The sequence below is a fragment of the Arcanobacterium bovis genome (assembly GCF_004331995.1).
Taxonomy (GTDB): Bacteria; Actinomycetota; Actinomycetes; order Actinomycetales; family Actinomycetaceae; genus Arcanobacterium_A; species Arcanobacterium_A bovis.
On sequence record NZ_SJDT01000001.1, the window covers coordinates 1 to 115343 of the forward strand.

Annotated in this window: 106 protein-coding genes and 4 tRNA genes (1 of these 110 running past the window's edge); 27 read left to right on the plus strand and 83 right to left on the minus strand. The window is 52.1% G+C overall.

The window, feature by feature from the left end:
- The 42 genes from EZJ44_RS00005 to EZJ44_RS00205 all read right to left on the minus strand — a co-directional run.
- A partial coding sequence (locus EZJ44_RS00005) for a thrombospondin type 3 repeat-containing protein (RefSeq protein WP_131278877.1) occupies positions 1-1585 on the minus strand: 1585 nt, incomplete at its 3' end.
- 189 nt (positions 1586-1774) lie between these two features.
- Positions 1775-2251: a 50S ribosomal protein L15 gene (gene rplO, locus EZJ44_RS00010; protein ID WP_131278879.1), complete on the minus strand. Its 477-nt coding sequence runs from the start codon at positions 2249-2251 to the stop codon at positions 1775-1777.
- A complete protein-coding gene (rpmD, locus tag EZJ44_RS00015; protein WP_131278881.1) occupies positions 2251-2430 on the minus strand; it encodes a 50S ribosomal protein L30 in 180 nt (59 codons plus the stop codon). Before rpmD ends, rplO begins: the two co-directional genes overlap by 1 nt.
- Positions 2427-3134, minus strand: coding sequence for a 30S ribosomal protein S5 (gene rpsE / locus EZJ44_RS00020; RefSeq protein WP_131278883.1), 708 nt, complete (start codon positions 3132-3134; stop codon positions 2427-2429). The genes rpmD and rpsE overlap by 4 nt, the downstream gene beginning before the upstream one ends.
- Positions 3135-3159: 25 nt before the next feature.
- On the minus strand, positions 3160-3531 hold the full coding sequence (gene rplR / locus EZJ44_RS00025; protein ID WP_131278885.1) for a 50S ribosomal protein L18: 372 nt from the start codon (positions 3529-3531) through the stop codon (positions 3160-3162).
- Entirely contained in the window at positions 3531-4067 is a 537-nt protein-coding gene (rplF, locus tag EZJ44_RS00030) for a 50S ribosomal protein L6 (RefSeq protein ID WP_131278887.1), read from the minus strand. The genes rplR and rplF overlap by 1 nt, the downstream gene beginning before the upstream one ends.
- Positions 4068-4084: 17 nt before the next feature.
- On the minus strand, positions 4085-4483 hold the full coding sequence (rpsH, locus tag EZJ44_RS00035) for a 30S ribosomal protein S8 (protein ID WP_131278889.1): 399 nt from the start codon (positions 4481-4483) through the stop codon (positions 4085-4087).
- A 54-nt stretch (positions 4484-4537) separates the two neighbouring features.
- Complete coding sequence (locus EZJ44_RS00040) at positions 4538-4723, minus strand: type Z 30S ribosomal protein S14 (protein ID WP_131278891.1); 186 nt, start codon at positions 4721-4723, stop codon at positions 4538-4540.
- A gap of 2 nt (positions 4724-4725) precedes the next feature.
- Positions 4726-5292 carry a 50S ribosomal protein L5 gene (gene rplE, locus EZJ44_RS00045; protein ID WP_131278893.1) on the minus strand — a complete coding sequence of 189 codons (567 nt, stop codon included), beginning with the start codon at positions 5290-5292 and terminating at the stop codon, positions 4726-4728.
- Positions 5289-5633, minus strand: a complete 345-nt coding sequence (gene rplX / locus EZJ44_RS00050; RefSeq protein WP_131278895.1) for a 50S ribosomal protein L24 — start codon at positions 5631-5633, stop codon at positions 5289-5291. Before rplX ends, rplE begins: the two co-directional genes overlap by 4 nt.
- Positions 5633-6001: a 50S ribosomal protein L14 gene (gene rplN, locus EZJ44_RS00055; RefSeq protein ID WP_131278897.1), complete on the minus strand. Its 369-nt coding sequence runs from the start codon at positions 5999-6001 to the stop codon at positions 5633-5635. Before rplN ends, rplX begins: the two co-directional genes overlap by 1 nt.
- A 92-nt stretch (positions 6002-6093) precedes the next feature.
- Positions 6094-6360, minus strand: a complete 267-nt coding sequence (gene rpsQ, locus EZJ44_RS00060) for a 30S ribosomal protein S17 (protein ID WP_131279557.1) — start codon at positions 6358-6360, stop codon at positions 6094-6096.
- Positions 6361-6380: 20 nt separating this feature from the next.
- Positions 6381-6614 carry a 50S ribosomal protein L29 gene (gene rpmC / locus EZJ44_RS00065; protein WP_131278899.1) on the minus strand — a complete coding sequence of 78 codons (234 nt, stop codon included), beginning with the start codon at positions 6612-6614 and terminating at the stop codon, positions 6381-6383.
- Positions 6611-7027, minus strand: a complete 417-nt coding sequence (rplP, locus tag EZJ44_RS00070) for a 50S ribosomal protein L16 (protein ID WP_131278901.1) — start codon at positions 7025-7027, stop codon at positions 6611-6613. The genes rpmC and rplP overlap by 4 nt, the downstream gene beginning before the upstream one ends.
- 5 nt (positions 7028-7032) lie before the next feature.
- Complete coding sequence (gene rpsC, locus EZJ44_RS00075) at positions 7033-7863, minus strand: 30S ribosomal protein S3 (protein WP_131278903.1); 831 nt, start codon at positions 7861-7863, stop codon at positions 7033-7035.
- A gap of 2 nt (positions 7864-7865) precedes the next feature.
- Positions 7866-8231: a 50S ribosomal protein L22 gene (rplV, locus tag EZJ44_RS00080; protein ID WP_131278905.1), complete on the minus strand. Its 366-nt coding sequence runs from the start codon at positions 8229-8231 to the stop codon at positions 7866-7868.
- A 33-nt stretch (positions 8232-8264) separates the two neighbouring features.
- Entirely contained in the window at positions 8265-8546 is a 282-nt protein-coding gene (gene rpsS, locus EZJ44_RS00085; protein WP_131278907.1) for a 30S ribosomal protein S19, read from the minus strand.
- Positions 8547-8563: 17 nt separating this feature from the next.
- Positions 8564-9400 (minus strand): 50S ribosomal protein L2, encoded by an 837-nt coding sequence (rplB, locus tag EZJ44_RS00090; protein ID WP_131278909.1) that lies wholly within the window; start codon positions 9398-9400, stop codon positions 8564-8566.
- Positions 9401-9430: 30 nt separating this feature from the next.
- Positions 9431-9748 carry a 50S ribosomal protein L23 gene (gene rplW, locus EZJ44_RS00095; protein WP_131278911.1) on the minus strand — a complete coding sequence of 106 codons (318 nt, stop codon included), beginning with the start codon at positions 9746-9748 and terminating at the stop codon, positions 9431-9433.
- Complete coding sequence (gene rplD, locus EZJ44_RS00100; protein ID WP_191088392.1) at positions 9745-10392, minus strand: 50S ribosomal protein L4; 648 nt, start codon at positions 10390-10392, stop codon at positions 9745-9747. Before rplD ends, rplW begins: the two co-directional genes overlap by 4 nt.
- 5 nt (positions 10393-10397) lie before the next feature.
- On the minus strand, positions 10398-11066 hold the full coding sequence (gene rplC / locus EZJ44_RS00105) for a 50S ribosomal protein L3 (protein WP_131278915.1): 669 nt from the start codon (positions 11064-11066) through the stop codon (positions 10398-10400).
- 11 nt (positions 11067-11077) lie between these two features.
- The gene (gene rpsJ / locus EZJ44_RS00110) at positions 11078-11386 is read right to left on the minus strand and encodes a 30S ribosomal protein S10 (protein WP_034232511.1); all 309 of its coding nucleotides are present in this window, start codon (positions 11384-11386) and stop codon (positions 11078-11080) included.
- A gap of 204 nt (positions 11387-11590) precedes the next feature.
- Positions 11591-11734 carry a hypothetical protein gene (locus tag EZJ44_RS08655; protein ID WP_165496043.1) on the minus strand — a complete coding sequence of 48 codons (144 nt, stop codon included), beginning with the start codon at positions 11732-11734 and terminating at the stop codon, positions 11591-11593.
- 110 nt (positions 11735-11844) lie between these two features.
- Positions 11845-13035, minus strand: a complete 1191-nt coding sequence (gene tuf, locus EZJ44_RS00115) for an elongation factor Tu (RefSeq protein ID WP_131278917.1) — start codon at positions 13033-13035, stop codon at positions 11845-11847.
- 122 nt (positions 13036-13157) lie between these two features.
- Positions 13158-15278, minus strand: coding sequence for an elongation factor G (gene fusA / locus EZJ44_RS00120; RefSeq protein WP_131278919.1), 2121 nt, complete (start codon positions 15276-15278; stop codon positions 13158-13160).
- A gap of 48 nt (positions 15279-15326) precedes the next feature.
- Positions 15327-15797: a 30S ribosomal protein S7 gene (rpsG, locus tag EZJ44_RS00125; RefSeq protein WP_131278921.1), complete on the minus strand. Its 471-nt coding sequence runs from the start codon at positions 15795-15797 to the stop codon at positions 15327-15329.
- Positions 15797-16171: a 30S ribosomal protein S12 gene (gene rpsL, locus EZJ44_RS00130; RefSeq protein ID WP_131278923.1), complete on the minus strand. Its 375-nt coding sequence runs from the start codon at positions 16169-16171 to the stop codon at positions 15797-15799. Before rpsL ends, rpsG begins: the two co-directional genes overlap by 1 nt.
- Positions 16172-16538: 367 nt before the next feature.
- A complete protein-coding gene (locus EZJ44_RS00135) occupies positions 16539-17006 on the minus strand; it encodes a DUF1307 domain-containing protein (RefSeq protein WP_131278925.1) in 468 nt (155 codons plus the stop codon).
- A gap of 244 nt (positions 17007-17250) precedes the next feature.
- On the minus strand, positions 17251-21147 hold the full coding sequence (locus EZJ44_RS00140; RefSeq protein ID WP_131278927.1) for a DNA-directed RNA polymerase subunit beta': 3897 nt from the start codon (positions 21145-21147) through the stop codon (positions 17251-17253).
- A 102-nt stretch (positions 21148-21249) separates the two neighbouring features.
- Positions 21250-24711, minus strand: a complete 3462-nt coding sequence (gene rpoB, locus EZJ44_RS00145; protein ID WP_131278929.1) for a DNA-directed RNA polymerase subunit beta — start codon at positions 24709-24711, stop codon at positions 21250-21252.
- Between the two features lie 384 nt (positions 24712-25095).
- Positions 25096-26781 (minus strand): phosphoenolpyruvate--protein phosphotransferase, encoded by a 1686-nt coding sequence (gene ptsP, locus EZJ44_RS00150; protein ID WP_131278931.1) that lies wholly within the window; start codon positions 26779-26781, stop codon positions 25096-25098.
- An 11-nt stretch (positions 26782-26792) separates the two neighbouring features.
- Positions 26793-27059: an HPr family phosphocarrier protein gene (locus EZJ44_RS00155; protein ID WP_131278933.1), complete on the minus strand. Its 267-nt coding sequence runs from the start codon at positions 27057-27059 to the stop codon at positions 26793-26795.
- A gap of 1 nt (position 27060) precedes the next feature.
- Positions 27061-27915, minus strand: a complete 855-nt coding sequence (locus tag EZJ44_RS00160) for a PRD domain-containing protein (protein WP_131278935.1) — start codon at positions 27913-27915, stop codon at positions 27061-27063.
- Between the two features lie 3 nt (positions 27916-27918).
- A complete protein-coding gene (locus EZJ44_RS00165; RefSeq protein ID WP_131278937.1) occupies positions 27919-29931 on the minus strand; it encodes a glucose PTS transporter subunit IIA in 2013 nt (670 codons plus the stop codon).
- A gap of 493 nt (positions 29932-30424) precedes the next feature.
- Positions 30425-30811: a 50S ribosomal protein L7/L12 gene (gene rplL / locus EZJ44_RS00170; RefSeq protein WP_131278938.1), complete on the minus strand. Its 387-nt coding sequence runs from the start codon at positions 30809-30811 to the stop codon at positions 30425-30427.
- Positions 30812-30868: 57 nt separating this feature from the next.
- Positions 30869-31390, minus strand: a complete 522-nt coding sequence (gene rplJ, locus EZJ44_RS00175) for a 50S ribosomal protein L10 (protein ID WP_131278940.1) — start codon at positions 31388-31390, stop codon at positions 30869-30871.
- 315 nt (positions 31391-31705) lie between these two features.
- A complete protein-coding gene (gene udk / locus EZJ44_RS00180; protein WP_131278942.1) occupies positions 31706-32326 on the minus strand; it encodes a uridine kinase in 621 nt (206 codons plus the stop codon).
- 137 nt (positions 32327-32463) lie between these two features.
- On the minus strand, positions 32464-33168 hold the full coding sequence (gene rplA / locus EZJ44_RS00185; RefSeq protein ID WP_131278944.1) for a 50S ribosomal protein L1: 705 nt from the start codon (positions 33166-33168) through the stop codon (positions 32464-32466).
- Between the two features lie 97 nt (positions 33169-33265).
- Entirely contained in the window at positions 33266-33700 is a 435-nt protein-coding gene (gene rplK / locus EZJ44_RS00190; protein WP_124054121.1) for a 50S ribosomal protein L11, read from the minus strand.
- Positions 33701-33796: 96 nt separating this feature from the next.
- A complete protein-coding gene (gene nusG / locus EZJ44_RS00195; RefSeq protein WP_131278946.1) occupies positions 33797-34621 on the minus strand; it encodes a transcription termination/antitermination protein NusG in 825 nt (274 codons plus the stop codon).
- Positions 34622-34679: 58 nt separating this feature from the next.
- Complete coding sequence (secE, locus tag EZJ44_RS00200) at positions 34680-34922, minus strand: preprotein translocase subunit SecE (RefSeq protein ID WP_131278948.1); 243 nt, start codon at positions 34920-34922, stop codon at positions 34680-34682.
- A gap of 52 nt (positions 34923-34974) precedes the next feature.
- Positions 34975-35047: transfer RNA gene (locus EZJ44_RS00205), tRNA-Trp, on the minus strand.
- A 271-nt stretch (positions 35048-35318) separates the two neighbouring features.
- On the opposite strand from EZJ44_RS00205, the gene EZJ44_RS00210 reads away from it, so the two are divergent.
- Complete coding sequence (locus EZJ44_RS00210; protein WP_131278950.1) at positions 35319-36524, plus strand: pyridoxal phosphate-dependent aminotransferase; 1206 nt, start codon at positions 35319-35321, stop codon at positions 36522-36524.
- Between the two features lie 31 nt (positions 36525-36555).
- On the opposite strand, the gene EZJ44_RS00215 is transcribed toward EZJ44_RS00210, so the two are convergent.
- A complete protein-coding gene (locus EZJ44_RS00215; protein ID WP_131278952.1) occupies positions 36556-37803 on the minus strand; it encodes a phosphotransferase in 1248 nt (415 codons plus the stop codon).
- Between the two features lie 186 nt (positions 37804-37989).
- Here EZJ44_RS00215 and EZJ44_RS00220 point away from each other — a divergent pair, with 186 nt between their 5' ends.
- Positions 37990-39057 carry an adenosine deaminase gene (locus EZJ44_RS00220; protein WP_131278954.1) on the plus strand — a complete coding sequence of 356 codons (1068 nt, stop codon included), beginning with the start codon at positions 37990-37992 and terminating at the stop codon, positions 39055-39057.
- Positions 39058-39158: 101 nt separating this feature from the next.
- Here EZJ44_RS00220 and EZJ44_RS00225 read toward each other — a convergent pair whose 3' ends face one another.
- From EZJ44_RS00225 to EZJ44_RS00245, 5 genes are all read right to left on the minus strand, one after another.
- A complete protein-coding gene (locus EZJ44_RS00225; RefSeq protein ID WP_131278956.1) occupies positions 39159-40334 on the minus strand; it encodes a UDP-N-acetylmuramate dehydrogenase in 1176 nt (391 codons plus the stop codon).
- Between the two features lie 100 nt (positions 40335-40434).
- Entirely contained in the window at positions 40435-40605 is a 171-nt protein-coding gene (gene rpmG / locus EZJ44_RS00230; protein WP_165496044.1) for a 50S ribosomal protein L33, read from the minus strand.
- A 56-nt stretch (positions 40606-40661) separates the two neighbouring features.
- Positions 40662-40735: transfer RNA gene (locus EZJ44_RS00235), tRNA-Met, on the minus strand.
- A gap of 35 nt (positions 40736-40770) precedes the next feature.
- Positions 40771-40843, minus strand: a tRNA-Thr gene (locus tag EZJ44_RS00240).
- Positions 40844-40950: 107 nt separating this feature from the next.
- Positions 40951-41031 (minus strand) — tRNA-Tyr (locus EZJ44_RS00245).
- Between the two features lie 213 nt (positions 41032-41244).
- Between EZJ44_RS00245 and EZJ44_RS00250 the strand changes: the two genes are divergently transcribed.
- Positions 41245-41739, plus strand: a complete 495-nt coding sequence (locus EZJ44_RS00250; protein ID WP_131278960.1) for a YajQ family cyclic di-GMP-binding protein — start codon at positions 41245-41247, stop codon at positions 41737-41739.
- 128 nt (positions 41740-41867) lie between these two features.
- Here EZJ44_RS00250 and EZJ44_RS00255 read toward each other — a convergent pair whose 3' ends face one another.
- The 6 genes from EZJ44_RS00255 to mtrA form a co-directional block, all read right to left on the minus strand.
- Entirely contained in the window at positions 41868-43250 is a 1383-nt protein-coding gene (locus tag EZJ44_RS00255) for an FAD-dependent oxidoreductase (RefSeq protein ID WP_131278962.1), read from the minus strand.
- Positions 43251-43434: 184 nt separating this feature from the next.
- Positions 43435-44088, minus strand: coding sequence for a ribosome hibernation-promoting factor, HPF/YfiA family (hpf, locus tag EZJ44_RS00260; RefSeq protein WP_131278964.1), 654 nt, complete (start codon positions 44086-44088; stop codon positions 43435-43437).
- Between the two features lie 75 nt (positions 44089-44163).
- Complete coding sequence (locus EZJ44_RS00265) at positions 44164-45006, minus strand: ComF family protein (RefSeq protein WP_131278966.1); 843 nt, start codon at positions 45004-45006, stop codon at positions 44164-44166.
- A 214-nt stretch (positions 45007-45220) separates the two neighbouring features.
- The gene (locus EZJ44_RS00270; protein WP_165496045.1) at positions 45221-46909 is read right to left on the minus strand and encodes an LpqB family beta-propeller domain-containing protein; all 1689 of its coding nucleotides are present in this window, start codon (positions 46907-46909) and stop codon (positions 45221-45223) included.
- Positions 46899-48584 carry an MtrAB system histidine kinase MtrB gene (gene mtrB, locus EZJ44_RS00275; protein WP_131278970.1) on the minus strand — a complete coding sequence of 562 codons (1686 nt, stop codon included), beginning with the start codon at positions 48582-48584 and terminating at the stop codon, positions 46899-46901. Before mtrB ends, EZJ44_RS00270 begins: the two co-directional genes overlap by 11 nt.
- Positions 48581-49261, minus strand: coding sequence for an MtrAB system response regulator MtrA (mtrA, locus tag EZJ44_RS00280; protein WP_131278972.1), 681 nt, complete (start codon positions 49259-49261; stop codon positions 48581-48583). Before mtrA ends, mtrB begins: the two co-directional genes overlap by 4 nt.
- Before the next feature lie 320 nt (positions 49262-49581).
- Here mtrA and EZJ44_RS00285 point away from each other — a divergent pair, with 320 nt between their 5' ends.
- Genes EZJ44_RS00285 through EZJ44_RS00305 form a run of 5 tightly spaced genes read left to right on the plus strand, consistent with a single transcriptional unit; the run spans position 49582 to position 55003 of the window.
- Entirely contained in the window at positions 49582-50799 is a 1218-nt protein-coding gene (locus tag EZJ44_RS00285) for a DUF7847 domain-containing protein (RefSeq protein ID WP_131278974.1), read from the plus strand.
- Positions 50796-51461, plus strand: a complete 666-nt coding sequence (locus EZJ44_RS00290; RefSeq protein WP_131278976.1) for a DUF4129 domain-containing protein — start codon at positions 50796-50798, stop codon at positions 51459-51461. Before EZJ44_RS00285 ends, EZJ44_RS00290 begins: the two co-directional genes overlap by 4 nt.
- A complete protein-coding gene (locus EZJ44_RS00295) occupies positions 51458-52609 on the plus strand; it encodes a DUF4350 domain-containing protein (protein WP_131278978.1) in 1152 nt (383 codons plus the stop codon). The genes EZJ44_RS00290 and EZJ44_RS00295 overlap by 4 nt, the downstream gene beginning before the upstream one ends.
- On the plus strand, positions 52599-53618 hold the full coding sequence (locus EZJ44_RS00300) for an AAA family ATPase (protein WP_131278980.1): 1020 nt from the start codon (positions 52599-52601) through the stop codon (positions 53616-53618). The genes EZJ44_RS00295 and EZJ44_RS00300 overlap by 11 nt, the downstream gene beginning before the upstream one ends.
- A gap of 56 nt (positions 53619-53674) precedes the next feature.
- A complete protein-coding gene (locus EZJ44_RS00305) occupies positions 53675-55003 on the plus strand; it encodes a DUF58 domain-containing protein (protein WP_165496046.1) in 1329 nt (442 codons plus the stop codon).
- Positions 55004-55121: 118 nt separating this feature from the next.
- Here the strand turns inward: EZJ44_RS00305 and EZJ44_RS00310 are convergent, their stop codons facing one another.
- Positions 55122-56114, minus strand: a complete 993-nt coding sequence (locus EZJ44_RS00310) for a stage II sporulation protein M (protein ID WP_131278984.1) — start codon at positions 56112-56114, stop codon at positions 55122-55124.
- Between the two features lie 104 nt (positions 56115-56218).
- On the opposite strand from EZJ44_RS00310, the gene EZJ44_RS00315 reads away from it, so the two are divergent.
- Positions 56219-57073: an RDD family protein gene (locus EZJ44_RS00315; RefSeq protein WP_131278986.1), complete on the plus strand. Its 855-nt coding sequence runs from the start codon at positions 56219-56221 to the stop codon at positions 57071-57073.
- A gap of 83 nt (positions 57074-57156) precedes the next feature.
- On the opposite strand, the gene EZJ44_RS00320 is transcribed toward EZJ44_RS00315, so the two are convergent.
- Entirely contained in the window at positions 57157-57627 is a 471-nt protein-coding gene (locus EZJ44_RS00320) for a DUF3499 domain-containing protein (protein ID WP_131278988.1), read from the minus strand.
- 127 nt (positions 57628-57754) lie between these two features.
- On the opposite strand from EZJ44_RS00320, the gene EZJ44_RS00325 reads away from it, so the two are divergent.
- Complete coding sequence (locus tag EZJ44_RS00325; RefSeq protein ID WP_131278990.1) at positions 57755-58183, plus strand: metallopeptidase family protein; 429 nt, start codon at positions 57755-57757, stop codon at positions 58181-58183.
- Positions 58184-58348: 165 nt separating this feature from the next.
- Here EZJ44_RS00325 and EZJ44_RS00330 read toward each other — a convergent pair whose 3' ends face one another.
- From EZJ44_RS00330 to EZJ44_RS00340, 3 genes are read right to left on the minus strand one after another with little or no spacing between them, the layout of a single operon-like run.
- A complete protein-coding gene (locus EZJ44_RS00330) occupies positions 58349-60040 on the minus strand; it encodes a DUF5719 family protein (RefSeq protein WP_131278992.1) in 1692 nt (563 codons plus the stop codon).
- Between the two features lie 5 nt (positions 60041-60045).
- A complete protein-coding gene (locus EZJ44_RS00335) occupies positions 60046-63393 on the minus strand; it encodes a glycosyltransferase (protein ID WP_165496047.1) in 3348 nt (1115 codons plus the stop codon).
- A gap of 5 nt (positions 63394-63398) precedes the next feature.
- On the minus strand, positions 63399-63764 hold the full coding sequence (locus tag EZJ44_RS00340) for a WhiB family transcriptional regulator (RefSeq protein WP_376988759.1): 366 nt from the start codon (positions 63762-63764) through the stop codon (positions 63399-63401).
- A 178-nt stretch (positions 63765-63942) separates the two neighbouring features.
- Here EZJ44_RS00340 and EZJ44_RS00345 point away from each other — a divergent pair, with 178 nt between their 5' ends.
- Both EZJ44_RS00345 and rfbA read left to right on the plus strand, forming a co-directional pair.
- A complete protein-coding gene (locus tag EZJ44_RS00345) occupies positions 63943-64764 on the plus strand; it encodes a TIGR03089 family protein (RefSeq protein WP_131278996.1) in 822 nt (273 codons plus the stop codon).
- Positions 64765-64810: 46 nt separating this feature from the next.
- A complete protein-coding gene (gene rfbA, locus EZJ44_RS00350; protein WP_131278998.1) occupies positions 64811-65680 on the plus strand; it encodes a glucose-1-phosphate thymidylyltransferase RfbA in 870 nt (289 codons plus the stop codon).
- A 152-nt stretch (positions 65681-65832) separates the two neighbouring features.
- Here the strand turns inward: rfbA and EZJ44_RS00355 are convergent, their stop codons facing one another.
- Positions 65833-67074 (minus strand): glycosyltransferase 87 family protein, encoded by a 1242-nt coding sequence (locus EZJ44_RS00355; protein WP_131279000.1) that lies wholly within the window; start codon positions 67072-67074, stop codon positions 65833-65835.
- 231 nt (positions 67075-67305) lie between these two features.
- Between EZJ44_RS00355 and EZJ44_RS00360 the strand changes: the two genes are divergently transcribed.
- Genes EZJ44_RS00360 through EZJ44_RS00380 form a run of 5 tightly spaced genes read left to right on the plus strand, consistent with a single transcriptional unit; the run spans position 67306 to position 72127 of the window.
- Complete coding sequence (locus EZJ44_RS00360) at positions 67306-68349, plus strand: glycosyltransferase (protein ID WP_131279002.1); 1044 nt, start codon at positions 67306-67308, stop codon at positions 68347-68349.
- Between the two features lie 6 nt (positions 68350-68355).
- Entirely contained in the window at positions 68356-69336 is a 981-nt protein-coding gene (locus tag EZJ44_RS00365; RefSeq protein WP_131279003.1) for an NAD-dependent epimerase/dehydratase family protein, read from the plus strand.
- A 48-nt stretch (positions 69337-69384) separates the two neighbouring features.
- A complete protein-coding gene (locus EZJ44_RS00370) occupies positions 69385-70800 on the plus strand; it encodes a hypothetical protein (RefSeq protein ID WP_131279005.1) in 1416 nt (471 codons plus the stop codon).
- A 9-nt stretch (positions 70801-70809) separates the two neighbouring features.
- Positions 70810-71214 (plus strand): GtrA family protein, encoded by a 405-nt coding sequence (locus EZJ44_RS00375; protein WP_131279007.1) that lies wholly within the window; start codon positions 70810-70812, stop codon positions 71212-71214.
- A gap of 7 nt (positions 71215-71221) precedes the next feature.
- On the plus strand, positions 71222-72127 hold the full coding sequence (locus tag EZJ44_RS00380; RefSeq protein ID WP_165496048.1) for a glycosyltransferase family 2 protein: 906 nt from the start codon (positions 71222-71224) through the stop codon (positions 72125-72127).
- Between the two features lie 147 nt (positions 72128-72274).
- Here EZJ44_RS00380 and EZJ44_RS00385 read toward each other — a convergent pair whose 3' ends face one another.
- Genes EZJ44_RS00385 through EZJ44_RS00400 form a run of 4 tightly spaced genes read right to left on the minus strand, consistent with a single transcriptional unit; the run spans position 72275 to position 78345 of the window.
- The gene (locus tag EZJ44_RS00385) at positions 72275-73462 is read right to left on the minus strand and encodes an ABC transporter ATP-binding protein (protein ID WP_131279011.1); all 1188 of its coding nucleotides are present in this window, start codon (positions 73460-73462) and stop codon (positions 72275-72277) included.
- A complete protein-coding gene (locus EZJ44_RS00390; RefSeq protein WP_131279013.1) occupies positions 73462-75567 on the minus strand; it encodes an acyltransferase family protein in 2106 nt (701 codons plus the stop codon). The genes EZJ44_RS00385 and EZJ44_RS00390 overlap by 1 nt, the downstream gene beginning before the upstream one ends.
- Positions 75564-77447 carry a rhamnan synthesis F family protein gene (locus tag EZJ44_RS00395; RefSeq protein ID WP_131279015.1) on the minus strand — a complete coding sequence of 628 codons (1884 nt, stop codon included), beginning with the start codon at positions 77445-77447 and terminating at the stop codon, positions 75564-75566. The genes EZJ44_RS00390 and EZJ44_RS00395 overlap by 4 nt, the downstream gene beginning before the upstream one ends.
- 58 nt (positions 77448-77505) lie before the next feature.
- Entirely contained in the window at positions 77506-78345 is an 840-nt protein-coding gene (locus EZJ44_RS00400) for an NAD-dependent epimerase/dehydratase family protein (protein ID WP_131279017.1), read from the minus strand.
- Positions 78346-78512: 167 nt separating this feature from the next.
- Between EZJ44_RS00400 and EZJ44_RS00405 the strand changes: the two genes are divergently transcribed.
- The gene (locus EZJ44_RS00405) at positions 78513-79988 is read left to right on the plus strand and encodes a polysaccharide pyruvyl transferase family protein (protein WP_131279019.1); all 1476 of its coding nucleotides are present in this window, start codon (positions 78513-78515) and stop codon (positions 79986-79988) included.
- A gap of 12 nt (positions 79989-80000) precedes the next feature.
- Here the strand turns inward: EZJ44_RS00405 and EZJ44_RS00410 are convergent, their stop codons facing one another.
- Positions 80001-81071 carry an NAD-dependent epimerase/dehydratase family protein gene (locus EZJ44_RS00410; RefSeq protein ID WP_131279021.1) on the minus strand — a complete coding sequence of 357 codons (1071 nt, stop codon included), beginning with the start codon at positions 81069-81071 and terminating at the stop codon, positions 80001-80003.
- A gap of 64 nt (positions 81072-81135) precedes the next feature.
- Positions 81136-82974, minus strand: coding sequence for a glycoside hydrolase family 25 protein (locus tag EZJ44_RS00415; protein ID WP_131279023.1), 1839 nt, complete (start codon positions 82972-82974; stop codon positions 81136-81138).
- 232 nt (positions 82975-83206) lie between these two features.
- On the opposite strand from EZJ44_RS00415, the gene rfbB reads away from it, so the two are divergent.
- A complete protein-coding gene (gene rfbB / locus EZJ44_RS00420) occupies positions 83207-84199 on the plus strand; it encodes a dTDP-glucose 4,6-dehydratase (protein WP_131279025.1) in 993 nt (330 codons plus the stop codon).
- A 109-nt stretch (positions 84200-84308) separates the two neighbouring features.
- Here rfbB and EZJ44_RS00425 read toward each other — a convergent pair whose 3' ends face one another.
- Positions 84309-85136: a glycosyltransferase family 2 protein gene (locus tag EZJ44_RS00425; RefSeq protein ID WP_241658550.1), complete on the minus strand. Its 828-nt coding sequence runs from the start codon at positions 85134-85136 to the stop codon at positions 84309-84311.
- A 238-nt stretch (positions 85137-85374) separates the two neighbouring features.
- Here EZJ44_RS00425 and EZJ44_RS00430 point away from each other — a divergent pair, with 238 nt between their 5' ends.
- A complete protein-coding gene (locus EZJ44_RS00430) occupies positions 85375-86634 on the plus strand; it encodes an LCP family protein (RefSeq protein ID WP_131279029.1) in 1260 nt (419 codons plus the stop codon).
- Here EZJ44_RS00430 and EZJ44_RS08865 read toward each other — a convergent pair.
- On the minus strand, positions 86579-87148 hold the full coding sequence (locus tag EZJ44_RS08865) for a hypothetical protein (RefSeq protein ID WP_241658533.1): 570 nt from the start codon (positions 87146-87148) through the stop codon (positions 86579-86581). The genes EZJ44_RS00430 and EZJ44_RS08865 overlap by 56 nt on opposite strands.
- A gap of 4 nt (positions 87149-87152) precedes the next feature.
- On the opposite strand from EZJ44_RS08865, the gene EZJ44_RS08870 reads away from it, so the two are divergent.
- Positions 87153-88058 carry an LCP family protein gene (locus tag EZJ44_RS08870; protein WP_241658534.1) on the plus strand — a complete coding sequence of 302 codons (906 nt, stop codon included), beginning with the start codon at positions 87153-87155 and terminating at the stop codon, positions 88056-88058.
- A 112-nt stretch (positions 88059-88170) separates the two neighbouring features.
- On the opposite strand, the gene EZJ44_RS00440 is transcribed toward EZJ44_RS08870, so the two are convergent.
- The 3 genes from EZJ44_RS00440 to EZJ44_RS00450 all read right to left on the minus strand — a co-directional run bounded on the left by EZJ44_RS00440 (position 88171) and on the right by EZJ44_RS00450 (position 91387).
- Positions 88171-89493, minus strand: a complete 1323-nt coding sequence (locus tag EZJ44_RS00440; protein ID WP_131279033.1) for a sensor histidine kinase — start codon at positions 89491-89493, stop codon at positions 88171-88173.
- Positions 89494-89504: 11 nt separating this feature from the next.
- The gene (locus EZJ44_RS00445; RefSeq protein ID WP_131279035.1) at positions 89505-90182 is read right to left on the minus strand and encodes a response regulator transcription factor; all 678 of its coding nucleotides are present in this window, start codon (positions 90180-90182) and stop codon (positions 89505-89507) included.
- A 167-nt stretch (positions 90183-90349) separates the two neighbouring features.
- Positions 90350-91387, minus strand: coding sequence for an adenylate/guanylate cyclase domain-containing protein (locus tag EZJ44_RS00450; protein ID WP_131279037.1), 1038 nt, complete (start codon positions 91385-91387; stop codon positions 90350-90352).
- 140 nt (positions 91388-91527) lie between these two features.
- Between EZJ44_RS00450 and EZJ44_RS00455 the strand changes: the two genes are divergently transcribed.
- From EZJ44_RS00455 to EZJ44_RS00465, 3 genes are read left to right on the plus strand one after another with little or no spacing between them, the layout of a single operon-like run.
- The gene (locus EZJ44_RS00455) at positions 91528-93198 is read left to right on the plus strand and encodes a DUF885 domain-containing protein (RefSeq protein WP_131279039.1); all 1671 of its coding nucleotides are present in this window, start codon (positions 91528-91530) and stop codon (positions 93196-93198) included.
- Positions 93195-93935, plus strand: a complete 741-nt coding sequence (locus EZJ44_RS00460; RefSeq protein ID WP_131279041.1) for a Maf family protein — start codon at positions 93195-93197, stop codon at positions 93933-93935. The genes EZJ44_RS00455 and EZJ44_RS00460 overlap by 4 nt, the downstream gene beginning before the upstream one ends.
- A 45-nt stretch (positions 93936-93980) precedes the next feature.
- Positions 93981-94994: a glycosyltransferase family 2 protein gene (locus tag EZJ44_RS00465; RefSeq protein ID WP_131279043.1), complete on the plus strand. Its 1014-nt coding sequence runs from the start codon at positions 93981-93983 to the stop codon at positions 94992-94994.
- Between the two features lie 25 nt (positions 94995-95019).
- On the opposite strand, the gene EZJ44_RS00470 is transcribed toward EZJ44_RS00465, so the two are convergent.
- From EZJ44_RS00470 to typA, 6 genes are all read right to left on the minus strand, one after another.
- Positions 95020-96351 carry a citrate synthase gene (locus tag EZJ44_RS00470; RefSeq protein ID WP_131279045.1) on the minus strand — a complete coding sequence of 444 codons (1332 nt, stop codon included), beginning with the start codon at positions 96349-96351 and terminating at the stop codon, positions 95020-95022.
- 233 nt (positions 96352-96584) lie between these two features.
- Positions 96585-97727 carry a succinyldiaminopimelate transaminase gene (gene dapC / locus EZJ44_RS00475; RefSeq protein ID WP_131279047.1) on the minus strand — a complete coding sequence of 381 codons (1143 nt, stop codon included), beginning with the start codon at positions 97725-97727 and terminating at the stop codon, positions 96585-96587.
- Between the two features lie 6 nt (positions 97728-97733).
- Positions 97734-98057 carry a ferredoxin gene (fdxA, locus tag EZJ44_RS00480; protein WP_131279049.1) on the minus strand — a complete coding sequence of 108 codons (324 nt, stop codon included), beginning with the start codon at positions 98055-98057 and terminating at the stop codon, positions 97734-97736.
- Between the two features lie 89 nt (positions 98058-98146).
- Positions 98147-99961: a VanW family protein gene (locus EZJ44_RS00485; RefSeq protein WP_131279051.1), complete on the minus strand. Its 1815-nt coding sequence runs from the start codon at positions 99959-99961 to the stop codon at positions 98147-98149.
- A 52-nt stretch (positions 99962-100013) separates the two neighbouring features.
- Positions 100014-100544, minus strand: a complete 531-nt coding sequence (locus EZJ44_RS00490) for a hypothetical protein (RefSeq protein ID WP_131279053.1) — start codon at positions 100542-100544, stop codon at positions 100014-100016.
- 30 nt (positions 100545-100574) lie between these two features.
- Positions 100575-102500: a translational GTPase TypA gene (gene typA, locus EZJ44_RS00495; protein ID WP_131279055.1), complete on the minus strand. Its 1926-nt coding sequence runs from the start codon at positions 102498-102500 to the stop codon at positions 100575-100577.
- 286 nt (positions 102501-102786) lie between these two features.
- Between typA and EZJ44_RS00500 the strand changes: the two genes are divergently transcribed.
- Positions 102787-103437 carry a hypothetical protein gene (locus EZJ44_RS00500; protein ID WP_131279057.1) on the plus strand — a complete coding sequence of 217 codons (651 nt, stop codon included), beginning with the start codon at positions 102787-102789 and terminating at the stop codon, positions 103435-103437.
- Between the two features lie 47 nt (positions 103438-103484).
- On the opposite strand, the gene EZJ44_RS00505 is transcribed toward EZJ44_RS00500, so the two are convergent.
- The 6 genes from EZJ44_RS00505 to EZJ44_RS00530 all read right to left on the minus strand — a co-directional run bounded on the left by EZJ44_RS00505 (position 103485) and on the right by EZJ44_RS00530 (position 113887).
- Positions 103485-105215: an ABC transporter ATP-binding protein gene (locus tag EZJ44_RS00505; RefSeq protein WP_165496049.1), complete on the minus strand. Its 1731-nt coding sequence runs from the start codon at positions 105213-105215 to the stop codon at positions 103485-103487.
- Between the two features lies 1 nt (position 105216).
- A complete protein-coding gene (locus tag EZJ44_RS00510) occupies positions 105217-107160 on the minus strand; it encodes an ABC transporter transmembrane domain-containing protein (protein ID WP_165496050.1) in 1944 nt (647 codons plus the stop codon).
- A 653-nt stretch (positions 107161-107813) separates the two neighbouring features.
- Positions 107814-109523, minus strand: a complete 1710-nt coding sequence (locus tag EZJ44_RS00515; protein WP_131279063.1) for an ABC transporter family substrate-binding protein — start codon at positions 109521-109523, stop codon at positions 107814-107816.
- Positions 109524-109761: 238 nt separating this feature from the next.
- Positions 109762-111891: a dipeptide ABC transporter ATP-binding protein gene (locus EZJ44_RS00520; protein ID WP_131279064.1), complete on the minus strand. Its 2130-nt coding sequence runs from the start codon at positions 111889-111891 to the stop codon at positions 109762-109764.
- Positions 111888-112928, minus strand: coding sequence for an ABC transporter permease (locus tag EZJ44_RS00525; protein WP_241658535.1), 1041 nt, complete (start codon positions 112926-112928; stop codon positions 111888-111890). Before EZJ44_RS00525 ends, EZJ44_RS00520 begins: the two co-directional genes overlap by 4 nt.
- Positions 112928-113887 (minus strand): ABC transporter permease, encoded by a 960-nt coding sequence (locus tag EZJ44_RS00530; RefSeq protein WP_376988777.1) that lies wholly within the window; start codon positions 113885-113887, stop codon positions 112928-112930. Before EZJ44_RS00530 ends, EZJ44_RS00525 begins: the two co-directional genes overlap by 1 nt.
- Positions 113888-114178: 291 nt before the next feature.
- On the opposite strand from EZJ44_RS00530, the gene lipB reads away from it, so the two are divergent.
- Positions 114179-114958 carry a lipoyl(octanoyl) transferase LipB gene (gene lipB, locus EZJ44_RS00535; protein ID WP_241658536.1) on the plus strand — a complete coding sequence of 260 codons (780 nt, stop codon included), beginning with the start codon at positions 114179-114181 and terminating at the stop codon, positions 114956-114958.
- A 73-nt stretch (positions 114959-115031) separates the two neighbouring features.
- Positions 115032-115343: the beginning of a lipoyl synthase gene (gene lipA, locus EZJ44_RS00540; protein ID WP_131279070.1), read on the plus strand. Its footprint extends 711 nt past the window's final position; the window shows 312 of its 1023 coding nt (coding positions 1-312); its start codon is at positions 115032-115034; its stop codon lies off the right edge, out of view.

Genomic DNA, 115343 nt, shown 5'->3' on the forward strand with positions numbered 1-115343 from the left:
CCTTGTTCGGATCAGTACCCTTAGCAATCTCATCAAGATCAGACACACCGTCACCATCAGAATCGAGCAGGTTATACACGTAGTACACCTCAGTCATACCCGAATCAGGGAACGCTACAGTACCAGCAGCAGTACGAATACTTGCCTGTGGCTGGCCGATAGCTGTAGCAGCCTTCACCGCATCAGTCTCAACCTTGTAACCATTGATAGTCTTCGGGGCAACAGCCTGATCAGGAGAAGCCAGACCAGTGGCTGGATCAGGACTTGATGCCGGGTAACCATAGTAGGTGTCTGTCGTGTTAAGAGCCTGCCCGGTGTTATCTACATAGTGAACCTTGACAGCAGTTTGGTTAGTCACCTGAACACTGATCGGAGTATCCGAGATCGTGCCCGTTCCACTGTAGTCGCTACCTAGGTTGTGAAAAGTTTCGACAGTAGCGGATTCTTTCAATGCCGGATCAGAAAAGTTTACGCTATACGCATTTCCAATCTTTGGAGAAATCAAGTCCAGCTGCTTGGCCAGAGCGAACGCGTCCGTCGTGTTCTGGTTAGGTGAGGTAATGGTATCACCATCGGCCGGGCTTAGAACCGTATTGCCTTGAAGTGGACCATAGTTAGTCACATGCGTCCACGAACCATCGGTATTTTTGACCACACCGTACTCGCCTGGCTTCAGAAAAACTTGCGCATCGGCAAACGTCATGTCTGGAGGAATCGTAACAAGTTTGCCGCCCGTGCTACCACCCATATTGATGTCAAGTCCACCCGTGATTGTATTGGACGAGTCGAAGGTAGCAAACGTATTAGGCACCATCGGATTGCCTTCAGTCACTGAAAGGATTTGACTTCCCGGGTTAGCAGTATACCGTTGCATAACCACGACGTCTTGATTCGGATTCGTCACTGGTGTACCGTTCACTGCTGCTTCCAGTGCCCCAAATGACCACAGATAGTTGTCGATGGAAACGCCATTCGCACCAGTATAAGGCGTACCAGCTACGTAGTTGGATCGGTCAATTGACGGGGCGGAACCTGTGGAATAAGCAATCTTGTAGTTCGACGTGCCGATACTCAAGGTTGCTACACCAGTGCTGGAAAAGTCCGTATATTGCGCGCCTGAAATTTCAGCAGTGAACTTAAGAACTCCGCCGCCACCAATGTTGGTCTTGGTCAAGAATAGGCACGTTCCCGATACTGCGGCGGTGAAAATCGGATTCGTGGCAGGAATATTCGGCGAAACTTCACTAAAGAACGGGCCAAAGGCGGCCGCATCATCAGTCAAACAGGCCTTGACCGTATCGCCGGCCGCAATTTGACCATAGTCAGTAATATTCACCGATAGCGTGTACTTGAGTGGATTCCAGTTACTAACTGGTGTTGTTTCATTATAAGTGACAGAGCCATCCGATGACGTCACTTTGTCAATCGTAGCAGTGCCTTTTGCGTCGTTGATAAGATCGTAGGTCGCGGCTGCGCTCGCCACTGGGGAAATAGAGAACAGACCCGCAAAAACAACAGCAGTAGCATATGCACCTGCTAAAAGCTTTTTACGAAGCCACCCTCCCCGCACTTTTCGTGTATTCATACACCCTCCAAATAGGAAAAGAAGAATCAATTCCAAATAAATATAACGATTGGAATCATAGATAAATCTAACCAGTAATTGAACATTTAGCTACTTATTTTATATGGCATCCCACATAGCAATATCGCCACAAAATACAAAAAATGTGGCTCCCACATTTGTGGGAGCCACACTTAACGCTTTGAAACCTTATGCTTCGCGCTTCTCTAGAGAACCACCAGCAGCTTCGATCTTCTCCTTTGCAGAAGCAGACCACGCATCAGCAGTTACCGAAACCTTCACAGAGATTTCACCGGTGCCGAGGATCTTCACAAGGTGCTTCGGGCGCACAGCACCCTTAGCTACGAGATCTTCAACAGTAACAGTGCCGCCCTGAGGGAACAGCTCTGCCAACTTGTCCAAGTTAACTACCTGGTACTCAACACGAGCAGGGTTCTTGAATCCACGCAGCTTTGGAAGGCGCATGTGCATTGGCATCTGTCCACCTTCGAAACCTGCAGGCACCTGGTAGCGAGCCTTCGTACCCTTGGTACCACGGCCAGCGGTCTTACCCTTGGAGCCCTCACCACGACCAACACGAGTACGAGCTTTCTTAGCTCCTGGTGCTGGACGAAGATCGTGAATCTTGAGAATATCGACGGATTCGGTCGTCTTCTTTTCTGACATCAGTCAACCTCCTCCACGGTAACAAGGTGTGCCACCGTACGAATCATTCCGCGCACAATCGGAGTATCCTCACGCACTACGGACTGATGAATCTTACGCAGACCGAGGGAACGCATGGTGTCCTTCTGGTTCTGCTTGGCGCCAACAAGGCCCTTCTTTTGCGTAATCTTCAGCATCATGCACCAACTCCTGCGGCAGCTGCCTCATTCTCTGCCTGCTGGGCAGCGATTTCAGCATCTTCGCGTTCCTTGGCTTCGTGCTCAGCGCGGGCGCGGAGCATCGATGCTGGAGCAACACGGTCAAGTGGGAGTCCACGGCGAGCAGCCACAGCCTCAGGCTGTTCGAGCTGCTTGAGCGCAGCAACTGCACCACGAACGATGTTGATCGCATTGGAAGAACCGAGCGACTTGCTCAGCACATCGTGAATGCCAGCGCACTCCATGAGAGCACGCACAGGACCACCAGCAATAACACCGGTACCAGCGGAAGCTGGGCGGAGCAAAACTACGCCAGCAGCATCCTCACCCTGAACGAGGTGTGGAATCGTTGTGCCAATACGTGGAACCTTGAAGAAATTCTTCTTAGCATCCTCAGTGCCCTTAGCAATTGCTGCGGGAACTTCCTTTGCCTTGCCGTAGCCAACACCAACGGTGCCATTGCCATCGCCAACCACTACAAGAGCGGTAAACGACATGCGGCGTCCACCTTTAACGGTCTTAGCAACACGGTTGATTGTAACGACGCGCTCGATGTAAGCGTTCTTCTCCTCGGCGCGACGATCGGTGCGACGGTCGCCACGGCGACCATCACGGCGGTCATTGCGCTCGTTGCGCTCTCCGCCATTTTCCGAGCCCTTGGCTCGTCCTCGCTGCTCTGCAGCCATCAGAATATCCTCTCGTTTTGCCTTATTACAGGGTCAGTCCGGCATCGCGTGCGCCGTCTGCTACTGCAGCAACGCGACCGTGGTACTTGTTACCGCCACGATCGAAGACCACAGCGGAAACGCCAGCTTCAATCGCGCGCTTTGCAACAAGCTCGCCAACTTCGCGTGCCTTGTCTACCTTGTTAGCTTCCTTCGCACGAAGTGAAGCTTCCAAAGACGAAGCGGACGCGATGGTCTTGCCTACGGTGTCGTCGATAACCTGTGCAACCATGTGACGGTTGGAGCGGGTAACGACGAGACGTGGACGCTCTGCGGTACCAGAAATGCGCTTGCGAAGGCGTGCATGACGACGTGCGCGAGCAACAAACTTGCCCTTGCCTTTGATTGATACTGCCATCACTTACCAGCCTTTCCAGCCTTGCGGCGGATAACTTCGTCAGCGTACTTAACGCCCTTACCCTTGTAAGGTTCAGGCTTACGAAGCTTACGAATACGCGCAGCCATTTCACCGACCTGCTGCTTGGAGATACCGCTCACTGCGAACTTGGTTGGGCCCTCCACTTCGAAAGTGATACCTTCCGGAGCCTCAACGAAAATCGTGTGCGAGTAACCGAGGGAAAATTCGAGATCCTTACCCTTTGCCACTACGCGGTAACCTGTACCAACAATCTCCATCGCCTTCTTGTAACCTTCGGTTACGCCGATGATGTTGTTGTTGATGAGAGTGCGAGTTAGACCGTGAAGCGAACGCGATACACGCTCGTCGTTCGGACGGGTAACTACAACTTGGTTATCCTCAAGAGCTACTTCGATCGGAGCAGGAACAGCCTGGGACAGTTCGCCCTTTGGTCCCTTAACGGTTACAACACCGTTATCGATCTTCACTTCTACGCCGCTAGGAATAGCGATAGGGAGCTTACCAATACGAGACATTGTATAACTCCTTTCGCTTACCAGACGTAGGCGAGGACTTCCCCACCTACACCCTTGTCCTTAGCCTCACGGTCAGTGAGGAGACCTGAAGATGTAGACAGAATTGCTACACCCAAGCCGCCGAGCACCTGAGGGAGGTTTGTTGACTTCGCGTAAACGCGAAGACCTGGCTTCGAAATACGGCGCAGACCAGCAAGCGAACGCTCGCGGTTTGGACCGAACTTCAAGTTGAGGATGAGGGTCTTTCCAACCTTGGCATCTTCAACTTCGTAATTTGCGATGTAACCCTCACGCTGGAGGATATCGGCGATATTCGCCTTCATCTTCGAGTACGGCATAGATACCGACTCGTGGAATGCCGAGTTAGCATTCCGCAGACGCGTTAACATGTCTGCAATTGGGTCTGTCATAGACATCGGGCAAAGCCCTTTCTCGTCGTGGTTTCCTTTTCAGACCTACGACGTAGATTCTTACCAGCTGGACTTCTTGACGCCTGGGAGTTCGCCTCGCAGGGCCATCTCACGCAAGCAAACACGGCATAGACCGAACTTGCGGTACACCGAATGAGGGCGTCCACAACGCTGGCAGCGCGTGTATGCGCGAACAGCGAACTTCGGCTTGCGAGCAGCTTTAACTTTGAGTGCGGTTTTTGCCATCGTCAGTCCTCCTTGAATGGGAAACCAAGGTGACGTAGCAAAGCACGTCCCTCGTCGTCGTTCTTAGCGGTCGTGACGACGGTGATATCCATGCCACGAACGCGGTCGATCTTGTCCTGATCGATCTCATGGAACACAGACTGCTCGGTAAGACCGAACGTGTAGTTGCCATGACCATCGAACTGCTGTGCCGAGAGTCCGCGGAAATCGCGAATACGTGGCAAAGCGGTGGAAAGCAAACGATCGAGGAATTCCCACATGCGATCGCCGCGAAGCGTCACGTGTGCACCAATTGGCATGCCTTCGCGCAGCTTGAACTGTGCGATAGACTTGCGAGCCTTGGTCACCTGAGGCTTCTGACCGGTGATAACGGTGAGGTCAGCAATAGCGCCGTCGATGACCTTTGAGTCACGAGCAGCTTCGCCAACACCCATGTTAACGACGATCTTAACCAGACCAGCGGTCTCGTTAACGTTTGCGTAATTGAACTCGTCCTGAAGCTTCGCGATGATTTCTTCGCGATACTTCGCCTTAAGACGTGGTAGGACCTTATCGGTTGCGGTGCTCACAGCTCGATCTCCTCTCCCGCGCGACGACCAATACGCTCACGCATGATCTTCTTGCGGCCATTGCGCTCTACTTCGACCTCACGGTAGCCAACGCGAACTGGCTTCTTGTCTGGGCCGAGGAGGGCAACGTTAGAAATATGAATCGGAGCTTCTACAGTTTCCTTGCCACCGGTAGCTGCGCCACGATCAGTGCGGCCAACCTTGGTGTGCTTGGTAACCATCTGAGCATGCTCAACGATCACGCGATTCTTCTCAAGGTCAACCTTGAGAACGCGACCGGTCTGTCCCTTGCTCCGACCTGCGATAACCTTTACGAGGTCACCCTTCTTGATCTTCGCCATCAGATTACCTCCGGTGCCAATGAAACGATACGCATGAACTTCTTGTCGCGTAGCTCACGAGCTACGGGACCGAAGATACGCGTGCCGCGTGGTTCCGTGTCGTTCTTCAGAATAACGGCAGCGTTTTCACCGAAGCTGATGTACGAACCATCAGCGCGACGAGTTTCCTTCTTCGTGCGGACGACAACCGCCTTTACGACGTCGCCCTTCTTAACATTTCCGCCTGGAATAGCATCCTTGACGGTTGCGACGATAACGTCGCCAATTCCGGCGTAGCGCCGGCCGGATCCACCGAGAACACGGATGCAGAGGATTTCCTTTGCGCCTGTGTTATCAGCAATCTTGAGCCGCGACTCCTGCTGGATCATTTATTTTCTCCTGTCGTCGTGCCGGTTCTCGTTAAACGAGCCTTGCCGAACGGATGGTTTTAATCGGCCGGCACAATTGCCGGCCGACAAAATCACTTAGCCTTCTCGATAATCTCAACCACGCGGAAATGCTTGGTTGCAGACAGCGGTCGGGTTTCCATGATTTTAACGAGATCACCTACGTGAACCTCATTATTTTCGTCATGGGCTTTGACACGCTTGGTACGGGTCATAACCTTACCGTAGAGCGGATGCTTACGGCGGTCCTCAACCTCGACCACAACGGTCTTATCCATTTTGTCACTAACCACGTATCCACGGCGAACCTTACGGTGATTTCGCTGTGTGGTTTCGGTCATTTCTTCGCTCACGTTAGACCTCACTTCTTAGCCGTTGGGGCGGTGCGAATTCCGAGCTCACGCTCACGGGCAATGGTGTAGATACGTGCAATGCTGCGACGTACTTCCTTAAGTCGGCCGGAATCCTCAAGACGGTGGGTCACAGCCGAGAAACGAAGATTGAACAGTTCTTCCTTCGCTTCCTTGAGCTTTTCAGCAAGCTCACCATCGGTTAGCTTGTCTAGCTCTTCAGTGGTGATGCCCTTAGCCATCATTCACCATCCTCACGGGTTATGAAACGAGTCTTCATTGGGAGCTTGTGCATTGCACGGAGCATAGCTTCACGAGCGAGCTCCTCTGGAACGCCAGCCAGTTCGAACATAACGCGACCTGGCTTAACGTTCGCAATCCACGTCTCGACTGGGCCCTTACCGGAACCCATACGAAGACCGAGTGCTTTCTTGGTCAACGGGCGATCTGGGAAGATGTTAATCCACACCTTACCACCACGCTTTACGTGACGTGTCATGGCAATACGAGCGGCTTCGATCTGACGGTTCGTAATGTATGCAGGCTCAAGTGCCTGGATACCGTACTCACCAAAAGCCAACTTGTTGCCACCCTTGGACATGCCGTGGCGATCGGGGCGATGCTGCTTACGATGCTTTGTGCGGCGGGGAATGAGCATGAAACTCAGGCCTCCGTTTCCTGGGTAGTAGCTGGCTCGGTTGCTGGAGCTTCGACGGTTGCCTCTACTGCAGCGTTCTCAGCCTGCTGGTTATTGCGAGGAGCGCGATTGCCACGCTCACCGCGACGACCGCGACGCTCGTTGCGTCCACCGCGACCACCACGTGGTGCTTCGGCGAGCGAACGGAAGTATTCCTTCTCGGTCATATCGCCACGGTAGATCCAAACCTTCACGCCAATGCGACCGAAGGTGGTACGAGCCTCGTAAAAACCGTAATCAATATTTGCACGAAGGGTGTGCAGTGGCACACGACCCTCGCGGTAGAACTCAGCGCGCGACATTTCAGCGCCACCGAGACGACCCGAACACTGGATTCGGATACCCTTCGCACCAGCGCGGAGCGCGGACTGCATGCCCTTGCGCATTGCGCGGCGGAAGGAAACTCGGGACGAGAGCTGCTCAGCGATTCCCTGTGCAACGAGCTGTGCATCAGCTTCAGGATTCTTTACTTCGAGAATGTTGAGCTGCACCGACTTACCGGTGAGCTTCTCGAGATCCTGACGCAAACGGTCAGCTTCTGCACCACGGCGTCCAATAACGATGCCTGGACGAGCGGTGTGGATATCAACCACAACACGCTCGGTACGGCGCTCGATATTAACGCGGGAGATTCCCGCACGCTCGAGGTTCTTTTCCATCAGGCGACGAATCTTGATGTCCTCGCCCAGGTAGTCAGCGTAACGCTGGCCTTGCTTCGTCGAATCAGCAAACCACTTCGAACGGTGCTCAGTTGTGATACCTAGACGGAAACCAGTTGGATTTACTTTTTGTCCCACAATCAGGCTCCCTTCTCGTTCTTGCCATCGCTGACAATAACGGTGATGTGGCTTGTACGCTTCAGGATGCGATTCGCGCGGCCCTGTGCGCGTGGCTGAATACGCTTCATGGTTGGACCCTCGTCAACGTAAGCAGCGGAAACCTTGAGGTCAGCTTCGTCGAAACGAACGCCGTCCTGCTCAGCACGGTAACGTGCGTTCGCAATAGCGGATTCCAAAATCTTCTTTACGTCGCGAGCGACAGCCTGTGGTGCGTACTGCAGCACGTCGACGGCATCCAGTGCACGCTTTCCGCGGATTTCATTAACCACGCGGCGCGACTTCTGGGGCGTGACGCGCACAAATCGTGCTTGCGCCTTAGCTTCCATAATTTTGCCTATCTCTTTCTCGTGCTACGTGCCTCAGCGGCGACGGCCCTTGCGATCGTCCTTCTCATGACCCTTGAAGGTACGAGTTGGTGCGAACTCGCCCAACTTGTGACCCACCATGGATTCAGAAACAAACACTGGAACGTGCTTGCGTCCGTCATGAACTGCGAAGGTGTGACCGAGGAAGTCCGGTGTAATAATTGACCGGCGCGACCAGGTCTTAATGACGTTCTTAGTACCCTTTTCGTTCTGCTCGTCCACCTTCTTCATAAGGTGTTCGTCAACGAATGGGCCTTTCTTCAAACTACGCGGCATTGCTCATCTCCTCCTGATCAGCGCTTCTTGCCAGTCTTGCGACGGCGCACAATGAGCTTGTCGCTGGGCTTGTTAGGATGACGGGTGCGGCCTTCCTTCTGACCCCAAGGCGAGACTGGGTGACGACCACCGGAAGTCTTACCTTCACCACCACCGTGTGGATGGTCAACAGGGTTCATGACGACGCCGCGGACGGTTGGGCGAACGCCCTTCCAGCGCATACGTCCTGCCTTGCCCCAGTTGATGTTGGACTGCTCAGCATTTCCAACTTCACCAATGGTTGCGCGGCAGCGAGCGTCTACGTTGCGGATTTCTCCAGATGGCATACGCAACTGAGCGTACTTGCCTTCCTTTGCAACGAGCTGCACCGATGTGCCAGCGGAACGTGCGATCTTTGCACCGCCACCTGGACGAAGCTCAACAGCGTGAACAACCGTACCAACTGGAATATTGCGCAGTGGAAGGTTGTTGCCTGGCTTGATGTCGGCCGAAGGACCGTTTTCAATCATCATGCCCTGCTTGAGATTCTCCGGAGCCAAGATGTAGCGCTTCTCGCCGTCCACGTAGTGGAGCAGTGCGATACGAGCGGTACGGTTCGGATCGTACTCAATATGAGCAACACGAGCCTGGATACCATCCTTGTCGTGACGACGGAAGTCGATCACGCGGTACTGGCGCTTGTGTCCGCCACCCTTGTGACGAGTGGTGATGCGACCATTGTTGTTACGGCCACCAGTCTTGTGTAGTGGGCGAAGAAGCGACTTCTCAGGCGTAGACCGAGTGATCTCGACGAAGTCGGCAACGCTCGCACCGCGACGACCTGGTGTCGTCGGCTTGTACTTACGAATTCCCATGAGTTCTTATCCTCAATATCCTCGCCGGCTTCAGCCGACGATCTCGCCGTAGATGTCGATCGTGCCCTCGCGGAGGGTAACGATTGCTCGCTTGGTAGCCTTACGACGACCAATACCATCGCGGGTCCGGCGGGTCTTACCTGCACGATTAATCGTGTTTACCGAATCAACCTTGACGTTGAAAATCTTCTCGATAGCGAGCTTGATTTCCGTCTTGTTTGCGCTCGGGTGCACGAAGAACGTGTACTTACCTTCATCCTCAAGACGAGTGGCTTTTTCAGAAGCTACTGGTGCAAGAATGATGTCTCGCGGATCTTTGTTCTTGAAAGCTGCATATGACTCGGTCACTTCGTCTCCTCCTTGGAGTTGGCGCCAACCCAAGCTTCGAGGGCGGCCTCAGTGAAGATCACATCATCAGCAACGAGAACATCGTACGAGTTCAGCTGGTCGCCGTAAATGCTGTGAACTTCTGGAACGTTACGGAGCGAAAGTACGTTTACGTCGTCTTCACGTCCAAGAACCACAAGCGCGCGGCGTCCTTCGTTAACCTTGGCGAGAAGCTTGATAGCTGCCTTGGTCGAAGGAGTATCCGAATCAACGAAACCCTTAACAACGTGAACGCGACCGTTGCGGGCGCGATCTGAAAGCGACTGACGAAGTGCAGCAGCAATCATCTTCTTAGGGGTACGCTGCGAATAATCGCGTGGCTGCGGACCATGAACGATACCGCCACCAGTGAAGTGTGGAGCGCGGATCGAACCCTGACGAGCGCGACCGGTTCCCTTCTGCTTGAAAGGCTTCACGCCACCGCCGCGAACTTCGCCGCGGGTCTTGGTCTTGTGTGTGCCCTGGCGTGCAGCTGCAAGCTGAGCAGTAACAACCTGGTGGATAAGTGGAATGTTTGCGTCTACATCGAAAAGCGCAGCTGGAAGAGTTGCCGAGCCGGCCTTCTCTCCTGCGTAATCGAGGACGTCAACCTTGAAGTCTGCCATTAAAATCAGGCTCCCTTCACGGCAGTGCGGATCACGACAAGACCGCCCTTGTTACCTGGGATTGCACCCTTAACAAGAATGAGATTGTTCTCGGCGTCGATTGCGTGAATGGTCAGGTTCTGAACGGTGACGCGAGCGTTACCCATGCGACCAGCCATGCGCATTCCACGGAATACGCGCGACGGCGTTGCACAAGCACCGATCGAACCAGGCTTACGGTGGTTACGGTGAGCACCGTGGGAAGCAGAAACACCAGCGAAACCGTGGCGCTTCATAACTCCAGCAAAGCCCTTGCCCTTTGACTTACCAATTACGTCAACGGCTTGACCTGCTTCAAACGTGTCCACACCGAGTTCTTGACCGAGGGTGTACTCCCCTGCGTCAGATGTGCGAATTTCTGCTACGTGACGACGAGGTGCAACGCCAGCCTTGTCGAAGTGACCCTGGAGTGGCTTCGTCACGTTCTTTGCCTTCAGCTCGCCCGATGCGATCTGAACTGCTTCATAACCGTCTACCTCAGATGTACGTACCTGGGTGACTACGTTCTTACCAACTCGCACAACGGTGACTGGAATGAGGTTAGCTTCCTCGTCCCATACCTGCGTCATGCCGAGCTTGGTGCCGAGCAGAGCCTTAACTGGCTTTGCTACAGCTGCTTGGATGTTCTTTACCATAATGCGTTACCTCAGAGCTTGATCTCGACGCTGACGTCTGCTGGAAGATCCAGACGACGCAGGGTGTCAATTGTCTTCAGGGTCGGATCAACGATGTCGATGAGTCGCTTATGCGTACGCATTTCAAACTGCTCACGACTGTCCTTGTATTTGTGGGGCGAGCGAATGACTGTGAATACGTTCTTCTCAGTCGGCAACGGCACCGGTCCCACAACCGACGCTCCAGTACGGGTAACTTCGTCGACGAGCTTTTTCGCTGCACTGTCGATGACCTCATGGTCATAAGACTTCAGACGGATGCGGATCTTTTGTCCCGCCATGGCGTCGTCTCCCTCTCTCTACCGCGGTAACACCGAAACCCGCAGTCGGGCGTGTCGCGCGATAAGTACAACGTCAAGCCCTATGCAGTTTTGGTGAACCTCTTTAATGTACCGAAGTGCGAATGCAACTTCGGCCAAGTTCATAACTCGGCTAATTCCGAGCAACTTAATTAGTATGCCAAATGTTCGTGACCAGCGGCAAGTTTAAGGCCGGTTTGGTGGCACAACCCACGTCAGACCGACGTCGGTACCATTTGGCTCCTCAGTGAGCATACCGAGCTTCGAGGCAATTGACCAGATCGGAAGGCGTGAAACCGTGCACACTTCCGACGTCTGAACATCCGACATTAGCAATATTGGCTATTCGGCAACGCACTCAGCCTCCGATAGTACCCAACACAAAAGTGGGCTCCGCAGCAAAACTGCGAAGCCCACTTAAGAGTTATCTAATCAGTTCATCACTTGATGATCTTGATAACACGGCCTGAACCAACGGTGTGGCCGCCCTCGCGGATTGCGAAGCCGAGGCCCTCTTCCATAGCGATTGGCTGGATGAGCTCAACAACCATTTCGGTGTTGTCGCCAGGCATAACCATTTCGGTGCCTTCTGGAAGGGTGATAACACCGGTAACGTCCGTGGTACGGAAGTAGAACTGTGGACGGTAGTTCGAGAAGAATGGGTTGTGGCGTCCGCCTTCTTCCTTCTTCAGAACGTAAACCTGAGCTTCGAACTCCGTGTGAGGAGTAATCGTGCCTGGCTTAGCAATAACCTGTCCGCGCTCAACTTCGTCACGCTTGGTGCCACGAAGAAGAAGTCCACAGTTTTCGCCAGCGTCTGCGTGATCCATCGACTTGTGGAACATTTCGATACCGGTAACGGTGGTCTTCTGTGGTGCACGGATACCGAGGATTTCAATTTCCTCGTTGAGGTTGAGCATACCGCGCTCAACACGACCGGTAACAACGGTTCCACGACCAGTGATGGTGAAAACGTCTTCGATCGGCATGAGGAATGGCTTCTCGAGATCGCGAACTGGATCTGGGAAGTACTCGTCAACCTGGTTCATGAGCTCTTCAACGGAAGCAACCCACTTGGCATCGCCTTCAAGAGCCTTGAGAGCGGAAACCTGAACAACTGGAGCGTTGTCGCCGTCGAACTCCTGCGAGGAGAGGAGGTCACGAACTTCCATCTCAACGAGCTCGAGGATTTCTTCGTCATCAACCATGTCGGACTTGTTCAGTGCAACAATGAGGTTTGGAACGCCAACCTGGCGAGCAAGAAGAACGTGCTCGCGGGTCTGAGCCATTGGACCGTCGGTAGCAGCAACCACGAGGATTGCGCCGTCCATCTGAGCAGCGCCGGTAATCATGTTCTTGATGTAGTCGGCGTGGCCTGGAGCGTCAACGTGTGCGTAGTGACGCTTTTCGGTCTGGTACTCAACGTGGGAAACGTTAATGGTAATACCACGCTGGCGCTCTTCTGGAGCGTTATCAACCTGATCGAACGGGGTGAACTCGTTCAGATCTGGGTACTTGTCTGCAAGTACCTTGGTGATAGCTGCGGTAAGGGTTGTCTTACCATGGTCGACGTGACCGATGGTGCCGATATTCATATGCGGCTTGGACTTGTCGTACTTGGCCTTGGCCACTTGTGCCCTCCTGGGACTCGGGTAGTGTCTTTCAGCTTCTAGAATTTAGTGCTTGCGCACAAATCCATGGCTAAATGAATCCTACTGGTTTAATTGTATTCTTGTAAATTTAACCTGCTGGCTCATTCGCCACGGGTCTTCTGAATGATTTCGTCGGCAACAGCCTTCGGAACCTCTTGGTACTTCGCGAACTGCATGGTGTACACTGCGCGACCCTGCGTCTTTGAACGCAAATCGCCAACGTAACCGAACATTTCGGAAAGCGGAACATGAGCACGCACGATCTTGACACCGGTAGCGTCCTCCATCGAGGCAATCTGTCCACGGCGGGAGTTAAGATCGCCGATAACATCGCCCATGTACTCTTCAGGAGTACGAACCTCCACGTCCATCACTGGTTCGAGGATAACCGGCTTGGCGCGCTTAGCGCCCTCGCGGAATACCATCTGACCAGCAATCTTGAACGCCATTTCGGAGGAATCGACGTCGTGGTAAGCGCCGTCTTCGAGGGTAGCTTTAACGCCTACCATCGGGAAGCCTGCGAGCACACCATTCTCCATTGCTGCCTGAATACCTGCATCAACAGATGGAATGTACTCACGAGGAACGCGGCCGCCTGTAACGGCGTCAACAAACTCGTAGGTTGTACCTTCCTCGTTCTCTTCGAGTGGTTCGAAGGTAACGAGAACCTTAGCGAACTGACCGGAACCACCAGTCTGCTTCTTGTGGGTGTATTCGATCTTCTCAGCCTTAGCGCGAATGGTTTCGCGGTAAGCAACCATTGGAGCACCAACGTTTGCTTCGACCTTGAATTCACGACGCATACGATCCACGAGAATATCGAGGTGAAGTTCGCCCATACCGCCGATAACGGTCTGGCCAGTCTCATCATCAAGCTTAACCGAGAAGGTTGGATCTTCTTCAGCAAGCTTCTGGATAGCAATGCCGAGCTTCTCCTGATCGCCCTTCGACTTAGGCTCAATAGCCACGTGAATAACTGGATCTGGGAAGGTCATCGACTCAAGCGAAATCGGATGTGCAGGATCGCACAAGGTATCACCCGTGGTGGTATCTTTCAGACCCACAACCGCGTAGATGTGACCAGCGTGTGCAACTTCTACTGGGTTTTCCTTGTTCGAGTGCATCTGGAAGATTTTTCCGATGCGCTCCTTCTTACCCTTGGTTGCGTTCAGCGTGCCCGAACCAGAATCAATCTTTCCGGAGTAAACGCGAATGTAGGTAAGACGACCGAAGAACGGATGAACAGCAATCTTGAATGCGAGTGCGGAGAACGGTTCTTTCTCATCAGCTTCGCGGGTAAGGTGCTTTTCGTCGTCGGAAGGATCAACACCCTTCACTGCCTCGATATCGAGCGGTGATGGAAGGAAATCGACAACTGCGTCAAGCATTGGCTGAACGCCAATGTTCTTGTATGCAGAACCACAGTAAACTGGGAAGATATCGCCATCAATGGTCATCTTACGGATGGCCTTCTTGAGTTCTGCGATCGAGATTTCCTCGCCACCGAAGAACTTCTCCAAGAGAGCGTCGTCAGTTTCTGCAACAGTTTCGATCAGCTTTGCGCGGTATTCCTCAGCCTTGTCGAGCATGTCAGCTGGGATTTCTTCCTCAACGACGACGGAACCGTGGGTCTTGTTGCCCTTGTCGTCCTCAGCTGGGAAGCGAATCGCCTTCATGGTGAGCAGATCGACAACACCCGAAAGTGTGGACTCTGCACCAATTGGGAGCTGCATAACAAGCGGAGTAGCGTGCAAACGCTCTTCGATAGTACGTACCGAGAAGTAGAAGTCCGCACCCATCTTGTCCATCTTGTTGATGAAGCAGATACGTGGAACGTTGTACTTGTCAGCTTGACGCCACACGGTCTCGGACTGTGGTTCTACACCTTCCTTGCCGTCGAACACTGCAACAGCGCCGTCGAGAACGCGCAAAGAGCGCTCTACCTCAACGGTGAAGTCAACGTGTCCTGGGGTGTCGATAATGTTGATCTGCGTACCCTTCCAGAAAGAGGTAACAGCAGCAGACGTAATCGTGATGCCGCGTTCCTTTTCCTGTTCCATCCAGTCGGTGGTTGAAGCACCATCGTGGGTTTCGCCGATCTTGTAGTTGATGCCGGTGTAGAACAGAATGCGCTCGGTGACGGTGGTTTTACCAGCGTCAATGTGCGCCATAATTCCAATATTACGGACCTTCTTGAGGTCAGAAAGCACTTCCAGTGCCATATAGGTCTCTCTTCTTTAATTGAAGGAAGCTCGAAAGCAACCTTGTTTTTACCAGCGGTAGTGTGCGAAGGCGCGGTTCGATTCGGCCATGCGGTGCATGTCCTCACGACGCTTAACAGCGGCGCCTAGTCCGTTAGCGGCATCCATGATTTCATTCTGGAGACGCTCGAGCATGGTGTTCTCTCGGCGCTGGCGTGAGAAATCCACGAGCCAACGGAGAGCGAGAGTATTGGCACGGCCAGGCTTAACCTCAACCGGAACCTGGTACGTTGCGCCACCAACACGGCGGGAACGTACTTCGAGCTGTGGACGAATATTGTCCATCGCGCGCTTGAGAACGGCGATTGGATCCTGTCCGGTCTTTTCTGCAACTGCAGCCAATGCACCGTAGACGATGCGCTCAGCAGTGGACTTCTTGCCATCAAGAAGAACACGGTTGATGAGCTGAGTTACCAAAGTTGAACCGTGAACTGGATCAGCGATAAGTGGTCGCTTACGAGCGGGACCCTTACGTGGCATTACTTCTTCTCCTTCTTCGCACCGTACTTGGAGCGTCCTTGCGAACGGTTCTTGACACCCTGGGTATCAAGAGCGCCACGCACGATGTGGTAGCGGACACCAGGAAGATCCTTCACACGACCACCGCGAACGAGAACGATCGAGTGCTCCTGAAGGTTGTGACCTTCACCTGGGATGTATGCCGTGACCTCGATACCGGAGGACAAACGAACACGGGCGACCTTACGAAGCGCCGAGTTAGGCTTCTTCGGTGTAGTGGTGTAGACGCGGGTGCAAACTCCACGACGCTGCGGGCTCTTCTTAAGAGCTGGCGTGTTGGAGGCACTAACCTTGCTGCTGCGGCCCTTGCGAACCAGCTGCTGAATAGTTGGCACTATTTCTCCTGTTTAACTATTTCTTTCGTCGAACTGCCCGCCTGTCCGAATGAACCTGCGGTTGAAGAGGACACCGTTCCTCTTCCAACGTCTAAAGACCCTTCATCCGACTCAGTCTCCGCCTGAATTGCAACTACGAAAGCGAAGTATCGGTTTAGCAACGTGAAGGACCCTAGAACGGGCACCAACGTTAAGACTAACGTTTTAGCGGTAAAACAGTCAAAGACAGAGCACAAATTGCAAACGTGGCACTACACACACTCGGTGTGTAGTGCCACGTTATTGAGTCACAACTGCCGGAATCAAGCCGCGCTAACCAATCAGCACATTAAAGCCATTGAGCTGGCACTTGAACCGACCAAGTCAATTACTTGACTTCTTTCCAGCCGTTCTTCTTGAGTTCTTCAACGCTCTTCTTGAGAGAGAGGTAGTCGATCTTCGAGTCGGTTACCGGAATAAGCTTCGCATCAATAGCCTGCTTCAAGGTTTCCGAATCGCCTACTGGAATCGAAATCGTTTCGGTCATCTTGCCGTCTTTTTCAGCGATGTCGTACTTAGCGCCCTTAATCTTGGCGTATTCAGCCTTTGCTTCGTCAACGGCCTTCTTGACGATCTCTTTCTGAGTGTCATCAAACTTCGCAAGATCAATTTCAGTGTCCTGCTTGAAATCCTGAACCTTATCATCTTCCGCGTTGAGCGTCATGGTGATCTTCAGGCCATCTTTTTCTTGCGAGAGCTTAGCGGATTCTTTAACTGGTGAGCCGCAAGCAGCCAAACCAAAGATGAGCATCATCGAAGCAAAAAGAGCCGTCAATGCGCGGGTGAACTTCTTCATGTAATTTCCTATCCGAGGTGTTCAGCAAAATGCTGTTTACGAACAAATTGTACCAAAGTAGCCACGCCTTGGAAACTGACTCTGCTTTTCGTTAACCAGTCGTTTACATTTCAAACATCAAAGCATCCATATTTTGGTATCTCCGATTCTGCAAAATATGAAGGCGGGACACTGACCTGCGTCAGCATCCCGCCTTAATATTTTGGTTACTACAGAATCAGTTCTATCTCGATCCTGAAATCACTCAGAATTGCAGACCAAACCCATAGCCGATCGAGGAATCATAATCGTCGTAACCGCCGTAACCGTAGATATCGTCGAACGAATCCAGATCGCGGCTAATGATGTTATGCAACTGCTCGTATTCGCTACGTGCAGCAGGCGTTGGCTCAGCCTTCATGCCACGGAGTTGCTCCAAGCCAGTACCAGCCGGAATCAACTTACCGAGAATGACGTTTTCCTTCAGACCCGACAACGGATCGGACTTCGAATTCAACGCTGCCTCAGTGAGAACCTTCGTGGTCTCCTGGAAGGACGCAGCCGAGAGCCACGAATCGGTAGCCAAGGAAGCCTTGGTAATACCCATCAGCTCTGGACGACCCGACGCAGGCTTGCCGCCCTCTGCCAAGGTTGCGCGGTTCGCATCTTCGAATACCGATACGTCTACCAACTCACCCGGAAGCAACGTGGTATCCCCTGCTTCCAGCACAGTTACGCGGCGAAGCATCTGGCGCACGATAACTTCGATGTGCTTGTCGTGGATTTCCACGCCCTGCGAACGATAAACGTTCTGCACTTCGGATACGAGATGCAACTGAGCTTGGCGACGTCCCGTGATACGAAGAACCTTCTTCGGATCAACCGAACCTTCAACGAGCTGCTGTCCAACCGCAACGTGCGATCCTTCTGGAACAAGAAGCTTCGCACGCTTGCCCACGAGGTAAACGAGGTCTTCGTCGCCGTCGTCGCGCTTGATAATCAGGCGACGCGAACGCTCCATGTCCTCGATTTCCAGTCGGCCGGCGGCCTCCGCAAGCGGAGCCTCGCCCTTTGGAGTACGAGCTTCGAAAAGTTCCTGAACACGAGGTAGACCCTGGGTGATATCCTCTGCGGATGCAGCGCCACCTGTGTGGAAGGTACGCATCGTAAGCTGAGTTCCAGGTTCGCCAATCGACTGAGCGGAAACGATACCCACTGCTTCGCCGATGTCAACGAGCTTGCCGGTTGCCAACGAGCGGCCGTAGCAAGCAGCACAGGTGCCCACGCGCGAGTTACAGGTGAGCACGGAGCGAACCGTGATCTCCTTGATTCCGGCGTCGATAAGCTTCTCGAGTGCGACGTCGCCAATATCGGTACCTGCCTCAACGACGACGTTTCCATCGGCGTCAAGCGCATCCTTTGCGAGGGTGCGTGCGTAAACCGAGGTATCGATATCCTCGGAACGAACGACATTGCCGTCTGCATCGGTGACGATAATTTGCTTAGTCAGACCACGCGAGGTGCCACAATCAGCTTCGCGTACGATAACGTCCTGAGCCACGTCCACCAGACGACGGGTCAAGTAACCCGAGTCAGCGGTACGAAGCGCGGTGTCAGCAAGACCCTTACGAGCACCGTGGGTAGCGGTGAAGTATTCGAGCGCGGACAAGCCTTCACGGTAGTTCGACTTAATCGGACGTGGAATAATTTCACCGTTCGGATCAGCCACGAGACCACGCATACCAGCAACCTGGCGAATCTGCATCCAGTTACCACGAGCGCCAGAGGAAACCATCTGGTTGATGTTGTTCCAGTAATCGAACTGGTCACGCATCTCGTCAGCAACCTTGTCGGTCACTTCCGTCCAGAGAGCAACGAGATCCTTACGACGATCTTCGTCACGGATATTTCCTTCTTGGAAGTCCTGTTCAATCTTGGCAGCTTGCTTTTCGGCAGCCTCAAGAATTTCAGCCTTGTTAGCAGGCGTCTTAACGTCAGATACAGCGATGGTCACGCCGGAGCGTCCACCCCAGTAGAAGCCCGTCTCCTTAAGAGCGTCAAGCGAGGCACCAACGTCCACCTTCGGGTAGCGTTCTGCGAGCTCATTAACGATAGCTCCCAGCACCTTCTTGTCTACAACCTTGTTCACGAATGGGAACTGAGTTGGTAGCGCATCGTTGAAGATCGAGCGTCCGAGTGTGGTTTCGAGCAGGACGGCGTCGCCCTCTTCGTAGTTCTCCGGTGCGTTCCAGCCACGAGGCAAGACGACGTCCTCCGCGCGGAAACGAATGCGAACGAGCGCATTGAGATCCAACTCGCCGAGGTCGAATGCCATCTGAGCTTCTGCAATAGACGAGAAGCAACGACCCTCGCCCTTGCCACCTTCACGAACCATCGTCAAGTGGTACAAGCCGATAATCATGTCCTGCGATGGAACCGTAACTGGACGACCATCGGAAGGCTTGAGAATGTTATTCGCTGAAAGCATCAAAATACGTGCTTCTGCCTGCGCTTCCACCGAAAGCGGCAGGTGCACAGCCATCTGATCGCCGTCGAAGTCAGCGTTAAACGCAGAACATACGAGCGGGTGCAGGCGGATTGCCTTACCTTCGATCAGCTGAGGCTCGAATGCCTGGATACCAAGACGGTGCAGCGTAGGTGCACGGTTGAGCAATACTGGGTGCTCCTTGATGACCTCTTCGAGCACGTCGAACACTTCGTCACGCTGGCGCTCGATGAGACGCTTAGCTGCCTTGATGTTCTTAGCCAATTCAAGATCAACGAGACGCTTCTGCACGAATGGCTTGAAGAGCTCCAAAGCCATCGTCTTTGGCAGACCACACTGGTGCAACTTCAAAGTTGGACCAACCACGATAACCGAACGACCCGAGTAATCAACACGCTTACCGAGCAGGTTCTGACGGAAACGACCTTGCTTACCCTTGAGCATGTCCGAAATGGACTTCAACGGACGGTTACCGGCTCCCTGAACTGGGCGGCCACGACGTCCATTGTCGAAAAGCGAATCCACAGCTTCCTGGAGCATACGCTTTTCGTTGTTCACCATAATTTCAGGCGCGTTGAGATCGATCATGCGCTTGAGACGGTTATTACGGTTAATGACGCGGCGGTACAAGTCGTTCAAATCGGACGTTGCGAAACGTCCGCCATCAAGCTGCACCATTGGGCGCAAATCCGGTGGAATCACTGGCAGTGCGTCCAGCACCATTGCCTCTGGCTTGGTGCCCGAGTGCAAGAAGGCGTTAACAACCTTGATACGCTTCAAAGCGCGAGTCTTGCGCTGAGCGGTGCCGGTTTCAATTTGTTCAACGAGCGCATCGTGCTCAGTTTGCAAATCGAAATCACGCAGACGACGCTGAATAGCTTCCGCACCACGGAAAGCTTCGAAGTAGTCGCCCCAACGAGCTTCCATCTCGCGGTATGCGTCTTCGTCACCTTCGAGGTCGCCTACCTTGAGCTTGAGGAACTTGTCCCACACCTCGTCGAGGCGCTCAAGATCCTGCTCAAACTGACGGCGAACTCGGCGGGTTTCAGCTTCTGCACTGCGCTTGATCTTAGCGCGAGCAGCGGCGTCGGCATTAGAATTCTCGGCTTCCTTCAAAGCCTCTTCTTCTGCACGCAGAGCCTTCTCAACCTCGGCGTCGCGCTCCTTTTCAAGGTTTGCACGCTCGAGTTCGTATTCGCCGGTGAGAGTTGCGAGGTCAGCACGACGACGCTCCTCATCCACGCTAGTCACCATGTATGCAGCAAAGTAAATGACCTTTTCCAGATCCTTTGGAGCAATATCAAGGAGGTAACCAAGGCGCGATGGAACACCCTTGAAGTACCAAATATGAGTTACAGGTGCAGCGAGTTCAATATGACCCATACGCTCGCGGCGCACCTTTGAACGCGTGACTTCAACGCCACAGCGCTCACAAACAATTCCCTTGTAGCGAGGGCGCTTGTACTTACCACAAGCACACTCCCAATCACGGGTAGGACCGAAAATCTGCTCACCGAAAAGGCCATCCTTTTCAGGCTTGAGAGTACGGTAGTTGATGGTCTCAGGCTTGGTAACTGTGCCGTGTGACCATGAACGGATATCGTCGGACGTGGCCAGCGATATGTGGAGCTGATCGAAGAGATTAACGTCGAGCAAGATTCCTACTTCCGAAGTATTTTACGCCGGGTAAATTCTTTTGTTTCAATCGGCGGGCAAGGTAGCAGGCGTTTCGCCACCATGCCCACCGTCGAGAGCTAACTAGAAGTCAGCGCCTGTCTGAAGGTCTTCGAGGCCCGTCTGAACGCCCGCGTTCTGCGGTGCTCGGAAGGCGTCGTCGTCGGAATCCTGCAGGCTAATAGCATTGCCCACAGAGTCAAGGGCTTCCACATTCAAGCACAGCGAACGCATTTCTTGAACGAGAACCTTGAACGATTCCGGAAGACCCGGCTCAGGTACGTTGTCTCCCTTAACGATTGCTTCATAAACCTTGACTCGGCCGACGGTGTCGTCCGACTTGATCGTCAACATTTCCTGAAGTGTGTGTGCGGCACCGTACGCTTCAAGTGCCCAAACTTCCATTTCTCCGAAGCGCTGGCCACCGAACTGGGCTTTACCACCAAGTGGCTGCTGGGTAACCATGGAGTATGGACCGGTTGAACGCGCGTGGATCTTGTCATCCACCAAGTGGTGCAGCTTCAGCATGTACATGTAACCAACCGAAACTGGCTCTGGGAACGGCTCACCGGTGCGGCCGTCAAACAGACGCGCCTTACCGCTCTCGTCCACCATGCGATCGCCGTCGCGATTTGGCAAGGTATTTCCAAGCAGACCCTTGAGTTCATCGGAAAGAACGCCGTCGAACACTGGAGTAGCCACTGGCTGGCGTCCCTCAGTCTTGACCGAACCTTCCGGTAGACGCAGCGCCCACTCTTCGCCGTTCTTGCGAGCTTCGGTAGCGTCCCAGCCTTGAGCTGCAATCCAGCCCAAGTGGAGTTCGAACACCTGACCGAGGTTCATACGCGATGGCACACCAAGTGGATTCAAAACGATATCGACTGGAGTACCGTCTTCCATAAACGGCATGTCTTCCAGCGGGAGAATACGGGAGATAACACCCTTATTTCCGTGGCGACCAGCCATCTTATCGCCAATCGTGATCTTGCGGCGCTGCGCAATATGAACACGAACGGTTTGGCGAACATCGGCGGCGAGCTCATCGTGATTCTCAGAGGAGAATTCCTTGACACCAATGACGATGCCGGATTCACCGTGTGGCACGCGGAGCGAGGTATCGCGAACTTCCTTTGCCTTCTCACCGAAAATAGCGCGAAGCAGGCGCTCTTCGGAGGTGAGCTCGGTTTCACCCTTTGGCGTGATCTTTCCGACGAGGATGTCACCTGCGGAAACTTCAGCGCCGATACGGATGATTCCACGCTCGTCGAGATGCGAAAGCATTTCTTCCGAAACGTTTGGAATATCGCGGGTGATTTCTTCTGGACCAAGCTTGGTATCGCGGGCATCAACCTCGTGCTCTTCGATGTGAATCGAAGTCAAGAGATCTTCTGCCTGGCAACGCTGGGACAGAATAATAGCGTCTTCGTAGTTGTAGCCGTTCCATGCCATGAAAGCAACGAGGAGGTTCTGACCGAGAGCCAATTCGCCACCGTCGGTAGCTGGACCATCGGCAATGAGCGAACCCTTCTCCAAGCGGTCACCCTCAGAAACAACAACACGTTGGTTGGTGCAGTTTCCAGGGTTCGAACGCTCGAACTTCGCCAACTTGTACATGCGGTGGTTGCCGTCGTCTTCCTCCACGTAAACTGCGTCGGCGGAAACTTCGGTAACTACACCAGGCGCAACGGCAACAGTAACATCACCGGCGTCAACAGCTGCGCGGATTTCCATGCCGGTGCCTACGAGCGGCGCGGCTGGACGGATCAACGGCACAGCCTGACGCTGCATGTTTGCACCCATGAGAGCGCGGTTTGCGTCGTCGTGCTCCAAGAATGGAATCATTGCGGTACCAACGGAACACATCTGACGTGCAGAAACGTCCATGTAGCCAACTTCGTCTGGATGAACGAGCGCAGGCTCACCACCAGGCAGGCGTACAAGAACTTCCTGCTCCTTGAAGGTGCCGTCCTCGTTCAGCTCGGCCGAAGCCTGTGCCACTGCGTAACGATCTTCGTCGGCGGCGTCGAGGTAAACGATCTCATCAGTGACGCGACCATCCACAACCTTGCGGTAAGGTGTCTCGATAAAGCCAAAAGCATTGACGCGACCAAACGAAGCAAGCGAACCGATCAGACCAATGTTTGGACCTTCAGGGGTTTCGATTGGACACATACGGCCGTAGTGCGACGGGTGAACGTCTCGAACTTCCATCGAAGCGCGATCACGCGACAGACCGCCCGGACCGAGAGCCGACAGACGGCGCTTGTGCGTCAAACCAGCGAGCGGGTTGTTTTGATCCATGAACTGCGAGAGCTGCGAAGTACCGAAGAACTCCTTGATTGCAGCCACAATCGGGCGGATATTAATCAACGACGACGGCGTGATTGCTTCCGCTTCCTGCGTGGTCATACGCTCGCGCACCATACGATCAAGACGCGACAAACCAGTGCGGACTTGGTTCTGAATAAGCTCGCCAACAGCGCGAATACGACGGTTGCCGAAGTGGTCAATATCGTCCGTTTCGACGACGACGCTACGGCCACCTTCTGCTGAAACTACCTCTGCTTCACCTGCGTGCAGAGCGAGCAAGTAGCGAAGCGTAGCCGTGATATCGGTGATCGAAAGCTGGCGCTTGGAAGATTCAATATCCAAGCCGAGCTTTTTATTGACCTTGTAACGACCAACCTTGGCGAGATCGTAGCGCTTGTCGTTGAAATAGAAATTGCGCAGCAAGTTGCGACCAGCCTCAGCGGTTGGCGGTTCGCCTGGGCGCAACTTGCGGTAAAGATCTTGCAAGGCTTCTTCTTGAGTCTTGACGGTGTCCTTTTCCAAGGTGTCAATCAGAATCGGGAAGTCCTTGAATTCTTCGCGAATCTCGGATTCGCTCATGCCCAGGGCCTTAAGGAATACGGTTACCGACTGCTTGCGCTTACGATCGATGCGCACGCCCACCGAATCGCGCTTGTCGATTTCAAACTCGAGCCATGCGCCGCGCGACGGGATGACCTTGGTCGAGTAGATGTACTTATCAGAGGTCTTGTCTGCCAAGCGTTCGAAGTAAACGCCTGGGGAACGCACCAGCTGAGAGACGACGACGCGCTCAGTACCGTTGATAATAAAGGTACCTTGTGGGGTCATCAGCGGGAAGTCACCAATAAAGGTGGTCTGAGACTTGATTTCACCAGTTTCGTAGTTCTGGAATTCAGCAGTCACGTAGAGCGCCGCCGAGTACGTCATGTCTTTGTCTTTGCATTCAACAATCGAAGCTTTCTCATCTTCAAGATGAGGATTCGACAACACAAGACCCATGGTACGAGTGGTGTTTTCAATCGGTGAAATTTCATCAAAAATTTCTTCAAGGCCCGACTTTTCGTCTGGATGCTCAGCTCGCCACTCATCTGAGCCAGTGAGCCATCCATAAGAGGAGGTCTGCAAGCTGAGAAGATCAGGAACCGTCATAGGTTCCGTAAGTTTAGCGAACGAGATACGATCAGCGGCAAGTTTGCCGTTCACGACGGTGGGCATAGAGGTGCGCGAAGCAGCCAAAGGATGTTCCTTCCCTGGGTTCCGGTAAGGCTATCAACGCAAAGATCGGACACACGCACGCACAATTAAGAGAAATACAGATTCAGATAAAAAGGGTACGGGTGTTGATACACTGCGCAAGTTTCAAATCTACCGAATCAGGGCGAATTAGTCCAGCCCCCACCAGTGTGGAAGGGGTCACGACTCGTATGCTCTAAGAAATCCTCGAAGGTCTGAGGGCTGTCGCTGCCCATCAGTTTCATCGATTTGCTTAGATTTTCATAACCAGCGAGTGCTTCCGGCACTATCGCGGTCAAGAAAGACTTTCCCACAGATAGAGAAAAACTGCAAGCTACCGGAGCGGCGCGCCGGTAGCTTGCAGTCACAATCAGCCATTTGCAGAGCTTACAGCAGATCTTTCAGACCAGGGCTCGTGAGCTCCAAAACTGCAGCTCGTGCATTCTCTGGATCGTCAGCATCAACTGCATATGCGGCCATTTGCTGGCAAGTAGCAAGATCGTGCAGGCGTAGCGCAGTGCGCACAGCATTCACTTTATTAGGAGCCATAGACAGTGAAGAAACTCCCAATCCCACCAATACCAGAGCCAAGAGCGGATCACCGCCAGCTTCGCCACAAACGCCTACAGGTTTGCCAGTAGCGCGGCCACCTTCGCAGGTCATCTTGATAAGCGTCAAGAGCGCCGGTTGCCACGGGCTCAAGAGCTCCGCAAACTCACCTTGCATACGGTCGGCGGCCATCGTGTACTGCGATAAGTCGTTGGTGCCAATCGACACAAAATCAACTTCGCGCATAACGCGACCAGCCAAGATGGCGGTGGATGCAATCTCAACCATCGCGCCAGCCTTGGGCAAGCCAACTGCCTTGACCTTCTCGGCAAACCAGCGCGCTTCACTAGCAGTAGCGATCATTGGTGCCATCACTCGTACGTCCGCACCGGTAGCTTTATAAGCCTGAGCAAGTGCTTCCAGTTGGGTATCGAGCAAGTCTTCCCGGCGTTGGCACAGACGCAAACCGCGCCGACCCAAAGCCGGATTTTCTTCTGCACCAAGATTGGCAAAAGCCAAAGGTTTGTCGGCGCCTGCATCGAGCGTGCGCACCACGATACGCCGATCACCAAAGGATTCAAATACCTTGGTGTACGTCGCAATCTGTTCCTCTAGGCTCGGCGCATCGGAGCGATCCAAGAACAGGAATTCCGTGCGGAATAAACCACAGCCTTCCAGATCCATACGAGCAGCCTTCGCGGCGTCGTCGGCCGTACCGATATTCGCCAACAACGCAACCTTGTGACCATCGTATGTGGCGCCTTCCCCAGACGATCCTGCCAGAGCTTTCGCACGGCGAACCGCACGCTCTTTCAACTCTGCAACCTCATCATCGGTAGGGTTAATAACGACCTCGCCCACACCGCCGTCGACAGCCACTAAGTTTCCCTCAGCAACAGCTACCACGCCTGGCACCTGCACAATGGCCGGAATACCTAGCTGTGCAGCCAAAATAGCGGTATGGCTGGTAGGGCCACCTTCCTCAGTGAGGATAGCAGCACAGAGCTCAGGAGAGAGCGTAGCAGTTTCAGCAGGTGCGAGATCACGCGCTACCAGAACAGAAAGTTCCGTGAGCTCAGGTACGCCAGGCGCAGGGAGTCCAAGCAGCTCAGAAATGGTGCGGTCACGAATATCGTAAAGATCAGTGACGCGCTCTGCCATGTAACCGCCCAAGCCCGCGAGCATATCTGCATAACCCTGCGTAGCATCATGTACCGCGCGAGTAACACCTGTACCCTGCTTTAGCTTGGCATCAACAGATTTTGCCAGACCACGATCATTAGCCAGCTTAGCCGAGGCCTCGAGAATCGGACGCACCGTTTCGGAAGCCTGTTGCGCACGCTCAGTGAGCTGAGCAGACACATTCGCCATTGCTTGGCGCACCCGCGCGCTCGCTGCTTCCCAATCAGTGGTGGGAGGCTCGTTAGCGTCAAAGCCAGGCGCGGCATGTACTGCCACTGCTTTCGCAGCCGCAATTCCACTCGAAACACCCAAACCGTGCAAAACCTGATGATTACCAGTCATGAGAGCCCCTCTCAGGCGTCGAGATCAGTTTCCAAAAGGTGAGCAAGGCTCTCCAACACCTGCTCAGCGTTCTCGCCCTCAGCGCTCAGAGTTACTTCATCGCCACACTGGGCGCCGAGCGTCATAACTTCAAGAACTGAAGCTGCATCTACAGGTTCTTCGCCAGGAAGCGAAATCTCCACGTCAAGACCTGAATCTTCAACCGCTTGAGTGAATAGCGCCGCTGGTCGCGCGTGCAAACCAACAGCCGAAGCGATTTTTGCTGTACGAGTAGCCATTTTATGATTCCTTTCGAATCGGTTGAGCATCACCGCTCACCCTAGCAATATGCATCGTTAAATACGAAATTTCATCTTCGCTTATGCGAGTGTCAAAACGCAGCTCGATAATAGCCGCCAGCTTCTGAGCTACTGCAACACAATCTGGATAGCTATCGCGAATCGCCTGACCAATAACCGAGATTTCGCCTTCATTGATCTGTTTTTGTTGATGGATACGAACAAAGAGATAACGAAGGTGAGTGATAAAACGCCCCACATTCACCGACGTCGCCTCTAAATGTACGCCAAAACTAGTTTCAATAACTTCGATCATCTGCTGGATGATACCCGTCATTTTATATGTGTAGCTCAGATCCCCGTGACTGAAACCGAGATTCACCAAGTGCAGGGAAATCGCTACCGCTTCGTCCTGCGGTAGCTGTGTATCGCTCAGGTGGTTAATCTGGGTGAGCAGATCAACCGCCTGAGCGTATTCTTGCGGATACAGATTACGCACCTCCGCTTCGAGCGGATAACGCACGTCAATTGCAGTGCGCACCCGCTCGAAAGCGAACGTAATATGATCGGCAAGTGCAAGGACAAAGGCGGGATTCGAGCCCAACCCGCTGTTGGTAGAGCTGAACACCTGTTCCAGAAGATCGAGAATCTTCGGCGGAATATCCGCGAGAAGTTTTCCCAAATGATCTGGGTCCCTGCCGTCAACTGGAACGAATTTTCGCACAACTTTGGCAGGGTCAATTGACATTCCCGGCTTCGCCTGGAACCCAATCCCCCAACCCGTCACGATGACTTCGGCGGCGTCGTCATCACGCGCCAAAACCACGTTGTTGTTGAAAACTCGCAGGACGTCCATACACTACCTAGTTACTGAAATGATCTTCTCACCAGCTTTAACGCTCGTTGACTCAATCGGCTCAACGTTCGTCATTGACTTGGTGTTCGTTACAGTAACAATTGTAGTGGTAGCGAAGCCCGAATCAGCGATCTGCTGTAGATCCACCTCAACGAGAACGTCCCCACTTTCGACCCGCGCACCCTTTTCTACGCGCACGTCAAAACCTTTACCCTGCATATTCACGGTGTCGATGCCCACGTGTACGAGCACCTCCACGCCGTCGTCGCTCTTGATGCCAAAGGCGTGTCCCGATTTCTGTACCGACGCAACGGTTCCTGAAATAGGAGCAAGAATTGTGCCGTTTTCCGGATTGATGCCAACACCAGCGCCGAGTACGCCAGATGCGAAGACGGCGTCGCCCACCTTTTCGAGCGCCACCACGCTTCCCGCCACTGGCGCGAGAACATCGGTTGTCTCCCCTGCTACTGGAGCGGCGGAGTGATCTGCAGTTTCGTTCGCGCCTTGGGCAGCGGCGTCGGCTTCCTGCTCAGCCTTGAGCGCTGCGCGCTCCTGCGGCATGCGGAAATCGGAAATAATAATGAGCACCATGGCGACAACGAAAGCGACCGTCACGCCCAAGGTGTAACGCCACACCGGGCTAAACACAGGAATCGTGAGAAGCGAGGTGAAGGCAAATGCGCCGGTGGTTACTCCGCCGGTTAGTCCAATGACGATGCCGCCAGCCAAGCAACCTACCAGCATACGTGGGTAGATACGCTTGAAGCGCAGGTGGATGCCGTACAGAGACGGCTCGGAAATACCACCAAGAAGGCCCGCGGCCAGTGCGCCGATAGAAACCTGGCGCATAACCGTTTCTTTGTGGCGAATAGAGAGAACCAAAACACCAGCTGTTGCGCCGAAACATGCGAAGTTCCAGGCACCCATTGGGCCTTGGATGAAGTCGTAACCAAGAGTTTGAATATTGACGAGCATGAGTGCGTTCAGCGGCCAGTGCAGACCGAGTGGCACGAGGAACGGATAAATCACTGGCACAAGCACGGCAAATACGATTGGGGCGTGACCGTTGAGCCATGCGAGACCCGAACCGAGACCATTGCCAACCACAACGCCCAATGGGCCGATCAAAAATGCCGTGAATGGAATCATGATGATCATTGAGAAGAATGGAACGAACACCATTTGCAGATTCTCAGGGAAAATCTGCTTCAAACCGCGGTAGACCAGCGCAAGGACGCCCACCATCATGAGCGGCACGAAAACCTGACCAGAGTAATCATGCAACGGCATATTGATTCCAAAGACTTCTGCCATGCACGACTTGGTGCCGAGCGAGTCATTTGTCTGGCATACGGTATTCGAAAAACGCTCTGGGTTAGAGAGTGAGACGAACTCCGGCGTCATCAGTGCGCCCATAACTGCGGTACCAAGCCAAGGGTCGATACGCAGCTTCTTCGAGGCGTTGTATGCCACCATCAACGGTAAGAAGAAGAACACCGAGTGCCACATCGCATCCACGAACACCCAGGTTGAGGACTTGGTATCGTCGCGGAACTTGATGATTTCGAGTGCGTCGAGAATCGAGGCAAAAGCAATGATCAACGATGCACCGAGCAGCACGCCCAAGATCGGACGGAAAGAGTCGGACAAAAACTCGAAGAATGCGTCTACCCAGCTAAAACGACCGCGAACCTTGTTGCGTGCTTCAGCTTTGATTTCGGCATCTGTTTTCTCGGTGTGCTTGCCAGCGTTTGCCATGCTCGGTAGAGACTTGATCTCGTTGTATAGAGTAGCGACGCCGCCACCAGCCACAACTTGATAACGGTCACCCGACTGCGGCACGACGCCGAGTACACCGTTAATTTTTTCTAGTTCTTCCCGATTGACTTTGCCAGCATCAAAAAGTTCAAAACGTAACCGGGTGGCACAGTGCGTCAAACTCTTCACATTGGCAGAACCGCCAACTGCGTCGATAATTTTTTGCGCTGGGGAAATAGTGCGCGTTTCATTCGACATGATAGCTTCCTTGCTTCAAATACTCCGATACCCAGTAAAAACAAAAAAGACCCAAGCTATGACGAATCGTCATGCTTAGGTCTTGCCCCTACCGGGTAACAATCCTCTGGTGAAATACCAGCGTTCGAAAGATACGATATACCGTTGCGAAAGAGATTGTCTAGCGACGTGGTTCAGATCACCACAGTGTGCCCTTCATACCTTTCGGACGGCGATCCGATTCAACAAAGAGTGGATTCTTGGTGCGAGTAACGCAACATCTCGATATATGTACAGATGTTGCGAAAAACGCACCTAGTTTCCCTCGTAGGTAGGCGCTAAGCTCCAACAGCGGGCGCCAATTTGTGCCGAATGCGTTATATGCGAAGGATATGCGCGAAGGATGCGACACGAAGAGTACATGCAAGGGAGGGCTCCGATCAAAGATCGAAGCCCTCCCTCAACCGCCGGTGTTTAACCAGCAAGTTTAAGATTGCGGTCTAAACCGCAGAAATCACTTGAGAACGACAGTTGCGCCAGCAGCCTCGAGCTGCTCCTTTGCCTTCTCAGCGGTTTCCTTGTTAACGCCTTCGAGAAGAGCCTTAGGTGCGGAGTCAACGAGCTCCTTAGCTTCCTTGAGACCAAGTGGGGTAAGAGCGCGCACCTCCTTGATGACCTGGATCTTCTTGTCGCCAGCGTTTTCGATGATGACGTCGAAGGAGTCCTTCTCTTCTTCAGCAGCAGCATCGCCTGCAGCTGGAGCAGCAGCAGCTGCAACAGCAACTGGAGCGGTTGCTTCAACTTCGAATTCTTCTTCGAACTTCTTAACGAAATCGTTGAGCTCTACGAGGGTGAGCTCCTTGAAAGCTTCGATGAGCTCTTCAGCGGTAAGCTTGGCCATGATTGACCTTCCTTCCTGTGCCTACGCGAGGCAATTTAATTGGTTGATACCACTACCTCAGGCAGCGGATTCCTGCTTCTCGCGCAGGGCGTCTACGGTGCGCACAGTCTTGGTGATTGGCGCCTTGAATACGTATGCAGCTTTGTACAGCGAAGCCTTGAGGACTCCAGCAGTCTTAGCAAGCAGAACCTCACGGGATTCGAGATCGGCGAGCTTCTGAACATCTTCAGCGTTGAGAAGATTACCTTCGAGAACGCCAGCTTTCACGATGAGAGCCTTGTTCTCCTTAGCAAAATTCTTAACTGCCTTAGCTGCGGAAGCGATGTCACCGGTAACAAATGCCAGCGCGGTCGGACCCTTGAGGTCGTCATCGAGTCCTTCGATGCCGGCTTCACGGGCTGCAATGCGTGCGAGGGTGTTCTTAGCAACCTTGTACTCTGCGTCAGCACCGAGCGCACGACGAAGCGTCTTCAGTTGCGCAACGGTCAAACCGCGGTACTCAGTCACCAGAACCGCCGAAGAGTTGCGGAAATCTTCCGTAAGCTCTGCGATCGCTGCAGACTTGTCGGTCCGTGCCATGGGACCTCCTTCCGAATAGTAGCCGCAAAAGTCGGAAGTTTTACAAAACAAAAACCCTCGCGCAGCGCACGAGGGTTCAAGCATACTTCTGCTCTTGAAAAATCGTACCTGCGCTGGCTTCGCTTTGCGAACTTCACCCCGTTGGCAACGGGCGACCTGCGGTCTTGGGCAGAATATACGCTACCTGCCTCGGCGTCGTCATGCAAGAAAGAACAACGCTTCGTGAGCGAAGCAACAAGGGACGGCTTTGCAAAAACCTATTCCATAAGCGTTGGCCGATAGGTGCAACCAGATAGGATCTTTTTAGATAAACACTTACCGAGCCGATACGAGCTTTTCGATCCGGTGGAACAGAATATCGAGAGCTACCAAATTTCGACCGCCCTCAGGAATAATCAAGTCCGCATGGCGTTTCGATGGCTCCACATAAAGCTCATGCATAGGTTTCACAGTAGACAGATACTGCTTTTCCACTGAATTAATATCCCGGCCGCGTTCAAGCACATCGCGTTTGATACGGCGCATAATCCGCACATCAGCATCAGTGTCCACAAAAAGCTTGAGATCAAAGAGTTCACACAGCTCAGGTTGTGCAAATATCAAAATACCTTCAACCAAAATCACCGGAGCCGGCTCGATACGTATCGTATGCGATTTGCGGTTGTGCTCTGTGAAATCATAAACCGGACAATCAACGGCTCGCCCAGCGATGAGCTCCTGCAACTGTTGTGCCATCAAATCGCTGTCGAAAGCTTCCGGAGCGTCAAAATTAAGTTTTGCCCGCTGTTCATGGGTGAGGTCATGATGCTCTTTGTAATAGTTATCGTGGAAGACGACGGTAGTCTTGGTATCGAAACGCTCGGCAATCGCGCGGGTGAGCGTCGTCTTCCCGCTTCCGGTACCACCGGCAATACCAATCACAAAAGGCCTAGCCACAATGAACCTTTCTCCACATAAACCACGTAGGGCACAAATACTCGTCTGATTCTACCGATAATACGAAAGAATACGAAACTCCCCGATGCCTCACAGCATCGGGGAGTTTCAAAGTGCTATTTCACACCGCTAAGAAATCACTTCTCGGTCTTGCCAAGCTTAACAACGTCGAGTGGAATTCCAGGACCCATCGTGGTCGCAACGGTTGCCTTAAGCAAGTAACGACCCTTCGAGGATGCTGGCTTCAAACGCATGATCTCCTGGTATGCAGCGTTGAAGTTCTCAACGAGCTGCTCCTGGGTGAAGGTGGTGTTGCCAACGATGAACGGAAGGTTACCGTGCTTGTCTACACGGAACTCGATACGTCCACCCTTGATGTCCGCAACAGCCTTTGCGGTATCCATCGTCACGGTACCAGTCTTTGGGTTTGGCATGAGACCACGTGGACCGAGCACACGACCAAGCTTTCCAACCTTGCCCATCAAGTCTGGGGTTGCAACAGCCGCATCGAAATCGGTCCAGCCACCTGCAACCTTCTCGATGAGATCGTCGTCGCCAACTTCATCCGCACCAGCTTCGAGAGCTGCCTGAGCACGCTCACCGGTTGCGAATACGATCACGCGAGCCGTCTTTCCAGTTCCGTGAGGAAGGGAAACGGTACCGCGAACCATTTGGTCTGCCTTACGTGGATCAACACCGAGGCGGAATACTGCTTCCACGGTCGATGCGAACTTCGTAACGGAAGTCTTGGACGCAAGTTCCAAAGCTTCTTGAGCGGTGTAAAGCTCGCCGGCCTGAATAAGTTCGGCAGCCTTACGATAATTCTTTGAGCGCTTTGCCATTCTGCTTTCTCCTTTTTAGCAGTCGTGGTAATGCGAACCAGCTCCGGGTTCTACCACGATGTCCCGAGGACACCTACACCTTTACGGTGTCTAAAAATCAGATCTCGTCTGTGGTCAGACCCATAGAACGAGCGGTGCCCGCGATGATACGAGCAGCATTGTCAATGTCGTTGGCGTTGAGATCCGGCTGCTTGGTCTTCGCAATTTCGCGAAGCTGATCAGCGGTAACGTGGCCAACCTTGTTGGTGTGTGGAACGCCTGAACCCTTCTTGATTCCAGCAGCCTTCTTCAAGAGATCTGCAGCTGGTGGAGTCTTGGTTACGAAAGTGAATGAACGATCTTCGTAAACCGTGATCTCAACTGGGATGACGTTGCCGCGCATGGACTCGGTAGCGGCGTTATAGGCGTTGCAGAACTCCATGATGTTCACACCGTGCTGACCCAAAGCTGGGCCGATTGGTGGAGCTGGGTTTGCAGCACCTGCCTGAATCTGAAGTTTGATCAGGCCTGCAACCTTCTTCTTCGGTGGCATTTAATGATCCTTTGTTTCTAATGTGTACCGCCACATGGCAAAAGTGGCGGGCGTCGAACAGCTTAAGGCCAAACGAACTCAAAATCCTAAATCGGATTAATCCATCTTTTGAACTTGGCTGAACGACAAGTCGACCGGGGTTTCCTGGCCAACAAGCGTCATGAGCACGGTAAGTCGCTGATTTACCGCGTCAACCTGTGAAATTGTAGCCGGCATTCCCACCCAAGGTTCAGTGATGAGAGTCACCGTCTCGCCAACTTCGTACTCAGCAACAAGAACAGGAGCGCCAGTCTTGACTGGTTTTCCAGCAGCAACAGCTTCTTGAGCAACTTCTTGCTCAACCACTGGGGTGAGCATCTTCACGATCTCGTCTTTGGTGAGCGCAACTGGGTTACGACCGTTTCCAACGAAGCCGGTCACGCCGTTCGTCTCCTGCACAACTCGCCAAGAGTCGTCGGTAAGATCCATACGAACAAGGGCGTAACCAGGGATTCGAACGCGCGAAACACGCTTATTCTGACCCTTCTTCACTTCGATAACTTCTTCCATCGGCACTTCTACCTGGAAGATGTAATCTTCCATATCCATCGAGTGGATACGAATCTCAAGATCCTGCTTGACGCGCTTTTCGTAGCCGGCATAAGTGTGAAGAACGTACCAACGGCCTGGCAAACCACGCAGGCGGGCGCGAACCATCTCTTCAGTGTCGACGCCGTCTGCTTCAGTTTCGGCAGTTGGTGCAGTCTCTTCTGCGGTAGGCTCTTCAGCAGTCTCCACGTCGGAGCCAGCCTCGGCTTCTACTGCCTCGGGAGCAACGTCGCCGGAGGTAGTCTCCACAACTGGAGCTTCAGCCTCAACTTCTGGGGTCGAACCGTCAGAAAACAGCGGACTGTTTTGTGGTTCGAAAGTTTCTTCAGGCATGTTTCCTGCTTCCCTACTTATGTTCCCTATTACCGACAATACTGTTGAGCGCTAGCGATCAGCCAAACACCCAGAACACGAACTGGCTAAATCCAAGATCAAGCAAGCCCACGAAAATCATGACAACAATCAAAAATCCCACAACCGTGAGGAACATAGTCCACAATTCGCTGCCGGTTGGGCGCTGAACTTTCTTAAACTCAGCAAGAACCTGCTTAAAGAACGTGATGATACGAGCAAAGAAGCCCTCTTTGCTCTCTTTGGCTACACGATTACCATGAGCTTTAGCAACGTCATTCACGAGTGGATCCTCTCGGTTAATGTGGAAAACGGCCCGTTTGGGCCGCTTTCTGCAGGGCAGGAGGGACTCGAACCCACAACCGCCGGTTTTGGAGACCGGTGCGCTACCAATTGCGCCACTACCCTATCGCTTGGCGAGCACTATCAATTATGCCTGAGAGTGAGGCCTAATTTCTATTGCTTGGCACAGCTCAATCCACTTTAGTCGGCTTTTGCTCATTAGTCCAAATAAATGCACTCTCTGCCCTGTAATTCTCACCACGTTACAACCAAAGATGGTCCACACACGCGCACGAAGACGGAAATCTCCAGACCTGAACCGATCCAGTTTCACAAATTTTCAAGTAACTTCCCCACTCGGGCGGAACAGCAAAGTGTTTTGTGACACAATAGGAATGTGAACGAAAATAAAACAGCCCGCCGGGTTTCTACCCGCCTTGGGGCACTTCAAGAGTCAGCAACCCTCGCCGTAGACGCAAAGGCTAAAGCATTGAAAGCCGCAGGAAAGCCTGTTATTGGCTTTGGTGCCGGTGAGCCAAATTTCCCTACCCCTGATTTTATTGTTGAAGCAGCAGTAGAAGCAGCCAAGGACCCGAAGAACCACAAATACACGCCAGCCAAGGGTCTTCCCGAGCTGCGTGAAGTCATCGCTGCAAAAACGATGCGCGATTCTGGAGTCGAGGTAGATCCGAACAATATCATCGTCACCAATGGTGGAAAACAAGCCGTCTACCAGGCTTTCCGTTCAATCGTAGACGACGGCGACGACGTCATCCTCCCTGCCCCCTACTGGACCACATACCCAGAGGTTATCCGCCTGTGCGGCGGCAACCCTGTGGAAGTTTTTGCCGGTTCCGATCAGGGCTACAAGGTGACGGTGGCACAGCTTGACGCAGCACTTACTCCCGCAACCAAAGCGATGCTGCTGTGCTCGCCGTCGAACCCAACTGGCGCCGTCTATTCTGCCGCCGAGCTCAAAGAGATCGGCACGTGGGCACTTAACAACGGCGTGTGGATCATCACCGACGAAATCTACGAGCACCTCGTATACGAAGGCGAGCAGTCCTACCTCCTCAAAGAGGTGCCGGAACTTGCCGATCAAACCATCGTGGTGAACGGCGTCGCAAAAACCTATGCCATGACCGGATGGCGTGTGGGCTGGATGTACGGCCCCGCAGACGTAATCAAGGCTGCGTCAAACTTCCAGTCGCATATTACCTCGAACGTGTCCAACGTGGCACAGCGGGCTGCGCTTGCGGCTATCACCGGTGATCAGAGCGTTGTGGCGGAGATGAAAGAAGCATTTGACCGCCGTCGCAAGAAGATCGTGGAGATGCTGCGCGAAATCGACGGATTCGAGGTTCCAGAGCCCACCGGTGCTTTCTACGTATTCCCAAATGTGCAGGGAGTGCTCGGCAAAGACATTAAGGGTCGCGTTGCAAATACAACGTCTGAACTCGCCACGCTCATTCTCGAGGAAGTTGAAGTGGCAGTTGTTCCAGGTGAAGCCTTTGGCGCGCCAGGCTACATTCGCCTCGGTTACGCACTGTCCGACGACGATCTCGTGGCGGGCATCGAGCGCCTACAAAAGCTTTTCAACTGATTAGCTTCTCTTTCGACGACGAACGCCGAGGTCAGTAGCCTTCCGCAAGAAGGCGCTGACCTCGTTCGATCCAACTTTCGGCAATACGGAGGCGGTTTTCCGCCTCCGTATTCCATTGTTTGCGCTGCTTACGCGCGCCTGCAACGAGGGAAATCACCACTCCGGCCGCCGAAGCACACAGTGCCACTGGGTCAACCCGCGAAGTGAGCGAATCAAACCACTGATCAAGGATTACCGGCACACAGCGATACGGCTGCGGAGCAAGACTCGGCAAAACAGACATATGTGCTAATAAGCACGCCCAATCGTGAACCCGATGACCAGGGCTGAGCGAATCGAGATCAAGTAAACCACTGAGCTGACCAGTGTTAGCGTCAACGTAAATATTCGCTTCGTAAAAATCTCCGTGGGTGGGCACAACTGGCCCTAAATCTGCATGTTTGAGCAGTTCGCGAATTTCGGTTGCCACCTTGTGACAACGCCCGTCATACTCAGGAAGGGTAAGCGCAGCGGCATGGGCATAGTGCTCACAGCGATCCACCCAAGCAGCTCGTTTGGGCATTCCCAAGGCCAAATAAGGAAGTGAGTCGAGACAAGATTCGAGCGAATCCAAGACCTGCTGCTGTTTAATCGCATCGGAAATCGTGATCGAAGAAAAGTAACGCGACAACGCGATCCCGCTCACCGGCGTCGTCACAACAAAACCCGGGGCAGATTTGTACAGCGCCGGCGCTGGAACGCCAGCCTTGTGCGCCAACTCGAGTCGCCTCTCCAAATCGGCTTGATCCTTTGCACGCACCACTTTGCCAAACAGTGCCGAACCAGATTCACGCTCAATCCGCACCACCGCCCGCCGAGTAGGGCGATATCCGAGCAATTCAATCTCTACTCGTTCATCGAGAAAATCCGAAAGTAAATGCGCAGTGCAGGCGAGTTCAAGTGCGGGAAGCTCAGGGTCATTCGGATGCTCCCATACGCACACACGGGTATCCCCAAAACGCAGGATCTTTCCTTGGACTCCTAAAATCGATTCTTCCGCCACACGTTCCGTGGATGCAACCATGTATGCGTCGATTCGCTGCCGGTCACGGTTGGTTTCCAAAACTACGGTGTAACCAATCGAAACACCAGCTCCTGGCCGGTGATGAACCTGGTGAACAGCCCAAGACCGCAAAATTCCCTGTTCAGCAACGGCTAGGCGCAACATCTCACCCGCACGTGAGCCGGTGAGAAGGGCTAGATCACGCCGTTCATGACGAGCTCTTTGAGAATTTTGCATACTCTTTTTATATGAGACCTCGCCGGCAAATACAAACTACACACGGTGTTGTGACATTGCGTGCATCGTAGGTTGCGCGCTGGAGGCGTAACCCGCAGTGACATTGCGTACGTCGCGAGCTGTGACATTGCGTGCACGCCACAGTGCCTCATGGAATCTACGATGAACCGCTGGCAAAATGGTTATATGCGAGATCTTCAGGCCCTTCCGAAAGCTCATCTTCATCTTCACTTCACTGGCTCAATGCGAGTTTCTACACTCAAAGACATGGCGCAAAGCCAAGGTATTCGGCTTCCGGAGAACCTCACCGATAATACCGCGCTCCAAGTACCAGCAGATCAGCGTGGCTGGTTCAGGTTTCAACGCGCCTACGACGCCGCTCGCAAAGTGGTGCGATCCGAAGAAGCCATGCGTCGCATTGTGCGTGAAGCGGCCGAAGATGAAGCTCGAGAAGGCTCGAAACGACTCGAAATCCAAATTGATCCAACCTCGTATGCGCCATTTGTTGGTGGTATCACCCCAGCTCTTGAAATCGTGCTTGACGAAGCCACTCTCGCTTCGCGCGACACCGGCGTACAGGTAGCCATCGTCGTCGCCGCCTCACGCCTCAAGCATCCCCTTGACGCCCGCATTTTGGCGCGGCTTGCAGCGAAACATGCCGGCGAAGGAGCTGGTCAAGTGGTAGGTTTTGGGCTGTCAAATGACGAACGCCGCGGAAATACCCCAGAGTGGGCGGGAGCTTTTGATATTGCCCGTAAAGCTGGTCTCGCCTCGGTTCCTCACGGCGGAGAGTTGCTCGGCCCTGAACATATTCGCGATATCGTTACCGCGCTTAAACCGCGGCGCTTGGGCCATGGCGTGCGGGCAGCTGAAGATCCAGCCCTGCTTGAATATATTGTAGACAACGGTATTGCGCTCGAAGTGTGCCCAGCCTCAAACGTGCAGCTCGGCGTCTACAATTCCCTCGGTGATGTGCCACTGCGTACGCTCCTCAAAGCGGGAGCCCAGATCGCCCTCGGCGCCGACGACCCGCTTCTCTTCCTCTCGCGGCTCACGGATCAGTACGAAAATGCTCGCAAACTCGGTCTTGACGACTACGAAATTTCTTTGCTCGCACATTCCTCGATTAGCGCCTCGCTTGCTTCGCCGTCGGATAAAGAGCGCTGGCATGATGAGATTGATGCCTGGCTAGCCGCGCCCGATCCCGTATCCGATCCTGCATCCGATCCTGAACCCGATCCGCACGCGGCTTGATCCGGCTCCACATACGGCAGCCGATCAGGTGCCCGATCCTGCTTCTGATGCGGTAGCCAACCCGATGCCTGATGCGGCAAGCGCCGAGCAGCTGGTTAAAATCAGATCGTGATATTGAGCAGCACAGGTTCAGGCACGAGCGTCACACCAAAACGCTCACGCACGCCATCACGAATCGCGCGTGCCAGATCAACGACGTCGGAGTCCCTCGCCCCGCCGCGGTTGGTAAGCGCCAACGAGTGCTTAGTGCTCACAGCAGCCGGTCCTGGCATGCCAAAGCCTGGCTTGAATCCGACGTGATCAATGAGCCAAGCAGCAGACGTCTTAACCTGACCATCGATTTGTGGAGCAGCAGCGCCAATCTGATTTGCAGCGCCCGACTTTCCAACCCCGTATTTCGGGGCATCTTCTGGCAAAGCAGCAGCTTGTTCCTCCGAGAGAATGGGATTAGTGAAGAACGAACCCAAAGAAAAAGTATCGCGGTCTATTACGTCAAGCACCATGCCCTTGCTGCGACGCAACTCGATAACTGCGCTACGCACATCGGAAGCTGGCACTCGCTCACCGGCGTTCACCCCCAATTTCTGCGCTAACTGCGCATAACGAATCGGCTCCGAAAGCGTAGCCCTACGCAGGTGAAACACCACGTCGAGGACGATCCAACGCGGCGTCGCACCCCATTCGCCGCTCAGCAACGACTCCTTGAGAGCAGAGTGGCGATAACCGAATTTCAGATCCGCGGCGAAAAAAGTGCGGATCGTTTGAGTTTTGCGGTCGAAAGCACGCACCGAAGCTATCGTTCCAGCCACTTCCTGCCCATACGCGCCGATGTTTTGCACCGGAGCAGCACCGACGGTACCTGGGATGCCCGAGAGGCCTTCTAGACCCATCCAGCCGTGTTCAATAGCGAATACGACGACGGCGTCCCACGGCGTTCCCGCTGCCACACGCATTTGCGCTCCCCCGCACGAATCTTCCGAGAGAATTTCGATTGAAGTGCGTCCGTCGTGGATAACGACGCCTGGAAAATCGGCGTCGGAAGCTAAAATATTCGAGCCGCCGCCCAATATGAGCAGCTCAGTGCCACTATTGTCGGCATCGGTGACGGCTGCGACAATATCTGTTTCAGAGGTGAGATTTTCATACTTTGCAACTGCTCCACCCACTGCGATCGTGGTCATATCAGCCAGCCGACGCGGATTGGCGCCAAGACGCGTGGTAAGTACAGGGGGCTGGGTGTGAGTTGGCTCAGTGGGCTCGGGAATCGAACAAGTCATGTTTTCACCTTAACGACAGTGAGAGAAAAAGAAAACCTCCGACGATGCGGAGGTTTTGATGCTCATGCGAGCGAAGTTCACCATAAGAACTGAGAACCGATCAACGGGTCTCGCGGTGCGCCTGGTTCTTATTGCAACGAGGGCAGAACTTGTTCAGTTCCAGACGATCCGGCGTATTACGACGGTTCTTCTTGGTGATGTAGTTTCGCTCCTTGCAAACCTCGCAGGCGAGGGTGATCTTAGGGCGAACGTCTTGAGACTTGCTAGCCACGGTTGTTTCCTCACGTTCGGTTTGATTGGAGAAGCGGATGCTTCTTTGGTCGAGAGTAGCGGGGGCGGGGTTTGAACCCGCGACCTCACGATTATGAGTCGTGCGCTCTGACCAACTGAGCTACCCCGCCTCACTTCATCACTTAATTTCTTAAGAAATGAATCGAGCCCCGAAAGGGAATCGAACCCTTGACCTTCTCCTTACCATGGAGATGCTCTGCCGACTGAGCTATCGGGGCAACGCTGGAAAGCTTACCAAAATTCTTCGGTAATTCACCAACTAGAAAACCGAACCTGGCGGTGAATCAGATCACCACACGGCTAGTTTAGATCGAAAATCGATCCGTGGCGGGTGAGGGATTCGAACCCCCGTAGCTTACGCGTCTGATTTACAGTCAGATACCATTGGCCGCTCGGTCAACCCGCCGATGTGCTCGAAATATTTCTTCGCACGTCAAAGTAGATTAGCAGTTAAGGTGGGTAGGATGTCAAACCGATTTGGCAGATTGCTAATGCCGCGCTGGTCACATTTCTCTTTTCGCTTTCCTTTTGCGTGCTCACAACGTTACGCGGACAAGCTCACACCTTTGCGCTCAATACCCGTTAAGCTTAACGCATACCGTTTAGAAGGGAGCCATTGATGGCAGATTCATCGTTCGACATCGTGTCGAAATACGACCGGCAAGAAGTGGACAATGCCGTAAACCAAGCCGCTAAGGAGATTAGCCAACGCTACGATTTCAAGAATGTGGGAGCTTCGGTAGAGTTACACGGCGAGGCAATCACAATGATTGCTAACTCACCTGAACGCGTACTCGCGGTGTGGGACGTGCTTCAGTCGAAGCTTATTCGCCGAGGTTTATCACTGAAACAAGTCGATGTAGGCGACGGCGAACCCAAAGCTTCCGGCAAAGAATATCGCCTAGTTGGATCTTTGAAAGAAGGCATCGACCAAGAAAACGCGAAGAAGATCACTAAGCTCATTCGCGACGAAGGCCCCAAAGGTGTGAAAGCACAGATTCAGGGCGATGAGGTGCGAGTTTCGTCTAAGTCACGCGATGCACTTCAAGATGTAATTGCCATGCTCAAATCGGCAAAGCTCGATGTAGCCCTACAGTTCGTCAACTATCGCTGACGCTGTTTCAACACGGTTTTAGCGCGAGTGGGTGGTGGTGATTGCCGCGATAAGCAATCACCACCACCCACTGCCAGATCAAGGTATATCTGATGAGATCGGATCAGATTAGACCGACCCAGATCAGATCAGTAGAGCTTCCCATCGTGTGGCTCACCACGGGAAATAGCTGTCATAGTTTCGCGCTCCACCACTTTGATGCGCTCGCGACCAACCGCCTCGCCGAGTGACTTCTCATAGGCTTCGAGCAACTCCCAGCCTTGCCAAGTGGTATAACGAACTCCGCGGCTCTCCAGCACCTGTTGAGTTGCCTCCCAACCGAGCTCTTCAGTAGTGGCATGCAAAAGCCCTGCTTTGTAGTCCTCTACCAGGTTGCCGATGGTTTCCTGCGCGTCGGATTTCGTCGAACCAATGAGTCCCACCGGACCGCGCTTGATCCAACCGGTAGCGTACATGCCATTGACGACGACGCCGTCGTTCACCACACGTCCGCCCACGTTCGGAACCACTCCACGAACGTCGTCAAACGGCGCACCTGGAATCGGCGAGGAGAAGTATCCAACAGCGCGATACACAGCCTGCACAGGATAATCAATGAACTCCCCCGTACGAGCAACCGATCCGTCGCCTTGCAAGGCCGTGCGAGCCATGCGAATTCCTTCAACATGCTCAGCTCCGAGAATCTCTGCCGGCTCTTGCAACATGTGAATGTGAATACGACGCGAGGCAGTCTTTTCTTCTTCCTGCTCAAAGAGGTAATCCGTGAGAATATTGACAACTTGGCGAGTCATCTTCGAATCAGCAACTGCAGCTTCTGATGCTTCATCGTAATCGTAGTCATCCTCGTAAACGATGATATCGACGTCTGGAACTTCTCCAAGTTCGCGCAGCTCCATCGGCGTAAACTTCACCTGAGCAGGCCCGCGACGTCCGAACACATGCACGTCCGTAACAGGCGACTTGCGCAGGCCCTCTTCCACATTCTGGGGAATCTCGGTACTCATGAGGTCTTGCGGGTGCTTGGCCAAGATTCGAGCCACGTCGAGAGCCACATTTCCCACGCCAATAACAGCAATTTCTTTGGCTTCGAGCGGCCATGTGCGTGGATAATCAGGGTGACCGTCGTACCACGACACAAAATCGGCTGCGCCGTAAACTTCCGGAAGATCAGCACCAGGAACATCAAAGGGACGGTCACGATCCGCACCTGTGGCAATGATAATCGCATCGTAGTGCTCGTGGAGCTCGTCAAAAGTTACGTCCTTGCCGATCTCAACATTTCCCACTAAACGAATATCGCCACGCTGCAACACATTGTAGAGCGCCTTAATAATCTGCTTAATACGTGGGTGATCAGGAGCGACGCCGTAGCGCACAAGCCCATAAGGTGCCGGAAGGCGCTCATATAGATCAATCTGAACATCAACATCGGATTTCGACAAGATATCGGAAGCGTAAATTCCAGCAGGACCAGCTCCGATAACTGCTACTTGTAGCGGACGATTACTCACAAAAACCTCTTCCTAGAATTACGGTCTGAGTAAATCGTACTAGTTCACTGCTTTTCACCATAGATAAGCCAAGTGTGGGTGACCAATTCGTCAAAATTGGTCACCCACACCGGAGTTTTCAGTAACGACTCAAAGCCTTAATTACACTTTGATCCGCAAGCCTTCCAGCAATTTCATTCCTCAATCAGTTGGCAGAAATTGTTGCATCAAGGCGAATGATTCCGTACGTCCAGCCGTGACGCCGGTATGCTGCGCACGGTTGCGAAGTTTCAGAATCGATGAACAGGTAGAACGGATGCCCCACCAGCTCCATCTCGTAAAGCGCTTGATCAACACTCATGGGCTGAGCCTCATAGAGTTTCTGCCGAAGCACCACAGGCGAATCGCCAAGCTGGGTTTCTACCGCAACACCAGGCTCTTTTGGTACGGTGTCCGTTTCGACTTCGTCGTGCTGCTCCTCTGCCTTCAAGCTCGTAAGCAAGGCCTCGATATCGAGAGTATGGTTCTCGTGCTCAGCCTTGTGTCCACCCTTATGATGATTCTTGTGCCGCTCATGAGCGCGTCGCAGTTGCTCAACCAGCTTCTGAGCTGCAAGATCTAGTGCACCATATCGATCAGAAGCCGCTGCCTCTGCCCGAACAACCGGTCCCTTGTCTCGCACCGTAATTTCGATTTTTTCGGAAATCTCTGCTTGAGCTGGGTTTGGTTCATGGGTAACTTCAACATCGACTCGTTGCGCTTTTGGTGCAAACAATTCGATCTTTGCCAGTTTTTCTTCCACATGAGCACGGAACTTGTCAGAAACCTCAGCGTTTCGACCTTTTACTACAAATTCCACGGCGACCTCCTGAAAAACATCACGTCATGGTTGTTTAGGTAACTTAACTATACCCGATTTCTGAGCCAATGTGACTTATGCCACCGGCGAAATTCGAGGATCTGGAGCCATGGCAAACGAAAATCCGCCGATAACGCGGCCGCCAGCATTCCGCACTGCGCGAAAAGCGGCATCGAAAGTCGCACCTGTGGTTACGACGTCATCCACCAAAATTACGTCCCAACCTCGAAGATCGCGTGTGGCGCAGATCGAATTTCGTTTCTTAGCCCGTCCCGTGAACGTCTCCACAGCATACCCGCCTCCTAACTGACCTATCTTCGCGAGCGCCGTTCCAAGCCTCATCTTTAGCTCTGCACCTAATGCAGGCTTCCACCCTGCTTCTGCAAGCGTGAACACCCCACGTGACCTTCGTTTTTTCAACACCTCAATGCAAGGAACAGCGAAAACTTCACCGACTATTTGTGCCAAATCAAGCACGATCATTCGCCCGTCGTGCTTGCGCCGCCAGCGAGAGGGCAGTGGAACCACTGCCACTGCCCTACCCGATTTATGACCGGGAAATAAGCTTTCCATTGTTTTGCCGCAACAGATCGTCGCTAGGTTCGCTTGCCATACTGCACGCATTGCACGAGTTAGACCAGCAGATTGAGTATTCTTCCACGCCACAACTGCTTGCGCCACCACTCCTTGATAGGTGAGCGACGAATATATCGGAAATGCGCTTATATCCGGCCCGCCAGCAGGATCAACATACTGCAAAAATGGCGTACTGGCATCAGCCCTTTTCCATTGCGCTGTCATGTCAGATACACAGCACGCACACAATGGCGTATCCCACCGGCCACATCCCGCACAGAATTGCGGATAGACCATATTGAGCAGAGCATCCACAAAATCATCGAATATTTTGGTACCCATAGCTCAAGCATGCACCCATCATCTGTCGGCAAGATAGATTGCGGCAATTCTTGTGGAAAGAGTTAGCATTTCGACTTGCTGTGGAGACATACATTCTCTGTATACGGTCACACGAACCAAACGCGATATTACCCGTCAAAGGCAATACCCTTAGCCCCACAATACCCTCAGCCCGGCGATACCTATGGCATCGCAGTACCGTCACGCCGCCATATCACCCAGGAAGAGCTGGGGATTTATATCCCTGAGCGAAAAGTCGCCACACCCCAGATAAGTATTCGTAGAGCGTGCCTGAGCTATCGAGCAGAATAATCGAATCTCGCCCACGACCTGCGGTAAGTTCAACGGCACCATCGATGGCGGTGACGTGTGAAGACGGACCACCCAGTTCTCCGATATAGAGCCCGTGTGCCGCCTGATCAGGGCCTTGAGCAAGTAGCGCAAACTTCAATTCGCTAATCCACGCAACGTCAACAATATCTTTCAAGCGCTGCACAATATGGAGCGGATCGCCAAAAGCTGTGGGCACACCAGCTGAATCACGCACAATAGCGACAACGGAGGCGAGGTTGGCGCCGTCGCGATCATAAACAATGATCATACGGGTGCCCTCCCGCGATACCGATATCAAGCGGATTCGGGAATTTGCTACCTCGTCGAGATGTAGTTTGACCGCGGCGCCGGTGTTCGTATTATAAGCAACCAGCTCGCCACGAGATTGTGCTTCACCCGACCATACCCACGAATACGAATCAAAACTCGGCGGAATCAATTGTTGACCAGCCGTAATCATCGTTACTCGATCTCGAGCGAAATCGAGACTCTGTAATTGCGTTTTGTTGTGCGATAGCGCCGCCGCAGTTTGCACTTGATCCGAGTACGCAACGGCGAGATTACTCAATCCCATCGCGCGCAATGATTCGGACTGACTGAGCAAACGCGGCTTGCCATCCACAATCTGTGCTGGAAGTCCATCCGCTAAGGCAACAATCGGTGCAGCTGCAAAAGGATACGCCGGCAAATCGAGACGCGTTCCCACTGCCAAACTAGAACCACCCGAGGTGAGTTCAACCTGTTGCACCAGGCCCGTAGCAGTCAATGTACGGAAGAACTGCGTTTCGATCAATGCGCGCTGCGCCTCAGTAAGTGAAGCAACCGAGGCAGAAAGCTCGATGCGCGCCGTAGAATCTTCCGTCGACACGACGACGTTATCCGCATTCACGTCCACCGGAATTGCACTATGAACTGCTGGGCTCAGCCACGGCGATGGCCCCTTAACCAGACCTTTTACAAGAGCAGATACGACTTGCTGACGCGGATACCAGCGCAGATCAGGCACCAAAGCGATGTTGTTTGGCGTCAAGAAATACAAGGGAGCTTTTACATACAGCGAAGTAAATAAGGATTGCGGCATCGAAATACCGTCGTCGAGCACAGCAATCCGCCACTCTCCATCACGGTTGCGCATCAAAGTAAATTCGTTCGAAATAATCGAATCTACCGGCGACGACGTGTAACGCCCTTCGGCGTCAACTGCGCCAAGCGCACCGACTGAAACGCGAATAGCTCCCGTGCCAGTGCTGGTGTATTCCCTGCTCTGACTATCTGGATAGACTCGAACTATGCTCATTGGATTCCAACGAGCAGCAGCTTCGGGCGTCAAAAATTGACGCGCAACAACGAAATCGTCTGAGTTTCCCACCGAAGAAGCACGCAAAAACCCATCCACAAGTTCTTCTGGGGATGCACCCGGCGTCGGCCCTTTCGGGTCAAGCACAATTCCACCGTTCGGCCGAACAGCATCTTCAACAACATTGACATTGCCACTACGCGGCAAACCAGCACTACACGCACTTAGTACCACAGCGAGTAACGCGATCATCGACATTAGCTTACGATTCACGGCTTTCCTCGCTCTCTGCCGACGTTTCCTCTGGTAATAGCGCCACAGCAGGCTCAGGAGCAAGCAATTCAATCGGCTTGACGAAAGTTTGCCCCGGCGTCTTAGGAAGGGTAAGCAAAAACATCGATCCGACACCCAGCTCGCCCGCAGCCTCAAGTAAGCCACCATGTAGCAGCGCATCTTCCCGAGCAATCGTCAATCCAAGGCCAGTGCCACCCGTTTTGCGCACGCGTGAGCTATCGGCACGCCAGAAACGGTCAAAAACGTGTTCTGCCTGCTCTGGGGTAAGACCCACACCATAATCGACGACGGAGACTGCGACCGCACTCTCAGTGCCCCGCACGTGAACAAATACTGGCGCTCCATCAGCGTGTTCAAGAGCATTAACCACTAGGTTACGTACGATACGTTCAACGCGACGCGCCTCTACTTCCGCAACAGTATCGCCGTCGGCAGTAAAAATAACGTCGATGCCGTTGTCGTGCGCAAGCGGCTGGGCAATGTCAATAACGTGATTGACGATGTCGCGCAGATCCGTTGGTTCCGTCGCGAGAGTCATGGCACCGGCGTCGTAACGCGAAATCTCAAGCAGATCGGTGAGCATGGTATCGAGATTGATAAGCTGGGCATGCTGCAGTTCCGCGCTTCGCTTGAGCGAGCTCGACAGTTCCTCACGCTTGTCGTAAATTAGCTGGCCAGCCATACGAATCGTGGTAACAGGTGAGCGCAATTCGTGGGAGACGGCGGAAACAAAGTTAGTTTGCAGCTCCGACATGCGTTCGAGCCTATTAAACTGATGTTCAAGCGAAGAAGCCATCTGATTGAACGACAGAGCAAGATCGGCGAATTCGTCCGTGCCCTTGACCTTCATACGCGTATCAAATTCGCCTTCAGAGAGCTGACGCGCGTTTTTCGACACTTCCTGAATTGGCCGCAAGAGCATTCGCAACACCAAAACGGTAAAGAAAAGAACCATGGTGAGCATCGCAATTGCCGCGATAGAGAGTACTTTATTCGTGGTTGTGAGCAGCTCTTGCTGACTTTCTAAGGAATAAACCGCGTACAGCTCATAGCTTCCTGAATTGGGAATCTGAATCGAGGTTCCCACCACAATTGCCGGAATATCGCCGCCATTCTCCTTTGGCACAGCCACCGACTGCCAGGCGATCTTCCCTGACGTGCTCACCTCATTGCGCAGGTCACGCGAGACTAACAAGCGCACCTTGGTGGCCGAAGCCGTTGCAGGCTCAATGATTTGAGCAGGCGTAGCGGCTTGATCGACGGTTCGAAGCAACACCGCTCCAACCAGACCACGCGAAGGATCGTACATCGAAGACACTAGCTGGTTAGCAACTTGCTGTGCTTGCCCCGTCGTCGGCGATGCCGAGGCAGAAAAACGCTCCTGTGCGATTCCTGCCTCGCTCGTGAACTGCTTAATACTTGACTGAGCAGCTTGATTAAATACCGCTGAACGAATTTGAGTAGTGATGATGATCGAGGTCAGACCAACGCCAACGATTCCGCCCACCAAAATGAATGCAATGAGCCGCGCACGCAGTGACGACGCCCAGACTACTTGTATCTGATCAATCGCATGGGAAAGCCGCTCAAAAATACGGTGCCCAGCACTCGTCCCTTGAGCAGATTCGGTTTCCTCGTCAAGCGGAGCTGTCACTCCCGGCCAGCTCCCGCCCGATATCCGACGCCGCGTACCGTGAGAACTACCTCAGGGTTTTCTGGGTCTTTTTCCACCTTGGCACGCAGGCGCTGAATATGAACATTCACCAGCCGCGTATCGGCAGAGTGACGATAACCCCAGACAATTTCGAGCAGCTCATCGCGGGAAAACACCTGGAAAGGCTTGCGAGCAAGCACCGTAAGAAGCTCAAATTCAAGTGGCGTTAGATGCAAGATCTCCTCACCGCGTTTGACTTCGTGCGCTGTGAGATCAATCGACAAATCTGCCACCGTAATCACTTCTGATTCTGGTTCCTGACGACGCAGGCGTGCCTTGACGCGCGCAAGCAAGATCGAGTTGTCGAAAGGTTTAGTGACGTAATCGTCCGCACCCGCTTCAAGACCAGCAATAACGTCTACCGAGTCCGTTTTGGCACTCATCATGATGATCGGAACATCCGATTCTTCACGTAACTGGTGACAGACTGATACGCCGTCGAGTCCCGGAAGCATAACGTCGAGCAAGATGAGCTCAGGACGTTCAGCTCGAAAGAGTGGCAAAACATTAAGGCCATTAGCACAGACGGTCACATCGTATCCTTCTGATTCCAAAAGAATGGCAACCATCTCGGAGATGCCAGGATCGTCGTCTACAACAAGAATTCGCGCGTTCATACCTATATGTTCTCATGACCCGCGAAAAAAAATCATGTACTCAGACTTGATTGTTGTATCGCTTGTGCCACAAACATAGCGAAGTTGCTCCACAAATATGCCGCATTTGCCATGTAAAGACGTGGGAGTTTATTGCTTAGTACCAATACGCCGAGATATACAGCAAATAGATCGACACTAATGTTGTGCAAATTGTTTTGTAAAAAGTGGTGCAAAAGTTTAGTTTTTTTCGGTTTTGTTTATGGAAGCAAGCATTTTTGGCCCGACCCGTACGTTAATATGTAAACAGGAAACGAGATATCACTAAATTAGGAGAATAAATGGACGAAAATTCGAATCCTGTGCCGCCCAACGAGGGGTCTGCACAAAATCAACCAACGTCATGGCAACCGAGCTCACCATATACAGCAAGTGCACCAAACAGCCCGTTTTCAGCAAATATACCACCGGCACCAAATGCTTTTTCATCGCAGTCCCCTGCTCAGCCCAGCGCCTATGGGCAAAGTGCAGGCTACGAGCAAAATGGACAATTCGGTGTCGCCGACGATCGCGCCACGCAGTTTTCATCTGGTTGGCGCACTGTTATTCCACTCCATCCGCTGAGCGTAGGAGAGTCACTCGACGCGGTATTTAGGCTCATTAAATTCAATCCAGTTGCCTTTATCGTATTCCCCGTTATCATCGGATTTATCTTCTCGATTCTCAGTAGTGCGCTATTTGCTGGAGTGTCCGAAACCACGATTATCAATTCGATTTTCAAAGGAGATATAGCGGGTGGATCTTTGCGGATTGATTTGCAAAATTTTGCCGCGATAATTATTCCACTTGTGATGATTTCCGGATTCCTCGGTCTGCTACAACACTCGCTTGTTACCATTGCTGGAGCGCGAGTATCGCTCGCGTCCGTACGTGGCAAGAAGCTCACTCTCGGCGAAACCTTCAAGCTTGTTGCCTACAAATTCTGGAAAAATTTCTTCCGTTTAGTGGGCGCCTCGATCATTCTTGGCCTTGCCTTCTTTGCCGCATACTTGGTGTTTATCATAATCATCGGAGGTGTTATTGCTTCGGCTGCGCCTTACGGTAATCCCAATAATTTCACGGGTGGAATTGCGATCTTCTTACTTATTATGATCCTGGCGTTTGCACTGGTAGTAGTAGCATTTTCAATCCGACTCATGCTCACCACCTCAGCGATCGTGATTGAAGGAATTGGGCCATTTGCTGCCATCGCACGGTCGTGGAACCTCACCCGAAAGTCTTTTTTCCACATTCTTGGTTTAGTAGCAGTAACGGCTTTCTTCGCACTTGCAGTCGCGCTCGTCATAGCTGTGATCTTTGCGCTTTTGATTCCAAGCTTTTCGACGACGTCGAGCTTACCGGTTGTTTCGACCATCATCTCGACTATAATTTCTGTTGTGATTAGTTCTGCGTTGATCATTCCGTTCACATCAGCACTCGTCAATACGGTCTACTTGAATATGCGGTTCCGGCGCGAGAACTTCCACCAACAACTACTTATGGAAGTTACTGGTAGATGATTTTTGAGGTGCCGGCTGTTCCCGATGCTGATACAGCGCGGAAACTTGCCGAGGAAGAACTAGCGAAGACGAAGTATCAGCATGCTGATTCGCTGATTCAACAATTTCTTGAGTGGTTAAGTAAGTTATTTTCTCGAACATTTTCTGATGGCGTTAATGGATTGCAAATATCCGACATCTTGATCATTGGGTTAATAGTTATACTGCTAGCTACGGTAGTTTTCCTCCTGGTTCGCTATGCTCGACGTTCGCGCGTCAAAGCAGCCGGCACCTCTAATTCTGTTTCCCCACACCATGCCCTATTCGACGATGAGCGCACGTCTGCTCAGCTCTTTGCTGCTGCCGACGCCGCCCTCCATGCTCGAGACCTCAACCTCGCCGTCGTCGAACGATTCCGCGGCGTGATACGCCACTTAGAAGAGAAACGCTACCTGCGTATCAAGCCAGGAATGACTGCAACCGAAGCTGCTCGTGATGCGAGCACAATTCTGGGCCACGAACAGTTATTCTTTGAAAACGCCCAGTGGTTCAACAAAGTGTATTACGCACACTTCACTGCCACGAACGACGCAATTGCGCTGTCGTGTCGGTTGATGGATATTGTGGTGGCACTGCCAGCACATAAAGCGTTGTCGAATCGCACGGAGCTGGTGATCCGATGAACGCCCGCACTTCCCTTGATACCAAGCCAATAAAGCAGCTCTCACGTTCAGAGAGCAAGACGCGGAGGTTACTCGCTGCGGTCCTTGTGGGAGCGGCGCTCGTGGCAGTAATCGCGAATATTTTTCTCGTTTCTTCGAACGACAATCGCCCCTATTCTCCCGACTCAACTGCCAAAAACGGCTCGGCCGCTATAGCTGCTCTTCTTAAAAACGAAGGCATCACAGTTGAACACGTGCGCACCGCAAAGCAACTGCAGCACATTGATTCACAAACAACTGTGCTGGTGACCAACCCAGTGGAGATCAGCAACGACGATATATCCCTCATGGTTGAGGCAGATGCGCGCATTATCGTACTTGGCGCTAGTGGCGTGTTTGATCCAACTCCGTGGGGATTTCAAGGCGATTTGAGCCTGCGATCCTCACGGAGCGTGGTTGCCGATTGTGAGGATAACGCCGCAAAAATTGCCGATCAAATCGGACCCACCACAACCACAATCGGAAATCCACCGTCGGACTCTTGTTTCATGATTGGGAACGAAGCTGTGTGGGCAACCGCGCCAAAAAATCCGAAGATTTCCTTCTTTGGCGCCCCTGATATTCTCACCAATCAGTTCCTTGATGAACGCGGGAATGCTGCATTCGCAATGCATATCCTCGGATCTCAGCCAAAGCTCGCGTGGATCGAAGGCTATTCCAGCTTTGAGTTTAAAAACGACTCGCACATCAAATCCGCACTCCCTGATTGGTTGACCTACGGCGCAATTGCTGCGCTGCTAAGTGGTCTATGGCTGGTTGCCACACAGCTACGACGCTTCGGACGCCTCGTGCCAGAAACCATGCCCGTCGTCGTACCTATTGGAGAAACTCAAGCGGGACGAGCACGCCTCTATGCACGCGGTAAGGACTATGCCTACGCCGCTTCCGTGCTACGTGCTGCCACAATTCAGAACCTTGCGTCACGCTACGGTTTGCATCGGTATTCGTCTCGCGACGACGTCGTGGCCGCCTTCGCTGCTGCCTCACAACGCACCCCGAACGAGCTTGCAGATATGCTTTACACCCGGCAAATCCGCTCAGAACGCGATTTGCGCCGTCTCAATGAAGATCTCAATGAATTAACAAAGGAAATTTCTCATGAACACTGATGCCACGAAGCTTCCACCAGTACACAATGCATCACCAGCTCAGAGCGCCAATGTTCCCGCCGCTGAGCTTGTGCAAAAATTTTCAGCCCTCCGCACCGAAATCGGCAAGGCGGTTGTCGGGCAAGACGAAGCCGTATCTGCAATTCTTATCGCCTTGCTCGCCGATGGGCACGTGTTGCTGGAAGGCGTTCCAGGAACTGCAAAAACTCTGCTTGTCAAGGCACTTTCGACCGCACTCCAATTCGATAACAAACGAGTGCAGTTCACCCCAGACCTCATGCCAGGTGATCTGACTGGATCCTTGATCTATTCGAGCCAGTCCAGCGAATTTGTATTCCGACCTGGTCCAGTGTTCACCAATATTTTGCTAGCTGACGAAGTGAACCGCACACCCCCAAAGACCCAAGCCGCACTTTTGGAAGCGATGGCTGAGCACCAAGTGAGTGTTGACGGTGAGCCGCGAGCGCTACCCGTGCCATTCACAGTTGTGGCTACCCAAAACCCGATTGAATATGAGGGAACATATTCGCTGCCAGAGGCGCAACTCGATCGCTTCCTCCTCAAGGTTGTGATGCCGCTTCCGCCGCGAGCCGTGGAAGTCGAAATGCTCAATCGCCACGCACACGATTTCAACCCGGCCGATATTTCCACCGCCAATATTAAAAAAGTCGCCGGCGTGGACGACGTTCTCGCGGCGCGCAAACAGGTGCGTTCGGTGGAAGTTCATCCGGCAATCATCGACTACATCGTGGACTTGGTACGAGCCACGCGCGAATCGCCCGCGATCAATCTCGGCGTTTCCCCACGTGGCGCTACTGCGCTCTTGGCTGTGTCGCGAGCTTGGGCTTGGCTCAATGGACGTATGTTCGTGACTCCCGACGACGTGAAAGCTCTCGCTGTACCCACGCTCGCACATCGCGTTGCACTTCATGCCGATGCCGAACTTGATGGTCTTAATGCTCAGCAAGTTGTAGCATCCATACTCAATACGGTTCCGGTGCCGCGCTGATGTATATTCGTTCGACTGCGTGGTATGCCTCGCTATTTGGGATTCTGCTGGCGCTTGTGACTAACAGTTTCACAGTATTGCTTGTTTTCCACGGATTCTTGCTCGTCTTGTGCATCGCAGACGCGCTTTTTGCTCCTGCGCCGAAGTCACTCCTCGTTGAACGTGAAGCCAAGGATTCAACCTCCACGGGCGAAACGATCACCGAGAAGCTCATTTTATGCAACGCTTCCAATAGCAAGATGCGTGGTGAGATACGAAATGCTTGGCCACCGTCGGCAGGACTTTCCACTGACGTGCATAAATTTTCGCTCGCTCCGATGGAAAAATACGTGGTCGAAGCATTGTTCACGCCAAAACGACGTGGAACGTTGAAATCTGAGCACGTAACGATTCGTACCATCGGACCAATCGGCTTAGGAGGCAGGCAAAAGGAGTTCTCGAGCGCTTGGGATCTGCGTGTGCTGCCGCCCTTTATCGCACGCAAGCATCTGCCATCGCGATTGGTGCGACTGCGTGAGATAGAAGGACGCGCGTTGCTGCTAGTACGCGGGCAAGGCACGGAGTTCGATTCCCTGCGTGAATACGTGGCAGGCGACGACGTTCGAGCCATTGACTGGCGATCTTCAGCGCGCTTGGGGCACACGGTGGTTCGCACATGGCGTCCAGAACGAGATCGCCAGATTGTGGTGGTGCTTGATAGCGGACGAGCAGGTGCGATGCGATACGGAGAATATCCGGCTTTCGATACTTTCATAGAGAGTTCGCTCTTGCTGAGTGCTTTAGCTTCCCGCGCTGGCGATCGCGTGAGTATTTTTGCTCTCGACGACGCCGTCCACGGACGTTCCATCGCACGTGATCGAACCCAGGTTATCAACCAATTCGCACAGGCACTCGCCGATGTGGAACCCACCCTCGCTGCTACCGACTGGGCATTGGGCAAACAAACTATTGAGGCACTGACGAGCCAAAGCGCCCTGGTAGTTGTGCTTACGTCCACTGGATTAAGCACAATCTCTGACGGCCTCTTCGACGTATTACCACAGATCGCAAAACGTCACCGAGTGGTGATTGGAACGCTCACAGACGCAACCGATCCCAGCAATGCAACTGGTTCCAGCAACGACGCCGTTCAGTCTGTCGGTCGCCACACAACCGCTGACGTTTCAAGAGGAGCAACAGTATCGTCGGTGAACACAGCGAACGAACAACCAATATCTGAAGCAATCTTCGATAAGGCGAGCCAGGCACGAACAACGCTGGAAAACGAAGCAATACTTCAAGAATTAAAACGTCTTGGTGCTGTGATCGTCACCGGTTCTGAACAGTCGCTTCCTCCGCGTATTGCCGATTGCTACATCGACTTGAAGGCGCGCGGCAAACTCTAAAGCGCGGTATCCACTTCAGCCGCGAAGCCGCAAGCTAATTCCGCACACCATACCTTGAAGTTGCAAGTCAGCAGCTTAAAACGACGGAACCGAGGGGTTTGCCCTCAGTTCGCAGTGTCTAGCTATAAGCAATAGACCAGCCTACGTCTTTGACGGACTGATCGGCACTAAATCCACGCTTGGTGGCGCGGCGTCCAAAGTATAGTACCCACGCCCAAAAGCCAATCAAAGCAAGAGAACCAATCGCGATTTTTAGGCCCCACGGTAGATGCGAGGGCGTAACGAAGCCTTCGATTAAACCTGAAATAAATAACACGATAATTAGCCCGAATCCAACTAGCATAGTTTGGCGACCTTCAGCGGCCAAGGCTTCGCTTCGAGGCCTGCGCCCCGGGCGAACCCATGCCCAAAATATCTTTAAGCCAGCAGCTCCCGCTACGAAAATTGCACATAATTCGAGTTGCCCATGTGGCAGAATGAGCTGGAAAAATTCTCCAATTGATCCGTAGTGATAGAGAATTCCACCAGCTTGCCCTACCTGAGTCGAATTTTGGAACAACACAAAAAGCGGAAATATGCCGGTAACTCCACCAGCTACACACTGCAGTGCTATCCAAGCGTTGTTTGTCCACACCATCGCCGTAAAATCCGAATTCGAATACTCCACGTAATACGCTTGGAACGCATTATTCGCGTAGTTCTTGAGTGTTTCTTCTGAACCGACGTTTGTCAATAAGTGCGGATTAAAAATAAACGTCACTAGCACCGCCATAAATAACGCCACACAAGCTAGCGACACTGCTGCACTCCACCAGCGAATCCGATAAAAAGCAAGCGGGAGCGTAATGGTAAACCAAGTAGTCACTGCTTTGACCGGCGAAAACGTTGTGCCTGTGAGTCTCGAACGCGCTCGACCTAGGATCGCCGACAGATTCAAGATCAAATCCGGATCCGGAGCATTCGAACGCAAAACAGCCAAGTCACCAGCAGTCTTCTGATAGAGCTGAGCAAACTCGTCGCTTTCGCGGCCACTGAGTACGCGGCGTCGGGAAAGATAATCGAGCCGATCCCACGACTCTTGATGCGTCTTGGCAAATGCTAATGAGTCCACTCTCCCACTTTGCCATATTTCATAACCAAAAGGCGAGAATTTCGCACCTAAAAGCTAATTCGTAACTCTCCCACGTTAAAGCAATTTCTGGGTAAACTTGAGGTATGCGCAGAAACAACACCAGTTCAGAACTCTTGAAGAAACAAGGGTATTTTGGCGAAGAGATCATTACTGGTGAGGCAGTCGCCTTAGAGATGCCCTCGACGACCGTCGTCACTCGCCTAGCTTCTGCCGCAATTGACGCGCTCACCTACGGTGTCTGTATGGTCTACTGCATTTACGTGCTGAGTCAATGGCAGTTATCCTTGTCTTTTGCTACCTCGCGCACGCTTGTGATCCTCACAATCGCCTCTTGGACATGGATCATTCCTGCTCTTTTGTGTGGGCTTACTCGCGGTTCGTCACTCGGACGCCTCGCCACCCGCACGCGTGTGGTTCGTACCGACGGCGGTTCGATCACCTTGCGTCAGTCTTTTATCCGTAGCGCCCTTTCTGTGGTTGAATGCTGGATCTGCGGCTATGCCATTGGGTCAATCGTGATGTTGTTTAACAACCGCGCGCAACGACTTGGTGATATGGCGGCGGGCACATACGTAGTGCGCTGGCCAAAAGGCAGAAAAACAGATCATAATCTTGGGGTTTCCCCACGTCTACAAGCTTGGGCGGAAGTGGTTCAGACTCGTGAAGCACCAAGTGGGCTGATTCTGAATATCTCAAATCATTTTAGATCAATTGCGAAATTAGATCCTCGTGCGCGAGCTGAGCAGGCACGAGTGCTGGCGGCCGCCACCGAAAAATATGTTTCACCGCCGCCACCATGGGGAACGGATCCAGAAGAATTCATTGCGGCCTTCGTGACTGTGCGCCACGGCGTCGAATATTCGCGCGCTAATGCAACTCGGAACCGGCGTGCGCGATTGACCGATTCCCTATCGAGAATCCCATTTTCAGTGCAATAGCTGAGAAAACGCTAGCGCTTTAGAGTGGCAACTTACGCGACTACTCATCAGACTACTCATCAAGCGCTGTTCAATGCGTTACCTCAGCTCCGCTGGTCTTGTGAGTCCTCGATAGCACGCAAGGCGGATTGGTCGCTCGCCGTGGTATCTTCGCGCGGCTGCTGCGATTCAGCTGCTCCGCCTTCTACCACCGTAAATTTGGGGCGCGGGCGTGGTGCCCTATTAAGATCGACGGCGGGACGTGCAACTTCACGCCGTGCAGGCTGCGGCGGCGGAACGTCTTTTTTCGAGGCGGCGCGGATGGCATCGGCCAACGCGGTGAGATCATCAGTCGATGGCTCTACCGGCTCAAATTCAGTAATGAGTCTAACGAGCTGCCACCCCATCGGCACTGTCACCGAGAGCGCATGATCAGCACAGAGATCAAAAGCTCCTGGTTGCGGCACGGGCGCGAGCGGTCCCACTACTGTGGTGGCATCGCGGTAGCTATACGTCATGGTCGCTACTGCCGGCTCTTGGCAGTTCCTACGTGAACAATGACGGATATGACTCATGTTCGTAACATAGCACTCCAATGCCAGTTGTTCGGAGAAATCCGGCTGTGTGCCCTCATACACTCTCATTTTCTGGTTTCGCTGCAGCGCGGATCGAGAAAATGGATACGATAGACTCGTGGATTTGATGAATCTCCCATCTCGTAGCCAAGCAAAACGACGCGACCGCCACGGCCGCGGCTTTCGCGGGCCTGTGATACCGCCGTCGGCACCTGCGTGGCGCACCCGCGCTGACATTTTCGACGACATTATTGCCTGGGATATCGGAACCTACCATCGTCACCTCGGGAAGAAACTAGAGCGTTACGATTTCGCCGTATTGGACGTGCCGCAAAATGATCCCGCTCCGTGGGAAGACGGCGTTCCGCTCGGGCGCGTCCTGCCCTTCGAGCGTCCGTCTAAAGTGCGCGCACGAATTTTGTTTTATCGAATGCCTATTTTGGAAGCTGCTCGCAAACAACCACATCCGCGGCTCTTCATCCATCAAGTAGTAACAAATCACATCGCTACCGCATTGGGTGAAGATCCCGAGGATATTGACTACCTCATCAATTGAGGGCGCGGCTTCCGTCCACGCAATTAATAGCCGCGCGAAGCAGACGGTAAATCCTCAGCAGTTCAAGCGGTAATTAGGCAGCAAACCAAGCGATAATTAACTTGCATATTCAGAAGGGATTTTCCCTCCCAATACACAACACAACCGATGATCTCGATGCAATAATTAGTTTTGCACGCGCACCCGCACTGAACTCGAATCAAAAGTATTCGAGGTAATCGGGATCCAATCGATACCCTTCGCGCCGTTAATATCTATCGAAGCAGCAACTGAGGCATAAACCGGATCACTGGACGACAACGTTACATAGGCAGTGCCATCTGGCAGTCCAACTGGTGTTACGCCCGAAACTTCCACATCAGCAGAACTGATCCGCACGCCGTCTTCCTTATACGCAGTCCAGGTTACGGTGGTGGCAGAATCTGCCGTGATAATCAACCGCCCACTAGCAAACCCCACAGCAGCACCGCCATTGTTGAATGGACGTTGCGGCGCCAGCCAAGACACGTCAGTCTCACCCGAATCAGCAACGTATGCCACACGTGCACCGGCCGAGATTTCGCCGTCGGCTTCCACAATCAGGGAATGATCTCCCGCTTTCATGCCATCCAATGTGAGATCGAGAGTTGCTTCCGGCGCAATCGTGACGCTTTCACCACCAGGGAGAGTATTTATTTCTCCATGGGCGCCAACCGTTTTAATCTTGACGGTTCGCACCGATTTTTCGGCATTAACCACCCGTATTGAGCCTTTAACGTGTGGATCTACCAAATCTGACTGCTGGGAAAGCCGAGTATCTGCCACGACATCTGGGCCAGACTTACCCGGTGGCAGATAGAGCCCGTTGATAAATACGGTGCGCCCAGAGTTACCGGACTTGATAAAATCAACGCCCTTCGGCTTATAGCCTTCAAGCTGCAAAGACTGTAACGAAGCAACAAATTTGCCTGAATCAGTGCTCAGTCGCAGAGCGATACGTGGATCTGCCGGCACAATTCCATCAAGTGCGAGGCTTTTCGTTGATCCAGGCGCCACATTGATATACTTATTTGCTCCCAGCTCAGCGCGCCCAACCGAGGTGTATGCCTCCACATTGACCTGAATTGGATGCGTGCCAGGATTCGCAATTGCCAGTCGATTCGAGGTGCCGATTTGCGTATTTGAGCCCACCAGCCACGCCGAATTTTGCGCCCACTGGCACGGATTAGAGGCAAGACCTCGCAAATCACCCGCATTAGCTCGATGCATCGACGATCCCATCAGATCACCGATTTCTTCGCTGGTGCGCTCCACGAGCACCGAACCATTAAGCGCCCGCACTCCCAAGGTGTTTACCGGTATCTGCGCCTGAGCCAGCAGATTTTTCGTAAATCCAAGCGATTCGCCGCCAAAGGATTTCCAGGTGAGCGCAGGAATTGGATCTCCGTCGATATTGGGCTGATACATCATGCCAGCCCAACCGGCGATCTGTTGATCGACGTTACCAATACTGGTTCCACCAGAGATGGCAGGATGAAGCCCATCCGTGCAGGCCATGGCTTGTGTGCCACCTTGCGGCGCAACGAGTTGTATACTTTTTGCCTGCTGCTTCACTTCTGGAGCATTGAGCACGCCAACTCCGAGCGCAGCGCCCACACCGAGTACGGCCAACATACTGGTTACGGTGCGGAGTTTGATCGTCGGCATACGACGACGCACTTTCGCTTTCTGCGGAGCTTGCGGAGTTTCGTTCACATGATTCTCCTTGCCGCTACTAACGACAGTGCTCTGTGTAGTGTGCGCCGTTTCGCTGTGCAACTCTTCTCGGATCGTTTCACTCTGCACATCTTCCACCGCGTCTCGCCGCTCGTTATTCATGCTGCTCATTGCGCCTCTCTGCGTTCAGGCCGAAGTGGCAGTGCTACTACTACCGCAATCAGTGCCACAGCCAGCTGCAAAATCAGCAGTATGGTGGCGAATGGATCCTCGTGAGTAATCCGCAGTTCGCCTACCGTTCCAGCCGGAACAGTCCATGTCTGTGCCCAGTCGCTCGGTTTAACGTCCAGTTCAACGCCATCAACTTCGGCTTTCCAGCCCGACGACGCGCGCTCAGCAAGCACCAATGTGCTCGGCTTCGCTACTGAAATATCCGTCTTGGTGCCATATCGCAGAGCCGGAACGGACGTAACCACCCCGCCGTCGTCGGTAATTAAACGCAAAGCGGCTGCGCTGGTACGGGAGTTTTGCAGCGCCGTGACACGCCAAAACTCACCTGTCTCGTTTTCGGTAACTCGCTCCAAACCCGGCACCGCATTGAGGTAGGAGATCAGCTTGGCGCGGTCGGAGCTAACCGCGTTTTTCGACGCCGGTGGCACAAGTATCACCGAGATAGCGTGATCGCCCAGCTTAGCTGCAACTTCACGGGAACCAGCTGTAATATCTGCAATCGTTTGCTCGAGATCGGTGGTGGCGCGGTCGTCAATATCTGGGTGCTCAGCGCTAATAGTATTCTCAACCAAAGGATCAGGACGACCGCCAATTCCTGATATAGCTCGGCCAATTGGCATCTCGTGCATTTGCAGGCCATCCATACGCCAGACCTGCGCTTCAATTCCATTTGGGAAGGCTTGCAGGGCGAGCACCCGAGAGCGCTGATCGGATTCACGATTGTTCTGCGCCAGTGCCGGCACTGACTGAGCAGGGGCAGAGTTGAGCACCGATTCGGTGGAAACTTGAATGTGAGTCCATTGCACCACAATCGCAATAATCGCAAGGGGCACAGCAAGCATAGATGTAAAGCTCAAGAGGTGTGCAAATCCAAAAGACTGCTTGCGCAGCGTCGATTTCAATCCGTGTGCGCCCATTACAATAGCGGCCACGAGACCCAACCAGCATATTGAGAGTTCCACGCCTGGCCACGCGTGCACCGTGCGCATCCCGTCAGCCGTGAAAACGCTCGATATAGGCACGTAGGTTGCAGCGAGTGCCAAGGCCATTCCTGCCACCGCAATCAACCACGCGAATCGAATACGGAGCCAATACTGGTTACGCAAGCACGTCAGCGCTCCCACACCGACGATAACCAGTAACGGCACATACAACAGCGCATCCCAACCGCTCACCGCAAAGTTGTGGGTAACAAACCCAAACAGCACGTTGCGTGGCTGAATATTGGCAACAAAATGCGAGTTCGGCGAATTAAATAGGGCTGGCAACCAATATGAGGGGTTGATGCTCACAAACCGAATGAGCGGCAATAATGCCACTATGCTCGGAATCGGCAACCACAACCACACGAGACGGCGATTGGCTATCAAACCGATGGCCGCCCCAACGAGCACGAAAATAAGCATAATTGGCGACGCCGCAGCCAGAGTTGCGCCTAATAGCGCAGCTATTCCAAGGGTTCCGGGCACTTTTCGCCATGCCCCAATCATCGCCCACAGCGCGAGCGGTAATAAGGTATGCACAATAACTACGTCGACATGCCCAGTAGCGTGTGCTTCGAGCAGAGATGGTGCCACAATCCACAGCAGAGCGGCAAAATAGCGAACCACCGATGACTTCGTGAAACGCCCAGCAAGAAGATACATTCCAAATGCAGCAATCGGGAATGCTACATAAAGCGTGGCAGTGATGAGCTGCCCGAGCGTGACGCCAAAGGGCGATAAAAGCACCAATATCGGCAGGTACATCGCCCAGAGTGCATCTATCGGCACAGCATATCCATCACCAGATGCAAGCCAGGATTGGCGCAGAGCTTCCCAGAGCTGCCCAGCGGTGGAATTATCTGGCAAGAGTCCCCCACCAGACAAAACACCGTCGGAAATATACGGGAGATTGAATAACAGCGCCACCAACAACGCCGAAATAAGTGTTGCCAAACCTCCCTTGCGCGTATGTAAACGCAGATTAGCTTGGGCTTGACGCGTGAGTGGGTCTGGGAGAGCAAACAGCTTCACAGCTTCCGAACGCGATTTCTTCGTTTCACGTTTCACCGCTCGAATCGTTGCACCGGTAGCTTCAAGCTCTTCTATGCCGGCAGCATTCCCACCCGCAAGCCGTAGGTTGTTCCTGCCATTTCGTATGCTCGCAAGAGCGGCAAGGATGTTCCAGCCGGCTTTGAGTTCACCGCGTGCGCGAGTGAAATCACGGAATGCGAGTCTGATCAATGCGCGTGGTATTGCCGCACACACATACCCTAACCAGGCAAAACATGCCTGCCACAACGGCATCGTGAGCAGACTATTGTAAATCTGGGCGCGGCGTCGGGCAGCAAAACTCTGATCGACACCATCAAGAGATGTACTGTTTGCCGAGGTGTTTTCGTACGAGAGCCGTGCATGGCGAATCTGCGCGGCTGGCGCCACGATCACACGATAACCAGCAGCACGGATACGGCGTGAAAATTCCAAACCGTCGCCAAATGGCCCTAAGAATGGATCGAAACCACCGAGTTCATGGTAGACGTCGGCTCGCACGAGCATACCCGCGGTACCGATTCCGAGCACATCTTCGCGCGAATCATACTGCCCCTGATCTCGCTCGTCATAGTCGATTTCTGGAACTCGGCGGGCACTACGAGTGGCATTGATACCCACTTCAAGCAAGCGGCGGGTTCCCTCAAAATCCGAATCCCAAGAGATTTGCTTTGGCCCAATGGCACCGATGCGCGTTGAGGTTTCGCCTTTGCGGAGCAGGACGTCAAGCGCATCCGGGTGTGCCGCACTGTCGGCGTGCAAAAACCAGTACCAGTTTCTGCTGCTTGCGGCGGTTGCCGCGGCACCGGAATCCAAGGCGTGCGTTACCGTAGCCTCCGCAGCGTTCGCGCCGTCCACAGTGCTCGCAGCGTTCGCTATAGCCAGCGTATCTGCATTATCCAGCGTGTCCGTGGTATCGCGGGTATCTCGCGCCGCCGCGCCTGCCGTAACGTCGTCTGACTTAATAGCGTCAAGAACACGGCTTATGCACTGACCAAAATTTTCCGCGCCTGACGTATCAACATAGCTCAGCCGCTCACGCGGAAAAGCTGTTGATTGTATCGCGCTATCGAGAACGTTTTTCGGAGCCTCACCACCCGAACGCGCTACATAGACATGCTGAGGAGCCCACGACTGCGCGCGCACTGCTTGCAGGGTTTGAGACAAATATTCATCGTCTTGCCCATGAGAAACAATAATGGCAAGAACATTTTCGCGCAGGATCAGGTGTTCAGCACTTGCTGCGGCCACGAAAACTATCGACTTCCGCCTTGAGCGATCTTGCGCTCGCGCGACATCCGCTTGCGATCATTATCTGAGGTACCGCCCCAGATCCCGTGCCGAATATCATTGGTGACGGCGTAATCAAGGCATTCAGCGCGAACTGAACAGCCGCTACACACCGACGTTGCTGGCGCAGTAGATCCGCCCTTTTCTGGATAGAAAATATCGGGATCAGTTTGGGCGCACAGCGCATCTTCCATCCAAGAAAGATCTGGCAGACCGCTACTCGTACCATAGCCAAGGTTGAAAATCCCTTGCATGAGGCTCTGAGCTACTTGTGCGTCAAGACCCGCCGAGTCGGCCGTGCGTTTACGGCTGTCGGAAGCATCGTGCAACATAGATTCGCCCCTTCTGAGATTTCTTTTACTATGTAAATTACACGCGTGTTATACACCAAAAGTCAAGACGATAAGGCAAACTGCACTATTTCATTTTTGGCTTGAAATCTGCTATCCAGTTTGTGCTAGTGAATGACATCTGCCGTTTCAACGCAAAACGCTGGTTTAACGCCCGTTCATGAGTGTTGTCCGCTCTCACGCACCACATTCATCGTCGATTTATGGAAATATGGAAGGCATGCATACTCCGCTTGAGCTATATCGCACACTCGTTACGTCTGGCACTACGCCTGCCCTTATTTGGTACGGCGAAATTTCGCGCATTGAGCTCTCTGGAAAGGTGTGCGCTAATCACATTGCCAAGATTGCCAATTTCCTCTCCGAAGAGTGTGAGGTTGTTCCCACCACGCCAGTTCTGCTCGATCTGCCCGCGCATTGGAAGACGGTCTTATGGTCGGTTTCAGCGCTTGTTTGTGGTGCTCACGTGAGATTTATTGGCAATTTTTCCGACGACGAACGACGCCGTACCTTACGCGAAACTGGCCGCGATGCCGTCGTCGTTACCTCCGATCCGCACCGCGTAGCGCAAGATTACGACGGCGATTTCCTCATCGCACTCAACCTGTCCGATTTGGCGCTGAGCTGGGACGGAGCGGATCTTCCAACACAGGTTTACGATGGCGCCGCCGAAGTTCTCGGATATGCCGATGCTCTGCTCGTGGACGCAGATTCGGGCGAATCGAATTTCCGTGAACTGATGTGCGAATCGGAATGCTCGCCCGATGCGCACGAAAACAGCCAACATCTGATGGAGAATATTCTCACCTCTCCCAATGAGTCCGCCAAGGCCGCTTTGATCAGTGATCCTGCCGCTCAGCACGCCCTTTATGCAAGTTATCTCAGCTGGGAGCAGCAAGGTACCTTGGTGGTGGTTGCGCGTCAAGGTGCCGATTTGGCGACGATTGCGCGCGAAGAAAAGGCACAAATTCTCAATTTTTGAGCAAATACGCTCGCAATACCGCGCATTGTCCGGTACAAATAAATATATGCGAGGAATTATTTTGGCCGGCGGGTCCGGCACACGTTTACATCCAATCACTCTTGGCACGTCCAAGCAGCTCGTTCCTGTGTACGACAAGCCAATGATCTACTACCCCATGACCACCCTCATGCTCGCCGGTATCCAAGATATTCTTGTGATCACCACGCCGCATGACATGGATCAGTTCCAGCGTCTGTTGGGCAACGGATCCCAGCTGGGCGTAAATCTTTCCTACACCGTGCAGGAGGAGCCAAACGGGCTCGCTCAAGCTTTCGTGCTTGGTGCCTCGCACATTGGGAATGAGCCAGCCGCACTGGTATTGGGCGATAACATTTTCTATGGTCACGGTATGGGCACGAAGTTGCGCCGCCATGTTAATCCCGACGGCGGTGCGGTATTCGCGTACCACGTGAACGATCCAGAGCGCTACGGCGTGGTGGAGTTTGATGAGAACTTCCGCGCGCTGTCCATCGAAGAGAAGCCGGCAAAGCCAAAGTCGAATTACGCTGTTCCTGGTTTGTATTTCTACGATAACGACGTTGTTGATATCGCCAAGAATCTCAAGCCTTCGGCTCGTGGCGAGTACGAGATTACCGATGTTAATAAGGTATATCTCGAGGCTGGAAAGCTGGCAGTGGAAGTGCTTCCACGTGGAACCGCTTGGCTCGACACTGGCACATTTGATTCGCTGGCAGACGCCACATCCTTTGTACGCACTGTTGAGGCGCGTCAAGGTCTTAAGATTGGCTGCCCAGAGGAAGTTGCATGGCGCATGGGCTTCTTGAATGACGAAGAACTTGCTGAGCGCGCCGAGCCATTGCGCAAATCGGGCTATGGCGAGTACCTCATGCAGATTCTGAGCCAAGGGAAGTAAAACCGGCTCAGTGTCTGAAGCCAATAAACAATAATACAAGCGCTAAACCAAACGGGTGGTGGGTAATTCCGGAGAATTACCCACCACCCAATGTCTTCCACAGGGATTCTGCAACAACACACATTAAAAGTGTGGCATCTTAAATATGAGTGCTACCGTAGCTTTTGCGGAGCAACGTTACTTCCAATCGCCTCGCCTCGCTTTGGGTCCATTTCGCCGTGCGACGTGGCATTTTTCGAAAAAAGACAATAAGAATACCATGCATAGGCACCTACATTGACAACGCCGAGGACGATGAGTGGAACGTCTCCTCCGCCAAATAAAGCCAGACCGTACAAAAACATGTCAAGAACTGCAACAATAACCGCGTAAGGAATCAGCTTGTTATCAATGAACGAACCAGCAACAAGCAAAATTAACAACACATACGCGTATCGATCGTGCATTGCTGGTAAGAACATGACGCAAGTCCAAATGCCCCACGCACCCACTTTGGTTATGTTCACTCCACGCGACATATCGATTTTCTGCGCATGAACCAGATACATGCCAACGAAGAGCACAACGGCTGCCAATATCACTGCCGTATGTTTCAAAGCAAAATATGGAACATCGCCGTATTTGGAAACCACGGACCAAAAACTCGGATAGTTGAGGTACATGGACTTCCATATATCAGTTTGATCGAAATATAGTTTAAACGGCGTGAGCAAGTCTCTTCCCGCCATGATTGCAGGCAGACAAGGAACGTAGAAACCGATTAGCGCCCAGATACTGTGGAAAATACTAATGCGCTTCGTCGTCATATAAAGGATAACGAACAACGGCAAGATGAATACAGTTTGTAGTTTGAACGCAAAGGCTAGCCCTAAAAAGAAGGATGCCCAACGCGGTCTATCTTGAATCAAGAAAGACACAGAGAATAGGACGAAACTCGTATAAATTGCATCCGATTGGCCCCAAAACGCAGAATTAAGCCACACACTCGGCACCCATAAGACGACCAAGAATACACACCAGTATGTCATCTTCGGCAGATTAGGATTGTGCGTTTTAACCAACTCATACCCTGCAAAAGCCAGAATAAAATCGAAAATTAGGGCAGGAATTTTGATAAGAGTAAGCGGCTGTGCCCATGCACTTAGGTATGTTAAGCCGGACATAATCGTTTGGTACGGCAGGTTATAGTCTCCTACTTGGTGGTCCAGATAGAAGAAACCTCCTCCGGCCCTAATTTCCTCGAACCACGGAACGATGAAACCAGTTGTGTCACCGGATGGATTTTTCAATCCGAGAATTCGGATCAGCACCGCCCCTGCAATCACACCAATAATCAACAGGACATGCAGATGTTCTGTAATTAATTTCAGTGCCTTTTGTTCAAATTTTGTCATTAACGCTTCCCTAATGCTAAAGGCTATAATAATCAGCCAAGTAGCAGCCTTGCAGAAATCAGTGGGCTTAAACTGTAACTGAATTATAATATAAACACATATTTACTGTAACAAAATATGGCGACACCCTTATCGAAGTGAGATTTATTCACATTTCACAGGCGAAAGCCTCAAATCTCAAGACGAGCTGATACGATATTCCATGTTACAAAAGATGAATTGGAGTTCTGGATGACGAATTGCACTCACGCCGTCTCGGTTGTCATTCCTGTATATCAGGGTGCGCAGACACTTCCCCATTTGTTTGCCGAACTGGACACTTTAATCGAAGCCAACACCTCTCCAAATGGGAATATATGGCGGGTACGCGAAGTTGTTTGCGTGTACGATCACGGGTATGACCAAACCCCACAAGTTCTGCGTGAACTTGCTGAGGCACGACCATGGCTCAAATTAGTCTGGCTAAGTCGCAATTTCGGTCAGCACCCTGCAACACTCGCCGGAATCTCAGCCTCTGGAGGCGATTGGGTTGTCACTATTGACGAAGACGGTCAACAGGATCCTCGCGATATTGGAATTCTTCTAGACACAGCCTTAGAAGAACACGCCACCCTCGTCTATGCCCGTCCGCTGAACAATCCTCCGCACGGGTTCCTGAGAAATCTGACTTCCAGAACTGCGAAGAAAATTGTCAACGTCTTGATGGGCTCAAAGAACTCAACAAACTACAATAGTTTCCGACTTATCCTTGGGGAAGTTGCCCGCTCTGCTTCTGCATATGCAGGAAGCGGAGTCTATCTCGATGTCGCATTAGGATGGGTTGCTAAGGTGACGACCGCTGGGATTCATTTGCGTGAAGAAGGTAGCAACCGCCAATCCGGATATTCTTACCGTAATCTCATCGCACATTTCTGGCGCATGGTGATGTCGAGCGGGACAGGATTCCTTCGGATCGTCAGTTTCCTTGGCGCTTTCACGGCTTTCGTGGGTATTCTTTTAGCGATTATCGTCTTTATTAATAAACTCGTTAACCCAGATGTCCAGATTGGCTGGTCGTCAACGATCATAGTTATCCTTTCCACATCTGGTCTTATTATGCTCTCACTCGGAGTAATAGCTGAATATGTAGGCGTTGCCGTCAACATGGCGATGGGGCGTCCTCTGTACTTGGTAACATCAGATCCACACAATGGACCTCTCGGGCGCGGAAAACAAGATAACGGCGATGAAGAGTCCTCCAATACTTCTATTCATCCGTCATCCGACATCCAATAGGTAAACATGGGTAAAGAGTCCTGGACGTTAGTTGTAGGCGCAGGCGGGCTTTTGGGAAGAGCTCTCGTCAAGTCCTTACGACATGAGAATACAAAATTGGTCATCGCTAAGAATCTTCCTTGGCACGACTCAGATTTGGTTCTGCGGAGACTCGCTGACACGCTCTCCGAGATTTTTCCAGATGACGACAAACGTGATGATCGTAGCCGTACCGAATGGACTATCATGTGGTGCGCGGGAGCAGGCACGACCGGAACCACCGCAGAGGCTCTCAACAAAGAAACCACACTCTTTCACGATTTTGTCGAGCTACTACGCCAGCAGTATCCAGAACGTTTGAAAGATCTAACATTCTTCTATGCTTCATCCGCCGGTGGAGTGTATGCAGGCGCAGGCAATCCTCCTTTTACTGAGCACACCCAGCCTGTTCCCCTTGCTCCCTATGGTTTCGCGAAGTTAAAGTGTGAAAACGCCGTCGCTTCCCTAACAGAATACAGAGCAACCATTGCAATTGGACGCATAGCTAACCTCTACGGTCCCGGCCAAAACATCTCTAAACCACAAGGGCTGGTGTCGCAGCTTTGCCTTGCGTACCATCAGGGAACGTTCAACAAGATTTTCGTGTCCCTCGATACATTACGCGATTATATTTTTACAGACGACGCCGCAAAGCTCATTCTTCGCCTTATTGAAACTGCACAACGCGAAGCTCGTGGCAAAAGCACCGTAAAGATAATCTGTTCGGGACACTCCCTTTCTATTGCCGAACTCATCGGAACAGCAAAAGCTATATTCAAACGGAAATTGCCCTACCTCCAAGTGGTAACCAATCAAACGTCCTTTCAAGCACGAGATTTAAGATTGTGCTCTGTTGTTTATCCAGAAATCGACCGAATCGCACTCATGCCTTTCGCGGCAGGCTTTGCTTTGACAAATGCCGACATTGGAAGTCGTTTCAGAATTCTTGGTTCTAGTAACATACAATAGGTAACTCATGCTACAAGTACAGGTCATTCTAGGAAACATGGAGAAATTATGAAGTATCTAAAAGCTGAAGGACCCACACGTTTTCAGTGGTCCTTGCCCATGGCGTCAATGCTCGTCGGCTTCTTTTTTTTCCTGCGTGATCCATCAGATCTCATTGCAACGGTACAACATTCGATGCTATTGATACACTGCATATTCACCGGAAGTATCAATGATTTCTACCAGATGAGCGTCGATTCGACGATTATGTCTGCAATGTACAGCATCTTTTTTTATGGCTTAATTTCGTTACTCTTGCTGCCTCTTGCACTTATTATCCATATTTTTTCTGGCTTCGATTACACAAGCCCTATGCAGATTGAAATATCTTTGCGCTACACACAAATCTGGTTAATGATCCTTATCATTGCTACAGCGTACTTGGTATTCAAATTGAGCAAAACTTTAGGATACAGCGATGGTCTCGCACGATGGGCCGCGTATGCATATCTCGCTTCACCGCTAACTCTCTTTGCAGATGCGATTTTTTGGCAATACGACGTCATTACTTTGGTTTTCTTCCTAATCGCTCTCAATTTTTATGCGAAACGCAAACTGACTGTCTTTTCTTTGATAATGTCCGTTGCGATCGTATGCAAAATGTTTGCCCTTTTCGCATTCGTTCCTTTAATTTTGTTAGTCGAGAAACGCTTTATTCATGTAGCGAAGCATCTCTTAATTGGATTGTCCTTTACTGCCATAACCGAGTTAGCCGCGCGTAATATGCCTGGCTACGGTGTAGCTCGCCAACTTCGTTCGAATCTCCTTATGAAATTAACGGACAATGGTATAACCTATAATTTCGGCTTGGTGTCTCTTTCTATTGTTGCTCTCGCCTGCGTCGCGATTTATGCCTATGTCGTCGTGCCCAAAGACGAATTCGATTTCCGTTTCAAAGCGGTTTACATTTCCTTTTTCAGCATTGCAGCACCATTTGCCTTATTCTTCGCAAATACCTATTGGTGGATTCTCGCAGCTCCGTTTATGGCTATTCTCATTGCCGGACACCCGAAGATGAATGAGCTCTTAATTCTTTCGACCGGTTTTTTCGTCTTCCTCATCATTACGTCAGTGCTGACTTTCAAATTCTACATGGATCAAAATATGGTGAATGGAGGAATATTTGCGAAAACATTTAACCTCCGCTATTCAGGCACACCTTCGTTCTTCTCGCTAGCAGATAAATTTGGAATTGCGCAACCCAATATGTTTTATGCCTTCGCGCTAGCGTTCCTTTTAGCTATCTTCGTCCTTATTTATCACAATAAAGATCACCAATTATCTGGCACTGCATTGAATTACAAAGCTGTTGAATCTGGTCGCTTACCAGTCAAGGTTAGCTCACTTTATATTTATAATGCAGGCCTGTATGCTTTTGTCCTTCCATCACTGTTATTGTTCGCACGCGAGCTTTTATTCAAATAGGAGCGCACCTTGGAACGTAAGAGTGTTTCCTTGATCAGCCAAATTCTAAAGTTTGGCGTGGTTGGAGTTATTTCGACAGCCGTCGACTACGGTGGTTTCCTTTGTCTAACCTATTTACTAGGTATTAACTACCTAATTGCGAGCACCATATCTTACACTGCAGGAATCTTGGTTAACTACTGGTTGGGAATGAAATACGTTTTTGAGTCCGATGCGAATCGCTCAAAAATCTCTGAATTTTCTCTATACACTGTTCTAACCCTTATCGGCATGGGGTTGAATCAGCTATTCCTGTATCTGCTAGTTGACTGGGCATTGATCAAACCGGGCTTCGCCAAACTCATCGCCACCGTGCTCGTCATGATTTACAATTTTGGATCACGCAAGGCACTAATTGAGCCAAAAAACAGGTAGGAAGCAATTGACAGTCGCAAAGAAAACGCCCCAAATTTGGGCAGTTGTGATTACTTACCATCCAGATTGGTTAACACACGAACTTGTTCAGGCGTTGTGCAAGCAGGTTGGCACCTGCGTTGTGGTGGATAATGGCTCAAATGCACAAGAATGCGCAGCTTTGCACGCCACTGCCGATAATTGTGGAGCCCATGTGCTTGAGCTCCACGAGAACATGGGGATAGCTTACGCACAAAATATCGGTATCGAGATGGCACTCAGAGCCGGTGCCACCCACGTGCTACTCTCCGATCAAGATTCGCTTCCAGAACCTGATATGGTTGCCAAACTCTGCGAGGCTATGGACGATACTGGCGCAATCGCCGTCGGCCCCTATATTCGAGACGAGAACGACGGCGGCGACGAACTCGTCTACATGGATCGCACGTGGGGACCACGCCGCGCTACTCCTGCCGAGCTCACAAAACGCTATGTGGAACCGGCGTTCTTGCTCGCCTCTGGATGTCTGATTGACGCGCGCTGTTTCGAAACTGTGGGGACGATGAAGAGCGAATACTTTATCGACCACGTGGACTTAGAGTGGTGCTTACGTGCACGCGCGGCAGGTGGAAAACTTGCCGTTACCACTGCCACTACTTTGGCTCATTCCCTTGGGGATCGCACAGCGACTGTGCCATTTCGCGCGCAACCAGTGCATGTGCACTCCCCGATTCGCAACTATTACCTCACCCGAAATACCATCTTGCTGTGCAAATCCGGACTTCTGAATAAGCACTGGATCGCCGGCTACATGCTGTGGCTCATAAAATATGTGGGATTCAACCTCGTTTGCGCCCCACAGCGGCGCAAACGAGCAGTGTTTATCGGGCGCGGATTAATTCATGGCGTTTTTAACCGGACTGGGAAATACTGAGCCCTTCCGCAGATAATTTGTGGCAAACGTAGCGTCTTTTATACCCAGATGTAGCATTCATCAAGAACATAGCCACATAACGATGTAGCGAACACAACCACTGTTCATGCAACGAACCCACAGCCCCTGTGTGCAAAAGCAAACTTACTAAGCGAAACTAATCTCGGGCTTGAGCGCCAAGATACCGTTCGTCCATCCTTCTCCACGTACTTGTAAAAGATCGTCTGACCGATATGAGTCCACTTCGTAACCGCGTGAATCGAGCAATAGCACGTCGACTTTATAATCTCCTGAACCAAGATTTAAGTTAGGAACAGAAATGGCAATACGCTGTTGGGAGTTAATTCGAGGCAGATCAATTTTCATCTTACGGGTATCGATTGAAGTCACATGATGCCCGATGGCCGTCTCGATCGAAACCACGATGTCATAACCGTCGATCTCCTGCTTCGCAGACAAAGCTATACTGAGTTCAAGCGTGTCTCCAGGGGCGAATGTACCATCAGCATCAGGCCTAATAGATTGCGCTGAAAACGAGAAATCCTCAATTGCCATGCTCTCTGTGTCAATATGCTCGTGGCGAGAAATTGCTGCCGCTTTTTGGTACATCTGGTGCAAGTATTTCATTGAGTCGCGCGCGCTACCTGAGAAAACTAGTTTGCCCGATTGAAGCACCACTGCCGAATCACACACATCCACAATTTGCTCAGCTGAATGGGATACAAGAATAATCGTGCGGCCCTCATCTTGGAACTGGCGAATCTTATCCATGCACTTCTTTTGAAAAGGTTCGTCACCCACAGCAAGCACTTCGTCAACAAGCAAAATATCGGGATCTGAATGCACCGCAACAGAAAAAGCCAAACGGACATACATTCCCGAAGAATAAAACTTCACTTGCGTATCGATGAACTCACCAATACCCGAGAAATCAACAATATCTTGGAAACTACGATCAATTTCTGAACGTGACAATCCCAAAATCGCACCGTTCAGATAAACATTATCTCGGCCCGTCAAATCAGGATGAAATCCCGCACCCAGCTCCAGCAACGCAGCAATTCGACCCCGCGTGCGAACCTCGCCTTTATCGGGAGAAAGAATCCCCCCGATCACTTTGAGAAGCGTTGATTTTCCCGAACCGTTTGGGCCCACCAATCCAATTGACTGACCTGCTTGAATCGAGAAACTTACATCATCAAGCGCCCAGTATTCTTCTTTGAATGTTTTCGAACGGCGCACATTGACGACTCGTTCTTTCAAAGACTTATCCTTGTGAATCACGAATTTCTTCGTGACTCGATCAATTTCAATAACATCAGGTCTAATGTCCATCACATCTCCTGGGCAAAATTCCGCTGCAAGACGGCAAAAATTCGTTGGGCAACAAATAGCACAACCACCCCGACAATCAGCATAATCGCCAATCTATCGAAAAGTTCGGTGGGCCATATAGCAACTTCTCCAGCGGCCCACGTACCTTTTTGGAAGCCCATAACAGCAAGCGCCGGAGGATTGAGCAGATAAAGCTTTGTAATGATTGGTGATGCCCAATCCAAAATCATCGCGAAGGAATACACACTCGGAGTGAGCCAGAAGCCGATCATGATCGCCACTTCTACTAAATATTGGATATCACGCATGTAAACGTTCAAAGCAGCAAGTATCAACCCGAATGCGAGTGCCCATACCACCACCACGAGCATAGAAATCGGCACGTAAATCACAAAATTCCTGAGGTTAATGCCCCTTATCATACTGGTAGCCAGTAGCAATATGGCCATCTGCGACACAAAATCAACCAATGCAGATGCAGTGGACGTTAAAGGAAAGAGTTCGCGTGGAAGAAAAACCTTCTTCACGATTCCGGCATTTGCCAAAATTGAAGAGGTCGATCCCGAAACTATTGCAGCAAACAATCCCCATGCTGTGAGACCGGCGAAAACGTAGATCGCGAAATCTGGAATAGCTCGTTGAGCTCCAAGAACTTTACCAATGGCAAAATAATAAATGAGCAGATTGATGAGCGGACGCACAAGAGTCCACAAGTATCCGAGGGTGGAATCTTTATAACGCGACTTCAATTCGCGTTTCGCAAAAAGCGATAGCAATCCTCGATGATTCCACAGCTCTCGATACGATGCCAAGATCCCGCTAAAAAATCCTGACTTCGGCACCACCGGCTTAAGGCTCTGCTGATCCAGCCACAGGAAGCGCTGCTCAGCATCAGCAAAATCAGGGCGAAGTTCAGACTGAGTCACCGATCCCTCATCCGCGAATGTTTTCTCAACGGACGACGACATAACAGTTTCCGAACGCACCTCGTTATTCGAAGCCGTTGCCTGTAGACCGTCACCTGAAGCAACACGGCTCCGCGGCGTCATCTTCCTGAATATCGCACTAAAGCCTTTGATCACGTAATCGTTGACGTGGTACAGAACAACTGATGTCACAAAAATGACGACGTTCAGCCCTAGGAAAAGAATCCATCGATTTTGCTGCGACAAAGCTGGAATATTGACGGTCATAAACGCACAAAGAATGATAATGTGATGCGTCAAGAACACTGCATAGGAATATTTCGAAATCAACGAAACGGGAATTCTCACCAATTTGGTATCCAGCTTCTGTCCGATAATCGCAAGCAATACGAAGAATGCAGGCCCAACAACCGCGGTCGTAAGATTTTCTTGGAGATCAGGGAAGGCTGCACCGACGAGCAATACAAAGACCGCCGGAATCGCCCAATACCATGCAACACGCTTGATGTATTTGACGAAATAAATACCGAAGGCAAGCTCAATCAAGCGAACTGGAATCATCGCTGACGGCTCGTAGGTGTGCTGGTAGCGAGTCAGTACGTACAGCGAACCCAAATTTATCGCCACGATTACGAAAGCCGAAATCACCGGTCGACGGTCAATCGCCCAAAGAAGCAATGGGAATATCAGGTAGTAGACGATGATAAAGCCCAAAAACCACTCGCCGACGATAAACATCGTGCGCATGCCAAAAAGAGCAGCTAAGCCATCAAACCCTAAAATAGTTAAGGGAAAGCTCTCGATTGGCCCACTGCCAAAAGATTGAGTGCCATAAATGAAACGCAAGAACACAAAGGCAACAATCCAAGCAATCCAGAACATAGGGTAAATGTTGAGGAAACGCTTCTTGAAATAGCGCTTTAGATTGATCGGGCGCTTGTAGGAGATCGTCAGACCAGCGCTCGAAATAATCAAAAACACCGATACGCCCAAACCACCAACATAGATACCAAAAGGAAGATTCGTGATGAGGTAGCCGTTGTTAGCAAGGTAGGGATTATTAAAATGCGTCAGGATAATAATGAGCACAGACAGAGCACGAATAAAATCCAAATAAAACAAACGTTTTTTGGGGCGCGCCGCTGGCGTCGACGGTGCGTGGTTCGAGGCGAGTGTCATCGAATAATTCCTCGTACTTTCCGATATGCACGCCAAGCAGGAGCATGCAATTTATTGGGCACAACCACACTCAACACTCTGCGGACCTTTGCCTTGGCAACACTTCCGGTTCGTAGTGCCCTGAGCATATCGAATGCAGTTCCCCCACCGAAACGCACAGCTGTACTATAGGAGAATTGCTGTAACTGGTGCGCTAAATTAGTGAGTTCAATTCGAGCAAATGTCGAGGAAAACATCCACGCGCAAAAAAAGCCTGAAGCCTGGGCGGTATAACCATAGGCACGCTCAACAGCATGCAACAAAGTACCATCGATGGCATTCGGTTCAGGTGGGAAGTCTTCCCACTGCCAATCCATATCGAAGAGCGGTTTAAGAGCTTGTGGTCTAAACCAGAACATCGTGCCAAGTGGCGCGATTGGTTCTTTATTAGGATCCAAAGGAACAATGATGTTCATTTCATTCAACAAGTTCCGCGTATTCTCGAAATTCGGCCCCCAGCCATTGGCATACGGGAGGAAATACTCCGCGTGGTTTGGCGCAGTTGGAGCCATGAGGCCGAGCCTTGGCTCCTGTTCGAATTTCTCGATCACATTGGCAACAAATTCCTTGGAAGCCAAGATATTTTCAAAGCACTTGAGTGCAAAACCGTCTCCCTTTGAGTGTGGCGTCAGTTGCGTGACTTTCTTATCGTGAGCGAAGCAGACGACGTCGTAGTTATCGATTACGTCCTTTACGCCCACCAAAAGTGCACTCACGTCGCGTCCAACATTCTCGATCAGTCGCACGTCCACGTTATATGGCATATCAGCGAAGGCTTCACGCACTTGAGCTGCCTTTTCTTCACCTGCTACCGTCACGATAATATCGGAACCCTCGGGCATCGAACGTGCATAATGAACTGTCTGTTCTAACAAATCCATATAATAGACGTGCAAAATAAGTGCAATACGCTGCCCAGATGTAGCGACGTCATATGAGGTCGCCGAATCCGAGAACACATAATTGAGCTTGGCATTGCGCACCAGATCGGCCATATTCAGAGTACGCAACACATTGTTCCAGATCAGATTGGTATCAAAATCAGTGTGATCGCGCAGATACTCGTACAAATCCATTGTGGCGTTTCCAACCGACTGGTTGAGAACATCGTCGTAATCATGGAAGAACGAGCGGCGCTTGAAAATTGGGCAACGCTTTTCCTCAAGCAATTTCTTAGCAGCAAATACGATTGGCTGATATGTGAAATCTTCCAGGTCAGAAGTATCAACATAAGCTTCCCATTTGAAGCCCAAACGCTCGAAACGCTGAGTGAAAGGAGCTTCATGCTTTCCAACCGAATCTGTATAGGAAACGATCATCGGCATGGTGTCCCAGTACTCTTGGAACTCTTTGCTCGTTACTAGAGACTTACGATATGCGTGGAAATGCGATTGTAAATGGGTTGGAATATAGCCTTCTGGCATGGTTCCAAACGGATCATCTGGATAATAGTGGTAGGTAGTAATGCCCCAGAAATCGAGATCGCGGCTTGCCATCGAGGAGAACATCTCCTCGAACGGATAAACCGGTCCCATAACCGTGGCGTTAAACAGCACCACCTCATCAAATTCGGCAAGCCTATCCCAACCGTAACGTTCGAGCATCGTTTTGTATGCCCACACATCGAAGCCCACATTATGCCGCATAATTACATTGGAGCTAAACTTGCGAAGTTTCGCATAGCTTTTCGGCGCTAAGTAACCATTTACTACAATCGCCAGTTCACTTAGGTTCTTTTTCATATCTGCTAGCAAAGCATCGACGTAATCATCGACAATTCCTTGTGAATCATAGAAAAAGAAAATTCCAAGTCTTTTTGCGTCCGACGCTATGGCAGCCACTAGGCACTCCTCAATTGTAAATTGCTTTGCTTGACAGAAAATGAAGAACTAAATCGATTTAACCGGTGATGCTAAGCACCTTGGTAATTTTTTCAACGTCTGCCCACACGCCTGGCGAATCGTAGGGACGATCCGGGAACGCGCCGTAGTCGAGCGAGATATCAAGATTATTGTCAACGATGTATTTCTCAACGCGATCTGCCAAGGACATCGGCTTCCCAGTTGCCGCATTGATGACGCCGTCTACCTCTGTTTGGAGCGCAACTGCAGCGATTTGGTGAGCCAGTTCGTCCACCGAAATGAAATCGTAGAGGTTCTTGCCTGTAGTGAAGGGGAAGGTCTTCTTGCCTTCTTGCACTGCACGGTACAGCTTGGAGAAAATCGAGTTGCCGCGAGCGTCGTCGCCCACAATGTAGTAGGCACGAACCCACTGCATAATCGCGTCGTTTTGCTTTGCATATAGGGCAGTCAAGCCGCGCAAGGCGTTCTTGCCAATTCCATACATGGACTCTGGATTTGTGGGCGTGTCTGCTTTAATTGCGCCTTCCCAGTATCCGACTTCATGCATGGTACCCATGACCACGAGTTGCTTGAGCCCCCCCTTGTAGAGGTGCTCAATAAAGTGGGCATGAGCAGCTAGATCGTCGATATGAGCAGGCGAGTTGTGTACGAATCCGTCACGCCACGCCATATGGATGACGACGGCTGGTCGCTTGAGTCGATCGTAGATATCCTCCGCGCCCGAGAAGATATTTTCGTCGATTACCTCTGCGCGTTCGTCGATGCCATCAGTTCGAAAATCGACAACCGAGACATCCATTCCACGATTGAGGAGGTCTGTAACAACATGACGTCCGATGTATCCACCAGCACCCGTAACAAGAATTCGTTTAGTCATGCCTTTAATATACCTTGTCTCCATGCCGGAGCGGTGAACTGTACACGAAATTCACATCACGCGGCATTTGAGGACACCTCTCTGTAAATCCCATCTGTAACATATACAGTACAATTATGATTGTATAATCAATACACAAACGTACATATCGTAAGGGGACACTCAGGATGAGCCGAATAGCACTGTGCGGCGCATTTGACATTCCGAATTTTGGCGATCATTTATACCCTCCCGTTTTGAGGAAAATGTTACAACGGCGCGGATTAGCCGACGAAATCGTCCTTTTTTCTCCATTTGATGCAACGGAAGCTTTCACCGATGGTTCTCGTGTTTATTCTCTAAGCAATCTTGAAAAGATGCACAACGAGGATCCTTTCAGTGCGATCATCGTAGGTGGAGGTGAAATAATACACTGGCGAAAATATGGTCAGCGCCTTGCCTTCGGAGACACTGACTTCGTCGACTACCCTATGCACGAAATTTGGGTCATCCCGGCACTTATGAAGATGAAGTACGGTATTCCTGTGCTCTGGAATGCCCCTGGTATTCCCTATGATTTTGATGATGACCGAGATCACGCAAATCGCATATTTAACACCGTTGATTACATATCTGTTCGCAATGATTTTTCTAAACAGGTACTAATCACCCGAGGGGTCAACGCAGAGGCAATCAGCGTAGTTCCCGACACGGCATTCGCAATTCCCACCATATTTCCAAAGCAAGATCTTGACGCGTTTCGGAAAAGATCATTTCCTAACCTAGATCGATACGTCGTATTCCATTGCAACCGGTTCATACCAGAAGATTCGATTGATGGTGTGGTCAGCCTGTTACGTTCACTCCATGACGACGCCTACACGGTGGTTTTACTACCGCTCGCTTATACCCACGGGGACGACGAAATCCTCAAAAAACTTGCGAGCCACCTAGATTTTGACACCTTCATACCCGCCAACGTGCTCTCTCTTACCGAGATTATTTCTATATTGGCCGGCTGTTCGCTGTATATAGGGACAAGCCTTCATGGTTCAGTAGTCGCTTCATCCTATGAAAAACCGGTAGTGGCATTTGATTATCATCAGAACGTGAAAACACGAGATCTGTTCACTTCGCTCGGTCTCGAACGCTTTTATGCCGATAATATAAATGATGTACATACTGCTGTACAAGAAGCGCTCTCACACAGCAAACCTGTTGACATTCAAACGCTAATCTCTCAGCTCAATCTTCACTTCGATTCGCTCCACGGAGCAATTACAACAGACACTCATAGCCAAAACATCGGCATTCAAGAATCCGCAGATATCATATACCAGGCGTTTTTCGATGCTGAAAGAGCGAAGAATTTACAAGAGTTAATAGACACAACCACACAGACCAACAAAGAGCTTGCTGATCTTAACGATCAACTCAATGCTGCACGCGAACAACTAACGGATGAAAATCTTCGCCTAAACGAATTGGCGGAATATCAAAAGTATATTAGCGAATATTGGGAGATGCGCCATAACGAGGTAGGTCTCGTGGTCTACGATCTCAATAGACAGCTCGCAGAGTATCACCATAATGTTCGACACCCAATCCCTGCGACTGCACGGCACATCATGCGCAGACTCCGCTCATTGCGCAGACATAACTAGCTATCGAGATGTTTATTCCGACACCGAGTCGATCCAGTTGGCCAAACGACGAAAACCGTCGCGAATGCCAACTTGCGATGTAAAATTCAAGTATTGCTTAGCAGGTTCCGGATCAGCCCATGCATGCCGCACGTCCCCATGTCGCCACTGGTGCGTGATATATGGCTTCGGTGCACCGTAAATTTCTGCAATAATCTCGGCGGCTTCGCGAATCGTTGTATATGATCCGGATCCAATATCCATAGGAAATGGCAGTGATTCCACGCGCTCAATCGCTGCTATACATGCACGAACTACATCGTCGATAAAAATAAAATCTCGACGCACGTTTCCGTCTTCGTATAACGGAATTGCTTGACCCGAACGTGCCAAATTCGTAAAAAGTGACATAATGCCCGTGTATGGATTCTGTGGCGTTTGCCCTGGTCCATATACGTTTTGGAGACGCAGAATATCCACCTTCGCACCAAAGGCGTCAGCCCACAACCGTAGAAGGTCTTCCTGCGCACACTTTGTTACGCCATAGACCGACTCCGCGTGATGAAATGCATGCTGAGCGTTCATGGGAAGAGGTCTGGCTCCGGCAAACTCCCACTGGTGTGCTTCGAACATTTTTCGCGAACGGATGCCTGGGTAAAAGGCTGTACCAGTTTGTAGACCTTCGACATACTCCCACAAACCTTCACCGTAAACGGCACGCGATGAGCACAACAAGAATTTGTCTGGAATTATGTCGTGACGTTTTAAGGCATCGAGCATTACCGACGTCCCAACAACATTTACCATCGAATGACGCGTAGATTCCGTCAAGGATTGTCCGGTGCCAGTTTCTGCAGCAAGATGAATGATTAAATCCGGTTTGACCTTTGGGAGCAAGGCGTCCCATGTAGCAGCATCCGTGATGTCACCTTCAATAAGCTCCACACCTGGATGAAATCCCAATGCAGGTTCATGCGTTGGGTGCACCTGCGGATGAAGGTTATCGAGAGCCACTACCTTGCCGCAGTTGTCGGCTAGGTATGACGACAGAGCAGAGCCAATAAAACCCGCACCACCAGTAACTAATACTGAATTGTATTTCATACTACTACTTTGATCTTTTCAGGATAACAGAACGTTTATCTATGCATAATCGCACGCATTCGCTTCAGACACCAAACGGATACGTGCGAGAGTCAGCCAAACGTCCGTCGGACGTGTACAGTTCGAACCGCGTCCAGTATACACCCGGAGTTGGTTGCCATTGCGCCCACTGTCCATCGAACTGTGCCACCCATGTCTGCCTACCGTAATCATAGATCTTTGTTACATAGCGTGCATTGGGATTATTTGAGCTCATACCTAGCAAAATTCCGGAATTGTTATAGCCAGCATATGTTCCCGTGATCGCCGTCGTACCGGGAGTGTAGTGGAACGGAATCGTACGCTCACCCAAAATTTTTCCGGTGTTTTTGTCACGGGCTTTAGCGTGAAGCCAATAAATACCCTCGCTGTCTCGCCACGATGCCCAGTTCGCTCCACTCCAGCCAGAAAGCGTGCTCCAAGTTTTTGTGTTTAGGTTGTAAGTCTGAATCAGATATTCAACCTCTGAGCTTGGATAATTTGGCAATATGACGCCAACATCAATATGCTCTGGACGTAAAATCCAAGTAGCTAGGAGTGGTTCGCTGAATTCTTTATTACCAAAGGCGTTGAGGTCAACATTGCCCACGATGCCCGGCACGCTGCCTTCACTATAGTACTGCCAACCACGGAAATTTGCCGGGAAATTGAACCCAACGAATGAACTATAGGCAGCCACCCAGTGGGTGCGCTGATGGATACTTGGTGCATTCAATGCCGTATTGAGGTAAGCGCGGTATGAATACACTGACAAGTTGTTGTAGCCAGCAGCCTGTAACTCTGCCCACCATCCGTTAACGATCTGTTCATATATCGCTGGATTCGTCGGTGGCGTATGACCAACCCAAGTCCATTCTTCGAGGTCATAGTAGACCGGCAGGCCAAGATCGCCTGGTGCCACACCTGCTTGTCGGAGCAAATCTACAGTGCTGCGTCCTTCCAGCGCACCATCGCCAGCAAATTCGGCGTAAGAATAGAGGTAGACGCCGAATGGGATACCGAGCCGTTTAGCTTCATTTACGTTTCGGATTGCTTGTGGATCAATAGCGTTACCCGATCCGTAACTGATACGAATAATCACGCCATCGACGCCGTTCGCTTTCGCAGTATTCCAATCGATGATGCCTTGGTACTTTGAAACGTCGACAACACCCTTCGCTTGCTGTGCAAACAGAGACCCACTAAGTTCAAAGAAGGCCGGCGTGTTGTTGTGCCAACCCCAGTACGCACCGTAACGGTTACCAGGAAGCTCAGTTGGTGTTATTGCGCCGCTCTTTCCCCGGTAAACAAGATCCGTTGCATTGACACCTGAGCGATCGGCGTCGAAAGAACCTTGAACGTTTCCGTTACCGAACACAGCTGGAGCGGTGTTATTTGACGACGCCGCGGACGGATCTGTCTTTTGTCCGCCTTCTTTAGCAATCTCTTTACGCACTTCATCAACGGGCACTGGAACGAACTTCGTACCACCCGTTTTGGCGAGTGGGTCTGGTTGCTTTGAAGGGGTTCCAACGATCTGCGGATCCGTAACCACGTTGCCTGAGGAAATATCTTTGACCGTGCCGTCATTCGTCACAGCGTACTGAGTCGAAACGAGTGAAGCGTTGTTTGGAATTGACGTGTCGATATGATCAGGAAGCGGTTTACCTGGATTGTCAGGAATCTTGCCAGCAGGAGTATTTCCCGAGGTGTCCGGAGTATTTTGATTATCTAACGCGTCGAATATAGTGTTCACCGTTCTCAGCGCGCCAGACTGCCGAGCTGGCGCAGCATCAGCCACCGACACTCCGGCGCTTAGGCCAGTTCCCACCAAACTCGTTACGGCAATAAATGCGATACCCGCGCTACGAATAGAATTGATCATATTTTTGCTCTCAACTTTAGTAATTTACGAAACCGAAACTCAATATTTTCCTTAAAAGTAGAACTTCTACGCGAAAAGAAATATTCCCCCATAATACTACGATTGTTCGCTATCACCGGATATATTACGATTCCTCATCTTCGGCAAGTATAATTAGCAACGACTGAAATTATGCGTAAGCGTACCGCGTTTCTTGGCTCACATAGGCTAGGAAAACTACAGGAGAAAAAGAATGAAAGTACTGGTCACTGGAGGCGCTGGCTTTATCGGCGCGAACTTTGTTCACACCACAGTAGAAACCATGCCAGAAGCGCAAGTTGTTGTGCTTGACAAGCTCACCTATGCCGGCAACGCCAATTCAATCAGTGGTCTTGAGCGTGTCGAACTCGTTGAGGGTGATATTGCTGACTCTGACACCGTTGATCCGTTGATTAAAGATGCTGATGTGGTGGTTCATTTCGCAGCCGAGTCACACAACGATAACTCACTGCGTGATCCATGGCCATTTATCTCGACGAATATCATTGGCACATACCAGATTCTTGAAGCAGTACGCCGCCACGGTACCCGCCTTCACCATATCTCCACCGATGAAGTTTACGGCGATCTGGAAATTGACGAGGATCGCAAGTTCAAGCCGGGCGATGCATACGTCCCGTCCTCACCATATTCTTCCTCGAAGGCTTCCTCGGATCATTTGGTTCGCGCTTGGGCACGTTCGTTCGGCATTCCTGCCACGATCTCGAACTGCTCGAATAACTATGGTCCTTACCAGCACATCGAGAAGTTCATTCCACGCACGATTACCAATTTGATCGACGGCGTTAAGCCACGTGTTTACGGCACCGGCGAGCAAATTCGCGATTGGATTCACGTACTTGATCACAACACTGCCGTGTGGGACATCATCAATAAGGGTCGCATTGGTGAAACTTACCTGATTGGCGCCAACGGCGAAAAGACTAACCTCGAAGTAACCCAGCTGATCCTCGAAGAGTTTGGTTACGATCCAAACGATTTCGATCACGTCAATGACCGTCCTGGTCACGATCAGCGCTACGCTATCGACAATTCGAAGCTTGTTGAAGAACTTGGCTGGCAGCCGCATTACACCAACTTCCGCGATGGCTTACGCGACACGATCACGTGGTACCGCGAGAACGAAGACTGGTGGCGTAGCCAGAAGGAAGCTGTTGAAGCAAAGTACCGCGAAAACGGCCAATAAATTGGCAAACAGGTATCGCTGATATTACAAGCCTTACTTAAGGTTGGGGGTTGAGATGTGAAATCTCAACCCCCAACCTTGTTACTCAAGTAGTAGGAACTAATCTGCATCACTTGCCGCGCGTAAGCAAGGCAGCGCGAGCTTTCAAGCCGAGTCCCAATGCGCAGCGAAGTGGCCACTGGTAAGGCTTTGAATAAACAATATTGAGATAGGTCCGTGCCGATTCATGATGAGCCCGGATCATTGGCGCAGGGCGGTCTCGCCAAGATTTACCCTGATCGTGAACGATCACTGCGTTAGGAACAAAAATTGAGGACCAATTCCGCTTCTTGAGCGCCTCGCCGAGCATAGTGTCTTCAAAAAACATGAAGAAACGATCGTCGAACCCTCCGACTTCTCGGAAAGCACGGGACCGAATAAGCAAACAGGCTCCAGAGAGCCAATCCACTTCGTGTGCCTGATCCACAGCCTCATTTTCTTGATACTTCTTGGTAAACGGATTGTTTTCCCACACGGGTTTCAACAGTGCATGGCCGATTCCAGAAACCAATCGCGGAAAACGACGCGCGGAAGGATAGATTTCTCCTTCAGGCGTAAGTATCTTTGGTCCAAAGACGCCACCACGCGGATAAATCTCTGCCATCTCAACAAGATCAGCAATACTCGACTGCTCATAGACCACGTCAGGATTCGACACGAGTATCCATTCCCCATCGAATCCTTGCGCTCCGAGATTAGCAGCCCGCCCGTATCCCAGATTCTCCTTGGGATCAATCACACTAACAGGATATTCTTGCTGTAATTCATCGAGAAGTGCACAATGTGATCCATTATTCACAATCACGAGCTCCAGATGCGACTGTGATAAGCGGGCATCAGAAAATGCTTGGAATACACTGCGACAAAAGTTTCTCAGCTCTTCACCCGGATTGAACACGATGGTGATAACTCGTAATTTCAAATTTTATCCTTAATAGCTAATGTAAATAATCGCAGGTTATGCACCACTAAGAACCACGCAATGATGACGATGGATGGGCACAACACTCACTCGTGCACGTCGTACCCAGACAATCCATCCTTGGTCGTTCTTGTGCGCACTCGAGAAATTATACAGCGATTTTCATACTACAGGCTGACGCACTTTCTCCATAAGAGGCAGTAGTATTTATTCCGTGAATAAAACGACTGAAGAGCAAACTCCCGAATACCGTGCGCCGTCTCACCAAAAGCGCAGCACAGGTTCGCGCAATTTCCTGCGCGTTTTCGGACTTGTATTCCTCGCATTGGTACTTTCAGGCACCTCAGCATTTGGAATGCTCGTTTACCGCTTGCAAACTAACGTGCAGCAGCACGACCTCACTGCTCTCCTAGACGAAAAAGAGCGCCCGCAAGAAGCGCTACCGATTGATCAAAAAGCTGGTCAGCCGCTCAATATTTTGATTCTCGGTTCCGATACACGCAATGGAAAATCCGATATTGACGGTAGCGGCAAAAGAGGCAAAGTTGAAGGCATGCGCTCGGATACCACAATGCTTGCCCATATTTCCGCAGATCGTAAGCGAGTTGACGTCGTCTCTATTCCACGCGATACTTTAGTCAACATTCCGTCGTGCACCCTTGAAACTGGCACAGTCACCAAGGCACAATCGGATGCCATGTTCAATTCCGCGTTCCAAATTGGTGGTGCAAACGGCGACGTGAACTCTGCCGCCGCATGTACTGTTAAAACAGTAGAAGCAATGACGAACGTGCTGGTTGATGGCTACGTTGTGCTCGATTTCGCATCCTTCCAAGACGTTGTGAACACTATCGGCGGTGTGGAAATGTGCTTCCAAACGAATGTGAAGGATTCCTACTCGGGCCTTAACATCACGGCCGGATGCCACAATCTCATGGGCACTGAAGCTCTGGCACTTGCCCGTGCCCGTCACGGCTTGGGCGACGGCTCCGACGTCTCCCGTATCGACCGTCAACAAGAACTAGTTGGCAAGATCGTCACCAAAATTCTCAGCATGAATCTCTTTACTAACATGCCGAAGTTCTACCAGCTCCTCACCGACGTGACGAAGAATGTGCAAACATCCACTGGTATCGGCGATCTCAAGTGGCTAAGCGGATTCCTGTATTCCCTCAAAGACATCGATCGCGCGAACGTCAAGTTCATTACGATGCCTTATATGCTCGTCAGCAATCGAGCAAAAGCTACTCCTGCCGCCCAAACCTTATGGGACGCATTGCGAAAGGACACTCCGGTTCCAGCGAACGCTATGGCACCACAACACCCACAGAAGGAGCTGGTAATTACGCCAAATGCCTCTGCCGTCACTCCTGGCACGACGGGTAATGGCAACAACCAGCCGGCACCAACTAACGGAACTACTCAAACGGGTACGTCAACAGAAAAGAAGTCCACTTCAAATACTGGTAAATAGGAATATCTCGTATGACTGACGATTCAAAACAACCGCCCTCCTTCGAACCCAAATCGAATGCGCGCCGCCCTTCTGCACAGGGCGCACGGCGGGTGGGCTCGGGAGCTACCCCTCGTAGTACCCGAGCAGTTTCGTCAGGAATTCCTCCAAAACCTCCGGTAAGAACTGGACCACCAGCTCCAATTCGACGTTCCGCTTTTGCCCAAGATGGATCAAACAACCAGCACGTCAACGGCGCCGCTGTTGAAGGCACGAACGCGAGCGTTCCGCCGTCGTACCCACCTGCATACGCACCATCAACACCACGCAACGACGCGCGTGCAGCCGCATCGGAATCGACACCGCCCGCATATCCTCCGGCATCAGCTAAAGAAACACTCTCGCCAGCCCGAACGCCTTTGATTCCCCGTCGCGACACGGATTCCACATCTGAGGTAGACGGCGAGGAACCTCCACGGTCACGTGGAAGGTCGCCAAAGACGACGGTAAAACGAGTGTGCTGGGCAATCCTCACGTGTTTGTTATTAATCGTGCTCGGTATTGGAGGCTGGGGCTACCACCTGTACAACTATGGCAACGATAAACTCCAACACCTCGATGCGCTCTCTGGCAAAACAGATACTCCGGGCACAACGTATCTGCTCGTTGGATCAGATAAACGCGATAAGGCTGTGCAGGACAATACTGAGGGTCAGCGCTCGGATACCGTGATGGTATTCCACGTGCCAGAAAGTGGGAATCCATCGCTGATTTCCTTGCCACGAGATGCCTACGTTTCTATCCCGGGACACGAGAAAAACAAGCTCAATGCGGCTTACTCTTTTGGCGGTCCGAAACTACTAGTTGCCACGGTCGAAGAACTCACTGGTATGAAGATTGACCACTATATCGAAGTGGGCATGGATGGCATCAAGAATCTCACCGATGCAGTTGGTGGCATTGAGCTGTGTTACGACCAAAACATCAACGATCGTTGGTCGCAGCTGAACTGGACTGCCGGCTGCCACGATGCCAATGGAGACACAGCGCTCGCCTTCGCGCGAATGCGAAAGGAAGACCCACTTGGGGATATTGGCCGTACCGCTCGCCAGCGCCAGGTTGTGCAATCGTTGTTGAAGAAGGCAACGTCCTCTGCCGTGCTCTATAGTCCGTCCAAGCAAAAAGCCCTGGTTGGCGCGGCCGCAGATTCGCTCACGGTTGGCAAAGGCGATTCGCTTTGGGACATCGGCCAAGCTGGTCTCAATCTGCGCAAGGTGATGGGCGAAGGTGGCCTCATCGGCGTTCCACCAATTACCAGTTTGAATTATCACCCTGGTCGAATAGGCTCCGCTGTACGACTTGACGAGGAAAAGCTGCCTGGATTCTGGAAGCGCGTGGAGTCAGGTCAAATCACCCAAGAGGAACTAACGCCTAAGCTGGGATAACGCTTTCCACGTGGAAAAATCTGAACAGCCAAGTAAGTGTTGTTGCGAAACTTTTCGCAGGCGTAGCGGAGCTTTGCTGATGCCGCGTTTCTTAATACCATGTAACCGTGTTTTAACGACGACGGCGCCTCGCGCCAACAGCGTGAATCGCTCCTTGCGGCAACAAACGATCCGGACCGAGCGATTCAGGCACTGTACGCAGCGTCAAGGTAAATTCTGCCGGTTTTTGCGAGGTAAGTTCCAAGCGACCGTCGTTTATCTTGGCAAGATCTTTGGCAACCGCCAAGCCAATGCCTGTCGAGCCTCCTGCGGAAACGCCTTTCAAGAAGATATGCGGCACGAGCTCGTCGCTAATCCCCTCACCCGCATCACAGACTTTAATCTGCACCACACGTCCATTTTTAGTGGCGGTCACGGTAGTTGTTCCGGCACCATATTTGAGCGAGTTCTCAATCAAGGTAGCGAGGATCTGCGAAACGGAACCGGGAGTTGCGAGCACGACGGCGTCGTCACCGACATCGAAAGCAAGCGTACGTTTGGCCTTACGGAACGGTTTTTCCCATTCGTCGCCTTGTTGCTCGAATACATCGTGCAATGGGATCGCTTCAAAATTCCGACCGTGATCTGAACTGGCATTGGCCATAAGCTCGTCAACCACGCCGCCAAGGCGCTCAATCTGCTCTAACGCCTTCTCAGTTTCTTCCTTGATTTCCGGATCGTCAGTAAGGAATTGAATTTCCTCAACACGCATCGAAAGCGCAGTTAATGGGGTGCGCAACTGATGCGCCGCATTGGCAGAAAACTGTCGCTCAGCAGCGATTCTTCCCGCGATACGATCCGCCGTACGTTCAAGCTCTTGATAAACGAGATCGATCTCTTCAATGCCACTCGGCTTGATTTGCGGGCGCACTTGCCCAGCACCAATCTGTTCTGCCGAAGCGGCCATATAGATGAGTGGTGCCGAAAGCTTGCGCGATTGGCGCATTGCCATCAGCACACCAATGATAAAAGCAGCCGTAATAAGTGCAACCGCAGCCACTATCAGCAGTGCAGTGCGCACAAAGATCGGACCTTTATCAACGGTAACCGTGATGATCGAACCTGAGCGGGTTTCTTCCACGGTCGTTATCACGTCGGCAGTTACTGGAATCGTATGGTGCGATTTCATAACCGAACCATCTGCTTTTCGATACACAATCTGCGCGTCGTCAGGATCAGACATTTCGGCAAAGGAATCGAGAAGTCCGCGCGAAACCTCAACGTGTTCATTTTCGCGACGTTCAATCACCGAGCGCACAGTTTCGGCGCGAGACATCAGCGATTGTTCGGCCGATTGCCAGATGCTGGAGACGCCAAACAAAATCGCTGGTATTCCGAGGAACAACACCGCAACAGCTACCGCTGCCGATGTCATTTGAATCGCACGGCGTCGCATTTTCGCCTCAGCTAGACTTCAAAACGGAAGCCCATGCCACGTACAGTGGAAATATAGTGAGGCGAGGTGACGTCGTCGCCCAACTTTCGGCGAAGCCACGAGATGTGCATATCCAGCTTCTTTGTAGAAACGTCCACCGCAGAACCCCATACCATGCGCATGAGATCTTCACGGGAAACCACCGAACCGGCATGGCTCACCAGTGCCGAGAGCAGTTCAAACTCTTTGGCAGTTAGCTGTAATTCTTTACTACCTGAATAAGCACGATGGGCGTCAACGTCTACGCGAATATCCTGAGCAGCAAATTCACCGGAGCTGCTTCCTTCGTGTACGGAGCGACGCAGCAAAGCGCGAACACGCGCCAGCAATTCGGCAAGACGGAAAGGCTTCGTTACATAATCATCAGCACCGGCGTCGAGACTCACAACCATATCAACTTCTTCGGAACGAGCCGTGAGAATCAGAATCGGGAAATCGCGCCCCTCTTGCCGTGCTTTACGCGCAACATCCAAGCCGTCCATATCGGGAAGACCAAGATCAAGTATCACAAGGTCAATCGGGCTAGCCATCGCATTCAGTGCAGCTTCTCCGGTGCCGGCTGCGGTTACGTCGTAGCCTTCACGACTCAACGCCCGAACTAGTGGACCCGAAATCGCGGAATCATCTTCAACGAGCAAAACCTTCGTCACGGCTGCCAACTTTCTCTCAGCTCAGTCCGCTCAGATGAGAGACTGTTCACGACACATATCGCTAGATAGGGAGTAAGCTTGAACGCAGTTGATTGCGCAATATTAGCTATTCCTAACTACTTCCACTTTAGTAAAGATTCGTTCAAGAAAGCAAGGACAAAGCGAAATTAGCGCACGGTTAATTGGGCGGCATCGATTGAACCAATCCCTTGCAATTCGGGGATCGCATAGGGAACGACGTCGTACTTGTTTGGATCAAGACGACGCAAGTGCTCACTCGTCTCATAATCGACCAAAATGCCATTAACAGGGGCAACACTACACAAACGCGACGCGAGATTAACTCTCGGACCAAATACATCACCAAAACGCGACACCACGCCGCCCCAAACGAGGGATGCGCGCACATCCGGCATCGTCGGCGTGTCTTGAAGCGAACGAACAATATCGTTCACAACAGCAGCTCCGGTATTGAGGTCGTCGGCGATATACAGAACTGCATCGCCAACCATCTTGACCACGCGCGCACCGCGCATCGAAATTACGTCACGACACGTAAACTCGAAAGTGCGAATGAAGTCAACGAGCGCATGCGGAGAAAGCTCGCCTGAGGTGTGCGTAAACGAAACCAGATCGACAAAACCAAAAGCACGCATGAGCTGCATTTCTTCGTTCGCACCTGCTGAGCCGCGATCGTCCAGTTCTGTTTCAGATCTGCGCAACAAAGCCGAAAGATGACGCCGCCAAGCGTATTTCATCTGGTAGACCAAAAATTCCTCATACTCATTGATCCGGTCTAGCACCATATAGCGAGCAGAGACCTCGTCAATCCCAAAGCGCCCTTCAAATTCTTCAACTAATGCTTCGTACTGCCAAAGCACCATCCGATCCGCCAAATGTGACTGCGCCCTGATAAGTGAGTTAAGTGTGTCAGCATCAGCAAGGTCCGAATCTTCCATATCGATGTGGGCACGAATCACGTCTACGTCATATTCAGTGAACACCTTTTGATCGGCATTGCGGATGGTTGGGAAACCCATTGAGCGCCAAAAGCGACGTACCGTGTCGGTGTCCACATCTGCAAGTTCTGCCACTTCACGCAGGGAATATTTGGAGGCACCACCAAGGAGCCGAGCCACATGTTGTTCAACTGTGGTCGGCAATTTCTCTCCAGAATTATCACTTGTGGCAGGCGTCACAGACATAACTGTAGCAAGTATTCGCAAAATTTTAAGGTTGATACACCTCTAGCAAGGCAAAGTGAACAAAGTTCACACACAGCGGCACGCATGTGCACATTTTCTCACACCAATTCCCACACTAAAATCACTGTATTCTTATTGCTATGACTACACGCGATTTGACGGCGATTGATAATCTCGCCAACGGCTACCTTCAGTCCCAACTAGACATGAATCCTGAACTCGTGACGTGGCTCGGTATGCCGGGCGCCGACGAATCCGGATATCAGGATTACTCCCCTGCTGGTTACGCCGCCTTCGCTGAGCTGAACCGAACTACGCTTGCTGAGCTTGCCAAGCTGCAACCAGTAGATGAAACCGACCGCGTGACCAAAGCTGCTATGCAACAAGAATTGAGCACGCAGCTTGAGTTCCATGATCTTGGCGAAATAGGCGATCTCAACAACATCGCCACCCCACTCCAAGGAGTAGCCGAGATCTTTGACAATATGCCACAAGAAACGGCGTCCGATTGGGAGCTGATTGCCGCCCGTATGGCTAATGCTCCGCGCGCACTTACTGGCTGGCGACAAACTCTCACAGAACGCGCCAAGAACGGCCCAGACCTTGCCACTCGCCAGATCGAAATTTGTATTGAGCAAGCTAAGGCTAATGCGGCTCCAGATTCACCGCTGGCCGCACTTGCACAGCGTGCAAAAACTGCATCCCCTGAGCTGGCTGAGAAAGTTGACACTGCTGCACAAGCCACTCGCGCAGCTTATGCCGACCTCGCTACCTTCCTCGCCGATGTCGTCGCCCCGCACGGCGTGGCAACAGATGCTTTCGGCCGCGAGCGCTACGAATTACGTCTGTACGATGCCATCGGCGCAACCGTAGATTTGGACGAAACCTACGAATGGGGCATCACCGAACTTAACCGAATTATTGACGAGCAGAAGGTGATCGCGCGCGAACTTTATGGCGACGGCGTGAGCGTACGAGAAGCGATGGACCGCCTGAACAATGATCCCGCTCGACAGTTGCATTCAACCGAAGAGCTGCGCAATTGGATGCAAGACACCTCTGACCGTGCCCTCGATGCGCTGAGCGGCACGCATTTTGATATCCCCGAGCCCTTGCGCAAACTCGAATGCATGATTGCACCATCTGGCACCGGCGCTATTTACTACACTGGTCCAACTGCCGATTTTTCACGCGGCGGACGCATGTGGTGGTCGGTTCCCCACGGCACTGACACTTTCACCACCTGGCAAGAAAAGACCACTGTGTACCACGAGGGCGTGCCTGGTCATCATCTTCAAATCGGTTACACCACCTATCTCAAAGATCAACTCAATAATTGGCGGCGTCATGGCTCGTGGAAATCGGGCCACGGAGAAGGATGGGCGCTTTATGCTGAGGGACTGATGGTTGAGCTGGGCTTTATGGACGATCTCGGTGATCGCATGGGTGTGCTGGACGGAGAGCGTCTGCGCGCGGCACGCGTGGTGCTTGATATTGGCGTGCATACACAAAAACCAGCGCCTGCCGCTTACCAGCACATTTCGCCGATATGGAACCGCGATGTAGCGTGGGAGTTCCTCAAAGACAACGTTGCTATGGATCACTCCTTCCTCAGCTTCGAGCTCAACCGTTATCTGGGATGGGCTGGTCAGGCTCCTTCCTACAAGATCGGACACCGCCTGTGGAAAGAAATGCGTGCCGACGCCGCAGCTCGTGAAGGTGCAAATTTCGATCTCAAGGCGTGGCACACCAAGGCTCTGAGCTTGGGTTCGATGGGTCTCGATGTGATTCGCGAGGCATTGGCACGATGACGCCGCGTACGATCCTGCTCGCATCGGCCTCGCCAGCTCGCCGCACCACGCTCATCAATGCTGGTATTACGCCGAGCATCGCAGTTTCCGACGTGGACGAGGAATTACTGCTGGAGCGTTTGCACGATTCCTACGCGTCTACTGGTGCGCAGCCACCGGCGGCCGAGCAGGTGAAGCTGCTAGCTCAGGCGAAGGCACACGATGTTTATGCGTCGTTGTGTGAGGGCAGCCCTGTTGCTGGCGTCGCCGCGAGCGCTGCCACCAGCGTTACTACCGCCACAACTGCCAACCCAACTGACGCTGATTCGCCCGCTGAACAGGAAAATCTTCCCACCGTAATTATCGGCTGCGATTCTATGTTGGAGATGAACGGCGAGGTGATGGGCAAGCCGCACACGCCAGAGCTCACCCGCCAACGACTTCGCTCGATGAGCGGACGATGGGGAGATTTACACACCGGACATTGCATCATTGACACAGCAACCGGCGCGAGCGTCGAAGGAGTTTCGGTAGCTCGCGTCTATATTGCTGAGCTGAGCGAACATGAAATCGAGTCATACGTTCAGAGCGGTGAACCGCTACATGTTGCCGGTTCCTTTACCGTTGATGGTCTAGGTGGTTCGTTCGTAGAGAAAATTGAAGGCGACTACCACGGCGTCGTCGGAATATCACTTCCTTTGGTACGTGCGCTTTTGCAGCAACTTGGGCACTCAATCGTCGATTTCTGGGATTGCTAGACTTACAGCGGTAGTGAAACTCGAACTCTTCGAAAGGATCAGTGCATGTCTCCTCGCGCATCAATCATTATGAGGACCCAGAACCGACCGCTCCTGCTCAAGCGTGCTCTGGCATCAGTTTGTGCCCAGAGTTTCGCTGATTTCGAGTTGATAGTTGTGAACGACGCCGGCGAGCCAGCGCCAGTTGAGGCTTGTGTAGCAGCTGTTCCAGAGTCGCTACGCTCCAAGATTCAGATTATTCATCGCGAGCAAGCCACTGGCATGGAAGCTGCCAGTAACGCAGCGTTAGCACAGGCCACCGGCGATTATGTGGCAATTCACGACGACGATGACACGTGGCATCCGGATTTTCTCCGCACCTGTGTAGATTTTCTCGACGCTCATAGTGACCATGTTGCGGTGGCAGTACGCTGCGATGTAATTCGCGAGAAGATTGACGACGACGGTACCATTACCGAGCTAGAGCGCGAAGTTCTCGACGCTGACCGTTCTTATTGGACGCTTATTGACACCCTCGTAGCAAGCTACAGCCCACCGATTGCGCAGCTTGTGCGCCGCGATATTGCAGTGCAAATGGATGGATGGAATGAATCAATGAAAACCCAAGGAGATTGGGAATTCAGCGTCCGTTTGCTAGCACAAGGACCAGCAGGATTTATCGATGGCGAGTCGTTAGCTTACTGGCACCACCGCAAAGATACACAGGGAGCAATGGGCAATTCCATTTTCCTCGCTTCCGACGACCACGTACGCGCAAATCTCCTGGCTCGTGACCGGTACCTGCGTGAGCAAATCAATCGCGCAGATAACGGTCACTCCACCTCCCTATTTGGCGAGGTGCTACAAGTCGCCGAATATTACAAACGTTTGTCTAATCAACTACAACAGCAAATCGACTCTTTACACGCCGCGATTTACGCTTCTCATCTCGACACCAAAAATGATGTCGAGGCGCTGAACGCAAAAATGGACGCAGCCACCGAAAAAATTGCGAACTTGGAAAGCAATGTCTCTTCGCTTGTGCAAGCGTTGCAAGCCGAACGCAAACTCGGCGATTAGCCTCAAACTCGGCAATCAGGAATGATCAGACCTGACCGTCGCTAAATTCACCGAATTTTCGATTCTGCTTTTGGCGTTCGTTCATTGGCACCCAATCACGCTCAGCCGCACCGATGTACACCTGACGTGGGCGACCAATCTTTTGACTTGGGTCAAGAACAAGCTCGCGATATTGCGCAATCCAACCGGGGAGACGCCCAAGGGCGAACAGCGGCGTGAACATCTTGGTAGGGAATCCCATGGCTTTGTAGATAAGGCCAGTGTAGAAGTCCACGTTCGGGTAGAGACTGCGCTCAACGAAGTAGTCGTCCTCAAGAGCAGCTTGCTCCAGTTCACGCGCCATATCGAAGAGCTCTGAATCGCCATGGAGACGGCCGAGAATATCGTCTGCCAGCCCCTTAACGATCTTCGCACGCGGATCGTAATTCTTATAAACGCGGTGTCCAAAGCCCATCAGCTTCACGTCATTGCGCTTGTCTTTAACCTGCTTCACAAAGCTGGCAATATCCAATTCCTGCTCGCGAATTTGGGAGAGCATATTGAGCACTGCTTCGTTCGCTCCACCATGCAATGGTCCTGATAGAGCACCCACACCCGCGGCCACCGAAGCATACATATTGGCATGTGACGACCCTACGAGTCGCACTGTGGAGGTGGAACAATTCTGTTCGTGGTCTGCGTGCAAAATGAACAACTTATCGAGTGCATTCACAATGGTGGGATCGACGTCGTGCGTCTGATACGGCAAACCGAAGGTCATGCGAATGAAATCTTCGGTATAAGACTTTGAAGCATCCGGATATAGCAAGGGCAAACCCGTAGCACGCTTCGAGGCGTAGGCAATCATCGTTGGCACTTTCGCCAAAAGCAGCACCGAAGCAAGATCGCGCTGGTATTCATCGTGAGGATTGAGGGTGTCCTCGTAATATGTGCCCAAGCCTGCAATGCCTGCCTGCAAGATAGACATCGGATGTCCATGAGACGGGAAAGCGGTGAAGAACGATTTGAAATCCTCATGCAGCAAGGTGTGACGCTTGATGCGATGGATAAAGGCTGCTAGCGACGTAGCATCGGGCAGCTCGCCGTAAATCAACAGGTATGCGACCTCAAGGAACGAGCAGTTCGCAGCGAGCTGCTCAATAGGATATCCACGATAACGAAGAATGCCTTGACCGCCGTCGATATACGTAATTTCCGATTCGCACGATGCCGTGTTCGTAAACCCAGGATCGAGGGTGACTGTGCCGGTTTCTCCGAGCATCTGACCAATTTTGAAACCGTCGTTTCCTTCAACCGCCTTGACACGCTCAAGTTCGAGGGTCTTCCCATCGATGCTGAGCTGCGCGTTGTCTGCCATGTTGTCTCCTTATCGTTTCACAGACTCGTTATTTGCCGAGACCGTTCCTCACCGAACGCACTGTGTAACGTGTGCTACATTCCGAGACTACCTGATGTTGCACAAAAACACCTTATGATTTCTTGATATCGAGATGATTTTTGAGCCAAAATTTCACTCAGCGAAATCCACAAATGCCACAATACAGCGAAATCTCACGAAAAACTTTATCCTCAGCCACGCAATAGCTGCAATTATGCCTGCCGCGAAGTTTGAGCCAATGCTTGCGGTAACTCACGCAAGCGCAGTGTAGCGCTGGCGATATCGGCGTCGCTGGCAGTGAGCGAGATCCGAATATGCTTTTCACCTGCGGATCCATAGAAAGTGCCCGGAGCAACCACTATTCCGATCCGTGCAAAAGCCTCGGTCAAGGTCCACGCGTCACTACCTTCTGCGCTCGACACCCACAGGTAAAGACCGCCTACCGACGACGGATCGTTTTCCAAACCAGCAGCTTCTACCGCTGCCACCAGTTTTTCACGACGACGCCGATAAACCTCGCGTTGCACACGCACGTGTTCACTATCAGCAAGTGCAGCCACCATCGCCCGCTGCACCGGTATTGGCATCATAAATCCAGCGTGTTTCCTCAGCTCCACAATCGGATCAACCAAACTCGGATCCCCCATCGCAAAGGCAGCGCGATAACCAGCCATATTGGATTGTTTCGACAGCGAATAAAGCGCGATCAATCCCCGAGAATCGCCACCGCAAACCCGCTCATCCAAGATCGAGGGCGCCTCATCAACGTCCCATATCAAAGCCGAATAGCACTCATCTGAAGCAATAACTACATTATGAGCGCGCGCCCAGGCAACAATCCGCACAAGCTGTTCCACATTGAGCACATGACCATCTGGATTACCAGGCGAGTTAAGCCAGAGTAGATCAATATCAGCAGGCCACTGAGCAGGATCGGAACTCGTATCCAAGGCAACCGCATCAGCTCCCGCGAGCCGCGCCCCGACGTCGTACGTAGGATACGCGCAAAGCGGATACGCTACCTTATGAAGCGAATCCATACCAAGCATGGCAGGCAGCAGCGCTACCATCTCTTTTGAACCTAGGGTCGGGAGCACCGACATCTCGCAGTGAATATTGCGCTCACTCGCCCAACGCCGAATCGCTTCATGCAGCTGCGCAGAACCTACATTTGGCGGATAGCCGTGAGCATTCGCTGATTCGAGCAAGGCTTGTTGCACGCATTGGGGCACGTCGTCGACAGGAGTACCGATCGTTAGATCAACGATGCCGCCTGGATATAGAGCTGCGCGCTCACGAATCGGAACGAGAGTGTCCCAAGGAAAATCCGCGAGCGCGTCACCAAACAGAGCCATGAGCAGTTATTCGTTATTCTGCGGCGGCAACTTGGCAATAATTGGGTGGTCACGATTGATGACGCCCAATTTGGCAGCGCCACCCGGTGAACCGAGCTCATCGAAAAACTCCACGTTCGCCTTGTAGTAATCAGACCACTCATCGGGGAGATCGTCCTCGTAATAGATCGCCTCAACTGGGCAAACAGGCTCGCACGCGCCGCAATCAACACACTCATCTGGGTGGATATATAACGTGCGCTCCCCCTCATAGATACAATCGACTGGGCATTCGTCAACACAAGCGCGGTCTTTGAAATCAACACAGGGTTGCGCGATAATGTACGTCACGTTATCTCCACATCTTTAAGGAATTACAGGGTTTCTTTAGTTCAAGTATCGTCTTTTTTGGCAGAAGTTGCCAATAAATAGGACGGATCTCATTGGCACGTAGCGCCATTTTGAGGGTTATAGCGCCAAGTGAGGGTGGAATCCTCGTGGATTTGACCGTTCAAACTGACTTTCCGCCCCACGGTGATCGTAAAGCCTGGATTGCCAGGGCCATAAGGCGTGCAATCTTTCTTCTTGTTCACCTCGGTGGTAGCCGGCACCAAATTCTGGCGCGGGCCGCTCCACACCTGCACGTCCCAGTGCTTCGAGGACCACAGCCGAGTCACCAACCGCCCATCAGCCACGTAGGAGTCCACCACAGCGCCGTAGGGCGTATTATTTTTCCAAATCATATTTATTTGCCCAGACCACAGCGTTGATTCCAAGCCAGCAGGATAACGCGAATAGTACTGCGTATGTGGGCGATGCTCAACGTCCACCATACCGGCGCGATAGCCAACATTGAAGGTATTCGTTGAAAGCTGCGACAGACCCCCGCCCACTGCTTCCGAGCCAAAACCATCAACCAACACCCCAGAGCTGACGAAGCCCTGAGCAGTGGTAATCTCACCAAGTAGCTGTTCTAGGTTGAAGTCTTCGCCCGGCTTAATCACGCGATTCGAGATCTTCTGGGAGCCTACCCGCAAGTTTGTGGTGCGAACTGGATCGGAGGTGATCGGCGTCGACATTTCCGATACCACTTCTTTCACGCCCAGCTTTTGAGCTTGCTCCGTGGTGAATTCCGGCTCGCCGTGCACAATCTGCGGCGTCACCGTGCGATCACTTCGCGTACCAATACTCAACAGATCTTGCGAGAGTTTGTCCAGATCAACGACTTCGCCAGGTTGAGATGGGATAACTGTAGGCGTGGTGTGATTGACGATCTCGATGCGCGCATCAACTGGATCTTTCAAAATTCCACCAGATTTGGTGCGCAAAAACTCTTTGAGTGGAGCTTTATTAATGCTCACGGCGAGTTTTCCCGCTTTGGCATCAAACACCAAGAATCCGCCCAAATCTCGTGGTTCGAGATCCACAACTTTCTCCCGAATAAGCACCGAAATCGGTTTCGAAATCACTGGATCGACCTGATTTTTCACAAAATCTGCCAGCGCCTCATTGGTCACCTGCGGACTAACACTCTTGCTCGGAAGCGTCACTTTATCATCAGCTGCAAACCAGTGTTCTACCAGGTACGACGCCGCTTTCTCACGTTCAATTGCCACACCATTTTTCGCTGGTGTAGTTACAATACTTGCTTTGGAAGAATCGAATTTGATGGTGGGCTCAACTGGATCAACTTTGAGTTGCGCAATTGCCCCGTCAAGCACTGAAGCCAATTTTTGATTATCCACCTGGGCAATCGCAGTGCTTTGCTGACCGCCAGTAAAATGCGCGATCATACGCGCTGGATTGAGCGAAAATCCAACGAGACGATTGAGCGAGGCATCGGCGTCAACACGCAACGAAAAGTCTGCCGGATTGAGGGAAACCGTTTTGGGTGAATCTTGAACTGTAACAGTGCGTGGCATCTGCGTGCGCGTTTGTAACTCCGACTCAAGTTTTGTTTTCGCTTCGTCTTTGGTGAGGCCACCCACCGGCACTCCAGACACCTCGGTATTGCTCGGAATACGAGCACCGAGGTAAAAAGCTAGTGCTACATAAGCGAGCATCAAAACAACGACTGTAGAGCTCAGACCAATAATCCAACGCTTGCGTGAGCGAGCCATGCGCGCCTTGTGTGCTTGATTCTCTTTGGCACGTTCTTCGTCCCAGTTCCAGTATTCTTTTGAACCGCTGGCCTGCGGCACGGCGCTAGACTCTGCAGATTGCGCCGAGATACGTGGGTTTTGCTCCTCAGACACAGTCTTCCTTTCTCGCAAACTAAGCTGGCTTCTCGCCAACTCAGCAAGGTGCTCAGATTTGTTTCGCCTCACCTTGTTTTGGCTCGATTGGCTCAGTACCAGCCCAATCGGTAGTGCCGGCTTCAGTAGCGCTCTCCCCTACTGAAACGTACTCGCCTGCAACTTGCTCCGCGGTAATTTGCTCGCTACCAACTCGCGTTGCCACGGCGTCGTCGTCCACCCGCTGCGCAGAACGACGCCGGCGAATCACGTCCAAGCCAATCATCGTCGCGACGGAAAGCACCACCGAACCGAGAATCCAAGCGTGGGCGCGATAATCTTGTGCCAAGGTGAGCACATCGTTGCTCGGCGAAAAGAAAAACAGCAGTGCAGTAACCGAAAACATCGCAAGCACGTAAGCAAAACTCGCCACGATTGCACCGATCTCGTAGGAAAACCACGTACCGGCCACCACGATAGCTCCAGCCAAAACTAAGCCACCCCACGGCAGAGTCCAGATCCCAGCCTGCACGATTGAACCAATCGCGCCGGTGATGGCACCCAGAACTAACCCGAGGAGAATTTGTACGGCAGTTTTCTGCATCTGCTCAGCTCCCAGCTTCAGTTGATAGATTTATGCGCGCGCAGCCCGCTTGCGACGTGCAGCTTCGCGCAGACGATCTGTTGTATTCAAGATTACCTTGCGAATACGCACAGTTTCAGGGGTAACTTCGATACATTCGTCCTCAGCAGCAAATTCTATCGATTCTTCGAGAGTGAGCTGACGGCTCGCTTGGAGTGTTTCAAATACATCGGCAGTGGACGAACGCATATTGGTCATTTCTTTAGCTTTGACGACGTTCACTTCCATATCCTCGTTGCGCGGATTTTCGCCAACAACTTGGCCTTCGTATGTTTCATCACCTGGTGTAACAAAGAATGTGCCACGATCTTCAAGGCGTTGCAGGGAGAACGCAGTGATCTGTCCTGCACGGTCTGAAACGAGCGATCCCGTGGTGCGAGATTCAATATCTCCTGCCCACGGCTGATAGCCCTCGGAGATCGACGCCGCGATACCGGTGCCGCGCGTCTGGGTGAGGAATTGCGTGCGGAATCCGATCATGCCGCGAGAGGGCAACAAAAACTCCATCCGTACCCAGCCGGTACCGTGGTTAGACATAGTCGTCATTTGACCTTTTCGCGCCGCCATGAGCTGCGTAACTGCGCCGAGGTACTCCTCGGGTACGTCGATTGTGGCGCGCTCCCACGGCTCAAAAACTTTGCCGTCAATAATCTTCTTGACCACTTGCGGCTTACCAACCGTGAGTTCAAAGCCCTCACGACGCATAGTTTCCACTAAAATCGCGAGCGCTAATTCGCCGCGATCTTGGACTTCCCAAGCGTCCGGGCGGTCGGTAGGTAGCACGCGGATAGACACGTTTCCAACCAGTTCTTGTGTCAAACGATCGCGCACTTGACGTGCAGTAAGCTTATGGCCTTTCACTTTGCCAGCTAGTGGCGACGTGTTGATGCCGATGGTCATGGAAATCGCTGGGTCGTCAACATGAATGGGCGGCATCGGAAGCGGATTTTCCAGATCAACGAGAGTTTGCCCAATGGTAATATTTGGGATTCCAGCAATTGCCACAATATCGCCTGGACCAGCAGTTTCAGCAGGCTTGCGCTCGAGACCATCAGTTCGCAACAATTCCGTCACGTGCACGCGTTCAAGCTTCGACTCAGGGCCGTCCATCAAGCCTACCCACGAGTTCTTCTTCAGCTCGCCCGAGTAGACGCGCACGAGCGCCAAGCGGCCTAGGAATGGTGAGGCATCGAGGTTAGTCACCTGCGCGACGAGCGGTGCGGCGTCGTCGTACGTAGGTGCAGGAATATATTCCAAGATAGCTCGGAACAGCGGTTCCAGATTTGGATTCGCAGGCAAATCGCCGTCGGCAGGTTGCTCCGTATCGGCATGTCCAGCCTTTGCAGCAGCATAAATAGTTGGGATTTCGAGAATCCGATCGAGGTCAAGACCGTCTACGTCCTCAATATCGGCAGCAAGGTTCAAAAGCAGGTCTTGAGTTTCGGAAACTACCTCATCAATGCGGGCGTCGGGGCGATCTACTTTGTTGATCACTGGGATCACCGGCAGATTAGCTTCCAAGGCTTTGCGCAAGACGAAACGAGTTTGCGGAAGCGGGCCTTCCGAAGCATCGACAAGTAGCACCACGCCGTCCACCATCGACAGGCCGCGTTCCACTTCGCCCGAAAAATCCGCGTGGCCAGGAGTGTCGATCACGTTAATGACCACGCCCTCCGGTGCACCAAATTCGGCAGCTGACGGGCCAGTGTAAGTAATAGCCGTGTTCTTAGCCAAGATGGTGATGCCTTTTTCGCGCTCCAAATCACCGGAATCCATAACGCGCTCGCCGGTTTTCTCCACCGTTGCACGCTGGTCAAAAGCACCGCCCTGCCAGAGCATGGCGTCCACCAAGGTGGTCTTTCCGTGGTCAACGTGGGCTACGATGGCAACATTTCGCAGGCTGTTGCGTACGGTCATATGTGTATTCTCATTTCTTTGATACTTGCGCGTCAGTACCGCGTCAGTGCTTCGGTGGGTCTGAACTAGCGCCAATCGCATATAAATCGACACAAGCTGGGCAGACCAGGGCACTTAATACAAAATCTCGAAAACGTTGCGCGAAAGTGCCAGCGTGGAAATCCTACGCTGTTTCGCACGCACACAACTATACGAATCCCCGAAGTGCGAGCGAAAGAACACTACCCGCGGAGAAAAACAGGCCCCAAATTTCACCCCGAGCCACGAAATTTGTAAGAATCAAACCATGACCTATGTTTTGCGTGGAAAAGGCACCCAGCTCTATGGCTATGCGCTACTTGCACTAGCTGTGATTATTACTGGCGGTTCTGCCGCCCACGGCGGCTGGGGCGAAGCACTCTATGCGCTACCAGTCTCGGCGTGTGTGGCAAGTCTAGCCTGGCTCGCCTACGGCAATCCCCGCACTGAGGTCGGCACGCAAGGGCTGCGAATCGTCAATCTGATGCGCATCTTCGACGTGCCGTGGGCAGACCTCGACTACGTAGAAAACCGCTGGGGTCTTGTTGTTCGAACGAAGTCCAGGCGGCCAATTTCTGCGTGGTCTATCCCCTCGCGAGCTGGAGTTTTCGAAAACTCGGTACGCGAAGCGAAACAGGTGGAACAGGATGTCACCTGGGATCACGACGACGGCGCCCGCGTTCCGTTGATCGTATCGGTGCGTCGCGCCGTCCTTATTATCGAAAACCGTCATCTCGCTCTCAAAGCTGAGAAGAAACATAACGGTGCCCGCTCGAACCTTACGAACAAGACGGCATTTGATACCGCTAATACCGTGCCAGGCGATGGGACGCTCACAACGACTCGTTTCAACGTCCTTCCCTTGGCGGCACTAGCTGGATCACTAGCGCTCACCGCAGGATTGTGGCTATCGCTATAGCCTTCTGTAACCTTGCTCTTCTGGAAGTGTCACTTGAGACACTGCGATTAGTCCTGCTGCCAGGTCTCCCAAAGCGAAGCGTACTCTTTGCCTTGCGAAACTAGCTCCTCATGGGTTCCCAACTCGGCAATCTCGCCGTCGATGAGCACCGCAACCCGATCGGCGTCGTAAGCAGTGTAAAGCCGGTGCGCAATCGAGATAACTGTGCGCCCTTCTAGCACGCGCGCCAAGGCACGTTCAGTGCTACGAGCTGCGGTGGGATCGAGCAAGGAGGTAGCTTCGTCGAGCACCAGCACTTGTGGATCGAGCAGCACGATTCTCGCCAGTGCTAACTGTTGCGCTTGATCTGGCGGCAGTTCGAGAGCACCGGAGCCGACTTTCGTGTCCAAACCGTCTGCAAGTGTATCGATCCACTGCGCGTTGACGGCTTCCAGCGCACGCCGCAAATCGGCATCAGTTGCATGCGGAGCGGCTAACTGCAGATTATCTCGGATCGTGCCTACGAAGATGTGGTTTTCCTGTGTAACTAGAGCAACTGTTTGATGGAGAATACGCTCTGGCAGGCGTGTTACTTCAACCCCACCGATCTGTATCTCTCCGCTGAGCGGCGGATTGATGCCCGCGATAAGACGTCCAAGAGTGGATTTGCCCGATCCAGAAGGACCCACAATCGTAAGCCGTTCACCAGGATTGATATCCAAAGTGATATTTTTGAGCACCGGATGCCCCTGTAAATAGGAGAAATCCACGTTACGCACGCGCACGCCGTCGTCACTCGGTATATCGTCGCCGCTGATACGATCATTGGCGATCTCCGCAACCCCGAAAATACGGGCAAAAGCCACCCAAGCGAACTGAACTTCGTCGGTCCAGTAAGAGAGCTCCTCAATTGGCCAGCGCAACTGCTGCACATACAGGGTAACCGTAACTACCGCGCCAGCTGTGGTGAGTCCTAGCCCTACCAGCCAGCTTCCCCACAACACCGTGATGAGAATCGGAGAAATCAGCACAATCGCGGTTTGTACGCCGAAAATTGCACGCATCCACGCGGTATAGCGCTCGTTAATCCACATTTCGCGCAAAATTGTGCCAGTGCGGCGAATCCGCTGCTCACGCATATTCAGGGAGTCGACTGTGGAAGAATGCTCTACAGTTTCAGCGATATCGCCATTGAACTCGGCGATGAGCGCAGAAGTAGCGAGGTAGGCAGCAATGGAGCGCCGCAGATACTTCCGCAGTACAAAGAACATCGGGATAAACGCAAAAAGCACCACAAATCCCACCTGAATATCGGTGAAAACTGCCGCCCCAATCGTCGTGCCAATAGTCAAACTCAGCACCGCAATTCGCGAGATTCCTTGGCGAATCACAAACTCGACGCGATCAATGTCCGAGGTCGTGCGGCCGAGCAGATCTCCGGTACCGGCGGCTTCCACCACCGACAACGGAAGATGAGTAACTGCACTCACGAGATTCGTACGCAGCTCATGGAAAATTTTCTGTCCCAAGACACGCGCACGATAATCAGCGAACCACGACGTCACAGCCTGCACGAGCACCGCGATAATCAACATATAGATATTTCGGCGCACGAGCGAAAACGGCGCTCCCTGTGCCACATGATCTATCGTGGACCCGATGATCCACGGCGTCACGATTGCTGCACAGGCCACCACAATTTGCAGTCCAAGTGTAAGGGCAAACTCCCCTTTGAACTGCATGATTAAGGCTGAAATTTCTCGAATAATCGTCTTATTTGATGCAACAGGTAGTTTCATTTCAGTTCTCCTCGCCCGCAGCGGTTTCGTTGGCGGCCCCAGTTGCGTTAGTTGCCCCGGTTTCCTCGCCTGCAGCGGCAACGTTGCCGGCAGCAGCCTCGTCGCCGGCAGCGCGGTGCACCACTTGGTAGTAGTGCTCATTCTTCAAAAGTTCTTCGTGAGTTCCCGTTGCCTCTACCTGCCCATTTGCGCCTAAGAACACCACTCGATCGGCGTGGTTCAAAAGAATAGGCAAAGCACTTACCACCACTGTGGTCTGCTCGAGGCGCTGCGCTTGCAAACGTTGCGCAATGCGCGCTTCCGTATGCGAATCGACGGCAGACGTAGGCTCTACCAGCACTAGAATTGGTGCATTGCTGAGCACAGCTCGCGCCAAGGCAAGTCTCTGCCGCTGCCCACCCGAAAGATTCCGGCCGCGCTCAGTGATATGCGCGTCTAGTGCTTCATCCGACTCGATAATATCGAGGGCATCAGCCACAAACAGTGCGCTGCGCATCGTCTCACCACTAGGCATGCTGAGGTTTATCGAATGCTCACGTTGCGCTATTCCAGTACCATCGCCAGTATCCGCCATCTGCACCGCTATCGGACGTGGCACGAGGTCATCGGCGTGCGCTCCAGCGAGATTAGACCGTATTCTGCCTTGGAAGAGCTGCGCAATCGCCTGCGACAGCACAATATTTTGCCGCACAGTGCTCAGCGCTATAGTCCGCAGATCGATCAGGCTTTCGTCGTCGCCCGTCGAAACTGGCACGACGGCGTAGGCGAGCTGTTCGTCGTCCACTCGCGCAAGCCGCTCAGCAACCTGCGCTGCAGTATTCGGATCGACGCCAACAAGCACGGTGAACTCCCCACCGTGTATGCGCGTGCCCGATTCAGGATCTGCTAATCCAATTTCAGCCCAGTTAATTGCGGTATCAGCTCCTGGAATGCACTGTGCGTCGGACGTGAGAGGCTCAATTTTGAGGAGTTTTCCCATGCGTTCAGCAGCCACACGCGCATCTGGCACTGCGTGGAAAAGTTGCGTTGCCATCGTGACGGGCGCGCCCAAGAACGCCATATACCCAAAGAACGACACCAGCTCACCGCGGCTAAGCTCACCTTGGTAAATGAACCACAGCCCAATACTCACCACCACCGCAGTGTAAATAGCAGGAATTGCGGTGCTCAGAGCGCCAAGCACTGATTGTACGAGCGCGGCATGGATGCCTGCCTCCCGAAGCGCCACGGATTGCTGCTGGTAGCGAGCGTTGTATTCGTCCTCGCCTCCCATTCCGCGCAAAACGCGGAGGCCGACGACGGCGTCGGTGCTGAGCGTCGTGAGCTTACCTCGTTCTTCTCGCTGCTCATTGAGGCGATTTTGCAAGGGGCGCATAAGGGCGCTCATACCAACTAAAAGTAGTGGCAAACCGATACCAACGAGGAGCCCGAGCGGCACAGATGCGCGAATCATCAGAAAAACAACCACGCCAAAGGCGGTAAATGATGCGATTGCTCCTGAGATTGCACCTAAAAATCGACCGATTTTTCGGGAGTCGCCTTCGGTGGCAGATACAATTTCCCCAGAGGAAAACTGTTGCCGACCGCCGCCCCGAATACCGGTATAGCGCTGTACTTGCACATAGGACGCACCAATCGTTCCCCGAAAATACAGCATGGCCACGATAGCTTCTTCAACTCCTGCACATGCTCGCATCGCGATAATGCCAACAGTGAGTAGCGCACCTGGAAGAATGGCCCACGTTAGACCCTGTTCCAGACCCGAATCGAGCAAGATTCCGACTGCCCATGGAGTCAATGCACTGCCCAAGAAGAGTGCTAAAGATCCGAAAGTAGCGAAGATAAGAGTGCCACGATTTCCACGAGCCACAGAGCGCAGCACATGATCTGGGTCGATATCGCCAAATCCTTGAAATTGGGCGAATGCAGGCCACTTTTTGGGCATGGGCCCCACTTCAAAAACGCGGCGATTAACGCGAGTTGCGGACGTGTGTGAAGAATTTGAGAAAAGACGTTTAATACCCATGATTACCTAGCTATATACGTGTGACGTGCAATTTCTAAGATTGGTGCTAACTGAGAGAATCAATGATAGCGAGATAACTGCTCCGAAAAATCAGCAATGCCTTAGCGAACTATCGTATGCGTATGGGATTCACTTATGTACTCATACACTGTTATATGAGCTGCTTATACGTGAGTCACAAAGATTCATGATCAGCGCGGCGCACCAATGCGTGGTTGGAAATACTGACTAAGCATGCGCTTAACCCCAACATCAACCGAGCCTATTCAGGCTCTTCAGGAAAATAGCTGAGAAATCATAGTGCTATTGTATCAGCATTTTGACCATTTCTCAAATATTCAACAAGGACACATGCCTGAGAGATACTCCTTCTATCCAAAACGTGTGTCAATACGGCAACATCTGAATATATATCGAGATGTTGCCTAAAACGCCCCATCATTTCCACATGCCTACCCTCCCTGCGATGCCAAAAGATGTGGGTGGCAGCGTTGCCGCTGCCACCCACATAATGAGCTATCTTCCACGTCAGTTATTGCCGTTGCCCGGCATAACCGACCCAAAAAGTCAGATTACTTGGTGTAACCGATGTTTTCTGGAAGGAAGGTCTCGAATGCCGTTGCACCATAGTTTGCAAGGTTCTTTGGAACTGCAGTCAGAGTTGCACGGTAGTAGATCGGGATGGTCATTACGTTATCCCAGATGATCTTATCTACTTCGTTGGTCAGTTCGATGCGCTTCTCTGGATCAGTTTCCGAAGCAACCTTCGTGATGTACTCAGCGATCTTTGGATCGTTCAAACCGGAGTAGTTCATCTTCGAGTTTGGACCGTAGATCTGGCCAATGTTAGCCATTGGGTATGGGGTACCCTGCCAGGTGAATGCAACGGTTTCAAATTCGCCCTTGCCGATCTTGGTGAAGAATTCCTTCGAGGTGGTGTCCTCGAAATCAACCTTCACGCCGATTTCCTTCATTTGGCTTTGCAGCGAAGCGCCTTCGTTAGCCGAGGTTGGGGTTTCTGGCAGACGGAGGTACTTGAAGCCCAGTGGCTTGCCGTCCTTCTCGTAGTACTTGGTGGTTTCGTTGAACTTGTAACCAAGGTCTTCGATTTCCTTCTTTGCTGCCTCTGGATCATACTTCACCGAGTTATCCTTGTAACCCTTCTGGTTTGGCATAAAGAAGTGGTTGCCCAGCTTCATATCCATCTTTGCGCTTGGAAGACCAGCAAGATCGGAAGCGATGATATCGTCAGTATTAATACCCTTTTGGATTGCTTGACGCATCTTCTTATCAGCGAGAACGCCCGTCTTGGTATTCACGGTGAAGTGACGCCACTGCACGGAAGCCGACATCTTAATGTCGCCATCTTGACGTCCCTTTGCAAGACCGTAGGTTTCAGCGTCGACAATCATGTCCACGACGTCGAGCTCTTTATTAGCAAAAGCGGTTGCCTGTGCGCCAACTTCCATTGCCGAGAAAGTAACGGTGTCGAGAAGCGGAGCTTCACCCCACCAGTTCTCGTTCTTAGCCAAAGTGATAACGCCCTTGGCATTATCAACCGATGCAACCTTGAACGGACCAGTGTAGAAATTGTTGATCTTGGAAAGATCAGTCCAGCCCTTGTTAAAGGTTACAGCGTCCTTCATGCCTTCAGCAGGGTAAACGCCGGAGAGGTTAGCTGACCAGTCTGGGTACTTCTTGCTGTACTTGACAACAACTTCAAACTGATCCTTGCCCTTTTCGATGCTGGAGATTTCCTTCCAACCATCGGTAGAACCACAGAGGAACTGTGCATCTGGGTTAGCTTTTTCAGGATCAACGGCTTCGTCGTTACATGCATCCCAAGTAGCCACGTAATCGGTGTAATCGATTGCGCGACCCGAGTTCCACTTAGCCTTTGGATTTAGCTTAAGGGTAACGGTCTGCTTAACTGCACCGTCTTCTTTATCGTCGAACTTGTAGGACTCTACATAGTTCTTGTTCTCTTTAAACGTTCCATCTTCGGCATAAATCCAGTTTCCAACGCCAATGAAAGTGTTGAGGCGCGAAACATCGCCGGTGGTTCCATCGAACTGCATGTAGTTGTAGTTCGTTGGCATCGAGGAAATCGCGAGGCGGAGATTGCCGCCCTTTGCGAGCTTATCGCGGTCTACGCGGTTAACATCAGTACCGGGGAGCGACTTCGAGTCTGCTCCACCCTTGCCAGAATCTGCGCTTGAGCACGCTCCCAAGACGAGAGCTGCTGAAGCCAACAGTGCGAAACTTGCTTTCTTCAATCGCATATGAGTCCTCCTTCAGGACGAGTGGCTCCACAATTAACAACAAGGAAACCAAACTTATCCATTAGATTAATGAAATTTCTCTTTCCATGCACACCCAATAATCGAGCGTTACCATTTCGTTACTATTTGTTCAAGAGAAAATGAAGGCTGGGAGTGAGATCGAAACTCACTCCCAGCCTACGAAACTCACCGCCGTCGTCCGCCCTAAAATGGCGATAACCAGCGAAAAGCCTTCTCTTTAGAAAAGATTCAACGGGCGCGGATAGTAACAAGCCGCTTGATGATCCTCAGCCACTTGCGTGTAATCCGGATGTGCACCCGCACAAACCTTCTTTTCCGCCTCGCCTAAAATCTCATATACTGGGCAGCGCGTTACGAAGCGGCACCCCGCCGGTGGATCTGCTGGCGACGGAAGATCACCCTTGAGAATCACGCGATTACGCGAGCGCTCTTTTTCGGGATCCGGAATCGGAATAGCGGAGAGCAAAGCCTGCGTATACGGATGCTGTGGCTGCTCAAAAACCGAATCAACGTCGCCGATTTCCACGATCTTGCCGAGGTACATCACCGCAACACGGTCGGCAATATGGCGTACCACTGAAAGATCATGTGCCACAAACAGGTAGGAAAGCCCCAGCTGTGAGCGCAAATCGTCGAGCAAGTTAATCACGCCCGCCTGGATTGATACGTCAAGCGCCGACACAGGTTCGTCGAGTACCAAAAGGCTCGGTTCGAGCGCAAGAGCACGAGCGATACCGATTCGCTGACGCTGACCGCCCGAGAAGTTGCGCGGGTAGCGGTTCACATGGGAAGCCTCCAAGCCCACCAGCTTCATTAGCTCCGCCACGCGCTTTTCAATATCCGCCTTTGAATAGCCGTTATACTTCAGCGGCTCAGCAATAATATCGAAAATCGGCATACGCGGATCGAGTGAAGCCATGGGATCTTGGAATACCACCTGCAAATCCTTGCGGATTCGCTTGCGGTCAGCACGGCTCATATCCTTGGTATCTTCACCAAGCACCACGATCTTGCCATCTTGTGGCTTGATGAGATCGAGCGCCTGCACGAGCGTCGTCGTCTTTCCTGAACCGGACTCGCCCACGAGACCAAGCGTCTCACCTTGGCGAATATCGAAGGAGACGCCGTCTACAGCGTGCACGGTTCCCACGCGGCGCTTGAAAACTGCACCCTTCATCAGCGGGAAGTACTTCTTCAAATTCTCAACCCGCAACACTTCCTTACGCTCAGCGCGCGGAATCTCAGACAATGCCGGAGCAACCGCAGCAGGAAGCGGGTAAATATCAGTGTACTTGCGCGATTCATGGCGAATTTCGGCTGCCCGCACACATGCAACATTGTGTGGGTATGTGTCGTAGCTGTTCTTCACCTCGCGCAACTCAGGTTCGCCGTTCATGCACTCTTTGCGAGCCACCGGGCAACGGGGAGCAAACGGGCAGCCAGTAGGCTCAAAAAGCATTGACGGCGGGTTACCTTCCACCGCAGCGAGCTGGAACTCTTTGCGAGCGTCAAGGCGTGGCAACGATCCAAGCAGGCCAATCGTATAAGGCATGGCAGAGTGGTAGAAAATTTCGTCCACGTGGCCACTTTCCACCACACGACCCGCGTACATCACCATTACTTTGTCCGCGAGACCAGCAACTACGCCCAAATCGTGCGTAATCATGATGACGGCGGCGCCAGTTTCTTTTTGTGCCTTACGGAGCACATCCAAGATTTGCGCCTGGATCGTAACGTCCAATGCGGTGGTTGGCTCGTCGGCGATGATGAGGTCAGGGTTATTGGCGATTGCCATGGCAATCATCGCGCGCTGACGCATACCGCCGGAGAATTCGTGTGGGAATGCCTTCACGCGGATCTCTGGATTCGGAATACCCACGATCTCTAGTAGCTCAATTGCGCGCTTGCGGGCATCCTCATCGGAAAGATTCTGGTGGATCTGGAGCGCCTCCACGATTTGATCGCCAATTGTGTACACCGGCGTCAATGCGGATAGCGGATCTTGAAAGACCATGCCAACCGTCTTGCCACGCACTTTCGATAGATAAGCGTCAGAGCGCCCAAGCATCTCTTGCCCGTGTAGTTTAACGGAACCTTCAAGCTTCGCACTTGAATCCAGCAGACCCATAATTGCAAGCGAAGTAACAGACTTTCCCGAACCTGATTCACCTACCACGCCGAGCACTTCACCGGAGTTAACCGTGAAATTTACGCCACGAACTGCGTGTACGATGCCGTCTTCCGAAGGGAAACGAACGTGGAGATCAGTAACCTCAACGACTGGCACACCTGGCTGCGCCGTTGGCAGATCACCCGATTCAAAAACAGGAGTATTTTTCTTGCTCATGCCTTGCCTCCCGACTTTGAGGTTGGATCAATTGCGTCACGTAGGCCGTCGCCAATGAAGTTCACTGAAACAAGCATCAAAACCAGCACAAGCGCTGGAGAAACGAACATCCACGGATGCGTCAGTGCTGCTGCTTGCCCTTGACCGATCAAGGAACCGAGCGAAACTTGTGGGTCTTTGATTCCAAAACCGAAGTACGACAGCGAAGTTTCAGAAAGCACAGCGTATGCCACGCCGAGCGTGAAATCAATGATCAGCAGCGAAGAAATATTGGGGATGATATGGCGTGCAATCACAACTCGCGATGGCACCGACATGTACCGAGCGGCATTCACGTAATCGAGGCTCTTGACCGACATAGTCAGAGCTCGCACAACGCGCGCGGTGAGCATCCAGCCAAAAGCTGCGATAAGAATAATCAGCCAGAACACGGAAGAATCTTCGCCGCCGATGTTCTGCGAAACCACAGCAAGAATCAAGAACGACGGAATAACGAGCATCAAGTCGATGATCCACGTAGCAAATCGGTCAAATAGCCCACCAAAATACGCGGCGGCGGTACCGACGATAGCTGCGATCGTCGTCTGCAATGCTGCAACGGCGAAACCGATCATCAACGACTTACGCATGCCCTCAACGGTCATTGAGAACATATCGCGACCCTGCTTATTGGTACCAAACCAATGCGAGCCGTCTGGCGGCATGAGGTAGTGGGTACGGTCGCGCTCAAGGTAGCCCCATGGCGTCAGGAAATGTCCGAAAATCGCCAAAAAGAGCACGACGATGATGCCGACGACGCCAACAACCGCTGTTTTATTGCGCGCGAAGCGGCGGAAAATAAGTTGCGAACGAGACAGTCGCTTTCCAACTTGCTGCGCCTTGACTTCTTCAGCGAGAAGTTCGAGCACTTCACGGCGTTCTTCGTCCGTGACCATCGAGGAGTGAACCTGAGTTTCGGTAGAAACTGGAGCGTTCGGGCCAGGTGAAACTGGCGAATTTGCCAGTGGATCTTTTGGCATTGGATCATTCGTAGTCATTAGCTCACCCTCACTCGTGGATCAACAGCGGCAATAAAGAGATCGGACAGGAACGCACCTGTGAGCGTAGCTGCTCCCGAGAAGGCGACGACGGCAACCGTTCCGTTGATATCCATGGCGCGGATCGTCTGAACTCCGTAAATGCCCATTCCTTGCCAACCAAAAACCTGCTCAGTGACCGCACCTCCGAGAATCAGTGTTGCAATTCCAAACGCAAAGTAGGTGGTGATAGGAATGAGAGAGGTACGCAGTGCGTGACGGCGAATCGCCTTGCCAAAGCGCAGACCCTTAGCACGAGCAGTGCGAACGTAGTCTTGACCGAGCGTGTCAAGCATAAGATTTCGCTGATAACGCGAGTACGTAGCGAGGCCACCAAGCGACATTGAAATCGTTGGCAGGAGCAGATGTTGCGCTCGATCAACGATTTGAGCAAATGTTCCTTCAGGTGGCACCGCAGCAGTTGGACCAATAAATTCGAAGAATTGTATGCCCATCTTCTGGTTTGCCCATGTTGCTGCGATCTGCAGAAATACCGCGTAAACCATTACAGGCGTGGAAATAATAAGCATCGAGACGATCGTCAGAACACGATCACGCTTCGAGTACTGATGCACAGCCGACCATGCACCCAGTGCAACGCCGCCGAAAATACCGATCAGGAAGCCAAGCACCACCAGCTGCAAGCTGATAAAGATACGGTTGCCGATTTCTTCATTGACAAGCGCACCTTTTGGAGAATAACCCCAGTTCCACTCAGTGAAAACGAGACGGTTCCATTCCACGAAACGCTCCAATACCGGCGTCTGTGGATTGATATTCCACTGGTACAAACGGGTATCGACCGCTGCGATAACTGCCTCAGGATTGACGTTCGCCTTGGACGTCAATTCCGTTTCAATCGCCATGGTGCGCGGATCAAGCTGGGTTCCAGCCAAGATGTAAGCGATTGTGACCGCCACAATCAATAAAACTGCATAGTTTAGCAGTCTCCTCAACAGGAATTTGAACATGCGAGGCATCCTCTTCTTCAGCGTTTACTAGCGGATTTACGAGTAAACACCAATATAAATCACCAGTACTTTATGGTCTGGTTAGGAAGTCTATAACCTTTCCTTACCTTAATGCCATTTCGTCCATATATCATTTCATGAGTCGATGCAGTGCGATTCACAAGGTCACAATTCGATTCGGTGCAGTGAGCGAACTAGGGTGAAATTGTGCATATCCTCAATTTATTGGGCTATGGGCCCATGGACTACATGTTAGTTGACAGTATTCAGCGCAAAATTCACGCACAAGTGAGTGCGCTGGAAGTCCCCGATACATTTATTATTTGGGAAGCCCAAGACGTCTATACCGCTGGGCGCAAAACCAAACCCGAGGATATCCCCGATACAAATGTGCCTGTAATCACAATGGATCGCGGCGGTTCGGTGACCTACCACGGACCGGGCCAACTCGTCGTCTATCCGGTGATCAAAGTTGCGCCTCCCAAAGATGTGGTGACGTTCGTGCGCAACACTGAAACCGCCGTCATAAATGCCATGCGCGAATATCAGCTCGAAACTGCGCAGGTAGAAGGGCGTTCGGGGGTGTGGATCCTCAAAGACGGTGAGCAGGACAAAAAGCTCTGCGCTATCGGCATCAAGTTCGCAGCCGACACGAGCCTGCACGGATTGGCTCTGAACGTTTCCACCAATCTTGAGCGCTTTATGCGCGTTATCCCTTGCGGTCTGAGCGACGCCGGTGTGGCCACCTTGCGTGAGCAGGGAATCGAAACCTCGCTTGACGACGTCGCCGCGCGACTTCTCCCCCACCTCGCCAAGGCTTATGCGCCGCTGAGGCTACGCACCGAATCATCGGATGGCACTGACATATCGTACGTATCGGGAGACACCAGTTTTCCGCAACTCGACCCGGAAGAATATATTCGCGAAGCTCACAATTCCTCCCATCGCGCCGAATTACCACCTAAAACAGGAGTACCATGGACACAAGTCGGGACTAAAGGCACTAGTGCCAGTGCTTGAATGCCAACGGCCACAGTTTAGACCTCAAGAAGTTAATAAAATCGTTAAACTCAGTTGATTCAAAGGAGAAATAATGGGGACTCCATCGAGAGTTAATCCAGAGGGACGCAAGCTCTTGCGGGTAGAAGCGCGCAATATGGAGACCCCAATCGAGCAAAAACCCAGCTGGATCAAAACAACAGCCACAGTCGGCAAAGAGTACAATGACATGCGCGAACGCGTTCATGGCGCCTCGCTCCACACCGTGTGTGAAGAGGCAAACTGCCCCAATATTTACGAATGTTGGGAAGACCGCGAAGCATCGTTCCTGATCGGCGGAGATATTTGCACCCGTCGCTGCGATTTCTGTTTTATCAAAACTGGGCGTCCAGAGAGCTACGACCGC

Coding starts and splice junctions, on each gene's coding strand:
- rplO (WP_131278879.1), bottom strand. CDS start 2,251: ATGTCAGAAAAGAAGACGACCGAATCCGTCGATATTCTCAAGATTCAC.
- rpmD (WP_131278881.1), bottom strand. CDS start 2,430: ATGATGCTGAAGATTACGCAAAAGAAGGGCCTTGTTGGCGCCAAGCAG.
- rpsE (WP_131278883.1), bottom strand. CDS start 3,134: ATGGCTGCAGAGCAGCGAGGACGAGCCAAGGGCTCGGAAAATGGCGGA.
- rplR (WP_131278885.1), bottom strand. CDS start 3,531: ATGGCAGTATCAATCAAAGGCAAGGGCAAGTTTGTTGCTCGCGCACGT.
- rplF (WP_131278887.1), bottom strand. CDS start 4,067: ATGTCTCGTATTGGTAAGCTCCCTATCGCTATTCCTAGCGGCGTAGAA.
- rpsH (WP_131278889.1), bottom strand. CDS start 4,483: ATGTCTATGACAGACCCAATTGCAGACATGTTAACGCGTCTGCGGAAT.
- EZJ44_RS00040 (WP_131278891.1), bottom strand. CDS start 4,723: ATGGCAAAAACCGCACTCAAAGTTAAAGCTGCTCGCAAGCCGAAGTTC.
- rplX (WP_131278895.1), bottom strand. CDS start 5,633: ATGGCGAAGATCAAGAAGGGTGACCTCGTAAAGGTTATCGCAGGTCGG.
- rplN (WP_131278897.1), bottom strand. CDS start 6,001: ATGATCCAGCAGGAGTCGCGGCTCAAGATTGCTGATAACACAGGCGCA.
- rpsQ (WP_131279557.1), bottom strand. CDS start 6,360: ATGACCGAAACCACACAGCGAAATCACCGTAAGGTTCGCCGTGGATAC.
- rpmC (WP_131278899.1), bottom strand. CDS start 6,614: ATGATGGCTAAGGGCATCACCACTGAAGAGCTAGACAAGCTAACCGAT.
- rplP (WP_131278901.1), bottom strand. CDS start 7,027: ATGCTCATTCCCCGCCGCACAAAGCATCGTAAGCAGCATCGCCCCGAT.
- rplV (WP_131278905.1), bottom strand. CDS start 8,231: ATGGAAGCTAAGGCGCAAGCACGATTTGTGCGCGTCACGCCCCAGAAG.
- rpsS (WP_131278907.1), bottom strand. CDS start 8,546: ATGCCGCGTAGTTTGAAGAAAGGCCCATTCGTTGACGAACACCTTATG.
- rplB (WP_131278909.1), bottom strand. CDS start 9,400: ATGGGAATTCGTAAGTACAAGCCGACGACACCAGGTCGTCGCGGTGCG.
- rplD (WP_191088392.1), bottom strand. CDS start 10,392: ATGGCAGACTTCAAGGTTGACGTCCTCGATTACGCAGGAGAGAAGGCC.
- rplC (WP_131278915.1), bottom strand. CDS start 11,066: ATGGTAAAGAACATCCAAGCAGCTGTAGCAAAGCCAGTTAAGGCTCTG.
- rpsJ (WP_034232511.1), bottom strand. CDS start 11,386: ATGGCGGGACAAAAGATCCGCATCCGTCTGAAGTCTTATGACCATGAG.
- EZJ44_RS08655 (WP_165496043.1), bottom strand. CDS start 11,734: ATGTCGGATGTTCAGACGTCGGAAGTGTGCACGGTTTCACGCCTTCCG.
- fusA (WP_131278919.1), bottom strand. CDS start 15,278: ATGGCACTGGAAGTGCTTTCTGACCTCAAGAAGGTCCGTAATATTGGA.
- rpsG (WP_131278921.1), bottom strand. CDS start 15,797: ATGCCACGTAAGGGTCCCGCTCGTAAGCGACCACTTATCGCTGATCCA.
- EZJ44_RS00135 (WP_131278925.1), bottom strand. CDS start 17,006: ATGAAGAAGTTCACCCGCGCATTGACGGCTCTTTTTGCTTCGATGATG.
- ptsP (WP_131278931.1), bottom strand. CDS start 26,781: ATGACTGGTAATCATCAGGTTTTGCACGGTTTGGGTGTTTCGAGTGGA.
- EZJ44_RS00155 (WP_131278933.1), bottom strand. CDS start 27,059: ATGGCTACTCGTACAGCAAAAATCGCTTCGGCTGTTGGTTTGCACGCG.
- EZJ44_RS00160 (WP_131278935.1), bottom strand. CDS start 27,915: ATGGACGTCCTGCGAGTTTTCAACAACAACGTGGTTTTGGCGCGTGAT.
- EZJ44_RS00165 (WP_131278937.1), bottom strand. CDS start 29,931: ATGTCGAATGAAACGCGCACTATTTCCCCAGCGCAAAAAATTATCGAC.
- rplL (WP_131278938.1), bottom strand. CDS start 30,811: ATGGCCAAGCTTACCGCTGAAGAGCTCATCGAAGCTTTCAAGGAGCTC.
- rplJ (WP_131278940.1), bottom strand. CDS start 31,390: ATGGCACGGACCGACAAGTCTGCAGCGATCGCAGAGCTTACGGAAGAT.
- rplA (WP_131278944.1), bottom strand. CDS start 33,168: ATGGCAAAGCGCTCAAAGAATTATCGTAAGGCTGCCGAACTTATTCAG.
- rplK (WP_124054121.1), bottom strand. CDS start 33,700: ATGCCACCGAAGAAGAAGGTTGCAGGCCTGATCAAACTTCAGATTCAG.
- nusG (WP_131278946.1), bottom strand. CDS start 34,621: ATGCCTGAAGAAACTTTCGAACCACAAAACAGTCCGCTGTTTTCTGAC.
- EZJ44_RS00215 (WP_131278952.1), bottom strand. CDS start 37,803: ATGCAAAATTCTCAAAGAGCTCGTCATGAACGGCGTGATCTAGCCCTT.
- EZJ44_RS00220 (WP_131278954.1), top strand. CDS start 37,990: ATGCGAGATCTTCAGGCCCTTCCGAAAGCTCATCTTCATCTTCACTTC.
- EZJ44_RS00225 (WP_131278956.1), bottom strand. CDS start 40,334: ATGACTTGTTCGATTCCCGAGCCCACTGAGCCAACTCACACCCAGCCC.
- EZJ44_RS00250 (WP_131278960.1), top strand. CDS start 41,245: ATGGCAGATTCATCGTTCGACATCGTGTCGAAATACGACCGGCAAGAA.
- EZJ44_RS00265 (WP_131278966.1), bottom strand. CDS start 45,006: ATGGGTACCAAAATATTCGATGATTTTGTGGATGCTCTGCTCAATATG.
- mtrA (WP_131278972.1), bottom strand. CDS start 49,261: ATGAACGCGCGAATTCTTGTTGTAGACGACGATCCTGGCATCTCCGAG.
- EZJ44_RS00285 (WP_131278974.1), top strand. CDS start 49,582: ATGGACGAAAATTCGAATCCTGTGCCGCCCAACGAGGGGTCTGCACAA.
- EZJ44_RS00290 (WP_131278976.1), top strand. CDS start 50,796: ATGATTTTTGAGGTGCCGGCTGTTCCCGATGCTGATACAGCGCGGAAA.
- EZJ44_RS00295 (WP_131278978.1), top strand. CDS start 51,458: ATGAACGCCCGCACTTCCCTTGATACCAAGCCAATAAAGCAGCTCTCA.
- EZJ44_RS00300 (WP_131278980.1), top strand. CDS start 52,599: ATGAACACTGATGCCACGAAGCTTCCACCAGTACACAATGCATCACCA.
- EZJ44_RS00315 (WP_131278986.1), top strand. CDS start 56,219: ATGCGCAGAAACAACACCAGTTCAGAACTCTTGAAGAAACAAGGGTAT.
- EZJ44_RS00320 (WP_131278988.1), bottom strand. CDS start 57,627: ATGAGTCATATCCGTCATTGTTCACGTAGGAACTGCCAAGAGCCGGCA.
- EZJ44_RS00325 (WP_131278990.1), top strand. CDS start 57,755: ATGAATCTCCCATCTCGTAGCCAAGCAAAACGACGCGACCGCCACGGC.
- EZJ44_RS00330 (WP_131278992.1), bottom strand. CDS start 60,040: ATGAATAACGAGCGGCGAGACGCGGTGGAAGATGTGCAGAGTGAAACG.
- EZJ44_RS00340 (WP_376988759.1), bottom strand. CDS start 63,764: ATGTTGCACGATGCTTCCGACAGCCGTAAACGCACGGCCGACTCGGCG.
- EZJ44_RS00345 (WP_131278996.1), top strand. CDS start 63,943: ATGAGTGTTGTCCGCTCTCACGCACCACATTCATCGTCGATTTATGGA.
- rfbA (WP_131278998.1), top strand. CDS start 64,811: ATGCGAGGAATTATTTTGGCCGGCGGGTCCGGCACACGTTTACATCCA.
- EZJ44_RS00355 (WP_131279000.1), bottom strand. CDS start 67,074: ATGACAAAATTTGAACAAAAGGCACTGAAATTAATTACAGAACATCTG.
- EZJ44_RS00360 (WP_131279002.1), top strand. CDS start 67,306: ATGACGAATTGCACTCACGCCGTCTCGGTTGTCATTCCTGTATATCAG.
- EZJ44_RS00365 (WP_131279003.1), top strand. CDS start 68,356: ATGGGTAAAGAGTCCTGGACGTTAGTTGTAGGCGCAGGCGGGCTTTTG.
- EZJ44_RS00370 (WP_131279005.1), top strand. CDS start 69,385: ATGAAGTATCTAAAAGCTGAAGGACCCACACGTTTTCAGTGGTCCTTG.
- EZJ44_RS00385 (WP_131279011.1), bottom strand. CDS start 73,462: ATGGACATTAGACCTGATGTTATTGAAATTGATCGAGTCACGAAGAAA.
- EZJ44_RS00390 (WP_131279013.1), bottom strand. CDS start 75,567: ATGACACTCGCCTCGAACCACGCACCGTCGACGCCAGCGGCGCGCCCC.
- EZJ44_RS00400 (WP_131279017.1), bottom strand. CDS start 78,345: ATGACTAAACGAATTCTTGTTACGGGTGCTGGTGGATACATCGGACGT.
- EZJ44_RS00405 (WP_131279019.1), top strand. CDS start 78,513: ATGAGCCGAATAGCACTGTGCGGCGCATTTGACATTCCGAATTTTGGC.
- EZJ44_RS00410 (WP_131279021.1), bottom strand. CDS start 81,071: ATGAAATACAATTCAGTATTAGTTACTGGTGGTGCGGGTTTTATTGGC.
- EZJ44_RS00415 (WP_131279023.1), bottom strand. CDS start 82,974: ATGATCAATTCTATTCGTAGCGCGGGTATCGCATTTATTGCCGTAACG.
- rfbB (WP_131279025.1), top strand. CDS start 83,207: ATGAAAGTACTGGTCACTGGAGGCGCTGGCTTTATCGGCGCGAACTTT.
- EZJ44_RS00440 (WP_131279033.1), bottom strand. CDS start 89,493: ATGCGACGCCGTGCGATTCAAATGACATCGGCAGCGGTAGCTGTTGCG.
- EZJ44_RS00450 (WP_131279037.1), bottom strand. CDS start 91,387: ATGTCTGTGACGCCTGCCACAAGTGATAATTCTGGAGAGAAATTGCCG.
- EZJ44_RS00455 (WP_131279039.1), top strand. CDS start 91,528: ATGACTACACGCGATTTGACGGCGATTGATAATCTCGCCAACGGCTAC.
- EZJ44_RS00460 (WP_131279041.1), top strand. CDS start 93,195: ATGACGCCGCGTACGATCCTGCTCGCATCGGCCTCGCCAGCTCGCCGC.
- EZJ44_RS00465 (WP_131279043.1), top strand. CDS start 93,981: ATGTCTCCTCGCGCATCAATCATTATGAGGACCCAGAACCGACCGCTC.
- EZJ44_RS00470 (WP_131279045.1), bottom strand. CDS start 96,351: ATGGCAGACAACGCGCAGCTCAGCATCGATGGGAAGACCCTCGAACTT.
- dapC (WP_131279047.1), bottom strand. CDS start 97,727: ATGGCTCTGTTTGGTGACGCGCTCGCGGATTTTCCTTGGGACACTCTC.
- EZJ44_RS00490 (WP_131279053.1), bottom strand. CDS start 100,544: ATGCAGAAAACTGCCGTACAAATTCTCCTCGGGTTAGTTCTGGGTGCC.
- typA (WP_131279055.1), bottom strand. CDS start 102,500: ATGACCGTACGCAACAGCCTGCGAAATGTTGCCATCGTAGCCCACGTT.
- EZJ44_RS00500 (WP_131279057.1), top strand. CDS start 102,787: ATGACCTATGTTTTGCGTGGAAAAGGCACCCAGCTCTATGGCTATGCG.
- EZJ44_RS00505 (WP_165496049.1), bottom strand. CDS start 105,215: ATGAAACTACCTGTTGCATCAAATAAGACGATTATTCGAGAAATTTCA.
- EZJ44_RS00510 (WP_165496050.1), bottom strand. CDS start 107,160: ATGCCCAAAAAGTGGCCTGCATTCGCCCAATTTCAAGGATTTGGCGAT.
- EZJ44_RS00515 (WP_131279063.1), bottom strand. CDS start 109,523: ATGCGATTGAAGAAAGCAAGTTTCGCACTGTTGGCTTCAGCAGCTCTC.
- EZJ44_RS00520 (WP_131279064.1), bottom strand. CDS start 111,891: ATGAGCAAGAAAAATACTCCTGTTTTTGAATCGGGTGATCTGCCAACG.
- EZJ44_RS00525 (WP_241658535.1), bottom strand. CDS start 112,928: ATGACTACGAATGATCCAATGCCAAAAGATCCACTGGCAAATTCGCCA.
- lipB (WP_241658536.1), top strand. CDS start 114,179: ATGGACTACATGTTAGTTGACAGTATTCAGCGCAAAATTCACGCACAA.